Origin of the sequence: Acidovorax soli, from assembly GCF_014207955.1 — a bacterium.
GTDB classification, from domain to species: domain Bacteria; phylum Pseudomonadota; class Gammaproteobacteria; order Burkholderiales; family Burkholderiaceae_C; genus Acidovorax; species Acidovorax soli_A.
Map to the genome: position 1 here is coordinate 456273 of NZ_JACHLK010000003.1, position 113647 is coordinate 569919.

General features: G+C 66.3%; 104 protein-coding genes and 1 tRNA gene (2 of these 105 only partly in view). 34 read left to right on the forward strand and 71 right to left on the reverse strand.

Features of this window, described 5'->3' with window-relative positions; translation table 11 throughout:
* The 8 genes from HNP48_RS10765 to HNP48_RS10800 all read left to right on the forward strand — a co-directional run.
* A protein-coding gene (locus HNP48_RS10765; RefSeq protein WP_184856905.1) for a RidA family protein crosses the window boundary here: on the forward strand, positions 1-142 show its end. Its footprint begins 332 nt before the window's first position; the window shows 142 of its 474 coding nt (coding positions 333-474); its start codon lies off the left edge, out of view; it ends in the stop codon at positions 140-142.
* Positions 143-175: 33 nt separating this feature from the next.
* A complete protein-coding gene (locus tag HNP48_RS10770) occupies positions 176-1039 on the forward strand; it encodes a creatininase family protein (RefSeq protein ID WP_184856906.1) in 864 nt (287 codons plus the stop codon).
* Between the two features lie 76 nt (positions 1040-1115).
* Positions 1116-2114 carry an ABC transporter substrate-binding protein gene (locus HNP48_RS10775; RefSeq protein ID WP_184857104.1) on the forward strand — a complete coding sequence of 333 codons (999 nt, stop codon included), beginning with the start codon at positions 1116-1118 and terminating at the stop codon, positions 2112-2114.
* 75 nt (positions 2115-2189) lie between these two features.
* Positions 2190-3026 carry an ABC transporter ATP-binding protein gene (locus HNP48_RS10780; RefSeq protein ID WP_184856907.1) on the forward strand — a complete coding sequence of 279 codons (837 nt, stop codon included), beginning with the start codon at positions 2190-2192 and terminating at the stop codon, positions 3024-3026.
* Positions 3023-3916 (forward strand): ABC transporter permease, encoded by an 894-nt coding sequence (locus HNP48_RS10785; RefSeq protein WP_409362543.1) that lies wholly within the window; start codon positions 3023-3025, stop codon positions 3914-3916. The genes HNP48_RS10780 and HNP48_RS10785 overlap by 4 nt, the downstream gene beginning before the upstream one ends.
* Positions 3917-4020: 104 nt before the next feature.
* Entirely contained in the window at positions 4021-5388 is a 1368-nt protein-coding gene (locus HNP48_RS10790) for an FAD-binding oxidoreductase (protein WP_184856908.1), read from the forward strand.
* Between the two features lie 60 nt (positions 5389-5448).
* On the forward strand, positions 5449-6294 hold the full coding sequence (locus HNP48_RS10795) for an urease accessory protein UreD (RefSeq protein ID WP_184856909.1): 846 nt from the start codon (positions 5449-5451) through the stop codon (positions 6292-6294).
* Positions 6295-6327: 33 nt separating this feature from the next.
* Entirely contained in the window at positions 6328-7437 is a 1110-nt protein-coding gene (locus HNP48_RS10800) for a M14 family metallopeptidase (RefSeq protein WP_184856910.1), read from the forward strand.
* Positions 7438-7473: 36 nt separating this feature from the next.
* Here the strand turns inward: HNP48_RS10800 and HNP48_RS10805 are convergent, their stop codons facing one another.
* From HNP48_RS10805 to HNP48_RS10815, 3 genes are all read right to left on the reverse strand, one after another.
* Positions 7474-7866, reverse strand: coding sequence for a VOC family protein (locus HNP48_RS10805; RefSeq protein ID WP_184856911.1), 393 nt, complete (start codon positions 7864-7866; stop codon positions 7474-7476).
* A gap of 45 nt (positions 7867-7911) precedes the next feature.
* Entirely contained in the window at positions 7912-8217 is a 306-nt protein-coding gene (locus HNP48_RS10810) for a hypothetical protein (RefSeq protein ID WP_221480164.1), read from the reverse strand.
* A gap of 245 nt (positions 8218-8462) precedes the next feature.
* Positions 8463-9215 (reverse strand): SDR family NAD(P)-dependent oxidoreductase, encoded by a 753-nt coding sequence (locus HNP48_RS10815; protein ID WP_184856912.1) that lies wholly within the window; start codon positions 9213-9215, stop codon positions 8463-8465.
* A gap of 141 nt (positions 9216-9356) precedes the next feature.
* Between HNP48_RS10815 and HNP48_RS10820 the strand changes: the two genes are divergently transcribed.
* Positions 9357-10280 carry an AraC family transcriptional regulator gene (locus HNP48_RS10820; protein ID WP_184856913.1) on the forward strand — a complete coding sequence of 308 codons (924 nt, stop codon included), beginning with the start codon at positions 9357-9359 and terminating at the stop codon, positions 10278-10280.
* Between the two features lie 11 nt (positions 10281-10291).
* On the opposite strand, the gene HNP48_RS10825 is transcribed toward HNP48_RS10820, so the two are convergent.
* From HNP48_RS10825 to HNP48_RS10835, 3 genes are all read right to left on the reverse strand, one after another.
* The gene (locus HNP48_RS10825; protein ID WP_184856914.1) at positions 10292-10807 is read right to left on the reverse strand and encodes a GAF domain-containing protein; all 516 of its coding nucleotides are present in this window, start codon (positions 10805-10807) and stop codon (positions 10292-10294) included.
* 156 nt (positions 10808-10963) lie between these two features.
* The gene (gene alaC, locus HNP48_RS10830; protein WP_184856915.1) at positions 10964-12208 is read right to left on the reverse strand and encodes an alanine transaminase; all 1245 of its coding nucleotides are present in this window, start codon (positions 12206-12208) and stop codon (positions 10964-10966) included.
* A 134-nt stretch (positions 12209-12342) separates the two neighbouring features.
* Positions 12343-13581, reverse strand: coding sequence for an MFS transporter (locus tag HNP48_RS10835; RefSeq protein ID WP_184856916.1), 1239 nt, complete (start codon positions 13579-13581; stop codon positions 12343-12345).
* A gap of 204 nt (positions 13582-13785) precedes the next feature.
* Here HNP48_RS10835 and HNP48_RS10840 point away from each other — a divergent pair, with 204 nt between their 5' ends.
* Entirely contained in the window at positions 13786-14511 is a 726-nt protein-coding gene (locus HNP48_RS10840) for a haloacid dehalogenase type II (protein ID WP_184856917.1), read from the forward strand.
* A gap of 4 nt (positions 14512-14515) precedes the next feature.
* Here HNP48_RS10840 and HNP48_RS10845 read toward each other — a convergent pair whose 3' ends face one another.
* The 4 genes from HNP48_RS10845 to HNP48_RS10860 all read right to left on the reverse strand — a co-directional run bounded on the left by HNP48_RS10845 (position 14516) and on the right by HNP48_RS10860 (position 18588).
* Positions 14516-15604, reverse strand: coding sequence for an adenylate/guanylate cyclase domain-containing protein (locus tag HNP48_RS10845; RefSeq protein WP_184856918.1), 1089 nt, complete (start codon positions 15602-15604; stop codon positions 14516-14518).
* A 163-nt stretch (positions 15605-15767) separates the two neighbouring features.
* Positions 15768-16778, reverse strand: a complete 1011-nt coding sequence (locus tag HNP48_RS10850; protein ID WP_184856919.1) for a fumarylacetoacetate hydrolase family protein — start codon at positions 16776-16778, stop codon at positions 15768-15770.
* Positions 16775-17590, reverse strand: coding sequence for a cyclase family protein (locus HNP48_RS10855; protein WP_184856920.1), 816 nt, complete (start codon positions 17588-17590; stop codon positions 16775-16777). Before HNP48_RS10855 ends, HNP48_RS10850 begins: the two co-directional genes overlap by 4 nt.
* A gap of 14 nt (positions 17591-17604) precedes the next feature.
* Complete coding sequence (locus HNP48_RS10860) at positions 17605-18588, reverse strand: tripartite tricarboxylate transporter substrate-binding protein (protein ID WP_184856921.1); 984 nt, start codon at positions 18586-18588, stop codon at positions 17605-17607.
* 172 nt (positions 18589-18760) lie between these two features.
* Here HNP48_RS10860 and HNP48_RS10865 point away from each other — a divergent pair, with 172 nt between their 5' ends.
* Both HNP48_RS10865 and HNP48_RS10870 read left to right on the forward strand, forming a co-directional pair.
* Positions 18761-19492 carry a TetR/AcrR family transcriptional regulator gene (locus HNP48_RS10865; protein ID WP_184856922.1) on the forward strand — a complete coding sequence of 244 codons (732 nt, stop codon included), beginning with the start codon at positions 18761-18763 and terminating at the stop codon, positions 19490-19492.
* A 268-nt stretch (positions 19493-19760) separates the two neighbouring features.
* Positions 19761-20903 (forward strand): porin, encoded by a 1143-nt coding sequence (locus tag HNP48_RS10870; protein WP_184856923.1) that lies wholly within the window; start codon positions 19761-19763, stop codon positions 20901-20903.
* 3 nt (positions 20904-20906) lie between these two features.
* On the opposite strand, the gene HNP48_RS10875 is transcribed toward HNP48_RS10870, so the two are convergent.
* Complete coding sequence (locus HNP48_RS10875; RefSeq protein WP_184856924.1) at positions 20907-21719, reverse strand: metallophosphoesterase; 813 nt, start codon at positions 21717-21719, stop codon at positions 20907-20909.
* Positions 21720-21759: 40 nt separating this feature from the next.
* Complete coding sequence (locus tag HNP48_RS10880; protein ID WP_184856925.1) at positions 21760-22857, reverse strand: diacylglycerol kinase family protein; 1098 nt, start codon at positions 22855-22857, stop codon at positions 21760-21762.
* A 236-nt stretch (positions 22858-23093) separates the two neighbouring features.
* Between HNP48_RS10880 and HNP48_RS10885 the strand changes: the two genes are divergently transcribed.
* Entirely contained in the window at positions 23094-23960 is an 867-nt protein-coding gene (locus HNP48_RS10885; RefSeq protein WP_184856926.1) for a phosphatase PAP2 family protein, read from the forward strand.
* A 19-nt stretch (positions 23961-23979) separates the two neighbouring features.
* Here HNP48_RS10885 and HNP48_RS10890 read toward each other — a convergent pair whose 3' ends face one another.
* From HNP48_RS10890 to HNP48_RS10900, 3 genes are read right to left on the reverse strand one after another with little or no spacing between them, the layout of a single operon-like run.
* The gene (locus tag HNP48_RS10890) at positions 23980-25836 is read right to left on the reverse strand and encodes a CocE/NonD family hydrolase (RefSeq protein WP_184856927.1); all 1857 of its coding nucleotides are present in this window, start codon (positions 25834-25836) and stop codon (positions 23980-23982) included.
* 16 nt (positions 25837-25852) lie between these two features.
* On the reverse strand, positions 25853-26821 hold the full coding sequence (locus tag HNP48_RS10895) for a tripartite tricarboxylate transporter substrate binding protein (RefSeq protein ID WP_184856928.1): 969 nt from the start codon (positions 26819-26821) through the stop codon (positions 25853-25855).
* Between the two features lie 49 nt (positions 26822-26870).
* Positions 26871-27893: a porin gene (locus HNP48_RS10900; protein WP_184856929.1), complete on the reverse strand. Its 1023-nt coding sequence runs from the start codon at positions 27891-27893 to the stop codon at positions 26871-26873.
* Between the two features lie 188 nt (positions 27894-28081).
* Here HNP48_RS10900 and HNP48_RS10905 point away from each other — a divergent pair, with 188 nt between their 5' ends.
* Positions 28082-28987 (forward strand): LysR family transcriptional regulator, encoded by a 906-nt coding sequence (locus HNP48_RS10905; protein ID WP_184856930.1) that lies wholly within the window; start codon positions 28082-28084, stop codon positions 28985-28987.
* A gap of 16 nt (positions 28988-29003) precedes the next feature.
* Here HNP48_RS10905 and urtE read toward each other — a convergent pair whose 3' ends face one another.
* The 6 genes from urtE to HNP48_RS10935 all read right to left on the reverse strand — a co-directional run bounded on the left by urtE (position 29004) and on the right by HNP48_RS10935 (position 36331).
* On the reverse strand, positions 29004-29696 hold the full coding sequence (gene urtE / locus HNP48_RS10910; protein ID WP_184856931.1) for an urea ABC transporter ATP-binding subunit UrtE: 693 nt from the start codon (positions 29694-29696) through the stop codon (positions 29004-29006).
* 894 nt (positions 29697-30590) lie between these two features.
* The gene (gene urtD, locus HNP48_RS10915) at positions 30591-31466 is read right to left on the reverse strand and encodes an urea ABC transporter ATP-binding protein UrtD (protein WP_184856932.1); all 876 of its coding nucleotides are present in this window, start codon (positions 31464-31466) and stop codon (positions 30591-30593) included.
* Positions 31463-32617, reverse strand: a complete 1155-nt coding sequence (urtC, locus tag HNP48_RS10920; protein ID WP_184856933.1) for an urea ABC transporter permease subunit UrtC — start codon at positions 32615-32617, stop codon at positions 31463-31465. Before urtC ends, urtD begins: the two co-directional genes overlap by 4 nt.
* Positions 32618-32632: 15 nt before the next feature.
* On the reverse strand, positions 32633-34213 hold the full coding sequence (gene urtB / locus HNP48_RS10925; RefSeq protein ID WP_184856934.1) for an urea ABC transporter permease subunit UrtB: 1581 nt from the start codon (positions 34211-34213) through the stop codon (positions 32633-32635).
* A gap of 121 nt (positions 34214-34334) precedes the next feature.
* Complete coding sequence (urtA, locus tag HNP48_RS10930) at positions 34335-35606, reverse strand: urea ABC transporter substrate-binding protein (RefSeq protein WP_184856935.1); 1272 nt, start codon at positions 35604-35606, stop codon at positions 34335-34337.
* 266 nt (positions 35607-35872) lie between these two features.
* Positions 35873-36331 carry an Lrp/AsnC family transcriptional regulator gene (locus tag HNP48_RS10935; protein ID WP_184856936.1) on the reverse strand — a complete coding sequence of 153 codons (459 nt, stop codon included), beginning with the start codon at positions 36329-36331 and terminating at the stop codon, positions 35873-35875.
* Between the two features lie 158 nt (positions 36332-36489).
* Between HNP48_RS10935 and HNP48_RS10940 the strand changes: the two genes are divergently transcribed.
* From HNP48_RS10940 to HNP48_RS10950, 3 genes are all read left to right on the forward strand, one after another.
* A complete protein-coding gene (locus HNP48_RS10940; RefSeq protein ID WP_184856937.1) occupies positions 36490-37098 on the forward strand; it encodes a glutathione S-transferase in 609 nt (202 codons plus the stop codon).
* A 124-nt stretch (positions 37099-37222) separates the two neighbouring features.
* Complete coding sequence (locus HNP48_RS10945; RefSeq protein ID WP_184856938.1) at positions 37223-39496, forward strand: xanthine dehydrogenase family protein molybdopterin-binding subunit; 2274 nt, start codon at positions 37223-37225, stop codon at positions 39494-39496.
* 28 nt (positions 39497-39524) lie between these two features.
* On the forward strand, positions 39525-39980 hold the full coding sequence (locus HNP48_RS10950) for a (2Fe-2S)-binding protein (protein ID WP_184856939.1): 456 nt from the start codon (positions 39525-39527) through the stop codon (positions 39978-39980).
* 9 nt (positions 39981-39989) lie between these two features.
* On the opposite strand, the gene HNP48_RS10955 is transcribed toward HNP48_RS10950, so the two are convergent.
* Both HNP48_RS10955 and HNP48_RS10960 read right to left on the reverse strand, forming a co-directional pair.
* Positions 39990-41051 carry a sensor domain-containing diguanylate cyclase gene (locus HNP48_RS10955; RefSeq protein WP_184856940.1) on the reverse strand — a complete coding sequence of 354 codons (1062 nt, stop codon included), beginning with the start codon at positions 41049-41051 and terminating at the stop codon, positions 39990-39992.
* Positions 41052-41080: 29 nt separating this feature from the next.
* Positions 41081-42265 (reverse strand): DUF917 family protein, encoded by a 1185-nt coding sequence (locus HNP48_RS10960; RefSeq protein WP_184856941.1) that lies wholly within the window; start codon positions 42263-42265, stop codon positions 41081-41083.
* 170 nt (positions 42266-42435) lie between these two features.
* Between HNP48_RS10960 and HNP48_RS10965 the strand changes: the two genes are divergently transcribed.
* Entirely contained in the window at positions 42436-43146 is a 711-nt protein-coding gene (locus tag HNP48_RS10965) for a DUF3334 family protein (RefSeq protein ID WP_184856942.1), read from the forward strand.
* A gap of 22 nt (positions 43147-43168) precedes the next feature.
* Positions 43169-43969 carry an AraC family transcriptional regulator gene (locus HNP48_RS10970; RefSeq protein WP_184856943.1) on the forward strand — a complete coding sequence of 267 codons (801 nt, stop codon included), beginning with the start codon at positions 43169-43171 and terminating at the stop codon, positions 43967-43969.
* Here the strand turns inward: HNP48_RS10970 and HNP48_RS10975 are convergent.
* A complete protein-coding gene (locus tag HNP48_RS10975; protein ID WP_184856944.1) occupies positions 43929-44639 on the reverse strand; it encodes a glutathione S-transferase family protein in 711 nt (236 codons plus the stop codon). The genes HNP48_RS10970 and HNP48_RS10975 overlap by 41 nt on opposite strands.
* Positions 44640-44714: 75 nt before the next feature.
* Between HNP48_RS10975 and HNP48_RS10980 the strand changes: the two genes are divergently transcribed.
* Together HNP48_RS10980 and HNP48_RS10985 are read left to right on the forward strand one after the other, a co-directional pair.
* Positions 44715-45614 (forward strand): LysR family transcriptional regulator, encoded by a 900-nt coding sequence (locus HNP48_RS10980; RefSeq protein ID WP_184856945.1) that lies wholly within the window; start codon positions 44715-44717, stop codon positions 45612-45614.
* A gap of 108 nt (positions 45615-45722) precedes the next feature.
* A complete protein-coding gene (locus HNP48_RS10985; protein ID WP_184856946.1) occupies positions 45723-46361 on the forward strand; it encodes an FMN-binding negative transcriptional regulator in 639 nt (212 codons plus the stop codon).
* Positions 46362-46393: 32 nt separating this feature from the next.
* On the opposite strand, the gene HNP48_RS10990 is transcribed toward HNP48_RS10985, so the two are convergent.
* From HNP48_RS10990 to HNP48_RS11005, 4 genes are all read right to left on the reverse strand, one after another.
* Positions 46394-49315: an EAL domain-containing protein gene (locus HNP48_RS10990; protein WP_260420192.1), complete on the reverse strand. Its 2922-nt coding sequence runs from the start codon at positions 49313-49315 to the stop codon at positions 46394-46396.
* 317 nt (positions 49316-49632) lie between these two features.
* Positions 49633-50529 (reverse strand): hypothetical protein, encoded by an 897-nt coding sequence (locus tag HNP48_RS10995; RefSeq protein ID WP_184856948.1) that lies wholly within the window; start codon positions 50527-50529, stop codon positions 49633-49635.
* A 179-nt stretch (positions 50530-50708) separates the two neighbouring features.
* Positions 50709-51044, reverse strand: a complete 336-nt coding sequence (locus HNP48_RS11000; protein WP_184856949.1) for a darcynin family protein — start codon at positions 51042-51044, stop codon at positions 50709-50711.
* A 35-nt stretch (positions 51045-51079) separates the two neighbouring features.
* A complete protein-coding gene (locus tag HNP48_RS11005; protein ID WP_184856950.1) occupies positions 51080-51841 on the reverse strand; it encodes an SDR family oxidoreductase in 762 nt (253 codons plus the stop codon).
* Between the two features lie 48 nt (positions 51842-51889).
* Here HNP48_RS11005 and HNP48_RS11010 point away from each other — a divergent pair, with 48 nt between their 5' ends.
* Positions 51890-52489 carry a Crp/Fnr family transcriptional regulator gene (locus tag HNP48_RS11010; RefSeq protein ID WP_184856951.1) on the forward strand — a complete coding sequence of 200 codons (600 nt, stop codon included), beginning with the start codon at positions 51890-51892 and terminating at the stop codon, positions 52487-52489.
* A 92-nt stretch (positions 52490-52581) separates the two neighbouring features.
* Positions 52582-52908 (forward strand): plasmid stabilization protein, encoded by a 327-nt coding sequence (locus HNP48_RS11015; protein WP_184856952.1) that lies wholly within the window; start codon positions 52582-52584, stop codon positions 52906-52908.
* Positions 52909-52918: 10 nt separating this feature from the next.
* Here the strand turns inward: HNP48_RS11015 and HNP48_RS11020 are convergent, their stop codons facing one another.
* Both HNP48_RS11020 and HNP48_RS11025 read right to left on the reverse strand, forming a co-directional pair.
* Entirely contained in the window at positions 52919-53956 is a 1038-nt protein-coding gene (locus HNP48_RS11020; protein ID WP_184856953.1) for a response regulator, read from the reverse strand.
* The gene (locus HNP48_RS11025) at positions 53953-57555 is read right to left on the reverse strand and encodes an ATP-binding protein (RefSeq protein ID WP_184856954.1); all 3603 of its coding nucleotides are present in this window, start codon (positions 57553-57555) and stop codon (positions 53953-53955) included. The genes HNP48_RS11020 and HNP48_RS11025 overlap by 4 nt, the downstream gene beginning before the upstream one ends.
* Positions 57556-57753: 198 nt before the next feature.
* Here HNP48_RS11025 and HNP48_RS11030 point away from each other — a divergent pair, with 198 nt between their 5' ends.
* The 9 genes from HNP48_RS11030 (at position 57754) to HNP48_RS11070 (ending at position 63915) form a co-directional block, all read left to right on the forward strand.
* Complete coding sequence (locus HNP48_RS11030; RefSeq protein ID WP_108626693.1) at positions 57754-58056, forward strand: urease subunit gamma; 303 nt, start codon at positions 57754-57756, stop codon at positions 58054-58056.
* A gap of 24 nt (positions 58057-58080) precedes the next feature.
* A complete protein-coding gene (locus HNP48_RS11035) occupies positions 58081-58677 on the forward strand; it encodes a HupE/UreJ family protein (protein ID WP_184856955.1) in 597 nt (198 codons plus the stop codon).
* Positions 58678-58863: 186 nt separating this feature from the next.
* The gene (locus HNP48_RS11040; protein ID WP_184856956.1) at positions 58864-59169 is read left to right on the forward strand and encodes an urease subunit beta; all 306 of its coding nucleotides are present in this window, start codon (positions 58864-58866) and stop codon (positions 59167-59169) included.
* 83 nt (positions 59170-59252) lie between these two features.
* Complete coding sequence (gene ureC / locus HNP48_RS11045; RefSeq protein WP_184856957.1) at positions 59253-60971, forward strand: urease subunit alpha; 1719 nt, start codon at positions 59253-59255, stop codon at positions 60969-60971.
* A gap of 24 nt (positions 60972-60995) precedes the next feature.
* Positions 60996-61640, forward strand: coding sequence for a LysE family translocator (locus HNP48_RS11050; RefSeq protein WP_184856958.1), 645 nt, complete (start codon positions 60996-60998; stop codon positions 61638-61640).
* A gap of 31 nt (positions 61641-61671) precedes the next feature.
* Positions 61672-62337 carry an urease accessory protein UreE gene (gene ureE, locus HNP48_RS11055; RefSeq protein WP_184856959.1) on the forward strand — a complete coding sequence of 222 codons (666 nt, stop codon included), beginning with the start codon at positions 61672-61674 and terminating at the stop codon, positions 62335-62337.
* A gap of 27 nt (positions 62338-62364) precedes the next feature.
* Entirely contained in the window at positions 62365-63084 is a 720-nt protein-coding gene (locus tag HNP48_RS11060) for an urease accessory protein UreF (RefSeq protein WP_409362544.1), read from the forward strand.
* Positions 63081-63764, forward strand: coding sequence for an urease accessory protein UreG (gene ureG / locus HNP48_RS11065; RefSeq protein ID WP_184856960.1), 684 nt, complete (start codon positions 63081-63083; stop codon positions 63762-63764). The genes HNP48_RS11060 and ureG overlap by 4 nt, the downstream gene beginning before the upstream one ends.
* Positions 63765-63827: 63 nt before the next feature.
* Positions 63828-63915 (forward strand) — tRNA-Ser (locus tag HNP48_RS11070).
* Positions 63916-64042: 127 nt separating this feature from the next.
* On the opposite strand, the gene HNP48_RS11075 is transcribed toward HNP48_RS11070, so the two are convergent.
* The 6 genes from HNP48_RS11075 to HNP48_RS11100 form a co-directional block, all read right to left on the reverse strand.
* Positions 64043-64252: a hypothetical protein gene (locus tag HNP48_RS11075; RefSeq protein WP_184856961.1), complete on the reverse strand. Its 210-nt coding sequence runs from the start codon at positions 64250-64252 to the stop codon at positions 64043-64045.
* 222 nt (positions 64253-64474) lie between these two features.
* A complete protein-coding gene (locus HNP48_RS11080; RefSeq protein WP_184856962.1) occupies positions 64475-64822 on the reverse strand; it encodes a hypothetical protein in 348 nt (115 codons plus the stop codon).
* A 257-nt stretch (positions 64823-65079) separates the two neighbouring features.
* Entirely contained in the window at positions 65080-65559 is a 480-nt protein-coding gene (locus HNP48_RS11085; protein WP_184856963.1) for a hypothetical protein, read from the reverse strand.
* On the reverse strand, positions 65559-65885 hold the full coding sequence (locus HNP48_RS11090) for a hypothetical protein (RefSeq protein ID WP_184856964.1): 327 nt from the start codon (positions 65883-65885) through the stop codon (positions 65559-65561). Before HNP48_RS11090 ends, HNP48_RS11085 begins: the two co-directional genes overlap by 1 nt.
* Positions 65882-66430 (reverse strand): lysozyme, encoded by a 549-nt coding sequence (locus tag HNP48_RS11095; RefSeq protein ID WP_184856965.1) that lies wholly within the window; start codon positions 66428-66430, stop codon positions 65882-65884. Before HNP48_RS11095 ends, HNP48_RS11090 begins: the two co-directional genes overlap by 4 nt.
* On the reverse strand, positions 66427-66741 hold the full coding sequence (locus HNP48_RS11100; RefSeq protein ID WP_184856966.1) for a hypothetical protein: 315 nt from the start codon (positions 66739-66741) through the stop codon (positions 66427-66429). The genes HNP48_RS11095 and HNP48_RS11100 overlap by 4 nt, the downstream gene beginning before the upstream one ends.
* A 155-nt stretch (positions 66742-66896) precedes the next feature.
* On the opposite strand from HNP48_RS11100, the gene HNP48_RS11105 reads away from it, so the two are divergent.
* Positions 66897-68468 (forward strand): AAA family ATPase, encoded by a 1572-nt coding sequence (locus HNP48_RS11105; protein WP_184856967.1) that lies wholly within the window; start codon positions 66897-66899, stop codon positions 68466-68468.
* Entirely contained in the window at positions 68465-69331 is an 867-nt protein-coding gene (locus tag HNP48_RS11110) for an HNH endonuclease (protein ID WP_184856968.1), read from the forward strand. The genes HNP48_RS11105 and HNP48_RS11110 overlap by 4 nt, the downstream gene beginning before the upstream one ends.
* Positions 69332-69373: 42 nt before the next feature.
* Here the strand turns inward: HNP48_RS11110 and HNP48_RS11115 are convergent, their stop codons facing one another.
* From HNP48_RS11115 to HNP48_RS11285, 35 genes are all read right to left on the reverse strand, one after another.
* On the reverse strand, positions 69374-82519 hold the full coding sequence (locus HNP48_RS11115) for a PLxRFG domain-containing protein (RefSeq protein ID WP_184856969.1): 13146 nt from the start codon (positions 82517-82519) through the stop codon (positions 69374-69376).
* Positions 82520-82527: 8 nt separating this feature from the next.
* On the reverse strand, positions 82528-84522 hold the full coding sequence (locus HNP48_RS11120; RefSeq protein WP_184856970.1) for a hypothetical protein: 1995 nt from the start codon (positions 84520-84522) through the stop codon (positions 82528-82530).
* Between the two features lie 100 nt (positions 84523-84622).
* Positions 84623-85075 (reverse strand): hypothetical protein, encoded by a 453-nt coding sequence (locus HNP48_RS11125; RefSeq protein ID WP_184856971.1) that lies wholly within the window; start codon positions 85073-85075, stop codon positions 84623-84625.
* Positions 85076-85094: 19 nt separating this feature from the next.
* On the reverse strand, positions 85095-86990 hold the full coding sequence (locus HNP48_RS11130; RefSeq protein ID WP_184856972.1) for a hypothetical protein: 1896 nt from the start codon (positions 86988-86990) through the stop codon (positions 85095-85097).
* A complete protein-coding gene (locus tag HNP48_RS11135; RefSeq protein ID WP_184856973.1) occupies positions 86990-88147 on the reverse strand; it encodes a hypothetical protein in 1158 nt (385 codons plus the stop codon). The genes HNP48_RS11130 and HNP48_RS11135 overlap by 1 nt, the downstream gene beginning before the upstream one ends.
* The gene (locus HNP48_RS11140) at positions 88140-90731 is read right to left on the reverse strand and encodes a hypothetical protein (protein ID WP_184856974.1); all 2592 of its coding nucleotides are present in this window, start codon (positions 90729-90731) and stop codon (positions 88140-88142) included. The genes HNP48_RS11135 and HNP48_RS11140 overlap by 8 nt, the downstream gene beginning before the upstream one ends.
* 3 nt (positions 90732-90734) lie before the next feature.
* The gene (locus tag HNP48_RS11145; RefSeq protein ID WP_184856975.1) at positions 90735-91313 is read right to left on the reverse strand and encodes a hypothetical protein; all 579 of its coding nucleotides are present in this window, start codon (positions 91311-91313) and stop codon (positions 90735-90737) included.
* Between the two features lie 71 nt (positions 91314-91384).
* On the reverse strand, positions 91385-92572 hold the full coding sequence (locus HNP48_RS11150) for a hypothetical protein (protein WP_184856976.1): 1188 nt from the start codon (positions 92570-92572) through the stop codon (positions 91385-91387).
* Positions 92572-96615 (reverse strand): hypothetical protein, encoded by a 4044-nt coding sequence (locus HNP48_RS11155; RefSeq protein WP_184856977.1) that lies wholly within the window; start codon positions 96613-96615, stop codon positions 92572-92574. Before HNP48_RS11155 ends, HNP48_RS11150 begins: the two co-directional genes overlap by 1 nt.
* Before the next feature lie 4 nt (positions 96616-96619).
* Positions 96620-97276, reverse strand: a complete 657-nt coding sequence (locus HNP48_RS11160) for a discoidin domain-containing protein (RefSeq protein ID WP_184856978.1) — start codon at positions 97274-97276, stop codon at positions 96620-96622.
* Between the two features lie 2 nt (positions 97277-97278).
* Positions 97279-97581: a hypothetical protein gene (locus tag HNP48_RS11165; RefSeq protein WP_184856979.1), complete on the reverse strand. Its 303-nt coding sequence runs from the start codon at positions 97579-97581 to the stop codon at positions 97279-97281.
* A gap of 4 nt (positions 97582-97585) precedes the next feature.
* A complete protein-coding gene (locus tag HNP48_RS11170) occupies positions 97586-97993 on the reverse strand; it encodes a hypothetical protein (RefSeq protein ID WP_184856980.1) in 408 nt (135 codons plus the stop codon).
* Positions 97950-98210 carry a hypothetical protein gene (locus tag HNP48_RS11175; RefSeq protein WP_184856981.1) on the reverse strand — a complete coding sequence of 87 codons (261 nt, stop codon included), beginning with the start codon at positions 98208-98210 and terminating at the stop codon, positions 97950-97952. The genes HNP48_RS11170 and HNP48_RS11175 overlap by 44 nt, the downstream gene beginning before the upstream one ends.
* Positions 98207-98608 carry a hypothetical protein gene (locus HNP48_RS11180; RefSeq protein ID WP_184856982.1) on the reverse strand — a complete coding sequence of 134 codons (402 nt, stop codon included), beginning with the start codon at positions 98606-98608 and terminating at the stop codon, positions 98207-98209. Before HNP48_RS11180 ends, HNP48_RS11175 begins: the two co-directional genes overlap by 4 nt.
* Positions 98605-99270: a DUF6682 family protein gene (locus HNP48_RS11185; RefSeq protein WP_184856983.1), complete on the reverse strand. Its 666-nt coding sequence runs from the start codon at positions 99268-99270 to the stop codon at positions 98605-98607. Before HNP48_RS11185 ends, HNP48_RS11180 begins: the two co-directional genes overlap by 4 nt.
* Positions 99267-100223, reverse strand: coding sequence for a RyR domain-containing protein (locus HNP48_RS35180; protein WP_221480165.1), 957 nt, complete (start codon positions 100221-100223; stop codon positions 99267-99269). The genes HNP48_RS11185 and HNP48_RS35180 overlap by 4 nt, the downstream gene beginning before the upstream one ends.
* Before the next feature lie 67 nt (positions 100224-100290).
* Positions 100291-100767, reverse strand: coding sequence for a hypothetical protein (locus HNP48_RS11195; RefSeq protein WP_184856984.1), 477 nt, complete (start codon positions 100765-100767; stop codon positions 100291-100293).
* A gap of 61 nt (positions 100768-100828) precedes the next feature.
* On the reverse strand, positions 100829-102118 hold the full coding sequence (locus tag HNP48_RS11200; RefSeq protein ID WP_260420193.1) for a N4-gp56 family major capsid protein: 1290 nt from the start codon (positions 102116-102118) through the stop codon (positions 100829-100831).
* 51 nt (positions 102119-102169) lie between these two features.
* Positions 102170-103225 (reverse strand): hypothetical protein, encoded by a 1056-nt coding sequence (locus HNP48_RS11205; protein WP_184856985.1) that lies wholly within the window; start codon positions 103223-103225, stop codon positions 102170-102172.
* Positions 103226-103375: 150 nt separating this feature from the next.
* Positions 103376-105712 (reverse strand): hypothetical protein, encoded by a 2337-nt coding sequence (locus HNP48_RS11210; protein WP_184856986.1) that lies wholly within the window; start codon positions 105710-105712, stop codon positions 103376-103378.
* A gap of 8 nt (positions 105713-105720) precedes the next feature.
* A complete protein-coding gene (locus HNP48_RS11215) occupies positions 105721-107295 on the reverse strand; it encodes a terminase (protein WP_184856987.1) in 1575 nt (524 codons plus the stop codon).
* A gap of 2 nt (positions 107296-107297) precedes the next feature.
* Positions 107298-108290, reverse strand: a complete 993-nt coding sequence (locus HNP48_RS11220) for a terminase small subunit (protein WP_184856988.1) — start codon at positions 108288-108290, stop codon at positions 107298-107300.
* 71 nt (positions 108291-108361) lie between these two features.
* Complete coding sequence (locus HNP48_RS11225; RefSeq protein WP_184856989.1) at positions 108362-108841, reverse strand: hypothetical protein; 480 nt, start codon at positions 108839-108841, stop codon at positions 108362-108364.
* A gap of 159 nt (positions 108842-109000) precedes the next feature.
* Complete coding sequence (locus HNP48_RS11230) at positions 109001-109213, reverse strand: hypothetical protein (RefSeq protein WP_184856990.1); 213 nt, start codon at positions 109211-109213, stop codon at positions 109001-109003.
* Between the two features lie 115 nt (positions 109214-109328).
* On the reverse strand, positions 109329-109715 hold the full coding sequence (locus HNP48_RS11235) for a hypothetical protein (protein WP_184856991.1): 387 nt from the start codon (positions 109713-109715) through the stop codon (positions 109329-109331).
* 2 nt (positions 109716-109717) lie between these two features.
* Complete coding sequence (locus tag HNP48_RS11240; RefSeq protein WP_184856992.1) at positions 109718-110326, reverse strand: hypothetical protein; 609 nt, start codon at positions 110324-110326, stop codon at positions 109718-109720.
* A gap of 130 nt (positions 110327-110456) precedes the next feature.
* Positions 110457-111143, reverse strand: coding sequence for a hypothetical protein (locus HNP48_RS11245; RefSeq protein WP_184856993.1), 687 nt, complete (start codon positions 111141-111143; stop codon positions 110457-110459).
* Positions 111144-111185: 42 nt separating this feature from the next.
* A complete protein-coding gene (locus HNP48_RS11250) occupies positions 111186-111491 on the reverse strand; it encodes a hypothetical protein (RefSeq protein ID WP_184856994.1) in 306 nt (101 codons plus the stop codon).
* Positions 111484-111954, reverse strand: a complete 471-nt coding sequence (locus HNP48_RS11255) for a hypothetical protein (protein ID WP_184856995.1) — start codon at positions 111952-111954, stop codon at positions 111484-111486. The genes HNP48_RS11250 and HNP48_RS11255 overlap by 8 nt, the downstream gene beginning before the upstream one ends.
* Positions 111951-112451, reverse strand: a complete 501-nt coding sequence (locus tag HNP48_RS11260) for a hypothetical protein (RefSeq protein WP_184856996.1) — start codon at positions 112449-112451, stop codon at positions 111951-111953. Before HNP48_RS11260 ends, HNP48_RS11255 begins: the two co-directional genes overlap by 4 nt.
* Positions 112448-112663 (reverse strand): hypothetical protein, encoded by a 216-nt coding sequence (locus tag HNP48_RS11265; protein ID WP_184856997.1) that lies wholly within the window; start codon positions 112661-112663, stop codon positions 112448-112450. Before HNP48_RS11265 ends, HNP48_RS11260 begins: the two co-directional genes overlap by 4 nt.
* Positions 112660-113019 carry a hypothetical protein gene (locus HNP48_RS11270; protein ID WP_260420194.1) on the reverse strand — a complete coding sequence of 120 codons (360 nt, stop codon included), beginning with the start codon at positions 113017-113019 and terminating at the stop codon, positions 112660-112662. The genes HNP48_RS11265 and HNP48_RS11270 overlap by 4 nt, the downstream gene beginning before the upstream one ends.
* The gene (locus HNP48_RS11275; RefSeq protein ID WP_184856998.1) at positions 113016-113183 is read right to left on the reverse strand and encodes a hypothetical protein; all 168 of its coding nucleotides are present in this window, start codon (positions 113181-113183) and stop codon (positions 113016-113018) included. Before HNP48_RS11275 ends, HNP48_RS11270 begins: the two co-directional genes overlap by 4 nt.
* Positions 113180-113635: a hypothetical protein gene (locus HNP48_RS11280; RefSeq protein WP_184856999.1), complete on the reverse strand. Its 456-nt coding sequence runs from the start codon at positions 113633-113635 to the stop codon at positions 113180-113182. The genes HNP48_RS11275 and HNP48_RS11280 overlap by 4 nt, the downstream gene beginning before the upstream one ends.
* A protein-coding gene (locus tag HNP48_RS11285; protein WP_184857000.1) for a hypothetical protein crosses the window boundary here: on the reverse strand, positions 113632-113647 show its 3' end. Its footprint extends 146 nt past the window's final position; the window shows 16 of its 162 coding nt (coding positions 147-162); its start codon lies off the right edge, out of view; it ends in the stop codon at positions 113632-113634. The genes HNP48_RS11280 and HNP48_RS11285 overlap by 4 nt, the downstream gene beginning before the upstream one ends.

Consider the following 113647-nt stretch of genomic DNA (forward strand, 5'->3'; position numbering starts at 1 on the left):
CTTTCCCCAGTACAGCCGCGTGCGCAAGCTGTTCTTCCCGGGCGAGCCGCCGGCCTCCACCGTGGTGGAGGTCACCGGCATGCTGCCCACGGCCGACATCCTGATCGAGGTCGAAGCGACCGCCTACCTCCCCTTGCGCTGACCCCTCCATCCCCCTTCACGAAAGACCTGCCCCATGCTGCACGGCTACACCCCGCCCCACCGCTACCTGCCCTACCTGAGCTGGACCGAGATCGCCGATCTGCCGGACAAGGAGAACACCGTCATCGTGCTGCCCACGGGCGCCACCGAGCAGCATGGCCCGCACCTGCCCTGCGCGGTGGACACGGTGATCAGCGCAGGCGTCGTGGGCCATGCCCTGGCGCGCCTGCCGGCCGAGGTGCCGGCCTTTGCCATGGCACCCATCACCTACGGCAAGTCGGAGGAGCACCTGCACTTTCCGGGCACGGTCACTTTGAGCGGCGAGACGCTGCTGGCCACCATGAACGAGGTGGGCGAGTCGGTCTACCGCGCGGGCTTTCGCAAGCTGCTGTTCGTCAACGGCCACGGCGGCCAGCCGCAGGTGCTGGAGATGTGCGCACGCGAGCTGCGCCTGCGCCATGGCGACTTCATCGTGGTCCCGAGCTTCACCTGGCGCGTGCCGCATGTGGCGGGCAAGTATTTGTCGGAGCAGGAGAAGAAGCTGGCCATGCACGCCGGCCATGCCGAGACGGCGCTGATGCTGGCCCTGGCGCCCGAGACCGTGCACATGGAACGCGCGGTGGTGAACTACCCGCCCGCCTTCCCATCGCCCCTGCTCTCGCCCGACGGCCGCCCGGCCTGCGCCTGGACGGCGCGCGACTTCGGGCCCAGCGGCATCATCGGCGACCCGCTGCCCGCCACGGCCGAGCAGGGCCACGCCATCCTCGACTCGCTGGCCGTGAGCTGGGCCGCCGCCATCACCGAACTGCACCAGCTGCGCTGGGCCCCGCGCGCCGAACCCACCTGGAGCCGCGCCCACCACACGGGGCATGTGGAGCATTCCTCCGCCCTGGCTTGAAACCTGCGAACGCAGCCTCGTCCGTACCCCTTTTCGTCCCTGTTCCCCCTCCACCACCTACCGGAGCCCTGCCATGATGAAGAAGACCGCCTCCCGCCTTTCCAAACTTGGTGCAGCCGCGCTGCTCGCTGTTGGTGCCGCCGGCACCATGCAGGCCCACGCGCAGGAAAAGTTCACCTATATGACCAACTGGTACGCGCAGGCCGAGCACGGCGGCTTCTACCAGGCGGTAGCCACGGGCCTGTACAAGAAGTACGGCCTGGACGTGACCATCAAGATGGGCGGCCCGCAGGTCAACATCGTGCAGATGATGGCGGCCGGCCAGGCCGAGTGCGTGATGGGGTCGAGCGACCTGCAGATGATCCAGATGCGCGAGGGCGGCGTGCCCGTGACCACCGTGGCCGCAGTCTTCCAGAAGGACCCGCAGGTGCTGATCGCGCACGACGATGTGAAGAAGTTCGAGGACCTCAAGGGCAAGACCATCCTGATCGCATCGTCCGCGCAGCGCGGCTACTGGCCCTGGCTGAAGGCCAAATACGGCTTCAACGATGCGCAGACGCGGCCCTACACCTTCAACATCCAGCCCTTCGTGGCCGACAAGAACACTGCCCAGCAGGGCTACCTGACGTCGGAGCCGTTCGCCATCGCCAAGGCCGGCGTGAAGGCCAACACGCTGATGTTCAGCGACCAGGGCTACCCCGCCTACGCCACCACGGTGAGCTGCATGGACAAGACCGTGAAGGAGCGCAGCGCCGCCGTCGCCTCGTTCGTGAAGGCCACCATGGAAGGCTGGAAGAGCTACCTGGCCGACCCGGCACCGGCCAACGCCCTGATCAAGAAGGACAACCCCAACATGACCGACGAGCAGCTGGCCTACAGCGTGGCCAAGCTCAAGGAAATGGGCATGGTGACCGGCGGCGACGCGGCCAGCATGGGCATCGGCGTGATGACCGACGCGCGCGCCAAGGCGAGCTACGACTTCCTGGTGGAGGCCAAGCTGATCGACCCGGCCAAGGTGAAGCTCTCCGACACCTATAGCACGGCCTTCGTCAAAGACCTCAAGGTTATGCCCTGAGCTTCTGACAACACCACAGCCCTGAAACAGCCCCCGCCGCCCGCGGCGAGGCGCATCCATCGAAAGGCGCGCACGATGACAACCACCGCCCCCGCTGACTCCCCCACGCTGGCACCCGCACCGCGCAGCATCCCTGCCGTGCAGGTGCTGTCGGCCGAGAAGACCTACCCCAATGGCACGCAGGCCCTGCTGCCGGTGGACCTGACCATCGAGGAGGGTGAGTTCGTCACCCTGCTCGGCCCCTCGGGCTGTGGCAAGAGCACCTTGCTCAAGATGGTGGCCGGTCTGCTGGAGCCCACCGACGGCCGGCTGCAGCTGTGGCACAAGCCCGTGGCCCAGCTGGAGGAAAGCGGCAAGAAGATGGCCTTTGTCTTCCAGTCGCCCACGCTCATGCCCTGGGCCAGCGTGCAGACCAATGTGCGCCTGCCGCTGGACCTGGCCGGTGTGCCGCGCCAGGAGGCCGATGCCCGCGTGGCCGAGGCCCTGGCCCTGGTGGGTCTGTCGAAGTTTGCCAATGCACTGCCGCGCGCTCTGTCGGGCGGCATGCAGATGCGCGTGTCGATTGCGCGCGGCCTGGTCACCCAGCCCGACCTGCTGCTGATGGACGAGCCTTTCGGCGCGCTGGACGAAATCACGCGCCACAAGCTCGACGCGGACCTGCTGGACCTGTGGCGCAAGAAGAAGCTCACGGTGATCTTTGTGACGCATTCGATCCACGAGGCGGTGTTCCTGTCCAGCCGCGTGGTGATGATGGCCGCACGCCCCGGCCGCGTGGTGGAAGAGTTCCACATTGACGCGCCCTACCCGCGCACGGCGGACTTCATGGTCTCGCCCGAATTCAGCCTCTATGCCAAGCAGCTGCAGGACAGCCTGCTGCGCGCCAGCGCCGACACCGAGGAGACCGCAGCATGAGCACACCCTACCCGACTGCCCCCGCAGCTTCCGCTGCCGCGCCAGCGGAGCGCAGTGCGCCTGCCCGCGCCCCCGCCAAGCCCGCAGCGCCGCGCGTGCCGCTGATGGCCCAGCCGCGCGTGCAGCGCGTGGTCTACCCCGTGCTGGTGGGCCTGGTGCTCATCGCGCTGTGGCAGGGCCTGGTCACGGCGATGGAGCTGCCGCCCTACCTGGTGCCCTCGCCCCTGCTCATGCTCAAAACGCTGGTCACCGACTGGGCGGCCCTGGGTGGATCGCTGTGGGTCACCGTCAAGATCACCGTACTGGCCTTTGCGGTGGCCACAGTGGCAGGCGTGCTGATCTCGTTCCTGTTCGTGCAGAGCAAGCGCATTGAAACCGCCCTGTTCCCCTATGCCGTGCTGCTGCAGGTCACGCCCATCGTGGCGGTGGCGCCGCTCATCATCATCTGGGTGAAGGACCCGACGGCGTCGATGGTGATCTGCGCCGCGCTGGTGGCGCTGTTCCCCATCATCAGCAACACCACGCTGGGCCTGCGCAGCGTGGAGCCGGACCTGCAGAGCTACTTCAAGCTCAACCGCGCCACGCGCATGCAGACCCTGCTGCGCCTGCGCATACCGAGCGCCCTGCCGTACTTCTTTGGTGGGCTGCGCATATCGAGCGGGCTGGCGCTGATCGGTGCCGTGGTGGCCGAGTTCGTGGCCGGCACGGGCGGCCAGGGCGCGGGGCTGGCCTACCAGATCCTGCAGGCGGGATTTCAGCTCAACATTCCGCGCATGTTCGCTGCGCTGCTGCTGATCTCGCTCACGGGTGTCGCCCTCTTCGTGCTGATGGCCTGGCTGACACGCCTCGCGCTGGGTAGTTGGCACGCCAGCGAAAACTCACAGGACTAAGCCCCTACTTCATAGCCACCACGCCGCGCATTTGCGCGCGGTGCAGGCCCCCCTTTGCCCAACCGGGCCGACTGATCGATTGACTGATCCAGGAGAGACACACCATGAACGCACCGACCACCACCGCCCAGCAACTGCCCGATCTGCTGCCCGGCCTGGACTGGATTGCCGACCCGCTGCGCGTGGGCCGCCTGTCGCAGGACTTTGCCTGGTTCAGCCCCGTGCTCAAGCGCGACCTGGCCGGCAAGCGCGGCGACGTGGCCGTGCGCCCACGCACGGAAGACGAGATCCGCCAGGTGGTGGCCGCCTGCGCCAAGGCGCAGATCCCCCTCACCGTGCGCGGCAGCGGCACCGGCAACTACGGGCAGAGCACGCCGCTGCATGGCGGGGTGATCCTGGACCTGTCGGGCTACAACGGCTTTGGCTGGGTGCGTGGCGGCGTGGGCCGGGCGCAGGCGGGCATCCGCCTGTCGGACTTCGACGCGCAGGCCAAGCCCCTGGGGCAGGAGCTGCGCTGGCTGCCGTCCACCTACCGCAGCGCCACCTTGGGCGGCTTGTTCGGCGGCGGCTTTGGCGGGGCCGGCTCCATCAACCACGGGCCGCTGGCGGCGCCGGGCAATGTGCTGGCCGTGCGCGCCATGACCGTGGAGCCCGAGCCCCAGGTCATCGAGCTGCGCGGCCCCGAAGCCATGCTGCTGCACCACACCTATGGCACCAACGGCATCGTGCTGGAGCTGGAGGTGGCCCTGACCCCCGCCGTGGCGTGGACGGAATGCATCGTGAGCTTCACCGAATTCGACGCTGCGCTGGAGTTTGCCGACCGCTTCGGCGCCGCGCCGGGGCTGGAGAAGAAGGAGGTGTGCTTTCTCGCCGCGCCGATCCCGGCCTACTTCACCAGCCTGGCCGAGCACCTGCCTGCGGGCTGCCACGCGGTGATGCTGCTGGTGGCCCCGCATTCCGAAGACGGCATGCGCGACATGGCCGCCAGGTATGGCGGCACCGTCAGCTACCGCAAGACGGCCGACGAGGTGGAAAAGAGCCACAAGAGCCTGCTCGAATACACCTGGAACCACACCACCCTGCATGCACTGAAGGTGGACAAGACGCTCACCTACATCCAGAGCGGCTTCAACCCCGCGACGCGGCTGGAGCAGGTCAAGGCGCTGGAAAAGGCGCTGGGCGGCGAGGTGATGATGCACCTGGAGTTCTTGCGCACCAAGGAAGGCGCCTTCAATTGCAGCGGGCTGCAGCTGATCCGCTACAGCACCGAGGAGCGGCTCAACCAGATCATGCAGATCTACCGCGACCACGGCGTGCAGATCAACAACCCGCATGTCTACATCGTGGAAGACGGCAAGCAGAACAACCTGGACCCCGCGGTGGTCAGCACCAAGCAGCGCTTCGACCCGCAGGGCCTGCTCAACCCGGGCAAGCTGCGCAGTTGGGTGCCGCCGGTGGCCAAAGCCGCCTGACGCCTGATGCGGCAGGGGCATTGGCATAATCAGCTATTCATTTCGTAGCAGATCAAACCGATGTCCTGGCACGCGCGCCTGCAGCTCGACTACACCGTTGAAGGCCCTTCTCCCAACGTCCGCACCGTGGCGCGGTACGAGCACAACGGCCCGCTGCGCATTCTGCAAAGCCTGTACCCCGAGGGCGACGCCATCTGCCACAACGTGCTGGTGCACCCGCCCGGCGGCCTGGTGGGCGGCGACACCCTGGACATCACCGCCACCGTGGGCCCGGGCGCGCACGGCCTGGTGACCACGCCGGGCGCGACGCGCTTTTACCGCTCCACCGGCCCGCTGGCGCTGCAGCGCAGCCACCTCACGCTGGCCGAGGGCGCGCGCATGGAATGGCTGCCGCTGGAGGCCCTGTGCTACAGCGCCTGCAATGCCGAGAACCACCTCACCATCGACCTGGCCCCCGGCGCCGAATGCATGGGCTGGGACGTGACCGCCCTGGGCCTGCCCCATGCCGAGCAGCCCTTTGTGCAGGGCCGCTTCGTGCAGCACCTCACTGTGCCCGGCCTGTGGCTGGAGCGCGGCGTGATCGACGCGGCCGACGAGCGCCTGCTGCACAGCCCCCTGGGCCTGGCCGGCCAGCGCTGCATGGCCAGCATGTTCTTTGCCGCCGGCAGCGCGCTGGAGCGCAACCGCCGCGACGCCGCACTGGACGTGGCGCGCGCGGTGGTGGAGCAGCACCCGCAGGTGGCGGCCACCGCCGGCGCCACCAGCCCCAACGACCGCATGGTGGTGCTGCGCGTGCTGGCCCCGCAGGTGGAACCCGCGATGAAGCTGCTCAAGGCCGTGCGCGTGGCCTGGCGCGAGCAGCTGTGGGCGCTGCAGGGAGAGGCACCGCGCATCTGGGCAATGTAGCCCTCAACACACCTTTGACTGGAGCCCTTCGCCATGCCCATCCCCCAACGCAGCGCCGCCACGCGGTATTTCTCGGGCACCTATGCCGAAGCCCGCGCCAAGTTCCTCGACGCGGCCGCACACAGCGGCGCCGCGGTCGAGTCCTTTGTGCTCCCGGGGCACCGCGGCGCACTCGGCGAAGCGCTGGCCACCGATGTGGCGCTGCTCGGCGCACTCGACGCGAAAAAGATCCTGCTCGTCACTTCGGGCACGCACGGGCCCGAAGGCTTCAGCGGATCGGGCACACAGATCGCCACACTGCACGATGCCGACCTGCTGGCACGCATTGAGCAGGCCGGCGTGGCGCTGCTGCTGGTGCATGCGGTCAACCCGCACGGGTTCTCGCACCTGCACCGCACGAACGAAGACAACATCGACCTGAACCGCAACCACATCGACTTCGGCGCACCTCTGCCGGTGAACGCGGCGTATGCCGAGGTCGAGCCCCTGGTGCTGCCCGCCACCTGGCCGCCCACGCCTGCCGACGACGCGGCGCTGGCCGCCTACGTTGAAAAGCACGGCATGCCCGCCTTCCGCAATGCCGTCTTCAAAGGGCAGTACACCTCGCCCGATGGCCTGTTCTACGGCGGCACCGCGCCCTCGTGGAGCAACCAGACCATCCGCGCCATCCTGCGCAAGTACACGGCATCGGCCACGCACCTGGGCTGGGTCGATGTGCACACCGGCCTGGGCCCCTATGGCCACGGCGAAAAGATCTACCCGGGCCGCAACACGCCCGAAGACCTGGCGCTCGCGCAATCCTGGTGGGGCGCCGACGTGTTCTCACCGTTCTCCGGCGATTCGGCCTCGGCCAATGTGTCGGGCCCGGTGGTCTCCACCGCCTACGACGAATGCCCGAAGAACGCCCGCATCGCGCTCATGGGCCTGGAGTTCGGCACGGTGCCCGAACCCGAGATGCTGTACCGCCTGCGCGCAGACACCTGGCTGCGCCGCCACCCCGATGCTCCGGCAGCGCAGCGACGCGAGATCCGCGCCCAGCTGCGCGATGCGTTCTATTGCGACAACGAGGAATGGAAAGGCATGCTGCTGGGGCAGACACGGGTGGTGCTGTTGCAGACGCTGCAGGGGTTGCGCAAGGCCTGAGGCGCCTGGAGTCCCCAAGGCGAAGCCGCAGCTGCTCTACGGCTGCGCCTGGCACACCACTTCCACATTGACACCGTCCGGGTCCAGAACATAGGCGGCATAGTAGTGATCGTGGTAACGCGTTCGGATTCCCGGCGCTCCGTTGTCCACGCCTCCAGACGCCAGGGCGGCATTCCAGAAGGCGTCCACCAGTGCCCTGGTCGCCGCTGAGAAGGCTACATGCAACCCCTGGCTGGCTTGCGCGCCATCGTGTATCCACAAGGTTGGATAGCCGTTAACTCCCAGGCCGTGGCGCGCGCCCTTGCCGGTCTTGGACGCATCGACGGAGACCACAAGGCCGATGCCCAAGGGCTGGAGCGCCGCCTCGTAGAACTTGCACGAGACGGCTGAGTCGCTTACGGCGAACTCGACGTGATCCAAAATTGCCATGAAATCTCCTTGAAATGCAGTGCAAGTGATCCTGCTTCGCAGCGGTTAGCCGCAGCGATGCCGACAGACCTGGATAGTCCAGTCCACGGTCGACTGGTCGATGGCCGCGTGGACGGGGGAGTCGGCCAGTTCGGTCAAGATGCCTGCGGCGGCACGTTCCCCATCTCTCACGGACTTCCAAAGCAGCATGTCGATCACCCAGCCATCGCGGCCTTCGCAGATGCGCCGAAGGATGAAGCCGGGCTGCTTCTGGAGCCAGGCATCCACATCGGCGTTGGCGGCAATGAAGTCCTTGATCGTCAGTCCCTTCGCCAACTGGAAGGTCGTCATCTCCATGGCTTCATCCATCATGGCGGGCACCTTTCGTGGCCAATGCGTGTCCGTGCTGCCAGCTCCTGTGGACAAACTCCAGGCCGTAGCCGCCAGGGCCCAGAACATTCGCGGAGCAGAAGCGCGGGGCGCAGTGCAGGCGCGGCGCGGGGGCGCCGTTGTCCACGGCACCGACGTGCACAGCGCGCGTATCCACCTCGCCCCGCTGAAGCCAGAAATACATCCGATCTGCGCGGCATGCCATGGCGACGCGTCCCTTGCGGTGCTCAGACGACATAGCCACCAGACACCTCGATATCCTGCGCGTTAATCCAGCCGCCGTCCTCAGTCAGCAGCGAAGCGATCACGCGTGCGACCTCTTGCGGCTCTCCGACACGGCCCAGTGCCGTCTGAGACGACAGAAGGGCCTCGAACTCTTCATTCAGGCCACCGCCCAGGTCGGTGCGGATGGGGCCAGGGGAGACCGAGTTGACACGGATGCCGCGCTCGCCGAATTCCTTGGCCATGTAACGGGTCAGCACCTGAAGGCCACCCTTGAAGGACGCATAGGGAGCCACACCGGCCGTCGCGATGCGTGTCGTCGCGCTGGTCAGGTTGACGATGGCCGAACCTGACTGCAACAGGGGGAGCAGCGCCTGCGTCAGGAAGAACGGCCCTTTGAGGTGCACGTTGAACAGTCCGTCGAACTGGGCTTCGGTGACGGATTCAATGGCCTGGAACAGGCCATGGCCGGCGTTGTTCACCAAGCCATCCAGGCCCGATGTATTCCAGGTTGCTGCCAGCGCCCGCTCGACGTCAGCGCGAAAGCCCGGGAAGGTCTGTACGGCGCCGACATCCAGAGGCAAGGCGACCGCTCTGCCGCCCAGGCTCTCTATCTGGCCCACCACCGCGCGGGCAGCATCCGGATGGGTGTTGTAGGTCAGGATGACGCCGAGACCGCGGCGCGCCGCTTCCAGGGCGGTGCTGGCGCCGATGCCGCGGCTTGCGCCGGTGATGACGATGACTTTGCTGGGGTTCATTGGAGGCTCTTCAACAGGGTTGGTTGGGATGCCTCAACGATAGGGAAACCGTGCTTTGGCGTCGCAGCGTTTCCTGCCTCAAACCTGCCCAATCCTGCTTTCCTGCTGGAAGCGACCGCCCGCGCACGGTCTAATGCAGTGATGAACGAGCCATTGAATGAGCTGCGCGCGCTCGCCGCGCGCGCGGAGAACCGACGCACCGAGACAGGCATTCCGCGCGTTTTCATGGTGCAGGGAGCGATCCCCGAACACGAGCTTGCCGGGGTCTACGAGCCCATGGTCAACCTCATCCTGCGGGGAGGAAAATCCATGACCGTAGGAGAGCAGACCCTGCACTACGACCCCGCCACCTACTTTGTGATGTCGGTCGACCTGCCTGCGGCAGGTGTGGTGAAGCCCGACGCCGACGGATCGCCTTATCTGGCCATCGCACTGACGCTGGACGCGTCCCTCCTGGTCGAGCTGCTTTCGGCACTGCCCCCTGGTACCGAGCATGCACCCCAGGACCGCGCGTTCTCCGTGGCCGCCATCACGCCCCCACTGCTGGACGCCTGGGTCCGAATGCTGAGGCTGCTGGACCAACCGCAGGATGTGCCGGCGCTGGCACCCGCCTATGAGCGGGAAATACTCTACCGCGTGCTCCAGGGGCCGATGGGCTGGATGCTGCGCCACATCGCGACCCCCGACACCGCGCTGGCGCGGGTCAATCGAATCATCCAGCGCATCCGGCGTGACTTCGCGTTGCCGCTGCCGATCGAGGAGCTTGCGAACGACGCTGCCATGAGCGTGTCGGCGTTTCATCGCCACTTCAAAGCGGTCACCACGCTCAGTCCATTGCAGTACCAAAAGCAGCTGCGCCTGTTGCAGGCGCGCAAGCTGCTGGTTGCCTCGGGCACGAGCGTTACCGCCGTGGCCCACGAGGTAGGCTATGAAAGCTCCACGCAATTCAGCCGTGAGTACGGCAGGGCGTTTGGCTTGCCACCCGCCAAGGATGCCGCGCGCATCGCGGCAAGCATGAAATCACGCGCACAAGCGCATGGGGACGAAAATGCCAACGCCCCTTGAAATCCGGAGCCTCAGCCCGCCGACTCCACCGGCTTGGCCGACAGCTTCTCCGACAGCAGATTCGCCGTATAGCGCAGCCGGTCGATGTCGGCCTCGGGCTGCAGGCCCCGGCTGAAGCAGCACAGCGTGCCATAGACCTTGCCGTCGGCCAGGCGCACGGGGGTGCTCAGGTGGGTGCCGATGGTAAAGCCGGGGTCGGGGGCCTTGCCGGATTGGACGTAGGGGGCAGCGTCTTCCATCTTCTCAGGCAGGCGGCCTTCCACGACGCGCTGGCACCAGCTTTCTTCCACGGGGTCGGACATGCCGGCCTCCAGCAAAGGGAAATCGGGTGCGTTGTCCACGGCCATGAAGGTGCGGCGGCCATCGGCGATCTGCGAGACGAAGGCCACATCCATGCCCAGGCGCTTGCGCAGCAGCTGCAGGACAGCCGGCACCACGGGTGGAAGTTCGTGGTCGGCGGAGTCGCTGGTGGCGACCAGCAGCTCGGTGATGGTGACGTCGAGGTCGTCAGGGTTGTAATCCAGCATGTGCATGCTCCGAAGTCTAAGCGCCCGGTATGAAGCCCTGGCTACAGAGGGTAAGCAGATGTGTGAATTTCATATCGAATTCACTGCAGGAAAGCAAGTTTTATTTGGCAGGGGTGCGGTGAACCCATGGCACCGCACTCCTCTCTACTGAGGAGCTCAGCCCGCCGTTGCCGCGGCGGCTGGCGAGGCCGCCGGCACCTTCAGCAACCCATCGGCCTTGAACATCGCCCGAATGCCGCGCACGGCCTGGCGGATGCGGGCCTCGTTCTCGATGAGGGCGAAGCGCACGTACTCGTCGCCCTGGTCGCCGAAGCCGATGCCGGGCGACACGCAGACCTTGGCCTTGTCGAGCAGCTGGCGCGCGAATTCGAGCGAGCCCAGGGCGCGGTAGGGTTCGGGGATGCGGGCCCAGATGTACATGCTGGCCCGGGGGCAGTCCACGGCCCAACCCGACTCGGTGAGGCCCTTGTACAGCACATCGCGGCGGCGCTGGTACTGGGCGGCGATGTCCTTCACGCACTGCTGGTCGCCCTCCAGCGCGGCGATGGCCGCGACCTGCAGGGGCGTGAAGGTGCCGTAGTCGTGGTAGCTCTTGATGCGTGCGAGCGCGGCCACGAGGTCGGGGTTGCCCACCATGAAGCCCACGCGCCAGCCGGCCATGTTGTAGCTCTTGGAGAGGGTGAAGAACTCCACCGCCACATCCTTGGCACCGGGCACTTCCATGATGCTCGGGGCCCGGTAGCCGTCGTACACGATGTCGGCATACGCCAGGTCGTGCACCACCAGAATGTCGTGCTTCTTGGCCAGGGCGATGACGCGTTCGAAGAACGACAGTTCCACGCACTGCGCGGTGGGGTTGCTGGGAAAGCCGAAGATCATCATCTTGGGCTTGGGGTAGCTGCCGCGGATGGCCTTTTCGAGCTCGGCAAAAAAGTCCACGTCGGGCGCCACGGGCACGCTGCGGATGTCGGCCCCGGCGATCACGGCGCCGTAGATGTGGATGGGGTAGCTCGGGTCGGGCACGAGCACGGTGTCGCCGCGGTCCAGCGTGGCCAGCATCAGGTGGGCCAGGCCCTCCTTGGAGCCGATGGTGACGATGGCCTCGGTATCGGGGTTGATGTCCACCGCATAGCGCTCCTGGTACCAGTGGCTGATGGCACGGCGCAGGCGTGGAATGCCCTTGCTGGCAGAGTAGCCGTGGGTGTCAGGGCGCTGGGCCACCTCGGTGAGCTTGGCCACGATGTGCGGCGGGGTCGCACCATCGGGGTTGCCCATGCTCATGTCGATGATGTCTTCGCCACGGCGGCGGGCGGCGAGTTTCAGCTCGGCCGTGATGTTGAAGACGTAGGGAGGAAGGCGATCGATGCGCGCAAAGCGGCGCTTGCCTGGAGAAGCAGACATGCTGGTGAACTTTCACGTAAGCGCCCGGAACCGTCCGAGCGACGTGGCCAACAATGGGGTTGGCCCGCGTTCACTGTAACGCAGAAAGCGCGGGGCGTTCTGCAGAGGGCGGCGCTGTCGCGCCGCCGCTACGCTCAGGCCTTGTGCAAGGCCGCTGCAGCAGCGCGTGTCGTGGCGCGCTCCGACGACATCGACCACGCAAAGATGCCCACGCCGCAGATGCCCAGCACCACGCCCACCCAGCCGGTGGACGTCCAGCCCAGGCCGGCCGCGATGGACACGCCGCCCAGCCACGCGCCCAGGGCATTGGCGGCATTGAAGGCCGAGTGGTTGAGCGCGGCGGCCAGGGTCTGGGCATCGCCGGCCACGTCCATCAGGCGGATCTGCAGCGCCGGGCCGATGGCGACCAGTGTGCCCAGGAAGAAGGTGGCCAGCGCCGCGCTGACGGGGTGGTGCGCGGCGGGCACAAACAGCGCCAGGGCCAGGATGGACCACAGCAGCACCTTGCCGATGGCAGGCATGAGGGCCTTGTCGGCCATGCGCGAACCGACGATGTTGCCCGCCACCATGCCCAGGCCGAAGAGCGACAGCACAAAGGGCATGAGCGCCGGCGGCATGCCGGCCACTTCGAGCAGCGTGGGCTTGATGTAGCTGAACACCGCGAACATGCCGCCGAAGCCGATGGCGCCGATGCCCAGGGTGAACCACACCTGCTTGCGCGCCAGGGCGCCCAGCTCGCGCAGCGGGCTGGCACCGTGCGATGCCGGCATGTCGGGCACCCACAGGCGCACCATGACCACGGCGGCCACGGCAATGAGCCCCACGAAGACAAAGGCCGCGCGCCAGCCGAAGTATTCACCCAGCGCGGCCGCGATGGGCACGCCCACCAGGGTGGCGGTGGTCAGCCCCAGCATGACCCAGCCCACGGCGCGCGCGCGCCGCCCGGGTGGTGCCAGGGACGCGGCCACCAGGGCGGCCACGCCGAAGTAGGTGCCGTGCGGCAGGCCGGTGAACAGGCGCATGGCGCTGAGCGACAGGTAGCCCGGCGCCACGGCCGATGCGAAATTGCCCAGCGCATACACCACCATCAGCGCCATGAGCAGCGCGCGCCGGCCCCAGTTGGCGCACAGCACGGCCAGCACCGGTGCGCCCACCACCACGCCCAGGGCGTAGGCGCTGATGACATGGCCAGCCTGCGGGATGCTCACACCGATATCGCGCGCCACTTCGGGCAGCAGGCCCATGATGACGAATTCGCCCGTGCCGATGGAAAAGCCGCCCACCCCCAGGGCCAGCACGGCGCGCACCAGGGTGCGGTCGTCGGTGGGGGTGTGGGCAATGGGCGACGGGGAGGACGGCAGGGGCGCGGTCATGGTGGCAACAGCAAACAACAGGGCAGCGCTGCACCGAACGCAATGGCGCGGCGCAGGAAACTCAGGAGGGGTTGGAGATGAAACGGAGTTACAGGGGTAAACCCGAATTCCGTAACCATAGCACGGCCCGGCAAAACGTGCTGGCGGCGCCTGCCGGCCCGGCCTGCTACGCTGGGGGTGTTTTCACCCGACCGAGGACAGCGCATGACCGGACCGAGCATTTCCGACGAACTTGCCAGCACCGTGAAGGTGCTGGCCTTCGACATCTTTGGCACCGTGGTGGACTGGCACGGCAGCATCGTGCGCGAGATGCAGGCGCTGTACCCGGCCATCGACGGCGATGCCTTCGCCATCGCCTGGCGCAGCGGCTACCAGCCGGCCATGGCGCGCGTGATGCACGGCGAGCAAGGCTGGACGCGCATCGACGAACTGCACCGCAGCATCCTCGACGAGATCCTGCCGCGCTTTGGCCTCTCGCACCTGACCGAGGCCGAGCGCTGGCACCTGAACCGCGTGTGGCACCGGCTGGACCCGTGGGCCGACAGCGTGGCCGGGCTCACTCGGCTGAAGACGAAGTTCACCCTCACCACACTGTCCAACGGCAACATCGGCCTGCTCACCAACATGGCCAAGCGCGCGGGCCTGCCGTGGGACTGCATCCTGAGCGCCGAGGTCTTCAAGGCCTACAAGCCCCACCCCGACACCTACCTGGGCGTGGCCCGCACCTTCGACCTGGAACCCGCCCAGGTGGCCCTGGTGGCCGCCCACCACGACGACCTGGCGGCGGCGCGCGGCTGCGGGCTGCGCACCATGTATGTGGAACGGCCACTGGAATATGGAGCGGCGCACCCCAAGGACATCTCGGCGCAGGCCGGCAATGACCTGCACAGCACGCGGCTGACGGACCTCGCAACCCAGCTGGGTTGCTGAAAACCTAGCGCGCCGCCACCAGCAGCTGTACGAACATCTGCACCTTGGCGTGGCACTCGGGGCTGATGGAGGTGAACTCCAGGCCCGCCAGCCACTGCCCGCCTTCGGGCTTCAAGGTAATGACGCGCGCGTAGACGTCGGTGGCGCGGTACTCGACCAGGGTCAGGTCGAATTCGAGCTTGATCTCGCTGTGCAGCGCGAGCGGCTCGGTCATCTCGACCAGCAGGCCGTGGTAGCCGATGTCGCGGATGGCGGTGTGCACGATCTGCGGCACGATGATCTTGTCCTGGATGCGCTGGCACAGGCAAGGCAGGCGCGTGTCCACGCGGTGGCTGCGGCGAAACTCCTGGCGCGGCACCTTGAGCTTGCGCGAGGGAATCGCCACCAGCTCGCGCAGGCCCACGGGTTGCTGGCGCCCTTTGACGTAGACCTGCATGGGCGCCGATGCCGACACCAGCCCCCAGCAGCGCTGGTAGGTGGCTTCGCTGATGAGCACCTGGCCGCGCAGGCTGAAGGCCTCGATGCGCGAGGCGAGGTTGACCTCTTCGCCGATCACCGTGTATTCGGAATACACATCGGAGCCGAAGCGCCCGGCCATCACGTTGCCGGTGTTCACGCCAATGCCCAGGAAGACCTCGGGCAGGCGCTCGCGCATGTGGGCCAGGTTGAGGTCGCGCATGGCCATCTGCATCTCGACGGCGCACATCAGCGCACGGTCGACATCGTCCTCGCGCGCCACCGGCGCGCCGAACAGCACCATGATGGAGTCGCCCATGAACTTGTCGATGGCCCCCTGGTGCTTGAAAACCACCTCGCTGAGCACAGACAGGCAGCGGTTGAGCGCGGCGATCACCACGCCCGCAGGCAGCGCGGCCGAGAGCGCCGTGAAACCGCGCAGGTCGGCCAGCAGGATGGTGACCTCGCGCGGGGCCGCCACCACGCTGTCGTCCGCGGGCACACCCTCGGGCCCGTCGGTGCCGCGCAGAATGGCGGCCATCTCGGCCGTAGCGGCTTCGCTGAGCGCGGCGCCCGTTTCGCGGGCAATCAAGGCTTGCAGGCGGCGCAGGGCATCGTGGTTGAATTCTTTGTGCATGGGCAACGGGCGGGGTTCCACTGGGGGCCGGGCGCTACCGGGCGCGCGGCAGGCCACTCCAGCCAGAATAGGCGCGGCCCGCAGGCCGGTCAAGCCGCCCCCGGGAAAACAACCACAACAGGGGAAAGCGCCCTATGGACACAGGGCGCCCGCCGTGCTCGCGTCACCGCTCAGCGACGGTCCCTGGGGCCTGCTGCACCACCTGGTCGAGCATGCCGAAAGGCCCGGCGCCGCCCTGACCGTCCAGCGCCAACATGCGCACCCGCTCGCCAAAGCGCAGAAAGGGCGTGCGCGGCGCGCCCTGGGCCAGGGTTTCGATCATGCGGCGCTCGGCAATGCAGCACGAGCCCATGGCCGCGTCGGCATTGGAGACGGTACCCGAGCCGATGAGGGTGCCGGCCGACAACCGGCGCGTGCGTGCCGCGTGGGCGATGAGTTCGCCAAAGTGGAAGTGCATGGCGCCGCCGTGCGGGTGACCACACCAGGCGTCGTTGCGGTGCACCTGCAGCTGCAGGTGCACGCGGCCCTCGCGCCAGGCCGGCCCCAGTTCGTCGGGCGTGACGGCGATGGGCGCGAAGGCCGTGGAAGGCTTGGCCTGCAGAAAGCCGAAGCCGCTCTTCGCCTCGCGCGGGCCGAAGCTGCGCAGGCTCCAGTCGTTGAGCAGCACCACCAGGCGCACATGCTGCAAGGCCTGCTGCGGGCCCACACCCATGGGCGTATCGCCCAGCACCACGGCGAATTCGCCTTCATAGTCGATGCCATCGTCTTCGCTGGGCAGCGGCACGGGGTCGTGCGGCCCGAGGAAGTCGTCGGCCGCGCCCTGGTACATGAGGGGAATGGTCTCGAAATCGGCGATGGGCGGGGTTTTGAAGGCCCGCTCCATGAGCCGGCCATGGTTCAGAAAGGCCGAGCCGTCGAGCCACTGGAAGCTGCGCGGCAGCGGCGCCGCACACTGCTGAGGATCGAACGGCAGGGCCCCCACGCTGGCACGGGCGTCGGGAATGTCGAGGGCCTGCGACAGGCGCGCGAGGCCCGGCTGCACCGCGTCCCAGCGCTGCAGCGCATCGAGCATCGTGGCCGCCACGGGGCTGGCGTCCACACAGTGGCTGGCGTCGGCCGAGACGACGACCAGGCGGCCATCCGGCTGGCCGTTCTTGAGGGTGGCGAGCTTCATGCCGCTTCCTTGTGCAGGGGGAGGACCGGATCGAAGATGGCGACCGCGCGCGTCCAGCCAGCTGACGCGCCGCGCACCTTGACCGGAAAGCACGCGATATAGAAGCCGCTCGCCGGCAGGGCTTCGAGGTTGTGCAGTTTTTCGAGGTGGCAATAGCCGATGTCGCGGCCGGCCTTGTGGCCTTCCCAGATCAGCGAGGCATCGCGGCTCTCGGCATAGCGCTCGGCGGTATAGGCAAACGGCGCATCCCAGCTCCAGGCATCGGTGCCGGTCAGGCGCACGCCGCGTTCCAGCAGGTACATGGTGGCCTCGTAGCCCATGCCGCAGCCGCTGCGGGTGTAGTGCGGCGTGCCGTAGGCGCTGCCGGCACGGGTGTTGACGACCACGATCTCCAGCGGCTGCAGGCGGTGGCCGATGCGTGCGAGCTCGGCCTCCACGTCGGCCGCCTGCACCACATAGCCATCAGGCAGGTGGCGAAAATCAAGCTTCACACCGGGCTGGAAGCACCAGTTCAGGTCCACCTCGTCGATGGACAGGGCGCGCTGGCCGCCGTCCATGGTGGAGGCGAAGTGGTAGGGCGCATCGAGGTGCGTGCCGTTGTGGGTGTTGAGCTGCACGTCTTCAACGGCCCAGGATTCGCCATCGGGCAGGTCTTCCTTGCGCACGCCGGGGAAGAAGCGTGCCAGGTCGTCGAAGCTCATGTGGTGGTCGATGTAGCTGATGCGCGGGCCCAGGCCGGGCGGGTCGGAGACGACATCGTTTTCAAGGTGCATCGAGATATCGACGATGCGGCGCGGGGATGCGATGGACATGGTGGAAGGCTTTCTCAGGATTCGGCGGTGAAACCGGTCTGCTTGATCAGGCCGCGCCACTGGTCGGCGTCGGCCTGCAGCATGCGGGCCAGCTCGGGGGCGCTGGAGGCGCGGATCTCCAGCCCGTACTGCTTGCCGAAGTCGACCACCTCGGGCTGGGTGAGCGCGGCCTGCAGCGCGTCGGAGGCGCGCTTGACCACCTCGGGCGCAGCCTTGCCGGGCAGGAAGAAGCCATACCACTCGCTGACCTTGAGCGGATAGCCCAGCTCCTGCAGCGTGGGCACCTGGGGCAGGAACACCGAGCGCTTGCCCCCGGCAATGGCCAGCACGCGCAGCTTGCCGCTCTTGGTGTGCTGCAGGTAGTCGCCAATGGGGCCCCAGAACGCGGGCACCTGCCCGCCCAGCAGGTCCTGCACGCCGGGCACGGTGCCGCGGTAGGCAATGTGGCGCATGTCGAGCTGGGTGATCTGCGACAGCAGCACGCCCACCATGTGCGGCATGGAGCCTGCGCCGGGGCTGCCGTAGTTGGCGTTGTTGGGGTTGGCCTTGAACCAGGCCAGGAAGTCGGCCAGCGTGCGCACGCTGTCGGGCACGCCCGGGCCCACGGCCAGGCCATGGTCGGTGTGCGCGGCCACCGAGACGGCCGTGACGTCGGCCAGCCCGTAGCGCAGCTTGGGGTAGGTGTAGGGGTAGATGGACAGCATGGACGAGGGCGTGATGAGCAGGTTGGTGCCGTCGGCCGCGCTGTCGCGCAGCGTGAGGATGCCGATCTGCCCGCCCGCGCCGGGCTTGTTCTCGACCACCACGGCGCCCGCGTACTTGCCGCGCATGCGGTCGGCCACGCGCCGGGCCAGGGCATCGATGGGGCCGCCTGCGGGAAAGCCGATGAGGATGCGCGCCACGTCGGGCATGGCCGTGGCGGCCCGGGCCGCGAAGGCCCAGGTGGAAGGCAGCAGCGCTGCGGCGGAAAGCTGGGTGAAACAGCGGCGGGTGGTCATGGGGTTTGTCTCCTGCGGAATGGACTGCAATGGCGGCGGCAAAGGGGGCTGGTCGAAGGCTGCAGGTCTGTTGCCGCACGCCTTTGCAAAAAATTATACGAACGTACAAAATCAATTTCACCAGGGTTTGTACGAGTGTTCAATTGTTTTGCACGAACGTATAAATCGGATCATGGCACGTACCAAATCCCCTGATTCCATCTCGCCCGAGGCGTCCCCTGCAGCGCCGCGCAAGCGCGCCACCGGCAAGGCCCTGGCCGGCGCCAACGACCAACTGGCCCCGAACCGGCAGGCCAACATCCTGCAGGCGGCCGAGCGGCTGTTTGCGGCACGCGGCTTCCACGGCGTGTCGATACGCGACATTGCCGACGAGGCCGGCGTGCCGCTGGCCCTGGTGGGCTACTACTACGGCCCCAAGCTGTCGCTGTACCACGCGATCTTTCGCGCGCATGCGGGCTACATCGACGTGCGGCTGCAGTCGCTGGCCGAGGCCCAGCGCGCCGCCGCGCCCGAGCACCTGCTGGACGAGATCGTCAAGGCCTTTGTGCTGCCGGTGCTGGAGGTGGCGAGCCAGCCCGCAGGCCAGCACTTCCTGCGGCTGCTGTCGCGCGGCATGAGCGACCACCTGGAGGAGGACGAGCCCATCATTCGCGAGCTGTTCGACCCGCTCGCGCATTCGTTCATCGACGCCATTGCCAGCGCCCTGCCCCAGGCCACGCGCGGCCAGGTGGCCTGGTGCTACCAGTTCGCGCTGGGTGCGCTGCTGCACCATGTGAACGACCGGCGCATCGAGCGCCTGTCGTTCGGCCAGAACCAGCCCGGCGACGCGGCCACAGCCGGGCCGCTGCTGGTGCGCTTCATCGCCCACGGCATGCGCGGCGCCTGCAGCGGCCCGGTGCACTGATGGCCCCGCAGTCCATGCGCCAGACCGGCGCGCCCTGACGCGGCGCCTGCCGCCCCACGACCGTTCTGCAACACGCCGGTGGCATGCCACCGGCGCGTGAGCCTGCGCGCGCCGCTGCGCCCCCAGCAGCAGCGCCAGCGATAGCGCCTGCCCGGCGCTCCATCCACCCACGCCCCGCCCCCCGGAACGCCCGCTCTGCGAGCGCGCCGTGGACAGGTGCGGCCCATCCCGCCTTCAACCATTCCCAACCAACGACAGGAGACACGCCATGAAATACCCCCTTCTCACCCCTGCCCTGCTGGCCAGTGCGCTGGCCACCTTCAACGCCACCCCAGTCCAGGCACAGCCCGCCGCCGGCCCGGGCCTGCAGCTCTATGGCCTGGTGGATGCCGCCGTGGGCCGCTTCGAGGGCGCAGCCGCTGGCGTGAATGCGCAGGACCGGGCCATCCGCAAGCTCGAAGGCGGCGGCATGTCCACCAGCCACTGGGGCGTGCGCGGCAACGAGGACCTGGGTGGCGGGCTCACGGCGGCGTTCGAGCTGTCGTCCTTCCTGCGCAACGACTCGGGTGCCAGCGGGCGCAGCGATGCCCTGCCCGCCCCGGTGAACGTGGCGGCCGACCCGGTGTTCTCGCGTGCGGCCTGGGTGGGGCTGGCGCACCCGGCCTGGGGGCGCGTGCGCCTGGGCAATGTCACCTCGCTGCTGTTCCTGAACAGCATCACCTCCAATGCCTTTGGTGACTCCACCGTGTTCGGGCCGCTGAACCTGGTGACTTTCATCGGTGCGCCGCTCACGGGCGGTACGGGCTGGGCGAACTCCGTGGTGTACGACAGCCCCACCTGGGCGGGCGTGAGCGCATCGGCGGCGCATGCGCTGTCAGAGGGCCAGGGCGGAGGCAACAGCGCCGTGCGCGTGGCCTACGGCCAGGGGCCGTTCGCAGCCTCGGTGGCCTGGCAAAGCGTGGCGAAGAACCCGGCCACCTTTGCCGATGGCACCTCGCCCAACGACACGCGGGCCTGGCAGCTCGCGGCCTCGTACGACTTCACGGCAGTGAAGGTGTTTGCCCATGTCGGCCGCATCCAGAACCGGGGGACGGCCGCCGTGCCACTCGACGTGGGCTACCGCGTGTGGGATGTGAGTGCCGCTGTGCCGCTGGGCGCAGGCCGGCTGCTGGCCGGCTATGCATCGCGCCGCACGGGCGATGCCGTGGGGCCGGTGCCGGCCACCGTGGCCGGGGGCAATGTGCAGCGCAGGGTCTTCACGGTGGGGTACGACCATTTCCTGTCGAAGCGCACCGACATCTACCTCATGGCGATGCGCGACAGCACGCGCACGCAGACCTTGCCGGCGCCGCCGCGTGTGCTCGATGCGCAGGGCACCAGCTTCGCGCTGGGCATGCGGCACCGCTTCTGAGGATCAGATGGCCAGGGCGCCGTTGGGATCATCCACCCACTGGCGCTGCACGCAGTGGAAGGCCGTGGTCTCTGGGTCATAGTCCCAGCGCGAGGCCCAGCGCTGCGCCTTGTCGGGGCTCCCCGGGTCGGCCTCGTGGCTCAGGATGACCAGGCTGTTGGGGTAGCCGTGGCGCAACCGGTGCGACACGGCCGTGCCGGCCTGGCTGACCCACAGGCCCGGCAGCGGCTGCAGCAGGCCGGCGGCATGGGCGTGGCCCGAGAGCAGCATCTGCGCGCCCGCATCGCGCCAGCGCAGCAGGGCTTCCTCGGCACGCGCGGGGCGGTGGGCCTTGTCCTGCGCATTGCGGGCCGTGAGCGGATGGTGGGCGACGACGATGCGCCAGGGCTCCTCGTAGGCCTCGGCCAGCTCTTTCTCGACGCGGGCGATCTGGGCGCCCGACAGGCTGCCCCGCTCATGGCGCCAGGGGCGCGTGGTGTTCACCCCGACGATGAAGAAGCGGCCCAGTTGGCGCACGGGCTCCAGGTCGGGGCCGAACTCCTGCCCGAAGCGCTGGTAGGCGCGGCCCCAGCGCAGCCACCAGGCAAACAGCGGCAGATCGTGGTTGCCGGGCAGCACCACCGCGGCACCCGCATCGAGGCCCCGGATGAAGCTGGCAGCCTGGGCGAATTGCTCCGGGGTGGCGCGCTGCGTGACGTCGCCCGAAACCACCACCACCGACACTCCGAGCTGGCGCGCCAGCGCCTGCACCGCGCGGCAGACCACGGGTTCGTGGGCACCAAAGTGCAGGTCGGACAGATGCATCAGTACGGACATGGGCGTAGGGTACAGGCGCGGGGCGGTATCAGTCCACCTTTCAGCCCGGCGCCGCGGCGGTGGCCCCCAGCACAGGCAGGGGCACCGCGGCAGGGGCCACGGGTGCCTCGGCGGTCACGCTCTCCTGCACCGCTTGCGGGGCGGCCGCGGGGTCGCGGTCGAGGGTGGTGCGGGTGACCAGCCACAGCGGCCTGTCGTGCACGCGAAAACGCAGCGGCGGCGCCATCCACTCGCGCTCGCCGTCGAAGGCCACCTTCACCTGCGCGGGGCGCCAGCTGGCCGGGGCCACGGTCATCTCGGCGCAGGCCATGCTCACCACGGCCGGGTCGCGCGCGAGCTGGCCCGTGGCGGCGTTCCATACCGTGCGGGCCACGGCCCGGCGGTGCTGGGGCTGCAGCAGGATGACCGCCAGTTGACCGCCTTCGGCGACCGACTTCGCTTGCGCCACCCCCATGCGATCGAGCTGCAGCGGGTTGTTGCCCACGAACAGCGTAGTGACCAGGTGTTCCTCCTGCTGGGCCTGCGCGCCTTCGTGCGTGCGCAGGATCACGCGCCAGCGGCGCCCGCCGGCGGGGCGGAACATGCTCCACACGGCCGACAGGATGGCCACCATGCGCGAGCGGCCAAAGCGCTTGGAGGCCATTTCGCGCTCGGCCAGCAGGCGCGGGTACAGGCCCACGGCGGCATTCACGACGAACATGCGGTCGTTGACGAAACCCACCTGCACAGGGCGCATGTCACCCTGCTCCATGGCGCGCAGCATGTCCTGCACGGCCACCTCGGGATCGAGCGCGAGGCCATGCTCGCGGCTGAAGTAGTTGAAGGTGCCCATGGGGATCACCCCCATGGGCACGCCCGCCTGCAGCGCCGCAGAGGCCACAGCATTGATGGTGCCGTCGCCGCCCGCGGCCACCACCAGCCCGGCATCGGCCTGGGCTGCGCGCACGGCCGAGTAGGCCAGGTCGACGATATCGCCGCGCTGGTCGGGCACATGCCACACCACATCGTGCGCATGCGCCGCGAAGGCGCCTTCGAGCTTGGCGCGCACCAGGTCGAAGTCGGCACCAGGGCGCTTGGGCACCACGAGGTGGATGCGCCCATGGGGATGGACGGCAGGAGGGCGTTCGGCAATGGTCATGGGTGCATGAAAACAGGCATGGGTCGGCGGCACGGGAGAACCATGATGGCACCGCCACCGGGTGATGGTGCCCGGCCCGCAGGCCAGGGCCTGTCAGCCACGGCGCTGTGCGCTTGTCGGCGCCTTGTCCTACATTCACAGCGGTTGCAAAGGGCTGTTGCGCGATGGGGTACAACCGGCACCCTTGCATGTTCCCATGACTTTTTCCGCATGCCCCTGACGAAAGCGCCGCCCCCATGATGATGCCGGATGCCCTTGCCATAGGCACCCTGGTTGCCAGCTCCCCGCTGGGCTGGTGGCTCGCAGGGCTGGTCCTGGCCAGTTTGGTAGGGCCCGCATCGCTGTGGGGATTGCGCGCGCTGCGCCGCCATGGCGGCCCCTTGCTGCACAAGGCACTGCCCACCCTCACGCCCATCGATGCGCGCTGGGTACTGCTGGCCGGGATGGCCGCAGCGGCCTGCGCCATGGTGCTGGCAGGCAGCGTGATGGCCGAGCTGGCCGAGAGCGGCAGCGAACGCGGCGCCAACGACTGGGGCGCGGTGGACGACGCGATTGCAGCCGGCCTGCGCCTGCAGGCGCCCGCCGAGGTGCTGCGGCTCTTCGCCACCCTGACCCACCTGGGCGACACCGCCGTGCTCACCACCTTGACCGCCGTGGTGGGTGCCGCGCTGTGGTGGCATGGCCAGCGGCTGCTGGCCACGGGCTGGCTGGCGGCCCTGGCGGGCAACGGGGCGCTGACGCGCATCCTGAAAAGCATCTTCGAACGTGCCCGGCCCGAGCACCTGCACCACGGCGTGGCCCAGGCCGATGGCTACAGCTTCCCCAGCGGGCACAGCAGTGCCTCGATGGTGGCCTACACCCTGCTGGCCTACCTGGCCACGCGCCTGCTGCCCGCGCGCTGGCACATGCCCTGTGCGGTGCTGGCCGGCATGCTGGTCTTCACCACGGGCTGGAGCCGCATGGTGCTGCAGGTGCACTACGCCAGCGACGTGCTCGCGGGCTGGCTGCTGGGCGGCACCTGGATGGTGTGCACGGTGCTGGTGATCGAGAGCGTGGCCCGCTGGCGCCAGGCAGCGCCGGCCGCCACGCCCGCGCGCAGCTGAGTACAGCCGCGCTGCATGCTCAGCGCAGCACCGGCAGCACCACCCGGGAGGGCCGGCCGGCCCCCATGTGCACGCTGTTGCGCGCCACCACGCGCGGCCCGGCGCTCCCCTCGGGCGCGCCGGTGTTGGGGTTCACATCGAAGCGGGGGAAGTTGCTGCTCGATACGTCCAGCCGGATGCGGTGCCCCTTGCGGAACAGGTTGGAAGTGGGCATGGGCTCGATGCTGATCTGCACCACCTCGCCCGGCTGCATCATCTCGGGCGACTCCCACGAGCGCCGGTAGCGGCAACGCAGAATGCCGTCGGTGAGGTTCATGGCGTAGCCTTCGGGGTAGTCTTCGCTGGGCGGGTACAGGTCGATCAGCTTGGCGGTGAAGTCGGTGTCGGGCGCCGTGGAAGACACCCACAGCTCGATGGTGATGGGGCCCGAAACCTCCAGATCGTCCTGCAGCACCGGTGTCTGGAAGACCAGCACATCGGGCCGCTGCGCCAGCGGGCCGTAAGGGGCCTGGGCACCGAAGGTCTGCGCGCTGCTGCGCTGGTCGTAGGCGCCCGCCACCATCAGGGGTTCGCCCGAGGTGATGGAGCCACCCAGCGTGGGCACCGGGCATGCGGGGTCGAAATCAAAGGCCAGCACATCGCCACGCCCTGGCGCCTGGGGTGACAGGCTGCCATCGGCCCCCAGGTACCAGGGAACGAAATCGGTACCGGGCAGGGGCCAGCGGCTGGCACTGCGCCAAGAGCCCCCATGGTCCAGCCGCCCCTCAGGTGTGCGCCGCCCCGAGCCGCCGCCCATGCGGAAGTAGCGCACGCCCTCGTCCAGGCCCTGCGGCAGGGGTGCGCCCTTGAGCCAGTGGTCGAACCAGGCCAGCCGCATGGCCACGTAGTCGGGCGCCAGCGCCCCATCGAGCACAGCGGCGGGGCCGAAGTCCACGTCGCCGGCGTACGGCACGCTGCGCTCGCCATGCGTCCAGGGACCGAGCACCATGCGCACGCCCTGGTTACCGCGCTGGGCCAGCCCGAGATAGTTGTCGGTGGTGGTCTGCGCATAAGGGTCCCACCAGCCGCACATCAGCATCACGGCCACGCCGTCGAGCGCGCCGTAGTGGCCCGCTGCGTACAGCTCGGGCTGGCGCCAGTAGGCGTCGAAGGCACCGCGCTCCCATTGGCCGAAGAGGTAGTCCTCGTACTCGGGCGCCCACTGCAGGGGCGAGTCGCCGCGCGACCAGGGCAGGCGCAGGAACCACTCGCCGATGTCGGCCTGCGCCAGGGCCTGGCGTGCGGCTTCGCCGAGCTGGGTGCTGCCGCTGCAGGCATTGCGCAGCGCCCAGACGGCCTGCTTGAGCTCGAACGCACCTCCGTGCCGTATGCCGCCGCGGTAGGCATTGGCAAAGCCCCCGCATTCGAGGAACATGGCCTTGAGCCCGACAGGCCGCTGGCTGGCCAGCGCGGTCTGGGTATGGGCTGCGTACGACAGGCCGTAGGTGCCCACGGCGCCGTTGCACCAGGGCTGGGCTGTGATCCATTGCAGGGTGTCGGCTCCGTCGTGGGCCTCGCCCAGGTACTTGGTGAACAGGCCTTCGGAATCGAAGCGGCCACGGCAGTCCTGCACCACCACGGCGTAGCCGGCCTTGGCAAAACGCGCGGCCACTTCGCCACGGCGCATGGGCGACGGATTGGCGGCGGTGCGCTCGCGCCGGGTCTCGGCGTTCTTGCCGTAAGGGGTGCGCTCCAGCAGCACGGGCAGCGGTCCCGCCATGCCAGCAGGCAGGTACAGGTCGGTGGCCAGGTGCACGCCATCGCGCATGGGCACGCGGTGGGTGTGCCGGGTCACGCCGCCGTGCGTGGCGGCGGCAGTCTGGGAAATCTGGGTCATGGAAGGGTTCCGCCGCTCAGTCGAGCTTGAGGTTGCGTTCCTTGACCAGCTTGGCCCAGCGCGCCGTGTCTTCCTGGATGAAGCGCGCCAGCTCCTGCGGCGTGGTGGGCGCCGGCTCGGCCCCCTGGGCCACGAGCAGGTTGGCCACCTCGGCATCGCCCAGCGAGGCGTTGAGCGCCCGGCTGACCTTGCTCACCACATCGGGCGGCGTGCCCGTGGGGGCGAACAGGGCGTACCAGATGTCGTACTCGAAGTCCTTCACGCCGGCCTCGGCCATGGTCGGCACCTGCGGGAAGGCGCGCGAGCGCTTGGCGCTGGCCACTGCCAGGGGCACGAGCCGGCCGGCCTTGATGTGCGCGAACACGCTGGGCACGGCGTTCATGCCCAGTTGCACATGGCCGCCCACCAGCTCGTTCACGGCGGGGCCGCCACCCTTGTAGGGGATCTGGACCATCTTAGTGCCCGTGGCCGCCTGGAACATCTCCATCGACAGGTGGCCGGGGCTGCCATTGCCGCTGGTGCTGTAGTTCAGCGTGCCCGGGCTCTTGCGCGCCAGGTCGACCAGCTCGCGCACCGTGCGCGCCTGCAGGCCAGGGTGCGTGGTGAGGATGGGCACGTTGACCACCACCCGCCCCACGGGCACGAAGTCGCGCGAGGGGTTGTAGGAGAGCTTGCTCGACAGCAGCGGTGCCGTGACCATGCCTGAGCCCGCCCCCATGAGCAAGGTGTAGCCATCGGCCGCCGAAGAGGTGACCGCCTGGAAGCCGTGCGCACCGGGCCGGTTGTCGACGACGACGGGCTGCCGCCATTGCTCCGACATCTTGCGCGCCACCACACGCATGGCCGTATCGGCAGCTGCCCCTGCCGGGAACGGGACCACGATGCGCACGGGCTTTTCAGGAAACTCGGCCGCCCCTGCGGCCAGGGGCTGGCCCACCAGAACGGAAAACGCCATCAGCGCGAGGACTTGCGGAATTCGGAACATGGTGCGGCTCGGGGTCGATGGCAAGAAGGAACGATGAAAGGACCGGGGTTCAGAAATCATGGCGCACTCCCGCACCCACGGCGCGCACGGCCACGTTGCTGCGGCTCGAATCGATGCCGTCGCGGTCGATGAAGGCCTGCAGTTCGGTGCGCTTGGACAGGGCATAGGTATACGCCACCTGCTGGCGCTTGCGCAGCCCCTGGCGCGAGGCCTGCACGTCGCGCTGCATCACATTGACCACCAGGGCGTGCTGGCCGGCGGAAAAGCGGCTGCCCACCAGCCAGTAGCCCACGTCGGCGCGTGCGGTGGCGCTGGTGGTGGCATAGCGGTCGCGGCCCAGCAGCACATAGGGCTCGACGGCGCCAAAATCGTAGCGCAGGCCTGCCTGCCATTTGCTTGCGAACTCGTTGGCCAGCAGGCCACCGGGGCGTGTGTCCTTGCCGTAGCCAATGCCCGCGGACCAGGGGCCGTCCACGTAGTTCAGGCCCAGATCGAGCGACTTGGCGCCGTTTTCCTGCTCTGGCGTTTTGGCGTCGCCGCGCAGGTAGTAGCGCGCACGCAGGTTCACACCGCCCCAGGTCGGGCTCTGGTAGCCCAGCGAATTGGAGGTGCGGTTGCGCGCATTGAGGATGGAGGTGCCGATGGCCGTGGCCCCGGCGTCGTTGGCCGCGAACGAGGTGATGCGCGTGACCTGCGAGTACAGCGGCGAGCCCGTGGGATTGGCCGAATCAAGCCGGCCCAGTGCCAGTGTGCCCAGGCCGCCGCGCAGCGCCACGTAGCTGTTGCGGAATGCGGGCGTGGTGGCGGCGCCCGAGTCGGCTTCAAGCCCCATCTCCAGGCCGAACAGCGCGGCCATGCCGTCGCCCAGGTCTTCCTTGCCGCGAAAGCCCAGGCGCGAGGCGTTGTCGCGCTCTTCCATCACGGAGCCGGCATGGCCGACCTTGACGTTGTTGACGGTAAGCCGCACCTGGCCGTAGACCTGCAGGTCTTGCGTTTGCGCTGCGGCGGGTGTGCCGGCAGACAGGAATACCAGGCCGCTGGCAGCCAGCGCGGCGGGGGAAATGGGCCTCATGAATCTCGCTCCTCGAACAGGGTGTGGGTTCAGACGCCACGAATTCTGTGGAGCGAGGCGGGTCCTCACAACGCTATGACAAAGCCGTATTACCCTATGCGGATTGCGGCGCGTTTGCACCCGCACGGCAGCGGTGCAAAGATGCACGCACGCACGCACCCGGCAACCCACACGGCTGACTCGCCCCCATGAACTTCAAGCAGCTCGAGGCCTTCCACGCCATCATGCTCAGCGGCTCGACCACCGCGGCGGCCGAGCGCCTGGGCCTGTCGCAGCCCGCCGTCAGCCGGCTGCTGGCCCAGCTGGAGGAAAGCCTGTCCCTGCGCCTGTTCGTGCGCGAGAAGGGGCGGCTGACACCGACGGCCGAAGCCCAGGCCCTGCGCAGCGATGCCCAGGGGCTGATGGACTCGGCCCAGTGCTTTCGCCGGCATGCCGAGCAGTTGCGCCTGGGCGGGTTCCGGCGCCGGCTGCTCAAGGTGGCGGTGCCCAACACGCTGGCCACCACGCTGATGCCCACGCTGGCGCAGCGCTTCATGCAAACGCATCCGGACGTGGTGGTGGAGGTGCTCTCGGGCTCGTACAGCGATGCCGAGCAGGCCCTGCTCGGCCGCGAGGCGGACATTGGCCTGGTGCGCCTGCCCATGGAAATGCAGGGGCTGAGCACCCGCGCCACATTGGAATCCGAGGCCGTGTGCATCATGCCCAAGGGCCATGCGCTGGAGCAGTTGGCCGAGGTGAGCCCCGACGACCTGATTGACTGCAGCCTGGTCCTGCTGGGCCGCCAGCGCCAGATACGCCACGAGATCGACATGGCCTTCCGCCAGAAGCGCGTGCAGCCGCGCGTGGCGCTGGAAGTGCATTCGGTGAGCGAGGCCTGTGCCCATGTGGCGCAGGGGCTGGGCGTGTCCATCGTCAATGCGCTGCTGGCACGGCATTGCCCGATGGGCGGCGTCACCTCGCGGCCGTTCAAGCCGCACATCGCCTACCAGTTGGCCATCGCCACGCTGAGCCATGCACCGGCCTCGCCCCTGCACGACACCTTCACGCAGTTGCTGGTGGAGGCGATGGTGCAGCAGCCCGCCAAGGCGGGCTGAATGAGCCCGCGCCCGATCAGATCGCAACCAGGTTGCGGATGCCCTTGCTTTCCATCTCGCTGCCCGGCCCGCGGGCGATGACCTCGCCACGCTCCATGACGAGGTACTGGTCGGCCAGTTCCTGCGCGAAGTCGTAGTACTGCTCGCACAGCAGGATGGCCATCTCGCCCTTGTCGGCGAGCATGCGGATAACGCGGCCGATGTCCTTGATGATGCTGGGCTGGATGCCTTCGGTGGGTTCGTCCAGGATCAGCAGGCGCGGCCCGGGCGCGAGGGCCCGCGCAATGGCCAACTGCTGCTGCTGCCCGCCCGAGAGGTCGCCCCCGCGGCGGCGCAGCATCTGCTTGAGCACGGGGAACAGCTCGTACAGGTGGGGCGGCACGGGGGTGGCGCCGCTCTTGTAGGCCAGGCCCATGCGCAGGTTCTCTTCCACCGTGAGGCGGCCGAAGATCTCGCGGCCCTGGGGCACGAAGCCGATGCCGGCGCGGGCGCGGTCATAAGGGGCGGTCTTGTCGATGGGCTTGCCATCGAACTGGATGGAGCCGCTCTTGATGGGGACCAGGCCCATGAGGCTTTTGAGCAGGGTGGTCTTGCCCACGCCGTTGCGGCCGAGGAGGACGGTGACCTTGCCGGGTTCGGCGGTGAGGCTCACGTCGCGCAGGATGTGGGAGCCGCCGTAGTACTGGTTGATGTTTTGGACGGTGAGCATTTTTTTCTGCCTCTGTCGGTCAAGGGTTCGGGGCTATGGTTGCTGCTGTTGCTTTGCCGAGGGCGGAGGCCGGGATGTGCGCCCGGCGGCGCACCCACTTTCTTTTGCGTCGCCAAAAGAAAGTGGGCAAATAAAAGGCGACCCCCAGTCTGCGTCCCTCCGCTTCGCTGCGGGCAACCTGCGATGCTCGGAACTGGGGTGGTGCCGCAGAACTCGCTGCGTTCTTCGAACTCCGCTCAAACAGCTGCGGCAAGCTAGACGACGAAGCGTGTGTGTCCTTCGGCACACACGCCCACCCCAGTTCCTGCGCTTCTCGGCGCAGCCAGAAGGGGTGGGGAGCGGGGTCAAAAACGGCTGCTGCTGCGCAGCTGCGCCGGGTGTCGGTTACGCGCTGCGCGCTGCCGACGCAACTGGCGCGAGCGCTCTGGCGAGCCGAGCGCAGCGAAGGACCACGTGGCCGAGCGAAGCAATGGCCCGTATGGAGCCCGCTCCCACCCCCTTCTGACCGTGCCGAGAAGCGCAGGGCCTGGGGTGAGCGCGTGCCGAAGGACACGCGCATCGTTGTCTGACTCACCGCGGTTGTTTGAGCGGAGTTCACCCGCAGGGCGAACGCAGCGAGTTCCGCGGTGCACCCCAGGACCGAGCATCGCAGGCTGCCCCCTCGCCACCGGCGAGGGGGACACGGGCAGCGGGGTCGCCTTTCTTTTGGGTACTTTTCTTTGGCGAAGCAAAGAACAAGTACCTCGGCCGCCGGGCCGAGACCCGGCTCCCGCACTTGGGATGGGCATGCTGCAATCACTGACCAAAGGTCGCCAAAACAAGCTTGCGCAGCCGGGCGCTCATCCCGGCTCCCACCCTTCATCAAAGCATGCGACACAAAAAGAGGCCCAGACATCACCGCCCCAAATAAACCTCAATCACCCGCTCATCCGCCTGCACCTGATCCAAAGTCCCCTGCGCCAACACAGCCCCATCGCACAACACCGTGACGATCTCCGAGATCGTCCGAATGAACCCCATGTCATGCTCCACCACCATGAGGGAGTGCTTGCCCTTCAAGGTCAAAAACAGCTCGGCCGTCCGCGCCGTCTCGTCGTCGGTCATGCCAGCGACAGGCTCATCGAGCAACAACAGCTTCGGGTCCTGCATCAGCAGCATCCCGATCTCCAGCCACTGCTTTTGCCCGTGGCTCAGGTTGCCCGCCATGCGCGACACGCTGCCCGCCAGGTGGATGGTGTGCAGCACCTCGGCCAGGCGGTCGGACTGGCCCGAATCCAGGCGGAAGAACATGCTGGATTTGACGCCCTTGTGGGTCTTGAGGGCGAGCTCCAGGTTCTCGAACACGGTCAACTGCTCGAACACCGTGGGCTTCTGGAACTTGCGGCCGATGCCCAGGCTCGCGATCTCGGGCTCGTTGTGGCGCAAGAGATCGATGGTGCTGCCAAAGAACACGGTGCCGCTGTCGGGGCGGGTCTTGCCGGTGATGATGTCCATCATCGTGGTCTTGCCCGCACCATTGGGGCCGATGATGCAGCGCAGCTCGCCGGGGGCGATATCGAGGCTCAGGTTGTTGATGGCCTTGAAGCCGTCGAAACTCACGTTGACGTCTTCGAGGTACAGGATGCGGCCATGGGCCACGTCCACCTCGCCGGGCATGGCCAGGCGCGAGAAGCCGGCGGCGCGGCCGCCCGATTCGGTCCGGCCCGTCGGGGTCGGAACCACCTGGCCCTGCAGGCGGCGCGCGCCCTCTTCCATCAGGTCCGGGGTCATGCAGCACCTTCCTTCTTGTCGTTGTTGTTGTTCTTGTTGCCGAAACCGAACTTCTTCACCAAACCCACTACCCCATTGGGCAGGAACAGCGTGACGGCAATGAACAGCGCCCCCAGGAAGTACAGCCAGAACTCAGGCGCGGTCACGGTGAGCCAGCTCTTGGCGCCGTTGACGATGAAGGCACCGACGATGGGGCCGATCAGCGTGGCGCGCCCACCCACGGCCGCCCAGACCGCGATCTCGATGGAGTTGGCGGCGCTCATCTCGCCGGGGTTGATGATGCCGACCTGGGGCACGTACAGCGCGCCGGCCACGCCGCACATCATGGCGCTGATGGTCCAGATGGTGAGCTTGTAGGGCAGCGGCGAGTAGCCCGAGAACATGACGCGGGTCTCCGCATCGCGCACGGCCTGCAGCACGCGGCCGAACTTGCTGCGCACCAGCCAGCGCGCCAGCAGGAAGAAGCCGAGCAGCGCCACCCCCGTCATCACGAACAGCAGCATGCGCATGTTCTGCGTGGCAATCGGCTGGCCCAGGATGCGCTTGAAGTCGGTGAAGCCGTTGTTGCCGCCAAATCCCGTCTCGTTGCGGAAGAACAGCAGCATGGCCGCATACGTCATGGCCTGGGTGATGATGGAAAAATACACGCCCTTGATGCGCGAGCGGAAGGCGAAGTAGCCGAACACGAAGGCCACGATGCCGGGCACAGCCAGCACCAGGATGAGCGTGGCGACAAAGCTGTCGGACAGCATCCAGTGCCAGGGCAGCTCCTTCCAGTCGAGAAACACCATGAAGTCGGGCAGGTCGCTTTGGTAGTTGCCATCGCGGCCGATCTGGCGCATGAGGTACATGCCCATCACGTAGCCGCCCAGCGCAAAGAACAGGCCGTGGCCCAGGCTCAAGATCCCCGTATAGCCCCAGATCAGGTCCATGGCCAGCGCGCAGATGGCGTAGCACATGATCTTGCCGAGCAGCGCGACGGCATAGTCGGACAGGTGCAGCGGGCTGCCGGCCGGCACCCAGAGGTTGAGCAACGGCGCCACGGCACACACCACGATGAGCGCCACGATGAAAGCCGACCAGCCGCCGCGCGTGAGCAGCGGCGCGGGTGCGGGCAATTGCAGAGAAGAAGGAGAAGACTTGGTGGTCATGGTATGGCTCGCCCTTCAGTCCGCAGTGCGGCCTTTCACGGCGAAGATGCCCTGCGGCCGCTTCTGGATGAAGATGATGATGAACACCAGCACGGCGATCTTGGCCAGCACGGCGCCCGTCCAGCCTTCGAGGAACTTGTTGAGCACGCCCAGGCCCAGCGCGGCATACACGGTGCCGGCCAGCTGGCCCACGCCGCCGAGCACCACCACCATGAACGAATCGACGATGTAGCCCTGGCCCAGGTCGGGGCCCACGTTGCCCACCTGGCTGAGCGCGCAGCCTGCGAGGCCTGCAATGCCCGAACCCAGCGCGAAGGCATACGTGTCCACGCGGGCAGTGTTCACGCCCATGCACGAGGCGATGGGGCGGTTCTGCGTGACGCCGCGCACGAACAGGCCCAGGCGCGTGCGGCTGATGAGAAAGGCCACGCCCCCGAGCACCGCGAGCGCGAAGGCGACAATGATGAGCCGGTTCCAGGGCAGTTGCAGGTTTTCCATGAGCTGCACGCCGCCGCTCATCCACGAGGGGTTTTCCACCCCCACGTTCTGCGCGCCGAACACGCTGCGCACCAGTTGCTGCAGCATGAGGCTGATGCCCCAGGTGGCCAGCAGCGTCTCCAGCGGGCGGCCATAGAGGAAGCGGATCACCCCGCGCTCAAGCACCGCGCCCATGAGGGCGGAGGCCAGGAATGCGGCAGGCACGGCCGCCACCAGGTACCAATCGAATGCGCCGGGAAAGTAGCGCTGGAACACGCCCTGCATGACGTAGGTGGCATAGGCGCCGATCATCATCAGCTCGCCATGCGCCATGTTGATCACGCCCATGAGGCCGTAGGTGATGGCCAGGCCCAGCGCCACCAGCAGGAGGATGGAGCCCAGGCTGATGCCCGAGAACATGGCTGCCAGGCGCTCGCCCCACTGCAGGCGCTCTTCCACGGCCTTGAGGGCCGTCTGCAGGGCGGACTTGACCTTGGCATCCTCTTCATTGCGCAGTTGCTCCAGCAGCACGGTGCGCGTGGCAGGGTTGGCGCTGGTGGCCAGCAGTTGGGCGGCCTCCAGGCGCTTGGCGGCATCGCTGCTGCTGATCAGGATGCGTGCGCGGATGGTCTCCAGGCGGGTCTTGAGGCCTGCGTCCTGCTCGGCGGCCAGGGCCTTTTCGATCAGGGGCAGGCGGGCCTCGTCGGTCTCTTCGCGCAGGGCGTCGATGGCCTTGCGGCGCTGGCCGATGTCCGTGGACATGAGCTGCAGCGAGGCGAGTGCGGTGTCGAACTCGCCGCGCATGCGGTTGTTGTTGACGATGTCTTCTGCGTCGTCGGGCACGGGCACCTCGGCGCCGGTCACGGGGTCCAGCCCCTTGTCGTCCTTGATGACGATGGCCTTGTCGCCGGCGATCTTGACCGCGTCCTCGCCCATGGCGCGGATGAAGGCGATGGTGGCCTCGTCGGGCGTGGCGATGGCGGCCTGCAGCGCGGCGATGCGCTCATCGGTGTCGCCGGCCGCCATGGCGCGCGCAGCCTCGGCCGTGAGCGCATGCGCCTGCACGGCTGCGCACAGCAGCAGGCAGGCAAACAGGCGGGGAATGAGGGATGAAAACATAGCGGCCAGTGGCGTCAGGGGAATGCGGCGGTGCGCTGGCGTCGCCCCTGGCTTCCATGCGAACCACGCAAGCCAGGGGGAAAGAAGGGAGGCGCATTGCACCTCCCGGAACCTGCAACGATCAGAGCTTGCTCTTGCCGTCCGGCTCGTCCTTCTTCTTGTCGTTGCCTTCGATGAAGGGCGACCATGGCTTGGCCTTCACAGGGCCAGGCGTCTTCCACACCACGTTGAACTGGCCATCGGCCTTGATTTCGCCGATGAACACGCTCTTGTGCAGGTGGTGGTTCTTCTCGTCCATCTTGGAGACGATGCCCGACGGTGCCTTGAAGGTCTGGCCGGCCATGGCGGCGATCACCTTGTCCACATCGGTGCTCTTGGCCTTCTCGACGGCCTGCTTCCACATGTTGATGCCGATGTAGGTGGCTTCCATCGGGTCGTTGGTGAGTGGCTTGTCCTTGTGGCCGGCGATGCCCTTGGCCTTGGCGTAGTCGCTCCACTTCTTGATGAACTCGGTGTTGGCCGGACTCTTGATGGACTGGAAGTAGTTCCAGGCAGCCAGGTGGCCCACCAGGGGCTTGGTGTCCACACCGCGCAGCTCTTCCTCGCCCACGGAGAAGGCGACGACCGGCACGTCCTTGGCCTTCAGGCCGGCATTGCCCAGTTCCTTGTAGAAGGGCACGTTGGAGTCGCCGTTGATGGTGGAGACCACGGCCGTCTTGCCGCCCTGGCTGAACTTCTTGATGTCGGCCACGATGGTCTGGTAGTCCGAGTGGCCGAAGGGGGTGTACTTCTCGTCGATGTCGCTGTCCTTCACGCCCTTGGACTTGAGGTAGGCGCGCAGGATCTTGTTGGTGGTGCGGGGGTAGACGTAGTCGGTGCCCAGCAGCACCCAGCGCTTGGCGCTGCCGCCGTCCTTGCTCATCAGGTAGTCCACCGCGGGGATGGCCTGCTGGTTGGGCGCGGCACCGGTGTAGAACACGTTCTTGGACAGCTCTTCGCCTTCATACTGCACGGGGTAGAACAGCAGGCCGTTCATTTCCTCGACCACGGGCAGCACGGACTTGCGGCTCACCGAGGTCCAGCAGCCGAAGATCACCGAAACCTTGTCCTGGCCCAGCAGCTGCTTGGTCTTTTCGGCGAACAGGGGCCAGTTGGAGGCCGGGTCCACCACCACGGGTTCGAGCTTCTTGCCCAGGACACCGCCCTTGGCGTTGATCTCGTCGATGGCCATCAGCACGGTGTCTTTCAACACGGTTTCCGAGATGGCCATGGTGCCCGAGAGGCTGTGCAGGATGCCGACCTTGATGGTGTCCTGCGCATGGGCTGGCAGTGCAGACAGGCCAGCGAGCGTAGCGACGGCCGCGAGGGCCTTGAGGGAATAACGACGTTGCATGTGTGCTTCTCCAGTGGAAGGGTGGTGGTTCATCAACAAACCGCTTCGCCCGATGGCACCTGGATGGGTGCCTTGGTCGGTCGATGGAATGGATTCTGGAGACAGCCCCCGGGATCGGAAATACGCCGGGTGGCGTACACGGCTGGTTACGTGGAGGGCCGCGATACCTATTCCGCCCATGCCAGATGGGCAGATTCAGCTATCAAAAGGAGAGTACCCTGCGCGCCTGCGGCGTACGCCACGCGCGGTGCGCTGCGGCCAGCCGCTCAGCGCGCCGGCCGCTGGAGCGCGTGCACGGTGGTGGTCTTGCGCACCGGGCTGGACAGCACCAGCGAGGTGGTCACGCCGCCGTGCCGGGCCAGCGCATCGACCACGCGCTGCAGGTCCCCGGGCTCGGCAATGGCGCAGCGCACGATGAAGCAGTCTTCGCCGGTGACGCGGTCGGCCTCCAGCACCTCGGGCATGCTCTCGAACAGCTTCACATAGGGCGCGATGCCGGCATGCGTGGTCTGGATGCGGATGAGGGCCTGCAGCCGCACACCGATGGCGCGCAGGTTGACGCGCGCGCCATAGCCCTCGATGACGCCCGCGTCTTCGAGCTTGCGCACGCGCTCGCTCATGGCCGGCTGCGACAGGCCGATGCGCTTGCCCAGCGCGGCCAGGCTCTGGCGGGCATCGGTCTGCAGGGCTTCGAGGATGAGCCAATCCTTCTTGTCGAGTTCCATCGTGCGGTGTGTTGAGCAGGGGTTGCGCCGGTGCCGATCATCCATCGGTTTGGCCTCCATTATTCCGATGACCGCAGCTTCACGCAGCACCGGCATGCCTCTATGGTGCATGACCTGCGGCCCGTGGTGGCCGGTGCTTTTTTTGAGGAAACAGACCCATGCAGCTGGTTGGAATGCTCGACTCCCCCTTTGTCCGCCGCGTCGCCATCGCGCTCACGGTGCTCGATGTGCCGTTCACGCACCTGCCGCTGTCGGTGTTCAGCACCTTCGAGGCCTTCGGCCGCATCAACCCCGTGGTCAAGGCGCCCACCCTGGTTTGCGACGACGGCGGTGTGCTCATGGACTCGACACTGATACTGCAATGGGCGGTCACGCAGTCGGCGCGCCGGCTTCAGCCCCCGGGCGGCCCGGCCCTGCAGCGCGAGCTGCGCCTGACCGGACTGGCGCTAGCCGCCTGCGAAAAGGCGGTGCAGATCGTCTACGAGCACCAGCTGCGCCCTGCCGGCAAGCTGCACGCCCCCTGGCTGGACCGGGTGACGGGCCAGCTGCTGGCTGCCTGTGCGCTGCTGGAGGATGAGCTGGTGCGCGCCCCCCTGCCCGACCCCGCGCAGGAGATCGGCGATGCCGGGATCACCACCGCCGTGGCCTGGGACTTCATGCAGATGATGGTGGCGCAGGTGGTGGAGGCGGCACGCTACCCGGCACTGGCCGCCTATTCCGTGCAGGCAGAGCGGCTGCCCGCGTTTGTGGCGCTGCCGGCACGCTGAAAGCGCTGCAGTAGCCACCCCAGGGCAACGATCTGCCCGTTGTGTCGCCTAGGCGTTGTCCACAACCCCCGCCCCCGGTTTACGATGGCTGGACAACTGTTCCCACGAGAGGCAGGCAACAACCATGGTGAAACGACGCACAGTGCTCTGGGGGGGCGTGGCCACGGCCGGCGCGCTGGTGATTGGCTGGGGGGCGCTGCCCCCGCGCCAGCGCCTGCGCACGGGCCAGCCGCTGCCCACGGCGGGCGGGCAGGCCGCGCTCAATGGCTGGCTCAAGATCGGTGCCGACAACAGCGTCACGGTGATGATGGCCAAGGCCGAGATGGGCCAGGGCACGCACACCGGCCTGGCCGCCATCCTGGCCGAGGAGCTCGATGCCGACTGGCCCCAACTGCGGCTGGAGATGGCGCCCATCGACGACATCTACAACAACCTGGCCACGGTGGTCGATGGCCTGCACTTCCACCCCGACAACGATGGCTCCATCAAGGCTGTGGCCGGCTGGCTCACCGCCAAGACCATGCGCGAGGTGGGCGTGATGATGACGGGCGGCTCCTCCAGCATCAAGGACCTGTGGCTGCCCATGCGCGAGGCCGGCGCCAGCGCGCGCGCCATGCTGGTGCGCGCGGCGGCTGCGCAGTGGAACGTTCAGGCCGCCGAATGCACGGTGCAGGCCGGCGTGGTGGAGCATGCCGCGGGCCAGCGCGCGAGCTTTGGCGAACTCGCGGCGCTGGCGGCGCAGCAGCCGCTGCCGGGAAAGGTGGTGCTCAAGGAGGCCGCGCAGTTCCGCCTGATCGGCAAGCCGCTCACGCGCATCGAGGCGCGCAGCAAGCTCGATGGCACGGCCGTGTTCGGCATCGACGCCAACCCGCCCGGCCTGCTGCATGCCGCGGTGGTGATGTGCCCCACGCGCGGCGGCAAGCTGCTGCGCATGGACGCAGCGGCGGCCGAGAAGCTGCCCGGCGTGAAGAAGGTGCTGGCCGTGGACGCCCTGAACGGCGGCACCGGCGCGGTGGCCGTGATCGCCGACACGCCCTGGCATGCGCGCAAGGCGGCAGCCACCGTGACCGTGGAGTGGGACCATGGCCCCGCCGCGGCCCTGTCGAGTGCGGCGGTCTACGAACAACTGGCCCAGGCGCTGGACCAGGCCAAGGGCTTTGGCTACCACCAGAGCGGCGATGCCCCGGCGGCCATGCAGGGCGCGGCGCGCACCATCACGGCCGACTACCGCGCGCCCTACCTGGCCCATGCGGCGCTGGAGCCGATCAACTGCACGGTACAGTTCAAAGACGGGGCGGCTACGGTGTGGACATCGACCCAGGTGCCCGACCTGGCACGTGCGGCCGCGGCCAAGGTGCTGGGCATCGCCGAAGACAAGGTGGAGGTGCGGCAGCTGCTGCTGGGCGGCGGCTTCGGGAGGCGGCTGGAGGTGGACTATGTGGCCCAGGCGGCTGCCATCGCCCGTGCAGCCGACGGCGCGCCCGTGCAGACGCTGTGGACGCGTGAGCAGGACACGCAGCACGACTTCTACCGCCCCGCCTGCATGGCACGCTTCAAGGCAGGCTTCGATGCGAGCGGCAAGCTGGTGGCCTGGGACAACCTCTCGGTGGGCCAGGCCATCGTGCCCCAGGTGCTGGGCCGCATCTTCGGCCTGCCCGGGGCCGGGCCGGACAAGACCACCTCGGAGGGCGCCTTCGACCAGCCCTACGAATGGCCCCATGCGCGCATCGCCCACGAGATCGTCGCGCTGCCGCTGCCCGTGGGCTTTTGGCGCTCGGTCGGGCATTCGCACCAGGCTTTCTTCAAGGAAAGCTTCATGGATGAGGCGGCCGCGGCCGCCGGGCAGGACCCGGTGGCCTTTCGCGCCGGGCTGCTGCAAAAGCACCCGCGCCACCTGCAGGTGCTCCAGAAGGCGGCCGAGCTCGCGGGCTGGGGCCAGCCGCTGGCGGCCGATGCCTCGGGGGCGAAGCGTGCCCGGGGCATTGCGCTGCACCAGTCTTTTGGGTCGATCGTGGCCCAGGTGGCCGAGGTCTCGGTCGCGGCGGACAGCAAGGCCATCCGCGTGCACCGCGTGGTCTGCGTGATCGACTGCGGTGCGGCCATCAACCCCAACCTCATCACCCAGCAGATGGAGAGTGCCGTGGTCTTCGGCCTCACGGCCGCGCTGCATGGCGAGATCACCGTGGACAAGGGCCAGGTGCAGCAGGCCAACTTCCACGACTACCCGCTGCTGCGCATGGCCGACTGCCCACGCACCGAGGTCCACATCGTGCCAAGCGCCGAGCCGCCCGAAGGCGTGGGCGAGCCGGGCGTTCCACCCATCGCCCCCGCCGTGGCCAACGCGGTCTTTGCGCTGACCGGCCAGCGCCTGCGCAGCCTGCCATTGCGCCTGGCCTGAACCACCCGCCCCCACTGGAGCCCCATCCATGCCCACCACCCTGCGCATCAACGGCAAGGCCGTTTCCGTGAACGCCGAGGCGGACACCCCTTTGCTGTGGGTGCTGCGCGGCGAATTGCACATGAACGGCACGAAATTCGGCTGCGGCATGGCGCTGTGCGGCGCCTGCACCGTGCACCTGAACGGCGAGCCCACACGCGCCTGCATCACGCCGCTGTCGGCCGTGGGCGATGGCGACGTGACCACCATCGAAGGCCTGGCGGGCCCGCAGGCCGAGGCCCTGCGCAATGCCTGGACCACGCTGGACGTGGCCCAGTGCGGCTACTGCCAGAGCGGCCAGCTCATGTCGGCCTGCGCCCTGCTCACCAAGACCGCACGGCCCACCGATGCCGACATCGACGCCGCCATGTCGGGCAATGCCTGCCGCTGCGGCACCTACCCGCGCATCCGTGCGGCCATCCACCAGGCCGCAGGCAAGGGCTGATACCCGCGCTCAGTTGGTCAGTGCGCTGCTGCCCTGGGTCTGCCCAGGATCAAGCAGCATGTGGGCCTCGGCACGGGCCGCAGACTCTGCCGCCACGGCCGACTGGACATTGTTGCGCCCGGCCTGCTTGGCGCGGTAGAGGGCCTTGTCGGCGGTGTTGACCAGTTCCTCAAAACTGGCGCCGCGCGCGTCGTACAGGGTGGCCACGCCGATGCTCACGGTGACGGTGACGCAGGCGCCGTCGCCATCGACCAGCACATTGTGGTCCGACACCCCCGTGCGCAGCGACTCGGCCAGGCGCATGGCGCTGGGGGCGTCGATGCCCGGCAGCACGATGACGAACTCCTCGCCGCCGAAGCGGGCCACGATGTCCACCGCCGTGCGCGAGCGTGCCAGGCAGGCCTGGGCCACGGCGCAGATCACCCGGTCACCCGCCAGGTGGCCCCAGGCATCGTTCACGGCCTTGAAGTGGTCGATGTCCACCACCATCAGCGACAGCGGCTGGCCCAGTTGCCCGGTGCTCAGGCACTCGCGCGCGCCCATCTCCATCAGCGTGCGCCGGTTGGACAGGCCCGTGAGCGCATCGCAGGCGGCCAGTTGCTCCAGCGCCGTGTTGAGCTCCTGCAGCAGGGCATTCTGCTCGCGCAGCTGGCGGTTTATCTGGGCGATCTCGTCTTCCTTGCGCTTGCGGTCGTCGATGTTGAAGGTCACCCCGATCAGGCGCTTGCCCGGCGTGTCGGTATGGCCGTCCATGATGCGGCCGTAGTTGGCATACCAGACCCACTCGCCGCTTTTGGCGCGCAGCCGGAACTCGCAGCGGTACTGCGGGGTGACGCCAGACATGTGGTCGGACACGGCCGACTGCACCGTCGCCAGGTCATCGGGGTGGAACAGGCCGTAGACATCCTGCAGGCCCGAGACGATCTCCTCCTCGGTGAAGCCCAGCTCCAGGAAGGTCTTGGTGGCCTTGCGGGTGACGGTGCCGGTGACCAGGTCGTTCTCCCACAGGTCCAGCCCGGCGGCTTCCAGCGCCAGCTCCAGCCGCTCGCGGTTCAGATCTGCTTCACCCATGGCGGGCCGTCCCCTGTCCGTTCACCGGCTCAGGCCGCAGGCATGGCGCCGGCGTAGCCGATGTTGCGCAGCAGCCCCGCGAACGAGGCCACCACGCCCGGCGTGTTGTACAGCTGGGGCGCCGTCTGCACATAGATGATGCTGACCTGCTTGCCCGTGCTGTGGCCCTTGGTGGCGTCGAAGTAGATCGCCAGGTCGTCGCTGGCGTTGGAAAAGCCCCGGCCCGTGCTCTCCGAGTAGTAGCAGATCGAGTCGGGCGCGATGATGTCGGGCGAGGTGCTCGCCGTGCCGTACATGATGAGGTTTTCGTTCAGGTTGTACAGGTAGTGCGTCTCGGTGCTCTGGGCCGGATCGGGTGCATTGTCGAGCCGGATGATGCCCGAGTCCAGCGAGGAGGCGCTGGAGGTGGACTGCGTGACGGCCGTGATGTAGAAGTTGGTCAGCACCGCCTTGGCCGCGCGCCCCGTCAGTTCCGTGATATTGGCCGCCACGGAGGCCGTGGGCAGGGGCGCAGGCGCCTGCCGCAGGGCGGCGCCGAGCTTGCGCGCCTGCTCCATGGTGCCGGGAATGTAGTTGCCCGTGAGCGCATAGCCGTTGCTGGCGTTGGACGGCCACATGGCGATGCCCGAGTAGCCGCCAAAACCACCGACCACGCCGCCGGCCAGGGTTTCCACCTTGTCCGCGGTGGGCGCGCCGAGCACGGCCGACTCGACCTGGGGCGAGGGCGGCACGTCATTGGCCAGGGCACAGGGGGTGGGAGCGAGCTTGGCGCTGCCGGTGAAGGTGGTTTGGGGCAGTTCGGGCACGGCACGGCCGGCGCCATCGCCGTCGACCACGTAGATGGTGCCTTTGGACATGCCGGCGCCGATCAGGGGCACCAGCGAATTGATGGGGCCGACTTCCACCGGGATCAGGGCCCCGAGCGGGCTGCCGGTGGCCTGCTCGAACACCTGGGATGTGTTGGTGATGGAGTTCTGGATGGCCGACAGCGTCAGGCCATCGGCCGCATCGGGCGAGCCCATGATGGCCAGCACGCAGGCCGGGGTTTTCCCGTCGTAGTCCTTGACGGTCACGGGGGTGAAGGTCCCCTGGACCGCCAACTGCTGCAGGATGGTGCAGGCATCGTTGTAACTGCCGCCGCCGCCACTGGCCAGAACCGCCGCGCCCGCGGCAATCGACTGGAGATCGTCCAGCCCATAGGTATACACGCCCATCGGTTTCCTCCCTCTTGGATGGCTGGCACGATACGCCGAGCCGGTTGCTTGTCAACCCACAGCATAGCGCCTTGACCCTGGGAGCCACAGCGCCATGTAACCACTCTGGCCGAGCGCGGCCGCTTGGCCTATGCTGTATGCAAGCACTGTGCCCCTTTTTCGAGACCACCATGAGCCTCCCTGAAGACAATTCCCCCTCTGCCGTCATCTACGGCACCGAAGACCTGCTGGTCAGCCTGTGCAATTCCGTCACGCGCGTGCTCAACGTCGCCACGCACAGCCAGATCCACTATTCCGGCATGGTGCAGCGCATCAGCAAGACCTGCCTGAAACCCGATATCGGCTGTTTCGTGCTGTTCGATGGCGGCTTTTCCGGCCTGGTGATCATCAATTTCTCGGCCCAGGCCGCCATGGAGCTGTATTCCAGCTACCTGCTGAACATGGGCATGTCCAAGGACGACCTGGTCAGCTCCTACACCTCGGACGAGGTGGCCAACGTCATGGGCGAGCTCATGAACCAGGTGGTGGGCGATTTCACCGGCAAGGTGCGGCGCGAGCTGCAGACCCACATCACCCAGAACCAGCCCAAGATGCTGGTGCTCAACAAGCAGGTGATGCTCAGCGTGGACGCCAACCTGGACAAGCCCGAGGCCCGGCGCGTGACCTTCTACACGGCCAGCAACAACATCTTCTACCTGGAGCTGGCCATCGACCGCACCGAGTTCATCAAGATGGTGGATTTCGAGGCCCAGGACACACCCGACCCCGACGCGCTGATGGCCCAGTCGCAGCATGCGCCGGCCGCGGCGCCCGCCCCCGCAGCGGACAACGGCGGCGGCGGATCCGATACGGACGAGCTGCTCAAGTCGCTGGGAATGTAGGCCACCGGCCACCCGCCCCCGCATGCGCTCCTCTCCGCGGGAAGCCCTGCCCTACGAGGAACTGCCGCTGGGTGCGCTGGACCCCGCGCGGATCGAGGCGCTGTGGCGCTACCGCCCCGCGGCCGGGCGCCGGCAGACCATCCTGCCCGATGGCCGCATGGACCTGGTGGCACATGCGCTGCTGGATGCCGCAGGCCGCATCACGGCCGTCACCCTGGCCATTGCCGGCCCCGCAGACCGGCCTGGCACCGTGGCCCACCGAGCCGCCCTCTGGAGCGTGGGTGTGCGCTTCCAGCTCGGCTGGGGCGGCGCCTGCCTAGGGCTGAACCCGGCCACGCTGGTGAACCGGGTGCTGACCGGGCCTGCGGCCGAGCAGGCGCTCGGGCCCCTGGCACTCCCGGTGCTCGCAGCCACCGAGACCGAGGGCCTGCAGGCCGCACTGGCCACGGCGGCAGCAGCCCTGGCGCGGCGGGCCGGCCCGGCCCCGGCCACCAGCCCGTCGCAGGCGCGCGCCCTGCTGGCCTTGCGCTGGCTGCGCCAGCACCCCGGCGCCCCACTGCACGCGCTGTGCACGGCGCTGGCCGTGCCGGAGCGCACTCTGCGCCGGGATGTGCTGGCCGCCGTGGGCCTGCCGCTGCGCAGCCTGGCCGGCATCCTGCGCTTCCAGCGCGCCATGGCCTGGGTGCAGAGGGGGCATCTTTCCTCGCTGGCCGACCTGGCGCACGAGGCCGGCTATGCCGACCAGGCGCACATGACGCGGCAGTTCCGGCAGTTCGGCGGCTTCACGCCGGCACTGCCGCAGCAGGTGCCGGTGGTCGCCTAGCCATGCGCGCCGCCAATGCCCCCTGGCGCGCGCGCAGAAAGGCGCGCAGCCGCTCCCCAAAATCGGCGCCCGCCGCACCGGCCACCGAAGGCCGGGCCGCCAGCGCGGCGCGCCAGGCGGCCACGCGCGGCAGGCCGGTGAGCACGCCAAAGTCGCCGATGCGGTCGAACGCATCGAAATAGCGGAACACCGGGCCGAACACGGCATCGACCAGGGTGAAATCCGCTCCCGAAAAGTAAGGACCTGCTTCACCGCGTGTGCCCAACTGCACCTCGATCTGCGCGAACAGGCGCTGCAGGTCTTTGGCCCGGGCGGCCAGCGCGGCTTCGTCGGCCGCGTTGTAAAACGCGGCGATGGCCGAGAGCACGGCCGAGCCGAACTCCATCCAGCCCCGGTGCCGGGCACGGGCCAGTGCGTCCCCTGGGTGCAGGCGGGGCGCTGCGGTCTCCTCCAGGTACTCGCAGATCACGGCCGATTCGAAAACGGGCTGGCCGTCCACCAGCAGCACCGGCGTCTTGCCCAGAGGAGAGACCTGGAGGAACCAGGCGGGCTTGTTGGCCAGGTCGATATCGATGCGTTCAAAGGCCATGCCTTTTTCCGCCAGGGCGACGGCGGCCCGTTGGACATAGGGGCACAGAGGGTGGCTGACGAGAGTGAGTGCTTGCGGCATGGTGCTTCCTTGAAGGGTGGGAGTACCGAATCTATGATTGCACCAGCGAAATCAAAATACGCAGCAAAACAAACCATGATTGCACCAACGCAACAAACAGGCACCGCCTTCCAGCTGGGCCCGGCCGACCTGGAATGCCTGCTGGCCATGGTGCGTGCAGGCACGCTGGCAGGCGCTGGCGAGCGCCTGGGTGTGGCACCGTCCACCGTGTTCCGCACGCTGCAGCGCATGGAGCGGGGGCTGGGGCAGACGCTGTTCGTGCGCTCGCGCGCGGGCTACCAAGCCGCCGAGCTGGCGCAGCAGCTGGCCGGGCATGCCGAGCAGGCCGAGGCTGCACTGGAGGCCGCGCGTTCGGCCGCCCAGCGCCAGCCCGAACAGGTGGCCGGCAGCGTACACATCACCACCACCGACACCATCCTGCACGGCCTGGTGGCGCCGGCCTTACTGCCACTGGCGGCGCAGCACCCGCTGCTGCAGTTCGAGCTGCATGCGGGCAACGAACTGGCCAGCCTCACACGGCGCGACACCGACATCGCCGTGCGCGCCACACGCCGCCCGCCGGTGCACCTGGTCGGCCGCCAGGTGGGTGCCCTGCGCATGGCACTGTTTGCCGCGCGGGGCAGTGCCTACGCGCACTTGGCCGAGGCCCAGGCCGGCCAGGCCCCCTGGGTGGCGCCCGACAATGCGCTCCCCGAGCACCCCTCGGTGCTGTGGCGCAAACGGCACCACCCCAAGGCCGTGGCGCGCTACCGGGTGCACAGCATCCTCACGGTGATGGAACTCATCGCGCTGGGCATGGGCGTGGGCGTGCTGCCCCTGTTCCTGGCCCGACAGCACCCCGGCCTGGTGGCGCTGACCGGCGCGCTGGACGAATGCGAAACCGGCCTGTGGCTGCTGGCCCACCCCGAATCGCGCCACCTGCGGCGCGTGGCCACGGTCTATGGCCACCTGGCCAGCACGCTGGTGCTGGACTGAAGCCCTCTTTCGCCGCCGCCACCGGGCACCGGCTGGCCGCAATCTTCAATACACCGCAGGCCCGGCTGCCGATACTGCACAGGACACCGCCACGCACCGCTCTTTTCCATGCACATCCAAGCCCTGTTTGCCCACAACGACACCGCCGCCCTGCACCGCCTGGTGGCCGCCCACCCGCTGGCCAGCCTGGTCGCCACCGGGATCGACGGCGGCCTGCAGGCCCACCTGCTGCCCTTGCTGCTGCTGCCGGGTGCCACCGCCGCCCGCCCGGCGCGCCTGCAGGGCCACGTGGCGCGCAGCCACCCGCTGCGCCAGGAGGTGGCGGACGGCAGCACGGTGCTGGCGCTGTTCCAGGGCCCCAATGCCTATATCTCGCCGCGCTGGTACGTGAACGGCCAGCGCAGCGCGCGCGTGGCCCCCAGCTGGAACTACGTGGCCGCCCAGGCGCGCGGCCGGCTGCACTGGGTGGACGGCGATGCCGCCTGGATGCTCGCCCACCTGGCCGCCCTCACCGCCACGCAGGAGCAGCACCGCCCAGAGCCCTGGTCGCTGGACATGGCCGCGCCCGACTATGTGGAGAATGCGGCCCGCCATCTCGCGGGCTTCGAGATCGAACTCAGCGCGCTCGAAGGCAAGCGCTTTCTCTCGCAGCAGCGCACCGAGGCCGACCGGCACAGCCTGGTGGCGCACCTGCAACGCGAGCCCTCGGGCATGGCGCGCGATGTGGCGCGGCTGATCGTGCCCTGAGCCGGGCACACCAGGGGCGCACCCGGGCGCTGTCAGTGCGCGTCGGAGCGGCGTTCGCCGAACAGCCCGGCCTGCCCCGATGGCGGGCCGGAGGCCCCGAGCAACTGCACGAACTGCGCCAGTTGCGGGTCGGCGATGAAGCTCGCCGCGGACGACGCGCTCAGCAAGGCCTCGGGCAGTTGGGGCCGCGCCACGACGAAGCCCTGCACATAGTCCACGCCGATCTCGGCCAGGGTCTGCACCGTGGCGTGGTCTTCGGCCCACTCGGCAATGGTCTTCATGCCCAGGTTGCGCGCCAGGCTCACGATGGCCTCGACGATGGCCACGTTGGCCGGGTGGCGGTTCATGTTGACGATGAAGTTGCCGTCGATCTTGAGCAGGTCGGACGGCAGGTCCTTGAGGTAGGAGAACGAGGTGTAGCCGGCACCGAAGTCGTCGAGCGCCACCTTGGCCCCGTAGGAGCGCACCTGGCTGATGAAGCGGCGCGTGTTCTCCAGGTCGTGCAGGGCCACGCTCTCAGTGATCTCCAGGCACAGCCAGCTGGCCAGGTGCGGGTGCTCGTCGAACAGGGCGAACACATCGTCGATGAAGGCCTCGTCGTTGAGCGAGGCACCGCTCAGGTTCAGGCAAACGAACTGCGTGCGCCCCAGCTGGCCATGGTGCTTGCCCAGCCATTCGAACACGGTGCCCAGCACCCAGCGGTCGATGACGCCCATGCGCCCGCTGTGCTCGCCCGCGGCAATCAACCGGGGCGTGGGCACCAGGGCACCGCTGGCATCGCGCATGCGCAGCAGCACCTCGAAATTGAGCGACTCGGTCGGCGCCGTGAGCGACATGATGGGCTGCATCTCCAGGTACAGGCCTTCGATGCGCTCATCGGAGGACAGGCGCTCCACGAGCTTCATCTCCATCTCGTGGGCGATCAGGCCGGGCGCATCGCGCTCGTACACCGCCAGGCCCTGCTGCAGGCCGCGCTTGGCATCGCGGCAGGCATGGTCGGCGGTGGACACCACGTCGCGGATGGTGCTGCCCGGTGCCACCTCGATGAGGCCGATGGAGCCGCGCACGTGGAAGGAGCGCGCCCCCACCCGGTAGGGGCTGGTGCAGATGCTGGAGACGATGCCCTGGCTGATGAGCCGGGCCAGCGTGATGTGGGTGTCGGGGAAGACGATGAGGAACTCGTCGCCCCCCACGCGCCCGATCTGCATGTTGCCCGAGAGCATCTGCGAAACCCGCGCGCACACCTGCTGCAGCACGTCGTCGCCGGCCGCGTGGCCGAACAGGTCGTTGATGAGCTTGAAGCGGTCCAGGTCCAGGTAGGCCAGGGCCAGCGGCTTGCCCTGGTTGCGCTGCGCCAGGGCCGCCTCCAGCACCTGCTCGATGCCGCGGCGGTTGAGCACGCGCGTGAGCGCATCGTGGTGGGCCAGCACGCGCAGGTTTTCGGTGGCGCGCGATTTCTCGGTCACGTCCTGCAGCGAGCCTTCGATGCGCCCGCGCGCCTGGGTGGCACGCACCATGAAGCGCCGGGTCAGCTCCCCCTCCTCGCGCCCGCTCACGGCAAACTCGGTTTCCGTCTCACCCTGGCCATGCACCATCTGGTCGAGCTGCAGCCAGGCCGCATCGCCGAACTGCGCGCGCCAGGTGCGCCCGCCGTTGTCCAGCAGGCCGTCGCCCAGCATGTCCACGAGCGCCGGGTTGGCGCTCAGGAAACGGCCTTGCAGGTCGAGCGTGAACAGGCCGATGGGCATGGCCTCGTAGGCATGCTGCAGCTGGGCCTGCACCTCCAGGCGCTTGACGTGTTCCTGGCGCATCTGCTCGGCGATGGCCAGCGCGGCCAGCAGGCTCGACGACAGCGCCGCCGTGACGTGGTTCACCGTGCCCACCAGCACCTTCATGCCATAGGCCGCCGCCACGATTTCCGAGAAGCTCGACAGGAAGGTGACCCCCAGCGAGGCCCCGTACCACAGGGCCACGCGCGAGCGGGTCTTGAACACGATGCGCACCAGGCTCACCGTCATCAGCAGCAGGCCCAGCCCGGTGGACACCCACATCATGGGCAGGTACAGGCCATAGGGCAGGAACACGGCGGCCAGCAACAGCGGCACGCAGGCCCACTGGGCCCCCCGGATCCAGGGGCCCAGGCGCGAGCGGTCCAGGTCTTCCTGGAACAGGTTCTTGTACAGCGTGATGGTGAGAAAACCGTAGATCGCCACCGTGAGCGCGCGGGTCGGAAACAGCCAGGGCGTAGGCACCAGGTGGCCCAGCCATTGCACATCCCAGCCGGCGGAGATGGCGCCCACGCGCAGCGTGACCACGAGCCAGGCCGCGAACAGCACGTACAGCGACTGGCGGTTGATCAGCGCCGTCATGAGCACGAACATGCCCAGCACCACCAGGCCGCCTTCGAGCAGGCCCAGGTTGCGGTGGAATTCGAGCACCGAGGCCTGCAGGTCGGCCTGGCCCCACCAGTCGGCCTGCAGGCGCGCCGGCCCGACAAAGGACGCGCGGCACAGCAGGCGCTGGCCGGCACTGGCCTCGGGCAGGCCGAAACCGGCCTTCATGGGAATCAGGCTGCCGCTGGCCTGCTCACGCGTGGCCTGGCCCAGCGATGCCAGGCTCTTGCCATCCCAGCAGGCCATCTCCACCGCGTGGCGCGAAGGGAACAGCACCGAGGGCGGCTGCGCCATCGACACCGGCAGATCCACCAGCAGCCAGACCGGCTCCTCGGACAGGTTGGTATCGTGGAAGGACTTGAGCGGCCGGTTCACCAGCGCCGCCAGCGCCTGCTCGGGGCCGAGCTGTGCCGCCGCCTGGGGCAGCACGCGCATCATCAGGGTGTGGCCGCCGGCCGACAGGTAGTTGCTCTGCCAGAACAGCAGCGCCCACACGGCCAGGCCCGCCATGGCAATGGGAATGATGTAGATGGACATCGCGCGCAGCAGCCAGTCCATCATGACTACGCCGCGCCGTACCCAATGCCGTGCGTGCTCCTGCAATCGCGCTGACCCCATGGTTTCGTGTGGATGCGCGGCCCCCACGGCCACGCACTGGATGGCGCATGGGCCACGGCCAGACCCGGCCGCAATCACGCGCAAACTTCCATCTTGTCACGGAACACACGGCCTGCCCTGCAAGTCTTTGCGCGTTCCCCCTGTTTTATGGGAGTTTACAAAGCAACGGGCAGCAAAAAGGCCACCGCAGGTGTGGCCTTTTTACCAACAGGTGATTTTGCGGTGGGCCAGCCCCCACCCTGCCAGGGTGGGATGGGAGTTCAGGCAAAGGCCCGGTTGCTGATGCGTGCCGGCAGTTCCCGCCGCCCGCTGGCGGGCGTGCGGCGCGGCAGCGCACCGGCGACCTTGCTGCCGGCAGGCAGGCTGCGCGCCGGCACCGGCCCCATGTCGATGTCGGGGTGGCGGGTATGGCAGAAGAAATTGAGCGCCGGGTGCTGCGCCTGCTGCCAGCGCGCCGGGCCGCTGTCGATGTCGAAGGCCATCACCCGGTGCGGCAGGTTGCCCGCATGGGCCAGTGGAATGAAACCCTTGGCAGGGAACAGGTCTTCGAACAGCAGCTGCTCGTAGTGCCGGTCGATGGGCGCGCGGCCTGCGGCGATGGCCTGCTCGATGCCCTGGCGCTCGCAGTACTGGAAAGCCGCCTTGATGAGCACCGTCTTGACCAGGCGCCCCATGGTGCCGCCCACGATGCCCAGGCGCGTCACCTCGGCCAGGTGCATGCCCTCCATCCACAGGGGCAGGTCGACCGACTGCTCCACGCTCAGGGGGCGAAAACGGTTGCTCTGGATGCGCGCCGTGCCCAGGGGCGAGCCATCGAGCTTGGACTCGGCCAGCAGCACCACGACACCATCTTCATAGTCGGTGGCCTCGGGTTCCTGCAGCTTTTGCGCCAGAGCGGGCACATGGCGCGCATAGGCCGCGTGGCGGATGTGCACAGCCTTGCGCAGGTCGGCCTCGTTCTTCACCAGGCGCACCCAGAAGGGCAGGCGCTCTTCCTTTGTCGCCAGGCGGTTGAGTGCATCCATGCGGGTCGGCTGGGGCCCGGCTGCCGTGCGGCCGGCCAACGCGGGCGAGGATGCCACACCGAACGCGCGCGAGGGCAGCGGCGGGTGCACACGCACGGTGGGGGCGGGGGCATGGGCGATGGACTCAAGCATGATCGGGCCTCGGGGACAAGAAAAATTTCGCAGATTGCGCAAGTCCACTGTAGGGGCCGCCCCGTGTTTCTTGAGTCAGGGCCGGGATGGAAATCCTGTCTCTTTTTTTCGGACACGCCCGGTCCGAACTTGCCCGACAGGCGTGTCTGCCTGGGAGGCATTTGTGTGTCTCCGAAAGACTAGCCAGCGGCCGCTGCGTGCCGCTCGAAGGCCTCGTACCCACCCTCGATGGCGGGCACGATCTGCACCACGTCAAAGTAGGGGTGCGCGATCAGGGGCGAATCGCGCAGGCGCTCGATAAAGAAGTAATAGGCGCGCGGGTCGGCCGTCTCCACCAGCATCACATCGCTGCAGGCAGCGCTGAAGGCCTCGGCGTCGAAGTAGCGCATGGACAGGCCCGCACCCGGGCCCAGCAGTGGGTGCAGGTGCTCGGCCGTGAGTGCGTTGCGGCGCTCGCGCGGCAATTGCAGCCAGGCGGTGGTGGCACGGAGATGGATGAAGAAGGCGTAGTTCATGGTGCGTGGCTTTCAGGAAAGGGCGTTGTGTCGTCTCAGGCGTTTTGCAGCATGCGCGCGAGCAGCCCCGGCGCCCAGCGCTGCAGCGCGGGCACCCAGCGCGCCTTGCCGATGTGAATTTCGGCACGGCCGGCGAGGAGACCGGCGACCAGCGCCTGGGCGGCCTGCTCGGCTGGCAGCTTGCCGCGCCCCCGCCCCTGCGTCATGGGCGTGTCCACCAGGGGCATCACCGCATCGACGACCCGCACGCTGCTGCCGCGCAGCTGCACCCGCAGCGCCTGGGTGAACAGGCGCAGGCCAGCCTTGGTGGCGCTGTAGACGGCCGCCGTGCGCTTGGGCGCATGGGCCAGGGCCGAGGTGACGTTGACCACGCAGGCCTGGCGCCGGCCTTGCAAATGGGGCAGCAGCGCCCGCGTGAAAGCGATGGGCGCGACGAGGTTCACGTCCACCTCCTGCTGGATGTCGGCGCTGCCATAGCCTGTATCGTCCATGCGCAGGTCGTGCTGGATGCCGGCGTTGTGGATGAGCACGCCCAGGTCGGGGAAACGCGCCACGATCTGCTGCGCCAGTGCATCGATCTCGCCAATGCGGGCCAGGTCGGCCGGCCAGGCATGGATGAGCTGGTGCTGCGCTGCGAGCGACTGCAAGCGGACGGCATCGCGCCCAAGGGCCACCACGGGCACGCCCAGGGACGCCAGGTGCAGGGCCAGCGCCCGGCCGATGCCGGAGCTGGCGCCCGTGACGATGGTGCGCGGCAGGGGTGCCGGCCTTGGTTGTTCTACAGTGTGCGGGTTCATGGCTGCCAATGTAGGCAGCCGCAGTCCTCTTGCAATCAACCCAGGTTAATGCACGGCCCTCCATCCACCTTCAAGGCGTTGCTCGAATCGGCCGCTGGCAGCACCGACCTGCCCGAATGGCCGCGTGTGGCGCAGGCGCTGGAGGTGCGGCGCATCGATGCCGGCGGAACCGCTTTCCTGCAGGGCGTGGAGCACCCGCATGTGTACGCGGTGGCCAGCGGCCTGCTCAAGCTGTGCTACCTGGGGGAGGACGGCACGGAATGGATCAAGTCCTTCGCGCACGAGGGGCGCTTCTTTGCCAGCATCGCAGCACTGGCACCAGGCGGGCGCACTACCTTCATGGTGACCGCGCTGGAACCCTGCGTTCTGGAGCGCATCGACTACCGGCTGCTGGCCGCCCTGGCGCGCGAGCACCTGGCCTGGGCCACGGCACTGGGTGCGCTGACCATGGTGTTCGCGGCCCGCAAGGAGGAACGCGAGCGCGAGCTGCTCACGCTGGACGCCGAGGGCCGCTACCGGGCCTTCTGCGCGGCCCATCCGGACCTGGCCGCACGCATCCCGCAGAAGGACCTGGCACGCCATCTGGGCGTAACGCCCGTCGGGCTCAACCGCATCGTGATGCGGCTGCGCCGACAGCAGGTCGCATAGATCAGTCCTACAGACAGGCGCAGGCCCGTCCTATCCACGCGGCGCCGCTGAGCGCCTAAGTTGGGGCCTGGGTCACCACCGGGAGAACCACCATGCCCTCAACTGCCTGGAGCGCCAAGCGCGAACGCCAGTACGGCCATATCAAGGACAGCCTGCTGCAGCGCGGCAAGAGCGAGCGCACGGCCGAGGAAATCGCCGCACGCACCGTCAACAAGGAACGTGCCCAGCACGGCGAGAGCGAAACCGCCCACCCCAAGACCCTGAAGGACACGCCCGCCCCGGTGCGCGGCGGCCGGCGCTCGCACCAGGGCGCGCAGGGCCGCACGCGTGAACAGCTCTATGAGGATGCCAAGCGCAAAGGCATCCGGGGCCGCTCGAAAATGAACAAGGCCCAATTGGAGAAGGCCGTAGGCCGCTAGGGGCGGCGCCTCACCCCTCGAACTGCGGGTGCAGTTGCCGGATGCGGTTCATCGCCATGCCGGCCGCGGCCGTGCGCGTCTCCACCCCAAGCTTGGCGAACACGCGCTCCAGGTGCTTCTTGACCGTGGCCGGGCTGGCGCCCAGGATGTCGCCGATGTCGCGGTTGATCTTGCCCTTGACCACCCAGTAGAGCACCTCGGCCTCGCGCGCGGTGAGCTTGAAGGACAGGCTCATGGATTCGATGATCTTGGCGTCCGAGACCTCGCGCATCACGATCAGCCAGTCTCCGCCGCCCTCGCTGTCGCCGGCCTGCTGGTGCAGCCGAAAGGTCAGGCGGCGTGCGCCCTGGTCGATGGCCAGGCGCGGCGGCTCGGCCTGGGCCTGGGCCAGCAGCTCGGCCGCGTTGTCCAGCAGCACATGGCGGCGCAGCCAGGCCTGCACGGGCTCGGGCGCCCAGGGGCTGGCTTCGCCGAAATAGGCCTGCAGCAGCTCGCGCGCCAGCGGGGTCTGCCAGACGATGCGCCCGTCCAGCGCGCGCACGGTGATGCTGGCGTAGCCGAAAGCGTCGAGCGCGTTGCGCGCCTCGCGCGCCTGGCTGGCGTCGGCCCGGGCCTTGCGCGCCGCGCCCAGGTGCACGCCCATGCGTGCCATCACCTCGCGCGGCTTGATGGGCTTGGTCACATAGTCCACGCCACCGGCCTCCAGCGCGGCCACCAGGTGCTCGGTCTCGGTCAGCCCGGTCATGAAGATGATGGGAATGTGCGCGGTCTGGGGTGATGCCTTCAGGCGCCGCGCCACTTCGAAGCCGTCCATGCCGGGCATCATGGCGTCGAGCAGCACGATGTCGGGCAGGGCCTGCGCGGCACGCTGCAGCGCGGCCTCGCCGTGCATGGCCACGAGCACGGTGTAGCCCGATTCGTCGAGCGCGTCGTGCAGCACGGCCAGGTTGTCGGGCACGTCGTCGACGATGAGCACCACATCGCTATCGCTGCGGTCCAGCGCAGCGCCGCCTGGTGCAGGCGGGTGGGAGGCGGCGGTGGTGGTCATGGCGGGGCTTGCTCCAGGATCTGGCCCATGGCATCGAACTGGAACTGCCGGGCCAGGCCCCGCATGGTATCGACGAAAGCGCCATGCACCGGCTGTTCGCGCTCGATCTCGTCCAGGGCGTTGAGGATGCCGCGGTAGTAACCCAGCGACACGGCCTGCGACAGGGCCGCGAGCGCGCCGGGGTGGGGGTAGCTGAACCCCTCGGCACCCGGCGCGGACGCGGGCGCTGGGGGCGCAGCTTCGGGTACGGCCTCGCCCAGCCACTGCAGCGCCAGGCGCCGCTCCAGCCAGTCGAGCAGCTCGCTGTGGCGCACGGGTTTGACGATGAAGTCCTCGGGGCGGATGTCCACGTCATTGTCCAGCGCCTTGTCGAAGGCATTGGCAGACACGATGGCGCAATGGAGTTCTGGCAGATTCATTTGCCGAACCCGCCGCAGCGTCTCCCACCCGTCGATGCCCGGCATGGCCAGATCCATGAAGAGGGCATGGGGGCGGTAGCCCGTGGCCAGCAGGTCCAGCGCGTCGTGGCCGCTGGCGGCCTGGCGCAGCTCGAAGCCCAGGGGTTCGAGCAACTGCACGAGCAGTTCGCGGTCGGCCTCCTCGTTGTCCACCACCAGGATACGGCGGCGCTCGCCGGCATAGCCCTTGCGCACACGCGGCGCCTGCAGGGCGGGTGCCGAAGCCTTGCCCAGCGCCTCGGCATGCACCTCGGGCAGGAAGAGCTTGACGTGGAACACCGAGCCCAGGCCGGGCTCGCTGGTCACGCTGAGCTCGCCGCCCATGAGGGCAGTGAGCATCTTGGCGATGGTCAGGCCCAGGCCCGCGCCGGGCGTGGCGGCCACGGCGGCGGCGCTGCCGCCGCGCGCAAAGGGCTCGAAGATGCGCTCGATCTCGTCGGCCGTGAGGCCGGGCCCCGTGTCCTGCACGTCGATGCGCGCGATCTCGCGGGCGTAGCGCACGCGCAGGGTCACGCGCCCCTGCGCGGTGAACTTGACGGCATTGCCGAGCAGGTTGATGAGAATCTGGCGCAGGCGCTTTTCGTCGGCGCGCACCACCTCGGGGATGGTGCCCTGCACGTCGAACTGGAAGGCCAGGCCCTTGGCCGCAGCCTGCAGCTCGAACAGGCTGGCCATCTCGTGCAGGCCATCGGCAAAGCGCATGGGCGTGACGTCCAGCGTGAGCTTGCCCGACTCGATGCGCGCGATGTCCAGCGTGCCCTCGATCAGCGACAGCAGGTGCTCGCCACCGCGGCGGATCACGTGCACGGCCTGCTTGCGGTGCGGCGGCACGCCGGTGTCCTCGCCCATGAGCTGGGCGTAGCCCAGGATGGAGTTGAGCGGCGTGCGGATCTCGTGGCTGATGGCGCTGATGTAGCGGCTCTTGGCCTGGTTGGCCTGGTCGGCCGCGCGCTTGGCCTCCTCGGCCACCTGGCGCGCCTGCTCGGCCACGCTGCGGGCGTTCTGCAGGGCCTCATCGGTCTGGCGGTGCAGCTCGATCTCGCGCACCAGCAGGCCGGTCTGGCGGTTCGATTCTTCCTGCGCGACCTGGCGGCTCTTGTGCGCCAGCACCAGCCACCAGGCCACGATGCCGGAGATGACCAGGAGCGCCAGGTAGGCCTTGAGCAGGCCCGAGCGCAGCGCCACCTCGGGCGCTGCCTGCACCTCGGTGTCGGTCAGGGCCTGGCCGATGGTGTTGAGCTCCTGGTGGTACAGCAGGCCCATGACGGAGGCCAGCAGCGGCGCTATCACCAGCATGAGCAGCAGGAAGTGGCCCAGGCCCGTGTCCAGGTAGCGCCAGATGGCGCGCGGCAGCACCCAGCGCAGGGCCGAGGACCATTGCACCGCCATGCTCGCGTGGGGCTTGCACAGGTCGCCGCAGCGGGCGTCCAGCGTGCAGCACAGCGAGCAGATACCGCCGCCGTAGGCGGGGCACTGCGCCATGTCGGGCGCCTCGTACTCGCGCTCGCAGATGACGCAGCGCTGCACCGAAAAGCGGGTGTAGGTGCCCAGGTCGGCCGCAACCTGGCCGCTCACCGGCCCGTGCATGGGCACGGCCGGCGGCTCGGGCTGGCGCGCGATGTAGTAGCGCCCGCGCGTGGCCCAGGCGATGAGCGGCGCGGTGGCAAAGGCCACCGCCATGGCGATCACGGCCGAGAAGGCCTGGGGCAACGGGCCGAAGAAGCCCAGGTGCGCGCTGATGGAGACCACCGAAGCCAGCGCCATGGAGCCCACGCCCACGGGGTTGATGTCGTACAGGTGGGCGCGCTTGAACTCGATGCCCTTGGGCGACAGGCCCAGCGGCTTGTTGATGACCAGGTCGGCCACCACCGACATGATCCAGGCGATGGCGATGTTGGAGTACAGGCCCAACACTTCGCCCATGGCGCGGAAGACGTTCATCTCCATCAGCATGAAGGCGATGAGGGTGTTGAACACCACCCACACCACGCGCCCCGGGTGGCTGTGGGTGAGGCGCGAGAAAAAGTTGGACCAGGCCAGCGAGCCCGCATAGGCATTGGTCACGTTGATCTTCATCTGCGAGACCACCACGAACAGCGCCGTGGCCGCCACCGCCCAGCCGTAGTGCGGGAACACGTATTCATAGGCCACCAGGTACATCTGGTTCGGGTCCACCGCACGGTCGGCCGGCACCATGTGGGTCAGGGCCAGGTAGGCCAGCAGCGCGCCGCCCAGCATCTTGAGCACGCCCAGCACCACCCAGCCCGGCCCGCCCACGAGCACGCCCAGCCACCAGCGCCCGCGCGTGGCCGGCGTGCGCGCAGGCATGAAACGCAGGTAGTCGGCCTGCTCGCCCATCTGCGTGATCAGCGCGATGCCCACGGTGAGCGCTGCACCAAACAAGGGCAATTGGAATGCTGCGCCCCGGCCGAACTCACCACCATAGTGCGCAATGCCCGCAAACGCACCAGGATCGTGCATCACCACGTAGGCAAAGGGCACGACCAGCATGACCAGCCACAGCGGCTGGCTCCAGACCTGCAGCCGGCTGATGGCCGAGACGCCGTGCGTGACCAGCGGAATCACCACAATGGCGCAGATCAGGTAGCCCCAGGTGGGCGGTATGTCGAGCGCCAGCTCCAGCGCATAGGCCATCACGGCCGCCTCCAGCGCGAAGAAGATGAAGGTGAAGGAGGCGTAGATCAGCGAGGTGAGCGTGGAGCCGATGTAGCCGAAGCCCGCACCGCGCGTGAGCAGGTCCATGTCCACCCCGTAGCGCGCGGCGTACACGCTGATGGGCAGGCCCGCGAGGAAGATGATGAGCCCCGTGGCCACGATGGCCCAGAAGGCGTTGATGAAGCCGTACTGCACCAGCAGCGTGGCGCCCACGGCTTCCAGGATCAAAAACGAGGCCGCGCCGAAGGCCGTGTTGGCCACGCGCCATTCGGACCACTTGCGAAAGCGCTGGGGCGTGTAGCGCAGCGCGTAGTCTTCCATGGTCTCGGTGGCCACCCAGCTGTTGTAGTCGCGCCGGACCTTGACGACCTGCTGCGGGGCATCCGAAGCCGCGTCCATGTCCACGCCACCCCGGGCGGGAGCACCCGCGTCGGGCGGGGCGATGGCGGCGGTGGAGGGGGGCATGGGCATCAGGGGGCGGGGCGACAGTCCCCGTGGTGGTGCAGTTTCCATGCCACGGCCGGGGCATGGATGCGCCAATCGACGTATGGCCGGCACGCCGCTTGCTCACTATGATGGTGCAGACCAGGGCGACCCGCGCCTGCGCGCGCGGCCACCCGGACCACCCGGGCCGCCCTCCCCGATCACCCCACCGCCAAGACCATGGAACTCACCCCCCGCGAAAAAGACAAGCTGCTGATCTTCACGGCGGCCCTGCTGGCCGAGCGCCGCAAGGCCCGGGGCCTGAAACTCAACTACCCCGAGGCCATGGCCCTGATCAGCGCCGCCGTGATGGAAGGTGCGCGCGACGGCAAGACCGTGGCCCAGCTCATGAGCGAGGGGCGCACCGTGCTCACGCGCGCCGATGTGATGGAGGGCATCCCCGAGATGATCCCCGACATCCAGGTCGAAGCCACCTTCCCGGACGGCACCAAGCTCGTGACCGTGCACCAACCCATCGTCTGAATTTTCTTCCTGGAGACCCCATCCATGCGCGCATCCCGCACCCTTGCCTTCCTCGCCCTGGCCACGCTGGCCGCGGCCGCCAGTGCCCACACCGATGGCGTGGCGCACACGCACCATGATTTCTTCAGCGGTTTGACCCACCCCCTGTTCGGGCTGGACCACCTGGCCGCCATGGTGGCCGTGGGCCTGTGGAGCGCCCTGTCGGCACGCCGCGCCGGGCCCGAGCTGCTCTGGGGCCCCGTGGGCTTCGCCAGCCTGCTGATGGTGGGCGCGGTGATGGGCCTGCAGGGCATCGCCGTGCCAGCCGTGGAGCCCATGATCGCCGCCTCGCTGCTGGCCACGGGCCTGCTGGTGGCCTCGCGCCTGCATGTGCCCGGCATCGTCGCAGCGCTGGGCGTGGGCGTGTTCGCGCTGTTCCACGGCCTGGCCCACGGCTACGAACTGGCCGGCAGCGACAGCGCCTGGCAGACCCTGGCCGGCATGCTGTGCGCCACGGTGCTGCTGCACTGCGCGGGCCTGGCCGCAGGCTGGGCGCTGCGCAACCGCACGGTATGGGTGACCCGCGCAGCCGGTGCCGGCGTGGCCGCCCTCGGCGGCGCCATGCTCATGCAGCTCGCCTGAAATGGACTACCCCCTGAGTCGCTTCGCGCCTTCCCCCTGGAAGGGGGACGCCGCCAGCGCGGCGGGGGCGGCCCTTGCGCGGCGGCCCTGGCCTACGCAGTGCCAGTTCTGCGGGCGACACACTTTGCGAGCGACATGGAAAGTGCAACGCCCCTCAATAGCCACCTTTCTTGAGAGAACTCCACCATGATCCCAGGCGAACTGTTGATCGACGCGGGCGAGCATGCCCTGAACCCCGGGCGCCGCACGCTGACGCTGGTGGTGCGCAATACGGCCGACCGGCCCATCCAGGTGGGCTCGCACTACCACTTTGCCGAGACCAATGGCGCGCTGGGCTTCGACCGCGAGGCCGCGCGCGGCATGCGGCTGAACATCGCCTCGGGCACGGCCGTGCGCTTCGAGCCCGGGCAGGAGCGCACCGTGGAGCTGGTGGACTATGCGGGCGACCGCACGGTGTACGGCTTTCGCGGCCTGGTGCAGGGCGCGCTGTGATGCGGCGCCCTGCCCTTTTTTCTTCTTCCCCCATCGCTATCCCTTCGAGCCCCGTGCCGGGCACCAGCAAAAGGTTTTGAACCATGGCAACCATTGGACGACGCGCCTATGCGGAGATGTTCGGCCCCACCGTGGGCGACCGCGTGCGCCTGGCCGACACCGGCCTGATCGCCGAGGTGGAGGCGGACTACACCCTGCGCGCCGGCGGCTACGGTGAAGAAGTCAAGTTCGGCGGCGGCAAGACCATCCGCGACGGCATGGCGCAGAGCCAGCGCACGCGCGATGCGGGCGCCGTGGACACGGTGCTGACCAATGCCCTTGTGATCGACCACTCGGGCATCTACAAGGCCGACATCGGCCTCAAGGGTGGGCGCATCGTGGCCATCGGCAAGGCCGGCAACCCCGATACGCAAAGCGGCGTGGACATCATCATCGGTGCGGGCACCGAGGTCATCAGCTGCGAGGGCAACATCGTCACCGCGGGCGGCATCGACAGCCATATCCACTTCATCTGCCCGCAGCAGATCGAAGAGGCCCTGGCCTCGGGCGTGACCACCATGCTGGGCGGCGGCACGGGCCCGGCCACGGGCACGCTGGCCACCACCAGCACCTCGGGCAGCTGGAACATGGAGCGCATGCTGCAGGCGGCCGACGCCTTCCCCATGAACCTGGGCTTTCTGGGCAAGGGCAATGCCAGCCTGCCGGGGCCGCTGCGCGAGCAGATCGAGGCCGGCGCCATTGGCCTGAAGCTGCACGAGGACTGGGGCACCACGCCCGCGGCCATCAGCAACTGCCTGGACGTGGCCGAAGAGACGGACACCCAGGTCGCCATCCACAGCGATACGCTCAACGAATCGGGCTTTGTCGAGAACACCATTGCCGCCGTGGGCGGGCGCGGTATCTGCGCCTTCCACACCGAGGGTGCGGGCGGCGGCCATGCGCCGGACATTTTGCGCGTGGTGGGCGAAGCGAATTTTCTGCCGTCTTCCACCAACCCCACCATGCCCTACACGGTGAACACGCTGGACGAGCATGTGGACATGCTCATGGTGTGCCACCACCTGGATGCCGGCATTGCCGAGGACCTGGCCTTTGCCGAAAGCCGCATCCGCAAGGAGACCATTGCGGCCGAAGACATCCTGCACGACCTGGGCGCCATCAGCATGATGAGCAGCGACAGCCAGGCCATGGGCCGGGTGGGCGAGGTGATCCTGCGCACCTGGCAGACGGCGCACAAGATGAAGGCCCAGCGCGGCACGCTGGACGGCGACAGCGCACGCAACGACAACACGCGCATCAAGCGCTATGTGGCCAAGTACACCATCAACCCGGCCATCGCGCACGGCATCAGCCAAGAGGTGGGCTCCATCGAAGTCGGCAAGTGGGCCGACCTGGTAATCTGGAAGCCGGCCTTCTTCGGCGTGAAGCCGGCCCTCATCCTCAAGGGCGGCTTCATCGCCATGGCGGCCATGGGCGATCCGAACGCCTCCATCCCCACGCCGCAGCCCGTGCACTACCGGCCCATGTTCGGTGCCTTCGGCGGCGCCATTGCACGCGGCTCGCTGACCTTTGTCTCGCAGGCAGGGCTCAACGCTGGCATTGGCGAGCGCTTTGGCTTGGCCAAGACGCTCAGCGCGGTGCGCAACATCCGCGGCGTGCGCAAGGAGCACATGGTGCACAACAGCTACACCCCGCGCATGGAGGTGGACGCACAGACCTACACCGTGCGCGCCGACGGCCAGTTGCTCACCTGCGAGCCCGCCACCGAGCTGCCCATGGCGCAGCGATACTTCCTGTTCTGACAGACGCCTGAACCAGGAGCCCCCATGCTGCCCGAAACCCACTTGCTCCTCGCCTTTGCCGGCGCCAGCCTGGTGCTGGCGCTCACGCCTGGCCCAGCGGTCGTCTACATCGTGGCACGCACGGTGGCGCAGGGGCGCGCCTGCGGCCTGGCATCGGTGCTGGGCGTGGCGCTGGGCAACCTGGGCAATGCCATTGGTGCAGCCTTGGGCCTGGCGGCGCTGTTCGCGGTGTCGTCGGCCGCCTTCACCGTGGTGAAGTGGGCAGGTGCTGCCTACCTGGTCTATCTGGGCCTGCGCATGTGGTTCGCACGCCCGGCCGAGGCCAGCAACGGCGGCGCGGCCGCTGCGCGCCAGCCTCTGGCCCGCGTGTTCCGCGACGGCTTTGTGGTGGCCCTGCTCAACCCCAAGACCAGCCTGTTTTTCGCCGCCTTTCTGCCGCAGTTCATGGACGCACAGGGCAGCGCGCTGGCGCAGACCCTGGCGCTGGGCTGCACCTTTGTGGCCATAGCAGCATGCACCGACCTGTTCTATGTGCTGGCCGCCAGCCTGGTTGCACCCCGCCTGGGCCAGGCCACGCGCCATGCGGTGTGGGGCAACCGGCTGGCCGGCACCTCCTTCATCGGCCTGGGCGTGCTCACGGCCATGGGCTCGCGCCCGACCACGCGCTGAGCCCGCTTTCTTATCTACCGTTTTCGTACCCATGATTTCCGTTGGAAAAATCCTTGCGCAAGGCCATGGCCTGGCGCCCGTGTTGCTCAAGCGCGCCGCCACCGTTGAACTCGACTGGGACGTGCGCCAGAAAAGCCGCTTCTCGGCCACCGACTCCAGCGGCCGCACGCTGGGCGTGTTCCTGCCGCGCGGCACCGTGGTGCGCGGCGGCGACGTGCTGGTGGCCGAAGACGGCTCGCTGGTGCGCGTGCTCGCGGCGCCGCAGGCGGTGCTGCACATCACCCACTGCCCGCAGCACGGCACGCCGTTCGACCTGGTGCGCGCCGCCTACCACCTGGGCAACCGGCACGTGCCCATCGAGCTGCAGCCCGATCACCTGAAGATCGAGCCCGACCATGTGCTGGCCGACATGCTGCGCGCCATGCACCTGATCGTGCAGGCCCGCGATATGGCCTTCGAGCCCGAAGGCGGCGCCTATGCAGCCGGGCATGGCGGCGGCCACGGCCACCACCATGGCCACGAGCACCACCACGATGACCACGGGCACGGCCATTCCCATGGCGGCCACAGCCACAGCCACAGCCACAGCCACAGCCACGACCACGACCATGACCACGATCACGATCACGATCACGATCACGGGCATTCGCACGATGACCATGGGCACGGCGACCACGGCCACACGCATGCGCACTGACGGCGCTGCACCCGGGCACTGCCAGCCATGATGATGCGCGAGCCCCCGGCCCCGGCGGTCCTGCCCGCGGCCAGCCTGCTGCAGCTGATCTGGCTGGCATCGCCCGCGCTGCCCGTGGGCGGGTTCTCGTATTCCGAAGGGCTGGAGAGCGCCATCGAAAGCGCTGGCGTCGGCTCCGAGGCCGCCGTGGCTGCCTGGCTGCTGGACCAGTTGCACATCACCCAGGCGCGCGGCGACCTGGCCGTGGTGGCCCAGGCCGTGGGTGCCTGGCGCCAGGGCGACATGGCGCATGTGAAAAGCCTCAACGACTGGGTGCTGCACACGCGCGAGACCAGCGAGTTGCGCCTGCAGACCGAGCAGATGGGCCGCTCGCTCGCCGACTGGCTGCGCAACCAGTACCAGGGCGATGCGGCGCGCATGCCCGCCGTGCAGGCCCTGGCCGCGCTGCCGCCCACCTACCCCGTGGCCTTTGCACTGGCCGCGTCAGGCACCGAGGCATCGGTCTACGACGTGCTGCTGGCCTTTGCCTTTGGCTGGGCCGAGAACATGGTGCAGGCCGCGCTCAAGTCCATGGCGCTGGGCCAGAGCGCGGGCCAGCGCATCCTGGCCAAGCTCGCCCAGGCCATCCCCGAAGCCGCCACGTATGCACTGGCCTTGCCCGATGGCGAGCGCCAGGCCTTTTCGCCCATGCTGGCCATTCTCTCGGCCCGGCACGAAACCCAATACTCACGCCTTTTCAGATCATGACGACGACCACCACGACCAGCCCTCTGCACCACGTCCCGAACCGCACCAAGCACCTGCCGCCGCTGCGCGTGGGCATCGGCGGCCCCGTGGGCTCGGGCAAGACCACCCTGCTCGAAATGCTGTGCAAGGCCATGCGCGACGACTACGACCTGATCGCCATCACCAACGACATCTACACCAAGGAAGACCAGCGCCTCTTGACGGTGAGCGGCGCCCTGCCGGCCGAGCGCATCCTGGGCGTGGAGACCGGCGGCTGCCCACACACGGCCATCCGCGAAGACGCATCGATCAACCTCGAAGCCATCGACCGCATGCTGGGCCAGTTCCCGAATGCCGACGTGGTGTTTGTCGAAAGCGGCGGCGACAACCTGGCCGCCACCTTCAGCCCCGAGCTGTCGGACCTGACCATCTACGTGATCGACGTGGCCGCGGGCGAAAAAATCCCGCGCAAGGGCGGCCCCGGCATCACCAAGAGCGATTTGTTCATCATCAACAAGACCGACCTGGCCCCGCACGTGGGCGCCAATTTGGACATCATGGAATCGGACACCGTGCGCATGCGCACCACGCCCCAGGGCCTGCGCCCCTTCGTGATGACCAACCTCAAGACCCTGGCGGGCCTGAGCGAAGTGGTGCGCTTCATCGAGACCAAGGGGATGCTGACCAAGGCGGGGGCCTGAACTGAGCACGCCGACCGGCCCGGCCGGTTATTTCCGTGGTCTAGAATACGCGCCTTCCCTCCCGGAGACTTGGGTGAGCGGTTTAAACCAGCAGTCTTGAAAACTGCCGACGGGCAACCGTCCGTGAGTTCGAATCTCACAGTCTCCGCCAAATGTCCTTACAAATCAAGGACTTACAAGAGGGGATCGGACCATGCCCACATTCATGCCCACATAAAAAAGGGCTTTTGAACTGCTGCCGCATCTTTGCGGGACCATATCCCCGCCCCCAGGCTCCATCAAAACGGCACGTCTGCCGGTGAGATCTCGACCGGGCCAATCCCATCATAGATCAGCGCTCCCGAGGCGATGATGCGCACGGTCGAGCGCTGCCCGGCATGCTCAACACGATATTCGCCCGCTGTGAACAACAGCAGGGTTTCATCCGGTGGGCCGCCATACCAAGTGGGGGTGCGAAGAACAGCGTTGGGTTCGAGTATCGAGGACATAGCAGACTTCAAAATGGGGCGGAAGATTGGAAGAGATGCACCGGGCCAGGCCCCAGGTACACGGTGCACCCCGTTGAAAGTTCACGCACTCGCCAGATGAATTCCCCTGCCTCGATGGCGTAGCAGTCCACCGGCAAAGGCAACGCCTCTTCCAATGGCCACCAGACCCGGCCGCGCGGTTTGGCGCGTGGCAGTGGCGGCATGCGCAGAAGTGTGGGCCGGCTATCCCGCATAGCGGTAGGGCTCGTAGGGGTCTTCGATCAGGTTGTCGAGTTCCCGGCTGTAGGGGTCGCCCGGATCAAGGCACACCTTGTCCAGCAGCGGCAGCGCATGTGACGGGTCAATCGCGCAGAGCCATGACTGCTTCCACAGGCTGGGCTTGGCCTTGGTATTGGTCCGCCCGCCCTCTTCCGTGCCGACGATATGGCACACCCCATCGATCTGCGACAGCCGCGCCCGATACAGGGGCAAGATCAGGCCCTTGCCCCCTTGCTTGTCCAAAAGATGCGCCTCCCAGCGCTTGCCGTAGTCGTCCGTTGGCGTGCGCCTGTAGTGCAGCCAGCCGTACACGTGCTTGCGCAGATTTGGGTCTGTGCCTGCAACGCGGTGGCCGCCGGATCTCATCCTGAAAACGTATAAAAACACTGGATGAATTTACAGTGTTTTCAGATACCCGTGGGTTACTTTTCCACGACCGAAGGCGGGGCGACCACTGGGATTGCGTCAGCAGCTACGCTTTTGCGAGCATGAAATTCCGACTGCGGTTGAAGGTTTTGCCAAAGAATAAGCCCGCACAGGGCGGGCTACAAAGGTGATGGACAAGGAGTTCAATCGCTGATGCCGGCATCCGGCGGATCCGGGATCACAGGCCAGGCTTCGCGATGGGTGCGGACATCACTTGCGTGGCCTGTAGCCTTTGATGCCAGGTCTGCATATGCCGCGCGGCAGTCGTCGTGTACGGCTCCGAGGGCAGCGGCGTACTCAAGGACGGCGGCGGGGGGAGCGGTGGCAAGGCGGCGGCCGGCTTCGGCGGATTGCTCGCGCAGGCCGTCAGAAACACGGTACAGGTGGTCAAGCTCAGTGCGCAAAAGCGCTTCGCGTGCGATGGACGCATTCAATGCTCCCTGGTAGGTGGTGGTGATGGCGCGCTCAGCCTTAGTGGATGCGGCCATGACCTGCGCCAGGCTCGTTGCGTGATCAGCCTTGAGCGTCGAAAGCTGACCGCCCATGCGCCACTCCTGCACCTGCCAGGCGCCCGTGGCAGCGATGGCCGCGCCGACGATCAGCGCAATGGCGTGCGTGTACATCACTGCCATTTCCCGCAAATCGGGCGGCCGTCAAACCAGCGGTTGCAATGCACAACCTGGACCCAGCGGTCGCCATCCTTGCGCCAAATCGTGAGCTGCAGATCCGCCATATCGGCTTCGGACAGCTCGCCGCGCAGTAGCTGGGTGGCCTGGCCAGGTGTCGTCTTGCAGCGGTCAAAGCACAGATGCGGTTGCACCCAGCCGTCCCATCCACGGAAGGCCAGGCTGACGCCCGGCAGTGTGAAGGCCGTGGCCTGGTACTCCACAGGCTCAGCGGTCGCAGGAGCGGTCATGAAGACCATGCCCAGAATGGTTTCAACAATCACTGCAAGTCCTCCCGGCATAGCTTGCGTTCGGCCTGCCTGCGGTTCTGGAGGCCCTGATAGAAGACGCCCCCCGCGTAGGACCAGTTGGGGGTACCGTCGTACCGGAGCGCCAGCAGGTTGCAGCCCTGCTCAATTCGACCGGCGTTGATCTGCTGAAAGGGCTGGGAGCCGCACGCTGCGGCCTTGCCCACGTTGACCGCAAACATGGTCAAGCCAATGAGGCGCGTCGCCGTGAGGTAGTCCCAGTTCACGCAGCCAAGGACGGCGTAGCCGTACTCCAGCAACGTGACCTTGTTCACCTCCCTGCACTGGTCATCGGTCAGCTTGGTGCCAATGACCTCCGGAGGGTCCGTGCGGCCGGCGCAGTAGGTGGGAATCCCGCCTGCCAGGTGGTCGGCATACACCTGCTTGACGTTGCCCTCCAGGCGCTCCAGCGTGCCGTAGGCGAGCGGGCTGGTCAGCGCTGCCAAAAGGACCGCCGGAATGGCACCTTTGCGCGCCACTGCAGCGGGAATGCGGGGCAAGCTCGGGAGCTTGAGGGTCATTCGTCGGCCCCCAGCGAACCGAGGTCCGTTTCCACGGGGCGCCCCCGGCGCCGGTCTTCCTGGCGCTCTTGGTCGCGCCGGGCATCGCGGCGCCACTTCCACACCAGATAGGCCGCCTGCAAGGCCACGAATGCGATGGAGGCCAGCACCAGCAGATCGCTCAGTGGCAAGCCCACTGCGCCCGCGCTGCTGGCGGCAGCGGCACCTGGCGCAGATTGATAGGCTGCGGTGGCCAGGTCGTTCTTTTGCTCGGCGCTCAAGTGCTGGTGGATGCCCAGCAGAGCTAATAGGGATGCAAAACGTGTGTTCATTGCCCCGCATGTTTCCTCGAAGGGAGGCACTTAGCGAACACTACAAGTGCGCGTTGGACTGACCAGCCGCTACACGACCAATTTCAACTGGCCTCGCTAGAACTTTGCCGATAGACTGCGCCGATACTTCTTGTAGCAATCACCACAAAAAATTTATGCCAGCCCAATTGCGCATCGTCTTTGCCTCAAGCGCGGCAGTAAAGACTCCTAAACCAAGATCGCTCTTAGTCTTGACCATAGATAACTGGGATGATTTCTCTTTCAAAACAATGTTCTCGCTCACTGTTTATGATGAAGTAGGAGAATTAGTAGAGTGCGGCTCATTGAAAATAGGTTTCAAGGGGCAGGGCAAAGGCCGCACCTCCGAGCACTTGGAGTTGCCAGCTGAAACTCTACCTGACGGCTATTTTTCCTTAGGTCAAGACGTTGAATACTACAAAAATATTCGAGACAAACTCAGCCATTCATTTGGAAATTTAGTACTAGTTGCTCTTCGTGATGTAGTTTACAACCCAAACCTATTTGACGAAGTCTCCAAAGAAGATGTTTTTGACACCTCCCTAACCCGCGACATCAAATTTTCAAGCATTACCGGGCAATTTAAGCGCGTATTAGACGGAGGAATTCCCCTAACTGAGTTTAATTTCTCCTATCGCGACCCGGGTAGCCCAACAACAGCAAAAGTAAAGCTGTCATTTGAAGTTGTTCCGGAATCCACCCCTCCCACGAATGTGCACATTTTGATTGGTAGGAATGGAGTGGGAAAAACAACACTGCTTAACAACATGACTCGGGCTATTGTTTTAAAGGGAACTGCCGACGCAGGGCCGGGTAGATTTTACGCGAATGAATTTTTTGGGGAGGAAGATATTCCCGACGACTTTTTTAGTTCGGTAGTCTCAGTTTCATTCAGCGCTTTCGATCCGTTTAAGCCTCTAGAAGACAAACCAAATCGCAACGATGGTGTTGCATACTTCTATGTAGGAATGAAGAAAACCTCTTCTGTTGTGGAGTCCGTAACGCTCAAGTCACACAACAATTTGTGCAGAGACTTCATCGAAAGCCTAGTTGCTTGCTTTAGCGTAGATGCGAAAAAAACCAGATGGGTTGCAGCCATTAAGCGACTTGAATCGGATGACAATTTTGCAGATATGGATCTAGCCTCGCTTGCAAAAATTGATAATACGGAAGATGTCAGACTGAAAGCAAGAAAGCTATTTGTGCTGATGAGCTCTGGTCATGCAATCGTTTTACTAACTATGACCAGACTAGTTGAAACAGTGGATGAAAAAACTTTGGTATTAATGGATGAGCCCGAAAGCCATTTACACCCTCCTTTGCTATCTGCTTTTACCCGGGCCATATCTGACCTACTGACGAACCGCAATGGTGTAGCAATAGTCGCCACCCATTCCCCTGTTGTGGCTCAAGAAGTACCGCAGGCTTGCGTATGGACTATAGAAAGATCTAGAACTACAGCTCGGATCGAAAGGCCACAAATCGAAACGTTCGGGGAAAATGTGGGCGTCCTCACACAAGAGATTTTTGGATTGGAGGTAACCCGCTCGGGCTTTCATGACATGCTCCGACAAGCAGTCGAACGAGGCAAAAGTTTTAATGAGATTTTAGACGAATATCACGGGCAGTTGGGCTTTGAAGCGCAGGCGCTTGTACGCGGCATGATATCAAGCCACGCCAATACCGCGCAGCAGGAGGAAGACTTTTGAGAAACCTACCTCTGCCGACACTGAAAGCCGAGCGTCTTTTCGACGACTGCATCTCGGGCATAGCGAATGCTTCCACGAGGGCCGATTTTGCGGGCGCCAGAAAACAATTCAAGGATGCCGAGTCAAATTACTTAAACGCCGCATCCAATCACGTTCTTTATCAACTTCAACCAACGACTCAGAAAAATGAAGAGGTCATATATAACGGTCTCACAAAATCCCAAATAAAGAGTCTTTATTCAGAGCATATGGTGCCAGACTCCAAAGTCGCGCGCCAACACTATGATTCGCTCGTCATGAGCGCGCCGTATCGCAAATGCCCTTTTTGCGGCTTTGGCAGGGCTACTACCCTTGACCATTATTTGGGAAAATCAGAATACCCGTGGCTTTCTATTGTCCCCATAAATCTTATTCCAGCTTGCAAAGATTGCAACCATGGCAAGGGGACCGCCCGCGCTCGCACTGCGGCCAACCAGACCATTCATCCATACTTCGAAAGCCCGGAGCTATCTAGTTCCCAATGGCTCTTCGCTTCAGTTATAGAGACTACTCCCCTGTCGATAGACTATAAAGTCGTACCACCAGCCCACTGGGATGTCCCGTTCAGCAAACGTGTCGTAAAGCATTTCGAGGATTTCGATCTGAAAGTTAGATTTGCTATCGAATCTGCTCCCGTGCTAGCGTCTCTGAGAGGGACGTTGACGAAACTCCAGGCTAAGTCAGGACGAACTGCTGTCAAGGACCACCTATCTGTAGTTGCCGAAGGGGAAGAACAACTTTACCTAAACTCTTGGAAGACTGCACTGTACCAAGCGCTCGCGCAGAATGATTGGTACATTGACGGCGGCTTTTCTATGGAATAAAGATAAAATTGAGCAGCACGCCACCATGCTAATCAAGCCTTATTAGTGAATTATCAATGAACTTCTCATCACCCTTGGCGCTGAATCCACAATGCGCTGATCCTTCGACTTGCGCATTTCCCGCACGCGCGACATCACCGATGGGACGGTGATGAGCATCGGCTGCTCGGGGTTGCGGCGATTCCAGTCCGCGATGTCTTGGCGGGCCTCGCTGACCATGGCCTGGTCGTTCTCGAAAACGCCAGCCGCCCACTTCGCGCGGATCTGCTGCGCCTGCAGGTTGTAGAAGTTCTTCGCCTGCTGGTTGCGCCCGTTGGCCTCTTGCACCGTCGCCACGCTCGCCGGCTGGAAGCCGATGGACTTCAGCGCGGCCTCCAGGGTGTTCGTGTCGAGCACCTTGTAGCCCTTGGCATCGCGGTACATGCCGGTGGCCGCCATGTCCACGCCCTTGGCCGCGTTTCGGATCGCAGTCGGCGACACCTCCAGCAGCCCCGCCCCCACATCACCCGTCAACACCTTGCGGGTGCCAGACAGCACGCGGGTGGCGAAGTCGCCCATGGGGCCGGCAATCTCCATCACGTCGCGGGTGTGGCTGGCCTTCTCCAACAGCACGCCCGTGCCGGGGATCAGGTTGCCCATACCCAGGCGCCCCGACACGTCCAGCGGCGCGCCAGGCAAACCACTCACGCCCTTGTCGATGAAGTCCGCAACACCCTTGGGCAGCATCTCCTCCAGCAGTTGCTGGCGCGCCTGCTTGGAACTGAAGTTGTACCCCATCATCTGCGCCAGGGCGTCGACCACGTCCTCTGCATCCTCCATGAAGGGCAGGCCACCAGCACCGCCCATGAGCATAAGCATGCCCAGGGCCAGCAGTGCTGCCTTCTTGCCCTCGGGGCCGCCCTGCGTGTACATCCTGTGCAGCAGCTCCAGATAGGCCACCGAGTAGGTCTTGAACGTCATCAGCGTGCCGCCAATGGCGCCGCGCGCGAAGCGCATCTTGTTGGCCTTCGAGTACAGGAATTGCGTTTCGGTCACGGCGCGCTTGGCGAACTCGTGCGCATTGGGCATGCCCTGGGCCACAGCCACCCGGTAGGCGGCGATGAAGGTCATACGGCGGTTCACCTGCTCGGCCGCGCCGAACACCTTGCCCCAGGCCACCGACAGGCGCGCCAAAGCGTTTTGGCCTGCGGCCCGCGCGTCGCCCAGGCGGGTGCCGTCGCCTGAGCGCAGCGAGCCTCGCCCGCTGGCCTGCGCCATGAGCTGGTGTACCTCCTGCGGGCTCACGGTGCCATCGTCTTCGGCGGCCTTGAGCGAAGCGGCAAGATCCTTGTCGTAGACAAAGCCCTTGGTGGCGATGTTCTTCGCCGCGCGTGCCAGTTCGGCCGCCGCCTGGCGGGCGCCGCCGAACTGGGACAGCCAGGGGAAGGTAACCGCCGCAGGCTGGCTCATGTTCACGAAGGCGGATGCAATAGAGCCGCCCAGGTACTGAGCAAACAGCAGGCCGCGAACCGCCTGCGCTTCTTCCTGGGGGTTCTTCACATACTGGGCCAAACGCATGGCCGCGTCCTTCAGCTCGCCCATGCCCTGGGGGATCTCGCTCACGGCCTGGCCCAGGTCGCCCATGTGCAGCCCTGCAGCTGTCTGCCGCGAGTTGCTGTAGACGAAGCTGGCCAACACGCGGCCCACGTCCTCGCTGTAGCCGGCGATTCCCTTGCGGTGGATCAGCCGCTTCATGGCGCTGCGATTGGTCTTGGTCAGCCGCAGGTACTCCTGAAACGCCTTGTCCTGCGCCTGGTCACCTTCGCTGTCCAGGCCCAGCATGTTCCCGAAGATTTCCAGCGATTCGGGGGTGATGCCGGCGAACAACTTAAACGCCTCGTCCGAAATCGTCCCCTGCGTTACGCTGGCATCGCCGAACTCCGTGCGCATCTTGGCGGCCATGTCGTTGGCCTCGGCCGCAGTCTCGAACAGGCTGAAATACTGCCGCTCGCCGTTGACCAAGACATCCACGGTGTACTTGCCAAAGCGCGACAGAGGGGCGTAGCCCTTGCCCTGCAGCTCGGCCACCTTGGCGGCCCGGTCCTCGATGCCGGTCAGCAGCGCGGCGATCTGCTCTGCACGGTCCGGCTTCTCTTTGGCCAGGTCAGTCAGGTGGCGGCGCAGCAGTCGCTCGGCGTCGGCGATGTTGGGCGCGTCCATCACCATGGCGCGCAGCGGTTTCACGTCCTCGCCACCATAGCGAAGCATGTCGGCGCGACCCATCGTATCCAGGCTTCGATCCGTGGCAGCGCGGAATTCCTTGTACAGAGCGATCTGGCCATCCGTGAGGTTGAACAGGTCACGCAGCTCGGCATCCGACCAGATAACGCCTGCCGCGAGGATGCGCGACTGGTAACGCGTATTGATGGCGCTCTCGTAGCTGGTAGCGGGCATGCCCTGCCAGGCGCGCAGCATGCCGGGGTCGATTTCGCCGCGATCCAACAGGCGCTGCGCCTTCTCGTCCACCGTCATGGCCAGGGCCTGGGCTTCGAGGTCGGCCACGCGCACAGGCTCGCCATCGTCACCGCGCGCCCAGGCCAGCGTGCCCTCAAACACCGGTTTTGCCACGGCCTTGTTGTCGGCTGCAGACACGGGCGACTTTGTGATATCGCGCCATTCCTCCAGCTTGGGCAGCAGGCGCGGCGCCAGCTCGGCCGCGTCGGTCGCGTAGTGGCTCACGTCATCCACAAAGCCCTGCGCGGCCTCGAATACCGGCTTGAACTCGGGCGAGCGCTCGGCCAGGTTGTACATGGTGCCGATGGTTTTGTGCCACCAGTTCAGTTTGCCTGGGGCGCTGAAAGTCTTGTTCAGCTCGGCCGTGGCGTGCGCGGTCAGCTCGGCCACCTTGGATCGGGCGAACATGGGTTCACCCCTGGTGTTGAAGCGCTCAATTCTTTCCGCTAAACTGAGCACATCCCCTGCAGGGAGGATCGAAGTCAGGCTTACGCCATCGGCGGTAGCAGATGCGGCGACCCACTGAGCTGCAGGGGATTCCTCATTGAACTCCACCGCTTCCACCGTGTACAGCGGATTGGGGTCGGTCGAAATGGCGGTTTCCTTCACCGTCAGCTTCACCAGCAGCACCTTCCCATCCCTTTCCATCGGCGCAAAGAACCGGTGGATGGCCACATAGTTCTTGTTGCCATGATCGTCCGGCTTGCTCCAGCCCAGGATGGCCGACTGAAACAGGTGATCCACGTTCGCCACCGCCATGGAGTGCGCTGCCGGGCTGACCGACTTCGCGACAGCCTTGTTGCTGAGCATCTTGTCCAACTGGTTGCGGGACACGCGCGAGACAAAGCCAGTCTGCTGGTTCACCAGCGGCTTGCCCTGGAACTCCGATACCGCCGCCTTGGCCTGGGCAAAGGTGCTGGCTTCCCGCATGGGCTGGCTGGCGATGCTGAACATCAGCGCCTCATCGCGTCGGCCGCCGCCAGGCCCGCCCTGCTCCACAAAGCGGCGCGCCGGCAGGATGTAGCTGCGAATGATTTCGTCATCCGTCAGCCGCAGGGATGAGAAGCCCGGAACCGTCTCGCGCAGCCAGGTGCGGATTGCGGCAACGGCGCGGCGAACGAACCCGATTTCCGGGGTGTTCTGCGCCATTTCCGCCAACACTTCCTCGGCCGCCGCGCGCCGGTCGAGCGCATTCACGCCACGCAGGCCGTACTCGCGGATCTTGGCGTCCACGTCCTTCTTCCGCATGGTCGCGATCTGGTTCAGGATCGGCGCCAACTTGCCGCCGAACGCACCGCGCAGCCCATGGTGGCCCAAGGCCTCATGGAACAGCACGCGCGCCGCATCGTTGGGGGTGTTCAGGCGCGAGGCTATCAGGTACACCTTGCCCTGGTAGTAGAAGCCCTCGGGGGCGCCACGGGCCCCACCGCTGCGCTGCTTGAGGTCGGCGCGGCGGGCGCTGTCGGGCACCACCGGGTCATTCATGTCGAATGCCACGATCACCTGCGGCCCGTTGTGCCATGCACCTTGGATGGCGTGAGCCGTCTTTTCCACGGCCCGCACCGCCTGCTGGCGAGCTGCGGGCGTGAAACCATCGGCGGGCAGCTTGGCCCGCGCAAACTGCACGGCATCGTCGCCGGCAGGCGCTGCCTTCGGGGCCTCCTGGGCGGGCGCCTTGGCCTCCTTGGTCACCACCTCGGGCGCCTCGAATTCGCGCGGCTCGTACACCGGCATGCCCTGGGCGTCCGTCACTTCGGCGAATGGGATGGCCATTTCGCCCTTGGCGTCCTGGGCCAGCACAAACCAGCCATCCGCATTCCAGCGGTGGCCCGTCACCAAGAACTCCTTGCCGTTGCGGAAGGCCGCAGATTCCACCGGAGCGCCGGCACGCAGCCAGGCTGGCGGCGGCACGGGGTTGGCGGCGATGTCTGCCACCAGCGCATCGAACTGCTTTTTGGCGCGCTCAAGGTCGGCGGCGCGGGCGAACGGCGCGGCAGAAACCTCCTGCAGGCGGCCGATGCTGCCACTCTTGCCGGCAATCTCCTGCTGCACCTTCTCGATGCGCGCAGGCAGGCCCCGCAACTGCGCCTCCAAGCCGCGCAAGCTACCGCTCACGAATTCCTGATTGCCCATGGTGATGGTCAGGTGCGGGGCGCTCTGCAGCGGCGGCCACCAGGCCATCACAGGCTGGCCGGCGTAGGTGCCAACGAACACGTTGGACGCCTCCATGCGGATGTTGTCCTGCAGGTGCTGCTGCATTGCCTCTTCCGCCTCGGCCCGGCTGTCGTAGACCGCCTTGCCTACTGTGGCACGGTAGTTGTTCGCCTGCGCCTGCAGCAGGTCGCGCACCTTGCCTGGCAGGTTGTCCGCCGTCATGTCGGCCAGGCGCTTTTTCGCCCAGGCAATGCTGTCGTTTTGGCGGCGGATGCCCTGGATCGCATCGGCCACGCCATTGGTGTGCAGGCGCTCAGCGCGCTTGAGCGCCTCCACGTTCTTGCTCAGCTTCTCGCGGATCAGGATGCGGGGATCGCCCGCGGCCTCGGAGAAGGACTGCAGGATGTCGTTGTCCTCGTCGGCCGCTGCGTCGCCCTCGATCACGCGGGTGGTGCTGTTGGACTTGAGGAAGGCCGTGATAAACCGCTGCTTGATGGCCAGGATCTGCCAGCGCCGCCCGTCGAGGCGGTCGGTCATGTAGCGGTACTCCATCACGGTGTTCCACTGGTTGCCCTGGCGCAGGCCGCGCCCATTGCGCTGCTCCAGCTCGCCGGGCATATAGGGCGCGTCCATGTGGTGCATCGCACGCAGGTTGCGCTGCATGTTCACCCCCACACCCAGCGTGTCGGTCGATCCGATCACCACGCGGATGCGCAGCGCGTTCATCGCGTCCGCGATTTCCTTGCGCTTTTCCTTGCTGGTGCTGCCGTCCACCATCGCGATCTGCTCGCGGGGGATGCCCTGGTCCACCAGGCGCTCTACGATGTCGCGCATGGTGGAGAACGTCCGAACCGTCCGATAGATCTTCTTGCCGGACGCGTCTCGACCAGCGCTGCGCTTTTGCGAGGTCGAGTAGCCCTGCTCCGCAAAGATTACCTGGGTGGCCTGGTCGCTGCTGCGGTACACATCCATCACATTGGCGACCACCTTCGATGCCTTGCTACCCGCATCGTCCGGCGCGCTGCCCTCCTGGCCCGCAAACTCATCGTCGCGCATCAGGCGGACATCGAAGCTCGCCTTGTTCGCCATCCCCTCGGTGATGATCGGCGACTCAGGCGCGCCCGAAGCCATGGCCTCCTTGCGTTCCTTGCCCGTCATGCTGCGCCATCGGCGCGCATACCCCTGCAGACGGGCAAAAATCGTTTTCTGCTCGGCCGTCAGGTCCGATGTGACGTTCACCACCTTCTTGTACGGGCGATCAGTGGCGCCCTCGGTGCGACCGTTCAACAGCTCGGCGCGCTCGGCTTCGGTCAGGTCGGCAGAGGCCATGGTCTTGCCGTTGACCTGGCGCGGCTGCATTTCCGGCATGTCGTCGGCGAAAACCACGTCCATGTACTGGCCGATCATGCGGCGCAGCTCGGGCACGTTGATGAAGCCCGCCAGGCGGGTGACGGCTTCATATTCACCTGCGGCCGACAGCTCCACGTCCTGCACTTCCTTGGCGAACGAGCCAAACCAGCCATCCCAGGTATCCACGCCAGCGGCCTTCATCTCGTCTTCCATCACATAGCGCATCTGGTGGAAGATTTCCGTCAGCGTGTTCGTGATTGGCGTGCCGGTGAAGGTGTGGACATTCCCGCCGTTGTTGTTGGCGCGGATGTAGCGGGTGATGAACTGCAGCGCAATCGAGCGGTTCGAGGTCTGCGTGTTCAGGCCCTTCATGTTCATGCGGGTGCTGATGGGTGGCTTCTTGAACTCGTGCACCTCATCCACCAGCACCATGTCAATGCCCAGTTCCTCGAAGGGAATGGCGCCCTCCTTGCTGGAGCGCATGGCCTGCTCTTTGATCGTCTCGATGATGCGATTGCGGGCCTTCACCAGCTCCTTGGCCGTGACGGACCGGAGCTTTTTCAGTTCCTCATCGTCTTCGAGCATCTTGGAGGTAATGGTCACGCCATCATCCTCGGCCGCCGCGTAGGCTTCTTCCTCCAAGGACCTGATGTCTTCCTGCGCCATGGCCATCAGCGTTTTTTCACGGAAGCTCAAGCGGTCGATCAGCGAATGGGGCAGCACGATGGTGTCCCAGTCGTCATTGGCAATCTGGCGCATCTTCACCGCGATGGTGTCCGGGCTCAGGTTGTCGACGTAGAGCACCTTCGCGCCGGGATACATCTGCTGAATCTCTGCTGCCACGGTCGCGCTGTTCGCGTTGTGGGCCAGCAGCACGGGCTTTTTGGCGATGCCATAGCGGCGCGACTCCACCGCGATGCCGCCCATGGTGAACGTTTTGCCCGTTCCCACCTCATGGCCGTTGAGGCTGCGGCGATTCACAAGCGCGCGCCAGATGGCGTTGACCTGGTGCTCGCGCAGATTGAACGGACCGCGCCCCAGGCTCAGGGCCATGCCCTCGAAAGCCAGGAAAGAGCCGTCGTACTTGGGCGTGGCGTAGGCGTTGCGGACTTCGTTGTACTCGCGCTCCTGCGCCACACGGCGCTCGGGGTCGGACCACAGCCACTCGCCGAACTTGCCGCGCATGTCGGCAATCTTGCCGTTGGCCTCGTCGGTCGCCTCGGTGTCGAGAAACTCGTTCCCTTCACTGTCCTTGCGGCGGATCTTCACCGTCTGGTTGCTCATGGCCGCGTTCACCAACTTGGAGAACGGGTAGTGGCTGGTACCGAATCCAGTGCTGGCCTCGGCGCGGCGATTGGCCCCCTCGGGGAGCTTGACCTTCCAGCGGCCATTGATGAATGTCACGCCGATGGCGTCGCCATCCAGCATGTTCAGCATGTGCGCCACGTAGGCAGCGTAGGTCTTCGGAGGAACCCACGTCGCGCCAAGCTGGCTCTCGATGTTGAAGTACGGGATGTCCTTGGGCACCACCTTGCCCAGCTCGTCCACATTGCGCTGCATGGCGGTATTGCCTTCGTCCAATGCAGCCTGGGCCTGGCGCAACTTCTCGCGCACGTTGCCCGACAGGTAGATGTCGGAGGGGACGATGGCGCCTGCCGGCGACTCGAATACCGCGCCCGATTCCAGCAGCGCCGCCCGCACTTCATCAACAGGCTTCTTCGCAAGCGCCGCGATTTCTTCGATGGTGGGCTCTACCGCACGATTGCGCGCCAGCACATAGGCATCCTGTGCGCTGGGGTTCTCCATCTTGGCCGCGCCGCGCATCGTGCTGCCGGTCAGGATGGCCGAAGGGCGGCCATTCACGTCTAGCGCAGCGAGCGCGGGACGGAAAGGATCGTCAAGGCGCAGAAGGTAGTTCAGACCGAAGCTATCGTTCAGCGGTCCATGCTCGGCTGTGAAAGCCTCGTAGGCCTCGCGTAGCGCCGTGCGTTTCGCGGTAGCGTCGGCGCCGCTCCGATCTGCCTCAATCAGGGCGGCATATTTGCCGCGCATGTCGATCAACGCGCGCAGCTGCTTTTCACGCAGTTCCGTGATCGCGGCGCTTTTCACCTTGTACGGGCGCACTTGCTCGGCCGGGGCCAAATGCTCGCCTCGGACCACCATCAACTGGCCGTCCTGCTCGGTCAAGGCCCCCTCGCGGTCGGCCGTGTGGTTGGTGATGTAGCTTATGTGCTTGGCGCGCTCAGCTTTGGCATAGACGCGCTCGGGCACCAGCTCCACCGCAGCTTTCAGCCTCTCGGCCATGTTCTCGGGCCGGTGCACGATCATGCCCGGCTGCATGCGGGTGGTTCCGCTGCCGAAATCGGTGGTGCCGATCACGTTGCCAGGGTTGGCCACATAGTATTCGTTGATGAACACCTCAGGGCCTGCCGGCGTCTTGTAGGCCACCGAGTTGATCCAGGGATCTGCAGGCACCTGGGACAGCGGCTGCTCGCGCTTGCGCAGGATCACGATGTCCGTGACCACCTTCGTGCCGGCGTACTCTTGGAAGGCCCCCGAAGGCAGGCGGATGGCGCTGACCAGCTCGGCCTTCTTTGCGAGTGCGGCACGGATGCGCGTTGCCTTCTTGTCCATCGTCCCGTTGGACGTGATGCCGATCACCAGGCCGCCTGGGCGGACCTGATCCACGGCCTTCAAGAAAAAGTAGTCGTGCAGGAACGGGCTCAGGCTGTTGTAGCGGCGATCTGCAATCGTGGTGTTCTCGAAGGGCCAATTGCCGATCACCACGTCATGGAAGTCGTCTGGCGTCTTGGACTCCTGATACCCCATCACCTTCACGTTGGCATCGGGATAGAGCAGCTTCGCCATGGACCCAGTGAGGCTGTCCAGCTCAATGCCAGACAGGCGGCTGCGGGCCTTGATGTCGGCCGGCATCATCCCGAAGAAATTGCCGATGCCCATGCTGGGCTCCAGCACGCGGCCACCCGTGAAGCCCATGCGCTTTGCCATGTCCCACATGGCCATCACGGTCGGTGGATCCGTGTAGTGCGCATTGGTGATCGAGCGCTGCGCGGACTTCCACTCGTCCTCGCCCAGGTGTTCACGCAGCCACTTGTCGCGTGCCTGCCACCCTTCCTTGGGCATGGGCCTCTCCCAGGTGCCCTGGAACAGCTCTTGCCCGAACGAACCCCAGCCGGTGTAGCCGGCGAGCGTGCGCTGTTCTTCCACCGTGGCCTGCCGCGAGTCTTCGCGGATGGCGTTCAGCAGGTCAATCGCAGCTTGGTTCTTGTCGAAGCGGGCCACCTGGCCGCCGCCGACGATTTCAAGGGGGTTATCGATATGGAAGTTGCCGGGGCCTGGATTGGCGGGGCTGACTTCCTCGGGCGCCTTTACCCGGCTTCGGTTTCCGGCTCCAGCATCAGGTGCTCGCGCTCGGCCTGCTCTCGCGCGTCCGTTGGCGGCACCCCCGCCTTCTCCAGCCGAACCACTTCCTCCCACATTTTCACTTGGCACACGAACGCCATCGCTTCCAGAACGCCCTGCGTCCGCAGGCGCAGATACATCCGAGGGCTGTCTCGCTTCCACGTCGCCAAGATCCGCTCGTGGAGAGGAATCGTCACCACTTCCCCGGCGTCCAGATACCTCTGGTGCTCGGCCTTGATCCGCTGGATGTCCGCTTGGCTCAATATCTGCATTGCTGGGTTCCTTTGTAGGGGCGTCGGCGCTAGGCGCGTTGCCGGCATTATCCGCTTCCTGCTCGTCGTCGACAGCAACAGCTTCGTGCTGCTCGATTTCGGCCTTCGTCTCGATGTCGATCACGGAGCGCTTGCTGTCCGCGCCCTTCTTGCCACCAGCCATGCCGATGTAAGCGCCTTGCAGGTGGTCCAGCGTGATGGCCTCGGCCGCCTCATCGCCCAGGTGCTGGCGCATCTGGTCGAGGGCGAACTTCGCCGAGTCCTTGAACTTGTGGTAACCCAGGCGGAACGCGGCGTCGAGCAGGCGGGTCAGCACCGGCATCAGCTTCGCCTCCTGCTCGGGCATCATGTTGAGGCGCGTGCCTTTGCCCAAGATGTCGCCCAAGTCTGCCAGGGCGGCCATCACATCGGCCTGGGCTTTCAAGCGCTCCTTACTGGGAGCGGCCTTCTTGGACTTTGTAGGCGTTCCTTTGGCGGACTGCTGTGCTGCGTTTGCCTCTGCGCGGAACTCAGCCAGATCCTTAAGTGCCATTTCCAGCCTGGCGCTGGTGGAGCTGTTGACAGTGGGGCCGTTTTCGTAGTGTCGAACGCTGTACACCGCTCCTGCAGGCGTCCACTCCAAAGAAAGTTCGAACTCGTGAGCGCCGTTGGTCAACCACCAATCGCGGTCGGATTTCTTCCTGCCTTGCTCCATCCCCGCCTCACGGGCGGCTTTAGCAAATGCGGCTTCCTCGCTGGCCTGCGCCTCGGTCAAGAATTCCTTGTCCACTGCAGACTGTTTTTCCGCCCGCTTGGAATCTGGCCGCGACTCAACTGCAGGAGCGCCGCGCTCGTCGCCTTGCGTCGGCGTGCTGTCAGGCTGCAGCGCCGCGCTTGGCGAATTCCTCACCGCGTCCAGTGCCTGGTCCACGGGCGCATCCAGCACGATGGCCTTGACAGTCTTTCCTTCCTCGGCGGCGGCCATGGCCTGGTGATGGCCGTCGATGATGTGGCCATCGCTCGAAACGATGATCGAGCGCCCTCCAGCGGCTCCTTTGGCCTGCTCCACCTTGGACGGCGAGTATTCCGACTGGGTGGGCTTGAGGTCTGCAGCGTTGACGGTGGTAGTTTCGTGGGCGATCCCCTGCGCGTTCAGGTGCTTGACCAGGCCGCCGTGCGAAGCCGTGGGCACTTGGGGCATATCCGCACGGGGCACCCCCAGGGTGCCGGTCTCGGGGGCGAATTGCTTTTCGTCGCCCACGGCCTGCGAGGCAGCGGGCGGTGGCGCGATCAGGTCGGCCAGCTTGCCCTTTAGGTCGAGGTTCAGGTCTTGCCACTTGGCGCGCGGCAGGTTCTTGCGCAGGATCGGCTTCACGCCGGAGCGTTCGGCCAGCGCCTCGCGCTCTACTGTGGTCATGCGCTGCCAGCGCTCGCCGGCCTCATCAATGCGCCTGGCTGCGTCGGCCCCTTGCCCTGTTGGCGCCCGAGTTGGCTGCACGGACGCGGCCTGCGGCTGACCCTGCGCTGCACTGCTGCCCGCCTGGGCGCTGACGGCTGCGGCCCGGCGTTGGATTTCCTTCTGCAGCTTCGCTGTGCGCTTGTGCTCCGGGCCGTAGTGGGCCGCCGCACGCTGCAGCTCGGTATCGGTCATGTCGGGGATCTGCTTGGCTGCGATCACCTTCATGGATGTGGCATCATTTCCTGATGCAGCGCCCAGTCCACCCGCTGCTTGCTCCGCACCTGCTTGCACCGGAGCTGGTGTCATGGCGGCCTGAGCCGCCACCGGGCTTTCCACGGTAGCCTGCCTGACCACCCCCTGCCGCTTGGCCTGGTCGCGCTGCGCGCGCAGTTCCAGGCCCTGCTGGTATTCAGGCGTGCCCTTCATTGCCAAGGTGAAGCCGCCGCCCTGGGCGGGCACAGGCAGGCCGGTGACGGTAGCGCCATTGCGGCGCTGGCTCATAACATAGGCTTGGGCATCCTCGTAGCTCGGGTACACCGTTGGCGATGTGCTCGGCGCGTCGAGGATCACGCCGTCTTCATCGGTCATGGGGGTGGCCAGGGAAGCCGCCGCCTGCAACGCTCCCTGATCCGCAGCCTTCTTGCCGCTCTTCGCCTCGATTTCCGCCTGTGCTTGTTCCTGGGCGAGCTGGGCCACCTGTCCAGCAGCCCCGCTGTCCACGGCCAGCACAGCGGCGGCCGACATGCTGCCAGCCTCGGGGTCCAGGCCCATCGCCTGGGATGGGGTTTGAACGGGGGGTGCGTCGAACGTCAGCCCCTCCGCATCCGCCTTGGGCAATAACGCCAGCGGCGGCGCGCTGTTCGGCTCGCGCGGGTCAAAGCTCCGTTGCACGCTGGTCAGCGCGCTGGCTTCATCCTGCGGCAGCAGGCCGCCGCCCTCGGCGGGGAGGTCGCCACCCATCGGCGCGAGCGTGAGCCCGCCAGGAGCATCGCTGTTCGCAGCAGCCCCCATCCCCTTCGCGGGGGCGGCCGGCGCGCTCGGCTCTATCACCCCGTGGATGCCAGCGGCCCCGGCTCCCATCGCGCCACCCGTCAGCACGCCCATCACGGCAGCTTCATCGAGCTTCTCGTGCCACGGCTTGCCCAGGGCAAGGTTCTTCAGCACGGTCTCTGCCAGGGACTGCGGCAGTTCTTCAAGGAAGCCTTCAGTGATGGCGCCTTCGAGCACCTTGCGCGGAATGCTTTTGATGGTGGGCTTGGCAACCGCGTTGACGGCAGCAGTAGCGGCGTCGTCGGCAAACTGTTTGGCCACGCCCTGCGCTCCCTGCGCAAGCATGGTGTCTGCGTCGCCAATGCCCAGGTAGCGCGCAAGGCGCGCACTGCCGGCGCCAACTGCGGTTCCGATCACGCCGGTCAGGGCTGCAGCGCCCGCCTGCGCGGGCGTGAGCAACCCGTCTGGCGTCTCCTGGCGGATGGCCTCGGCCTGCGATCCGGCCATGCTCACACCCTCGCCAGCGGCACCGGCCAGTCCCGCCTGGCGAGCGGCCTGCGCGGCAGTCGTCGGGTTGGCGATGGCGCCCATGCCCCTTCCCGCAGCCAGGCCAGCACGCCCCATCGCGCCCCCTGCACCCATCGCTGGCAGGGATTCAATGACGGGATTGGCGATCAGCGACGGGTTCGAAAGTGCCATCATCGTCTTGTCGATGATCCCGTCCGCCTGCTGGAATTGCGCTTGCTGCTCCTTGTACTTCTCGGTGTGCATTTCGCCAAGGAATTCCTTGGCCAGCTTGGGCCGGAACCCTAAGTCACCTTCATCGTTTTCGAGGACCTTGCCGACCCGCCCGCCCGTCACTATGTCGCCCAGACCCACCGCTGCCTCGGGCACGGCCACTACGCCCTTGGCGAGCGATAGTGCAGCGTCCTTTACGAATCCGCCCATGCCCTTGTCCTGCGCGGGGGCCGATTTCATCAGCTCATCCACAGATGAGGCCGCAGGAGCGTTCACGCCCGCTGGCGCTGCCTTACCGTAGCCGTCGAGGAACTTGTCAACTTCGCTCATGCCATTCCTTATTGGTATCCGAGGGCGCGGATCTGCTTTGCGCGCTCTTCGCGCGACAGCCCGGTGTTGTTCATGATTTGCTGTACGGCGGGGTTTTCCGCGATGGGCGGGAGTCGGTTGGCGCTGCCATCCGCGCGCGTCTCGCCCGTGGTGCGGTTGTAGATAACGCCGGGCTGTGTAATGAGCTGCTGCGTCTTTGGATCCACCACCTGGCCGCCAGGCGAATGCGCCCACACGTCCTGCTGCACCTTGTCGCCCTGCAGCTCGCGGATCTGCTGGGCAATCGCCTTGCGCTCTTCCGGCTTGGCGTTCTCGTAGCGCGTGCGCAGCGCGTCCATGCGCTCGGCCTCGCGGAGCTTGGGAGCCTGGCCGCGTTCTTCGAGGTCCACGCGGCGTGCGTCGAGCTGGTTCCGTGCGCCGGCACGGGCGCTTTCGCCCTGCTCGCGGATGGCGGTGCGACCCGTGTCACCTCGCTCGCGCATCGCGGCGATGTCGCGCTGCGTGCTGGCGGTTTGGTCCGCCTGGCGGTTGCTGCTGGCGTCCTTGCGTTCCGCCTCCAGCAGGCCCGCCATTCCCTGGCGCTGCGAGGCAGTGAGCTGGCCGTTTTGCGCGCCGCGCATCGGCGTCGTCAGCGCATCCACCATTGCCTTGCGCTCCCGGCCTGCGGCGGGGTCCGTTCCGATCACGCCTGACCAGCCTCCGGTAAAGCTTCCCGGCTCTACAGGGCCAGAGCCAGGCCCGCCGACCGCGCCCATACCGCGCGCAGCAACGCGGTTCATTGACTCCTGTTGGGAGCGGCCTGCCAGCGCTTCCGCTGCAGCCATGTTCTGTGCGCTGGGTCTACCGGTGCTTGCGCCCATTGGCGCCCCATTCACGGTGAATCCAGCGGTGATGTTCTGCCCGGAGTAGCTGTTGCCAATCCTTGTGATGTCGTTGCCCGTAGACGCGGCATTCGGCGTATCGGCCGCAGGCAACGAGCCACCTGCAGAGCCTGGACGGGCGGCGGTGCTTTGCGAAGCCCCAGGCAGCACGGGGCCGGAGGGGGATCGCTCGGAGACCGAGGTCTGCGGCTGGACCACAGGGGGCGCGGTTGGAACTGCGGCTGGCTTCACCGTCCCGCTAGGCGTGTCAGTGCCAAGAACACCACCGATGAGCCGCTGACCAGCACTGATCACTGGAGATACGGTCTTGTCGGCGGCCTCAACACCATACATGCCCAGCCCCTGCACTGCGGTGCGCACCCCGGTTCCCACAGCACCAGCGACATTGCCCGCCTTCCACTGATCGCCTATCTCCTGTGCACGGTCCGCCATGTAAAGGGCCGAGGGGCCGGGGACTGAAGGCGGCGAACTTGGGAGGCCCACATTGGCGTAGATGTTGGCGCCTGCGTCCGGGTGATTGCCGGGGAAGATTCCGGGCTCGCGCCGCTTCTTCACGTCCCCGCCGCCTTCAAAAAACAGTTCAGGCTTCATCCCCTTGGCCGCCTCAGTCGAAGATGGCGTGTGGGTTGCGTCCTTCATCTGATTCAGGGCTTGCACACCAATGGCGTGCACCTGCTCAGGCGGCAGCTTGAACTCTCCGTTGCTCAGGTTGACCGGCACCTTGTTGGAGCCCAGATTGGCAAGCGCATCCTCGCCGATGGCCTTGGTCGAGTCGGTGGGCATGATGTAGGTGCCCTCGCGCACCTCGTCCGGGACATCATCTGATGTGCCGGTGCCGGGGCCGCGAACTGGGCCGCCGTCCTTCAGGCCTGCAGCTTGCTCGCGGCGCCGCAGTGCGCCGCCGCTGCTGTAGTCGGTTACGGCTTTGACGGGCTCCTGCGCCGGGGCCGGTGCTGCTGCGGCGGCTGCCTTCTCTGCCTCACGTTGGCGCTTGTATTCGGCGATGCGAGCGTTGCGCTCCTCGTCCAGGCCAAACATCCCTTTGAGCTGCTTGACCAACCCGCCTTCCGCGAAATTTTGGGCGCCCGGCGTCTTATGACGCGGCGCCTCGAATGCCTTCATGCCTCGCATGGTGCTACCCCTGGTGAATCACTCCCGCGATTCTTTGGGGGTAGCGCCTATGCGCCAAACACTAGAGCGGCGCTGACCCTTGCCCGGCTACTCAGCGCGCCCGAGAGGCCGCCTGGGCTTTTTCATACGCATCGAGAAAGGCGTCAACTTCACTCTTGCCGGCAGCGGGCGCCTGCGCGTCACCTTGCTTGATGGGCGGCTCGCTCACGACAGCAGGAGCCACCCTACCCACCCCCTGCCACGATCCAGCCACCATAAGAACAATTGCGACCCATGAGGCGACCAGCCAGTTTCTCAGGAAAAGACGCGCCCCAAACAGCTTGGCCGCGCCCGCCACGCACGCACCAGCCGCCCACGCCAAAAATAGCGCAGCCGCCCACTGTTTCATGCCATCAGGTGTTGGGGCCACGCCCCGATAGGCCATGGCCAGAAGCGCCATGCCTGCGCCATGCCAGATGGCCGGATTGCTACTCCGTGCGCCGGCATGGTCCATCCCACTCGTTTTGTTCAATATCACCCCCCGAAGTTGTTGAAAAGTCATCATACAAAACGGCCTCTGCGCGTCAGTAGCTGTAGTTGTGGTTCGTGCTCGTGGTGTTACTGGTGCTGGTGGTCATGCTCTCCGACTGGCTACCGGACCCGCTCACGCTCGCCGACACATGCATTGCCGACATCGCGCCCGCCGCAAGCTGCGCGCTGTACTGGCCCATGGCCTTCGCAGCCTCCAGGGCAACCTGCGCCTGCTGCACCGCCTTGTTGATGTTGGCCTGGTACTGGCTGATTTGCATCTCGGCGAACGCGATGTTCGTGCGAGCGTTCATGTCCGCGAAGCGCGATTGCACCTCGGCGGCGGCCACGTTGGCGCTGGCCTTGGCCTTCCAGCCTTCGATGTTCGCCTGATACACCGCCGTCCCGTACTGCATCTCTTTCAGGGATGCATCCAGCTCGGCCTTGAAGCCGTCCACGTCCGCCAGGTACTTGGTGATGTGGACCCGGGCCGCTTCGAGCTTGAGCTGCGCTCCCTTCACGCGGATGTCCGCCTTGTTCGCCAACCCCTGGATGGTGGAGGCATAGGCGCGGGCCTGCGAGTCGAGCATGCCCGCCTTCGCCACCTCGCCCTTGACCTGCGCCTCGTAGGCGTCGAACTTCACCTTTTCGGCGCCCACTTCCTCGGCGAACGCCTGCACGTCTGCGCGATAGGCGTCGAACTGGTTCTTGATGACATCGGCCCGGGTCTGGGCGCCGCGCATAAGGGCCGTGAACAGTTCTACCGATGCCTGCACGCCCGCCAGCTTCGCCTTGAACACCTCCACCCGCTGCTGGTTGATCTGGCCCAGTGCCACCTGGCCATCCACAGCCGTTTTGTAGGCCGTAAGGCGCGCAAGCGCCCCATCGAGCCGGGTGCGGTACACCTGCGCCAGCGTCTGGAATGCGCTGTTCTGCGCGTTGAAAAGCCCGATCTGCGCATTGAAGACGTTGATCTGGCTCTCTGCCTGGAAGCGCGCCACCTCGAACATGCGCTTGGCAGCGTTCTCGAAGATGTTGGCGGTGAGCTGCTCCAGCGCCATGCCCTGCTGCACGGCGAATCGGATGTTCTCGATTTCCCACTTCGCGGCCTCGATCAAGATGTCGCGATTCGTCTCGGCCGCCTTCAGCCGGCCCTGCTCCCGCACCACGGATACCGACTTGGCGAGCATGCCGGGTGGCATGGAGAAGTTGCGGCCAGCCCAGGTATCCACCGCCTCCTGCACGGCGCGCGCCGTCTCGCTGCTGTCACGCTCCCGCGCGCGGGCAAACAGCGCATCCTCAATGGCTGGGGGCAGGCCGGTACCGCCCGCCATCATCGTCTTGATGCGTGCCAACAGGTCGTCGTAGATTTCCGATGCGTACTTGGGCTCGGCCCAGTTGATGAACACATTGGGCACCGTGATGTGACTGGCACTCGGCGGCACACCGTCGAAGTCGGGCAGCGTGGGGAATACGAAATCAGGAATGCTCAGCTTCTCCAGGCCCTCCATTTCCGGCACGGTCAGCGTCGGCGTCGCAGGCAGCTCCACCGAAGTGTCGATGTTCGGGCGCACAGGGGGAGGGATCACGCGCATGCTTGGCGCGTCGGGCAGCGTCAGCGAAATGGCGGCGGGAGCGGGCGGAAGTTCGTCCATGTCGCCCACATCCAGCGCGGCCAGCAGACTGGAAATGTCGGGCTCGGCGGGGGCAATGGGGCGTCGAAGTGCACCAGGGGAGTAGGTTGGCGCGGTTCCCAGGTTCATGGGCGGCAGCGGGACCGCTGGCGCGTTCATGATCTGGGGTGTGGCCACGTCGCCCACCTTGATGTTTCCCATCGCCGACAGCGCGGCCGACAGGGCAGCGCCGTACTTCGCGGCCGCCAGGTCCAGGGAATTGATTTTGTTGCTGACGAACTCGATAGCTGCGCCCATGGCGTGGGTCTGTTCTGCCATCACATGCTCCTTTTGCTGGGCGCCACAGTGAGGCGCAGATCGTTGATGTGGGCGCGCTTGCCGTGCAGGCCGAGCGCGAAGGTGAAGTGCCGGCCCTTCAGGCCGCGCCCCAGTTGGAACCGGGTATTGGTCCGCTCCAGCGCCTGGCGTGCGTCCGGCTGGTAGGTGTAGGTTTCGGGGGCCGCGCCGTTTTGCGTTTCGGTCACGTCGAGCGTCGCCAGGCCGTCCAGCTCGTATTCCATGGGCGCCTCCACCAGGCGGACCAGCGTTCCCCTGGTCACATCCAGCTTGCCGGTGCGCAGCACAGCTGCCATGTCCTCCTGCTCGCCATCCAGCGCGAAAACCCCGCCCTCCCCTGCCGCGTACACCACCCCGTCGATCACGGCCAGCGAGGTGAACGTGAAGGGCGCATACCGGCTCATCGGCCAGGTGCCGGTGTTGCACGTCCACGCCTGGCCGAACGCGCCCGACTGCATGGGCAGGCCATCGGCCATCGCCGCGTCGCCCACGAGGTCTGCGGCGCGCAGCACTCCGAACGGGGCGCCCGTAGCCGTGGCACCGTCCGACAGGAAAGCGGCAGCGGCCTGGCGTGCGTCGAAAACGGCATCCGCGAGGGCAGCAGAGTCCACCGATACCAGGCGCCCCTTCGCACGCCCACCAGCCCAGTCGGCCGCCAGCGCGGCGTCCACCACCAGGCTGCGTGCCACGCTGAGCACCCGGTCGCTCGCACGCGCCTGGTCACCGCGCGAGTCGGCCGCTCGGCGCTGGTGCAGCACGGAATCGGAGACGGGGACCGCCTCCCTCACGATGTCGCGCAGGCCCTGCCCAACAAAGTCCGTAACCTGCGCCGCATCCGCAATCACATGCAGCACCCGGTCCAGCAAGGCATCCCCGGCGCGCGCGGTATCGATAACGCGCGTGCGAATGAGTGCATGGTCGGATGCCAGGTCGGAGCTGGCCGCCCCGTCCTCCATTACATGCAGGGTCCGATCGATCACCGCATCGCTGGCGACGGCGGTGCCGGCATGCAGCACGAACAGGGCCGACACGATCACGCTCGATGCGCGTGCCGTGCCCTCCACGATGGCGCGCAGCCCCAGCCAAGTGGAGCTTCCGGCGACGGCGGTATCGTTGGAATCGTCGCGGTAACTAGCCATGGATCACTCCAATGAAATGGTGGGCCGCCTTGTGGTCGGCCAGCCCAGAAAAGCCAAACCGTTTGCGCTGCTTGGGCGCCTCGGGGTCGGGTTCGGATGTGTTGGCATATGTCGCATCGCCCGCCACGTTGCGGATGGCATCGACGTAGAACGCCACTCCGTCGAGGGGCGACACGGTGAAATACCCCTCAGAGGGGTCTTTGTGGACTTCCTGGGGAAATTCGAGGACAGAGATTTGCAGCAGGGCCTCCTTTTTGGCCTCTTCGGTCTTGTCTCTGCTGTATTCCTTGACCTTCGGCGGGCCGCCCCCACCGCTGTGCTGCCACTCGCTGCGGACCGGGTGAACCAGCCAGGTGTAGTCCTGCGGAAGCCCGCCAATCCAGTCGCCCTGGTCTGCGAAGTCGCTACACGGATAGGGGCCGTAGCTGTAGCCCGTCACCCACACCGGATTGCCGTGAATCGGATACGGGGACACCTTCTCGATTGAAGTGATGTTTCCGCCGTGCAGTCCCCCCACCCAGGCCCATACAAAATCGTAGGTGAAGTAGCGGTAGGTGTTTGGATCGCTGATCGCGTACACCCCCAAACTCTCCGTCACCCTTGCGCCCGAAGTCGATTGCTTGTGCGCGTAGAGCAGCGCGTTGCGCGTCAAATAGGGAATGCACACCGCAACCGACTTGCTGAACCCTTCGGTCGTAGATTCCTTGACCTTGTGCTGGAAGTACCGGTTGCGCCAGATGCTTCCGCACATTGCGAAGACGTGATCGAACGAGAAATTGGGCTTGGTGTCGTAACTCAGGTCCGTGCCAACGGTCTGCGTCACGGTGGTGACCGGGGCGGCGGCCTCCAGCTCGTCGAAATCACTGGTGTAGAAGTGACCCCACAGCGTGGTACTGCCGGTCGTGACCGTCTGCTCCCACGAGCCGACGATCATGCATTCCTCGTAGTTGTTCTCCACGTCGCGCGAGTAGCCGCGTGGGTCGTAGAAGTAGTTGGCCGCCTTGACCTGATCGCCCACGTAGTAGACGAACATAGTCGTGTTGCAGCGCACGACTCCCGGCGCCGGATGGTTTTCCAGGCGGCCGAAGTCATGCGACACGCACCCATCCATGAACGGCTCGGGAAACTTGATCTGCGGCTGCGACCGGGGACGCGCAGGGTGATAGAGCCAGCCCCGTCCCACTTCAGCGATGTTCCCGCCGTGCGCGGCGATGGGTTTTGCTTCGAGGTTGTCCCAGTGGTCCACCTCGCCAGGCCCGCTGTTGTTCACGCGCGCGAGCACCTCGGACACCGGCACGCGGCGCAGCTTGTACTTGATCGCCAGCTCGCGGGGCGTGTTGCCAGGCAACTGCTCATACAGCATCGACATGTAGCGGTTGAGCCGCTGCATCTCTTGCGGGTCACTCACATTGAAGCTGTCAGGCAGCTTCCCATCGTTCTCGGCCACGGCCAGACCCAGCCGCAGCTTGAACGTCAGCCCGAAGCCGATCCCGCCCTCGTCGTAGTCGTAGCAGGTGTTGTAGCCCTCTGTGCCCCAAGAATTGAAAGACCACCCAATGGCGGATGTGTAGGCCAGGTGGTTGTAGAAGTCCCCCGCATCGCACACCTTGATGATGACCCCGGCACGGCGCCAGCTCTCAAAATCGCTGGATTTGAGGGGGAAGTTCTCGCCCGATGGCATACCGCCGAAGCGGTCCAAGATCCAAAGGACTTCCTCGTCGCCCACCTCGGTCATGTACTCGCGAAAAGCCCTGGTCGAAGTCGCCGGGATGATGGGCAGCGGCATCGCATACACACCCCGCGTGCTAACGCGCAGCAGCCAGGGCTTGCCCCGGCCATCGAAGCCCACGCCGTTGGTTTCGTTGTGCTTGTAGTCGTACTGGAACTCGCCAGACTTCGGCGGCAGGCCCAGGTAGCCAGGCAGGCGGGTGTTTCCCAGCTCCAATTCGATCTTGCGCGTCACGCTGGCAGGCAGCACCAGGCGCGCGCGCTCTATCTTGTTGTCGGGCAGCTCTTTCAGTGCCTGGCGGCCGTAGCCGCCCACCACCTGCATCACCTGCGCCATTGCACCGGAATACCACGTAGGCCGCTGGTTGGCGTACTGCGTCCAAGTCGCGGAAGTCGGCTTTTTCGGGCGCAGCTCGGACACCCGCCCGTTGTGCTCGATGACGAACCGCTGCAGGCTCACATCGGATGGCGGCTGCGCGGCTTCTGTATCGTAGGAAACCAGGCGCCGCCGCGTGGTGCTGGTCAGCTTGATGCGCACACCCTCGCCGCCACGGATGATCCCGTTGGAGATGGAGCCCGAGAACAGCATGGGGATGTAGGACTTGGCCATCCCGTCCGTCTCGATGTCGGGGCGGTCAGGTTCCTTGCGCTGCTGGATGATGACGCGCAGCACCCCGCCCATGTCCACGGCAATGGCCATGGCCCCGCTGGGCAGGGTGCGTGTCAACTTGAGGCTGTCCAGGCCTGAGCTGGCTTTGAAGTTGGTCAGGCGGCGGGCCAACAGCTCGGCCGCCGCCGCATCTTCTTCCGTTGCCGCCTCAGTCCCGAACGAGCCATGGGGCCGGGGCTGGTGCACCGATTACACCGTCAGGTTGATACGGTAGCCCAGCTCGTAAATGTCGCCGTTCTGGAACACGCGGGGCGCGGCGTAGAGGGATGCCGACACTAAAGCGCCCGTGGTGCCCCCGCGCGCGCTGCTGGTCAACATGGCTGCGCCCGTCACGTTGAGCTGGGAGGCCGTCGCGATGGTCAGGGACGCCACGGCGGCCATGTTGTCGATGCTGCCCGTGGTGGTGTTCGCCGGGGTCCACACCGGGCGCGTAGCCGCCGTGTAGCCCTCGGTCTGGCTGACGATTTCGCTTGCGACGGCGGCGAAGGACGCGGCCGACCAGTTCGGGGCCGGCGCGGTCGCACCGGAGAACAGCGCCAGGTAGTGGCCTGCCGGCTTGGCGGTTGTGCCCAGGGCCACGTTCAGGATGTGCGCCAGGCCCTCAATGGGAATCAGGTTGTCACCTTCCTTGTCCCAAGCGCCGCCGTTGACGCGGCCAAAGTATTCGCCATTGGCCAGGACACCCTGGCGGGGAAAGAAGATGCCTTTGGGAATGACATCGAAGCGCTCGGCGCGGATTTCGGCTGCAAGTTCTTGACGCAGGTTCATAGGGTGCTCCTTGGAGATGTTCCAAGGCGCACTCCTGCGCGCCAAAACTGCCCCCGCGGGGGCACGAATGTTCAGATTACGGCAGTCAGCAGGCGCTCGCCAAACACTACAGTGGCGCCGGCCGCCGCTCGCACGCCCTTCATGACCTTCGCCATAGGCTCTACCACCATGCCGCCAGAAGTGCCGACCACGTAGCCATTCTCAGCAAGCCACACCGCGCAATCGCCGCCGCCCGCCGCAAGCTCGCCCATCAATTCGGCCTTGACCTTGATGGCGCTGCCAGGCACGGGCGGCCTGGTCGCCTTCACCTGCAGCTCCAGCGTATCGGGCGACGTGCCTTGCAGAAACGCAACGTGATCCACCTGCCCCACCCAGATGCCGGCGTCCACGGGCTGCACAAAAGTGATGCGCTGGGGCATCTGCACGAAGCCGTGGCGCTGGTCGTGGACGTGGTAGGCCAGCGCTTCAGAAAAGCGCAGCACATTGGTGCGAGCGGTCAGCAGTCGGCCGCGCCAGTAGGCCAGGTACAGCCCGGTGGGCATGGCGTCCATGCGCCAGAACTGGGGCGGGCCGCCCAGTTTGGGCAGCAGAGGCACGGCCACCGCAGACAGCCCGATAGGGTAATCCTCGCCGCGCGCCAGCTCGCCGCCGTTCTGCCTGGTGAAGTAGAGCCGGGCGTGTGTCACGGTAGGGTCCATGCACATCGGCAGGATCACGTCCAGGCCACCGCCCCCCTGCAGTGCGCTGTGGCTGATTGCGGAGGGAGGCGATTCCATGCCGTCTCGCAGCCATGAGACGGCCACGCCATAGGAGCCAGGCTCCAGCGAACCCACGCCAGCCGTCACCATCGGGGGCGGCGGCGCGTCGATGGTGAGACGCACTGCCTGCACGCCTCCAAACGAAAAAATTCCCGCAGGCCCCGCCGCGACCGCCGCATTGTTCAAGACCATGTGCGACACCGCGCCCTCGCCGATGGTCGCCAGCGCATGCGTGCTCCAGTCGGCAGGGTTCACCTTGACCCACTGGTCCCCCAGGGTGGCGAAAACATCCCCGTGCAAAGGGCTCTGCCACAGATGTCCCAGCCTGGCGCTGGTGACGTTCCGCAGGCCGCCGCGCAGGCTGGGCTTGCCGTTGCGCGAAATGTCCACATTCACAGCCTCGCGCAGAAAGATCCGCGGTGCGTCGCCACGCACCTGCAGCGCCTCGTCGTCCCCCACGTTGTTGATGCCCGCCATGGGCAGAAGACTCACGTTGTTCATCAGAATGCTCCCTTGCGATATTGATCGGCGTTACCGTCTGGTCGGATGTAGTGGGTGCCGGGTCGAACGCCGGGCGCCCCAACCTGGGATGAGGCATGCCCTTGCGTAAATACCGAGCGGCGCCCGCCCCATGCGGTATCCACGTTCCGCACGCGCATCCGTTTGGCGAAGTTCTGCAGGTCGTACTCCGACACGAACGAGTCATGCCCCTGAGCCTGCAGCTCACGCACCCGCAGGGACACCCAGGGCGTCCCGTACAGAGCTGCGTCATAGCCATTGGGGATGGTCGGGCGCTTGGGCCCGACATGCAGCGCCTGCGGCATATACAGCGTGCCGTTGCCATCGGGCGTATAGGAGCTGCCCATGATCTGAGTGAACCACCCGGCAGGGCGAACCGTCCGGTGGCGGTGGTCCACCATGGCCAGGCCGAACTCCTGAAACGACACGGCGCCTGCGCGGATGTAGGACGGCCCCACATAGGGTGGGCGCCCCACCGTTGGCGTGCCAGCGGCGTAGCCGGTGATGGCATCCTCGATCAGAACGGTTTGGGGACCGGGAATGGTGGGCCAGCCCAGCCGCTGCATCAATGAGCCAATGGCGCGGATTTCCTGTCGTCGATTGTGAAGACTGGGTTGGCCCACGCCCCAGGTCGTTCCAACCGTTCCGCCTGCCCCCGACGATGCGATGCCGTGCGGCGCGACCACGCCCCTCCAAGTAAACACACTGGGGCGGCCGAATTCCTCGAAAGCGCGCACTGGGTGCAGGCTGGTCGGGTTCATGTTGTGGTTGCGCATGGCCTGCGCCGTCGCCTCCATCACGGCGTAAATGGTGTGGGGCGACAACGCAGGTTTGCCCCAGCTGCCCATGTAGTTGGTGCCGGTGCCGTCTACCACGAGCTGCCCCAGGGACGGCGCAGCCACCGCCCGGCGCTTCAATGACACGAAGGGCTCGCCCACGTAGAAATCGAAGATGCCGGGCTCCACGCGGATGCCGTTGGCCGTGATGGTCGGCCTGCCCATTGCAAGCATGTCGTTTGGCGGCCCTCCACCCTGGCCGTGAAAAATGTAGCCCTTCAACAGGTCTGGCTGTCCCATCGCTGGCCAGGGATAGGGAATGCCGTATCCGCTGTCGCTTTCCACCGAAGAGCCGTCAGGTGCGATGACAAACCAGCGCAGGTCGATGTACTGCGTGACCACCGGAATGGCGCCGATGCGGCGCACCGTCACCTTGTCGCTCACGAGCATGTAATTCGCGCCAGGCACCGTCAACCGCTGCTTGCGGTCCGCGATCTTGGTCTGGCCGAATAGCTCCATGCTCGTGCCCTCGGGCTTGACGGGCCGCCACTGCAGGCGCACCAGGGCGTCGCCCCACTCGTCGGCCGCGCGCCCCCGTGTACGCACTTCTGGCGTCTTGTTGCGCAGGACCGCCTCGCCGAACACGTCACGCACCGTCCATCTTGGCGTGATCTTGCGAAAAAAGACCCGCAGCTCCACGGCGCCCATCCCGCTCTGGTCGATGCTCTTGGGCTCGATATGGCGGGCGTAGAGTTGCACCACCGGCAGCTCGATGCGGGGCGGCTGGATGCCGTAGCGCGATTCAAACGTCAGCTCCCGGATGCGCGGCGCGACAAAGGGATACCCGAACCATGCAGAGTCGAAGCCCTGCACTCGATAGAAGCGGCGCAAATTTACTACCTGGGCCTGGCCTGGCACCGTTGCCGCGAAACCGGCAGGCTGCACCGGGCGTGCCTTGTTGTGCACGATGGCCCAGCGCGTCATGGGGGGCGCCTCGATACCCTCCAGCGGCAAGGGGCGCAGCCGGTGGCTCACCATGCCCGTTTTCTGGTACTCAGGCAGCACCGGGAACGCCATGCCGCCAGGGGCCAGGGTGCGCGCCTTATTAGCGATGGTGGGTTGCGGCACGCGACCGGCATTGAAGCCCGTCACGCGCGGTGTGCGGTTGCGATTCTCGATGGCGGTCCACTGCGGCCAGGGCAATGGCCACAGGCCGCTGCTCTGGTCCTCGTACATCGTCACTACCTGGCGTAGGTTCCAGGCTCGGGCGGTGCCCCAGTGCTGCACTGGCTCGGGATAGGTGGTCACACCCAGCGGGAGTAAGAAGCGCTTGCGGTGCTGCACGGCCGCCAGGCCATACGAAGCACCGAAGGTCTTTGGGAAAATCTCCCGGCTCACCGGAATGATGCGGGTCAGCCAACGTGTGGCCTCAAAGCCCTCCGCCCCCAGGTAGCGCGTTCCAGCAATCTGGTGCTGGTGCATGTCCGGCTCGCGAATGCTCGCTGGCGCGATCGCGCGGCGGCCACGCTCCACCCAGGCCGTGCCAAAGGCCATGAACCCTTGCGAGAGCAGGTCGATGGTGCGGTGCTCATGCTCAACACGCGCTCTGCCCCATGCAGCGCCGTCGATTCCCCGGTCTTCCGCCACGATGGCGCGGTAGGCAAAGCCCACCGTGGGCATGCCGGCCCGAAGGGTTTCAGAGCCAGTCTGCGAAAGCGCGCGCCTGCCGTGGGACACCATCGGGCCTGGCACGGCAGGCGCAGCGATGCCCAGCGGCGTGAAGCTGGGGGTCTGCCACAGCACAGGCTTTCCCAGCGGCGAAAGCGGCACGGGGATGCCGCTGGGCGCCACCTCGCGCACGCGCCAGGCCACCACCAGATGGTCCACGCGACCGAACTGCAGCGAGCTAATGGCGCCAGGGGCGATGGATGGCGTCTTGTTGCGCGCCGTGGTGCCGGCGCCCACCCCTGGGGCTGGCATGCCGGGAACCGACAGGAAGCGCCGCGTGTTGCGCACCTCGGCCCACGGCGACATTTCCTGCGACAGCAGGCCCGGCACCGTAACGCGGAAGTTCTTGGCGCGCACCTGCACGTCGCCAAACACCGATGTCACCACGGAGGCAACATGGAACACCTTGCGCGCTCGGTCTGCTACGCGAGGGAACGCAGCCCCACTGCTGTCAAAGCCAACGGGGCGGATCTGCTTCGTCTTGAACTCTACTGTCGCATAGCCAAACGCTGTCGAGAGCCAGCCCTTTGGCTGCGGTGGGAACTGGACACGCGGAAAGCCGGGGGCGGTGCCGTAGATGCCGAACAGACGAAGGATGCGCGGAGAAACATTGACCGCCCCCATCCCAGGCGCCGCAATTCCTGGAGGCTTGGCGGACTGGTCCGCCCTGGTGTTGATGACGGTGACAGCGCCAAGGACAAACGATTGCAGGCCCTGCGGCGCCACGAACTTGACGCCGCCTTGCACATAGGCAGTTCCGTGCAGCGATGCCTGCGCCCCCAGCACAAGCACGTACTGCCGCCAATTGAATACCGTTGGCCTCCCCGCTGCCGCTTCGGGAGAGGGAATTCCGACAGGCTTGATGGCTGTGTCTTTGACGAATGGCGCCGGTACGACAGACCCGTTCCACCCCAGTGGGTGAATCCATCGCATTCCCTCGATCACCATCGGCTGCGATGCGCCTGGCTGGGGAATGCCATGCGGAGCGATGGTCTTGAAGAAGTTTGCGACCGATGCGCGTCCCAGGCGCTGGAAGCTGCCGCGCTGTGTCAGCGTCGCAGAGGCGTACTGCGGTGGGGGCGCCGTGTAGCCGCCAGACACCGGGCCTGGCGCCCCCGAGTGGACCACGGCCACGAACCTTCGGGTGAGCTTCAACGAAGGCAGTCCAACGGAGCTTGCATCAATTCCAGATGGCTCCACCAGTCGGTACTGGTGCCTTAGCTGGGCAGTGCCCCCGCTGAACCCCGACAAGCCAAGTGGCGCAACCGTCTGAAGGCCAGCATCCGCGAGAGGCCGCCTGAGGACGGTGATGATCGCGGCTGCTGCGGTGCCGGATGGACGGAGATATCCGCCCTTGAGCGTCGCATCAGCGTCAGTGTTCAGCGGCGGACGGTAAGCAAACCGGCCTATAGAGCGCAGCGTGGCGGAAATCCCAACCGCACTAACGCCAGAAGGCGGGGTGTACCCGCCTTCGAGTTCAGCGTCGCCTTCAAAGTTGAGAGGCGCTGCGTAGTAACCCACTGCCCTACTCCAAGGCAGGAGTTACGGGCCCGTCAGACCAGGGCTGAAACCCCGATGGCCCCGTGTGGGTAACAAGCAAATCCCCAGTTGACCGTGGCGCGAAGCTCCAATTGCCATCGGCTGCAGGAATGATGGATGCGACCAGATCGCCAGTGACCCAGTTGTGGAGAAGTACGCGGCTGGATGCAGCACCGGTATCCAACTTGCTCACGCCCCCTACGCGAATGTTGAGCTGCTCGTACGCGGTTTTGGCGACGGTCGTCGTAACCCAGTCGGTGATCTTGAAAATATCCGACCAAGCAGTTCCATCGTTCGAGCCCTGCAGCACGAAATCCCTTGGGATCTCGCCCGTGTACTGTGTGGAGGCCAGGTAAAGGCATCGCACAGACTTGGCTGCGGGAAGGTCCACTCTGAGCCATTTCGGCTCCGCAGCACTACCCGACTCCCAGAACGTCGAAGGATTGCCGTCGATAGCCTTCGGCCCCTCCGTGCCGGTGGAGTAGAAGCTATGCGCCGTAGCGACTGCGCCAGTACATAGATTCGGGCCACTATGGTCCGCCGCCTCGTAGAGGCCAAATTCGTTGATGGTGGTGTACCCGAAGCCGCCTGAGGAGGTCTTGGTGATCCACAGCCGGTACTTGGAGAATGGGGCGATTGCCATGGCTACGACTTCGCCTCGCCAAAAGCTGTTTCATTGGGCCAATAGCCCTTGGCGGTGTGCCAGGCTACATAAGCATCCATCAGGGCCTTGTCGCCCGACTGGGCGGCCTCGTGCACGGCGCATTCGGTGGCCCACTCGTGCGAGTCGCGCGCGGAGCGGCCGAAGCGCTCCACGGCATACATCTGGAACGGCGGCAGAGAAGCCACAGCGCCCCAGTTGACGTGCTGGGCAGGTTCGGGCGTGAGCACGATGGGCTTGGGCTCGATGCCCACCACGCCGGCATACTGGGTCGGTGGCTTGCTCATGCGCTCAGACCTTGAAAATCTTGTTCACGCCGTTGTCCCAGGTCACGATGATGTCGCCGCCGTTCGGAGTGATCGGCAGGCCCGTGGCCGTGTCGATGAACGCCACCAGCGGGCTGGTGGACTCGGTGCCGGTGTCGATGTAGATCACGATGGCTTCGATGGACGGGCCAGACACGCTGGTGAACGTCACATCCGCGCCATCGGCCGCGCCACCCGTGGTGGTCTTGGCAGTCAGCGTTACCGGCCCGGCAATGCGCGAGCTGATCGGAATGTCCGCCAGGTACTGGTGGACTGCCGTTTGCGGCGTGTAGGCGCCGGTATCGACCAACAGGATCTTGACCGTGTCGGTCATCCAGTTGATCTGTGCCTCAAGAAACCGTTGGCGTGCTGCGTCGTACAGGGTGTTTGCCATGTGTGTGCTCCTTGCCCAGCTCGGGCGAAGGAGCGCACTCATGCGCGCTCGGGTTGGAAACGGGGCTGCGCCCCGGATGGGTGACAGTGGTGTCGGTCGGCGCCTGCACCAGCAGCCTGGCGCGCTGGCCCGACTTGTGCTGCAGAGTCACGATGGTGTCGCCCACCGTGATGGACTGGCCCGCCGCCAGCTCGATATGGAATTTGGTCGTGCTCATTCGACAGAGCCCATGTTGCAGATGCGCGCGGGACCGTTGTCCCAAACAATCGTGACCAGGCCGCCATTCAAGGTGAGGGGAAGCCCTGGCAAGCGGTCAAGGAACAGCACCAGCGGGGAGGCGTCCGGGGAACCAATGGCCGCAAACACCACCAGGGAGCCCACCACGCCGCGAAGCTCGCCCGTGAACTCCGCGTCTTTGGCGTCTAGCACATCGCCTTCCAGCGTTTGCGCCAGTGGCGCGCCGGCAATGATGTGCTCGCGCACGTCCGCGAGCGTCTTGTGCTCGGGGTTGAACTTGAATTTCGGTGGCATGAGCGCACAGATCAGGTCGATGTGCGGGAAAAACTCCCGCCCGCCCACTGCCGCCCAGCTGAAAGAAGGGTAAAGCTGACTCAAATGTGCACCTTGTTGGTTTGAGGGGTGTCCTCGCGGGTGATGCGGCGCATGTCCACGTCCGGCAGCAGGCCGAAATAGGCGGTGAAAGCGTCCTCGGCCAGGCCCGACCGCTGCGGGTCGAACGCTTCCGAGTCGGGAATGCTGAAAGCCTTGTGCAGCGCCCAGTCGATGAGCTGCACATGGCTGGCCTCGTGAATTTCGGGCTTGTCCGAAGGCAGCGCCATCGCTTCGCGGGGCAGGCGGTATGCCTCAATGGTCAACACGCCGGCCTTCGCTGGGGTGCTGACCAGGCGAATGCTTGTCTCGCCCTGGATGGCGTAGCCCGTGGCGCGCTGCTCGTCGCGCCAGCCCGGAAACTGCTCTTCGAGCCAGCCCCGCGAAACCACTTTGATTTCCGTGCCACGAGACTCGCCCACCGCCTTGAAGGACAGCAGCGCCAGCTCGTACATCTTGGCGTGCAGCGGATAGGTGTGGCGGTCGGCCTCAATGGCGATCCGGCACATCGCGGGGTCCGCGTCTTCCAGCAACAGGCGCGCGCGCACGCAGGCCTGCGCCTGGGCGTCGTTCAACCAGTCGATGATGTCCTCATCCTTCCAGAAGAACGGCGCCGTCTTGTCGCCCGCAAGCGTCCGAAAACGCCGGATCAGATCCGCAAGGGTCATGGCTTGCCGAACTGCTTGACCAGATCCGCCACGCGCGTGCGCATGTTGTCCAGGCTCAGATTCTTGGGCACCTTGTGCTGGTAGTGGATCTGCGCGAAGTCCTGCAGCGCGTCCTTGTCCATGCCGTTCACCTGGTCGATCACGTCCTGCGTGCGGTTCACCTCGGTGTCCTGCGCGGCCTTGTCCTTGGCGGCCTGCTCCAGCAAGGCGGCAGTGTCGTCGGGCGCATTGGTCGAAGCGCCATCCTGGGCCCCGGTCGCGGCTGTCTCGGCCTGGGGCGCCGCCGCCTGGGCATCCGTAGCCGGCTGGCCAGCTGAAGCGACGGGAGCGGCCGGGGCTGCGGAAGCGGCAGGCGGCACATCGCTACCGCGCTTGAACACGTCTGCATGCCGCAGGAAGCTGGCGGCCAGGTCGCCGGGCACGCGGCGGCTCTGGTTGGGGAAGAAGCTGAGATTGGAGCCGTACAGCCGGTCGGTAAACGGCTGCTCCCTGCCGGTGTAGACCACCGGCACCCCATTCACCACCTGTTGAGCGATGGCCGACAGTGCAACGGGCGCGTCCACGACCACGGGCGTCACCGGGGCGGGCTGAGGGGTAGCCTCGGCCACGGGCAGCGCCAGGGCAGCGTGCACCACGCCGCGAAACAGGTAGTCCTTCGCCTTTTGCTCGGGCGGCAGCTCCGCGTAGGGGAGGAAGCACGGGTGCAGCTTCTTCTCGGCGTCCTTCACCGCGCCCCAGGCCCAGCCCTCGGCAGTCTTCTGCGCCAGCCACGATTCGTGTGCCTGCTCGGGGGTGGCATCAGGGTTCTCGATGTGCATGTCCACGCCCGCCAGGATGCTGGCGCGCTGCGCCTCGCTGGCCTCGCCCCAGGCGGGAATGAAGATGTCGCCCAGCGAAGCGGCATAGGCGCGGTTGACCTCGTGCGCAAGCTGCGCGATGTGGAGACGGTTCATGTTCTTGTCCTTGGGGGTGGAAAGAAGGGGCCGAAGCCCCTTCCCTGCTGGTGCTGCGGGGTGGCGCTTACGCGGCGCCCATGCGCTCGCCGTGAACGATGGCCACGATGTCCGAAGCCTTCGCGTTCGCCGCAACGGCGGTGGTGAGGATCAGGCGCGCCGGCTTTGGCAGCGTCACCAGCCTGCTGGTGGCAGTGCGGATGCGGCCGGCAGTGGCCAGGTTCAGCCCGGTGCCGAACAACGCCGCGTCCTCGGGCACCTTGGTGTCATTCACGCCGTCCTCGTACTTGAAGCCCAGCGAGCCCGTGATGGTCGCCGTCATGCCGACTTTCACCAGCAGTTGTGCATCCTCCAGCAGGAAGCCCGAGGGCAGCGGCCCCAGGTCGATGACATCGCCAGCGGCCACCGCCGCAGCGCTGTTGGAGCCGATGACCGCACCCGCAGCGTTGGTGGCAACGGGGTAGCGGAGCGTGGTGACATTGCCGTACTGCGCGGCGCCGCCGAACTGGTTCAGGCGGTTGTCGTTGATCTTGATGGTGGGCATGTGTGCCTCCTGAAATGGTTTGTTGGAGTGAAGGCAGGCCGGTGTGAGCCGGCCCTGTGCCTTACATGCGCGCGCCGATGATGGGAACCACCGTGTCCAGCACGCCGACACCGTGGTCGGTGAACTGCTTGGAGTTGCCCATGTCCACCTCGAAGCGGATCTTGGCCATGCCCAGGATCGCGCCGATCAAGATTTCCATCTTGTCGCCGTGATCGCCCTTCTCTTCAGACCAGAAGAAGGGCATGCCCGAGTGCTCCGAAGCCGCGAAGGCTTGCGCCACGGCCTGGCCGCCCAGCAAGATTGCGCGGTCCACGGCGAACTTGTCCGTGAACGACTGCGGCACGATGCAGGTGGACTCGTCTTCCGAGTCGTAGGCAGCGCAGTAGCGGATGGTGTCCCCGGCGTAGAAGCGAATCGGCTTGGGATGCTTGACGATCAGGATGCCGTTCCACAAGCCGCACTCTCCCAGGAACAGCGGGTGGCGGTTGGCCTGGCTCGCGCGCGCATGGGCCGCCGAGATGTACTGGCGGAAGTTCGGATCGGTGGCGAACGTGCTGTACTGCGCGGGCGAGACCAGCATCACGCGGATGGGCGAGTCCGTGGCGGCCACGTCGCCTTCAAATTGCACAGGCGGGGGCGCGGCGGGGATCTGCTCCACGTAGGCGCGCATCGAGTCGATGGTGCCCATCTTCATCAGGTCGGTGGACGCGATGTCGATTTCGCCGCCGTTCACCTTGAACAGCTCCACGCCGCCGCCCTTGGCGATGAAGTGGCGGTTCTTGGAGGGCGCCACCACCGGGTTGACCATGATTTCCTCGAAATCGGGGTCGTTCTCGGTTGGAACGATCCACTCGAAGTTGTCATGGAAGCCGCGCGCGCCAGCCATGTGCGTCAGCAGCGACTGGTCGAGGTAGCGATCCATCTTGTCCTGCGCCATCGGGCGGCCGAGGCGGCGCATGTCCACAGGGCTGCGCACCTGGGTCATGGTGTCGCCCATGTCGATGGGGAAACGGGCCTGGTTCACGCGCAGGCGGCCCTCGGACAGCTTGGCGCCCACGCCCTTGCCCTGCGCGATCTTGCTGCCCATGATGGGCTTACCACCAGTGGGATTGATCAGGTGGAAGGTGATTTCATCGCCCTTGCCCTTGCCCAGGTTCTGCGCCTTCACCACGGGCATCTTGTTGCCCGACTGGTTCTTGATGACCGAGGCGGCGCCTTCCAACTGCGGGAACTTGCCCGTCAGGTGGTTCATCTGCGAGTTGCGGCCGTTCGACAGGGCGAAGACGCCTACTGCCTGTTCGACCATGGCCTTGGGATCGCCATGGGCCATGTGGGTTTTCGTTGCGGTCAATTCGTGCTCCTATGCGTTGGAACAGGCACGCGCCGTAGCGCGGTGCGCTGCTTACATCTGTCGGCTCAGGAATGCCTCGATCTGCGCTGGGGACATCTTTTCCATGGCGCTTGCCAGGTTCGCGCCGTCCAGGGCGGCAAGGGTGTCGTGCACAGAAGTGCCACCAGACCGCCCGCCCGGGATGCCGGACAGGCTGTTGGGGATGGCCGGTGCTGCAGATGCAATCGCGGCCTTGACGGCGGCCTTGGGGTCGGGTGCTGCCGGCGCGGGGGCTGGCGTGATGCCTTCCTCCTTCTTGTACCGGGTGAACACCGCGATCAGGTCCGCTGTCTCGCCGCTTTCCAGCACGCCACGGATGGCCGCTTGCTCGTAGGCCGGCTTGTCGCCGATCCACTTCTGTAGCTCCGTGCTCTGCCAGATAGAAACTGCATCGGGGTGGGCCTTCAAAACAGCGGACCGGTGTTCTTCAGCGGCCTGCTCTTCTTGGGACTTCACGGATTGCTCGTGACGTTCCTTAAAGGGTTTCAGAGCCTCTGCCACCGCAGCAGCAACACGCTGGTCAACCAGCGTGTCGATGCCCTTGGCCATGGCCTCCTCGGACATATCGCCGAAGATGCTGATGTCCACGCCCGCCTTCTTTGCGGCGTCCACGGCAGCAACCATGTTGTCCTGCTGCGTGGGCGCTTGCCCGCTGTCCGCGCGAGCCTGGGCCGCCGCGCGCAGCGTGGCAAGCTCCTGTTCTGCGGCCTGATGCTGTGCCTGGAGCGCTTCGGCCTGGGCCTTCCAATGCTGCTCGCCTTGGCGCGCGTCCACCAGCTTCTGGTAGTCGATGGTGTGCACACCATCCTTTGCCAGCAGCACGGGGGTCTTGTCGCCTTCGGGGGCAGCATCGGCGGCCGGCTTTGCGCCCTCGCCCTTGTCGTCTTCCTTTTCGCCGCCTTCGTTGTCGCCCGCCGAGGTGGTGCTACCGGGCAGTGCACCGCTATCCGAGGGCTTGCCCCCGGTGTCGCCCATTGCGCGGAGCATCAGCTCCGCAGCCTGTTCGGGGGACAGCGCGCCGGTTACTTCGGTGCTGTCGAGAAATTCCTGAGTTGCTTGGTTCGTCATCTACCTGTTCCCACCACATATCGCCGTGGCCGCTGGGGTCCAGTTGCCCATTCGCGACCGAGGCCGCGAACCTCGCCCAACGCTCGCGCGTCAGGCTTGGCCGGCAGTGTGGGAAAGGAGGGGCGAAAAGCGAAACACTAGAGCCGCGCGCTATGCCGCCTGCAGGTTGTCGGCGGTGCTGGATGTCTCGATACCTTGCATCGCGCTGGGACCGTCCTGCGGAACCGGAGGGAACTGGGGACTTGTGTTCTGGCGAACTTCTGTCGCCGCGCCCTCCCCTGCCTCGGCCTCCAGCTCTGGCCCCTCTCCCTGGATGTAGGGGGACTTGATGTTCATGGCCGCCGTGGTGTCCGCCACAGGAATGTTGGGGTCCACGCCGCCCGGCGTAGGCCTCCAGCCAGCGCCCTGCATCACCTTGTCCGCGATGGGCGCGATCATGGGCATCTGCGCCACCTGGGTGCCGGTCTGCATCGCGCTGAAAGCGGTCTGCACACCGATGTTGACGGCCTCGCGCATGAGCTTCTCGATTTCCGCGTCGCCCTTCTTCTCCTTGAGCGCGATTTCCCGCATCTTCACTTCCAGCCCGGAGCGGTCGAGCGCGTCCTGCACGGCCTGGGCAATGCGGGCTTCGATCTGCTCGGGTGTCTCCTGCTGGGCCGCCGCGCGCAGGGCCTCGGTGATCTTGTCCTTGAATGGGATGTCCGTGAGGGCCACCAGATACTGGGCCATGATCGACTGGTACTGCGGCGGCATGCTCTTGGTCGCCTCGGACAGCGCATTGAGCTGCTGACCTTGGTAGGTGCTGCTGCTGGGCGCATCGGACACGCCGACCATGAGGCGCGTGCGCTGCAGGTCGTTGGACAGGTAGGGATAGCCCGTCACCTCGTCAATCTCGGGTTTGTTGATGTGGATGGTCCGCTCTGCCGAAACCGCATCCCCAGGGATCACCACGGCCTGCGCGCTGTCCCCGATGTCCTCCACGATCATGGACAGCAGCAGCTCGCCCACCTGCGTGCGTGCCGCCTTGTGGTTGTCCATCATCCGGCCCAGGCCCTGGTTCGCCTGATCTACCTGCCTATCCTCCTGCTGGCCGCTTCGTGCCGTGCCGGGCCGGCCCGTAAAAGCGTTTGGAGTGGCCCCAATGCGGTCGATGGCGCCGCGCGCGTCATCCAGCATGCGAAACTGCTGGTCGGTGAGCTGGAAATCGCGGATCACCTCGTGCCGCGCACCTGGCTGCGCCATGGCCGCAGGGTTCAGCACGATGTCTGCGTTGCGGCGGCCGATCTGCTTGCGGTACTGCTCGTCCGTCATGGCCACAGCGCCCTTGGTGCGCTCAGTGCGCACCGCTCCCATGCCCCAGCGCAGCAGAGCCGAACCACTGTTCAGGCTGTCCTGCTGGTACATCACGCCCCGGATGTAGCCGTAGGGCACCGTGGTGCCGTCCTCGCGGAACCCGAAGAACGGCACATAGGGGAAGTGCCGGTGCGCATAGGGGGTCGGGCTGTCGTGCAGGCAATGCGGACCAAGCCAGTAGCTGCGCCGCACCCGCGCCACGGTCGCCAGCGTGTACTTGGTCGTGCCAGTGGCAATGGCGTAGTTGTGCGCCTGGTTGTTCTCGTCGTACTCCACCACGCGGCCATCAGGCGACGTGAGCACGCCCACCTCGACCCAGCGGCGGTACCACACCTCGGCCACGCACACTTCTGTGGTCAGCGGGTTGTAGAACCGGTCTTCCGCAACGGTCCATCCACGGGCCTGGTTCCATGAATTGCGCAGCCCGGTCGATGCCCCGCCTTCCAGGGTTTCGATGGACTCGGCCGTGCTCCACCAGCTCGCGCCGTACTTTCCGTACTGCTTGATGAGTTCGCGGTGCTCCTTGAAGATGGACAGCAGGCGGCTAGGGTGCATCCAGCGCAGGCGCCGCAGGTAGCGCGCGTCTTCGAGGAGGTCTTTCTTGGATGCCCAGTCCCAGTGGATCTCATTGCGGTGGACGTGCACGCACTGGTAGGGATACTCGAAGGGATCGGAGGACCGCGATACCTCCACCCAGCCCAGGCCAACGCCCGCCTGGGGCCTGAATGCGTCGCTGCAGGCGCGGTCTGCCTTGGAGTGGCGCTCCGCCTCGTTCAGCTTGAAGTTGAGGGCATCTGCCACGTCCTGGCCGCCCGCATTGCCATTGGGCTTCACGCGCCAGTCCGTGCGAATGGCCGTCTCGTAGCCCTGCAGGGCCAGCATCATGGGGCCGGTCTTGTCCTCCACCGCTGGCGGGATGCCCAGGTCGGCATTGGCACGCAGCAGGTCGGAGTTGAGCTGGTTGCCGTCCGCGTAGTCCATCTCCCTGTCGGCAGCGCCGCGCCAAGGTGGCTGGGCCTCAATCTCGCGGATGATGTCTGTGTATTCCGCCAGGGTCAGCGGTACGTCGCCCTCGGGCGTCAGGGGCGCGCCGTCTTCGTCGTACTCAGCGGTGTCGTGTGCATGGTTGAGCATGGTGTTTCCTATCTCCAATCGGGTGCAGGCGCCTCGCGGTAGCCCTGGTCTTCTGAAAGCATTTCGACCATCCCCAGCTCTTCGGCCTGGGCCCACTGGCGCAGGGCATCGGCGGCCTCGGAGCAGCCGTTGGCCTTGTCGGGCTGGTCAATGAATCGGTTCTCGGCACGGCTGAACTTCTTGCGGTAGCCCTGCAGGCGCTGCAGGCCCAACTCGCAGCCCTTGGCGTCAAAGTACGCCCTCTTCATGTGCTTGCGGGTGCTCTGGATGCCGGCCATCAGGTCGGTGATGCGCGGCACGATCATGAAAGCCTGCCCAGGCATCAGCTCCTGCAACTGGTCCTTGATGGACTTGTTGAAGTCGCCCAGGCGCTTGTGGTCCGCGTCATGCGGCAGGAAGTGCGCGCCGAACAGGTAGCCCGTGCTCTGCAGGTGGCGCGCGTAGTGCCGCAAGTCTTCGTCGTGCCCTTCGTAGTAGCCGATGACGCGCGGCTCATTGCGCAGGAACTGGATGAACCATATGGCGCAGCCGTCGCGGTTCCCGATGTCCCAGAAGGTGAACACCGGGAGGTCCAGCGTGGGTACCGTGGTGATGCCGCCGCGCTTGCGCAGGGCCACCATGTCCTTGGCGTAGTAGTTGCCCTTGGTGCTGATCTGGAAGGCCTCGGCGGGCGTACTGGGGTACTCCTGCCACATCTTTTCCTCGGCCCCCGTGAAGTCGGCGTCGAGGGTGGCGATGTACCAAGTGCGCTGGCCCTGGTCGATGGTGCAGCCCATGGTCTGCTCCACCTCTTCGAAATACTCGTGCTGCTCCACGCTGATGGGCACCGCGCCGGGCTCCATCGTGTACTCGGGGTTCTGCCACCACGCATAGAAGTGGAAACGGTAGTCCCGCTGCGTCTCCTTGCGGCCGGCGAAATGCAGCGTCTCCGCGCGCTGTGAAAGGTCGAAGAACTCGCCTTCGGGGCCTTCGGCCGTGCTCTCGATCACCAAGATGCCGTTCAGGGGCACCGCGGGGATGGAGCCGGTGATGACTTCCTTGGCCTTCAGCGGGTACTGCGCGCAGATCTTCCCGAACTCCGACACATGCAGCCGGTGGATGGTCCCGGACCGCATGGACGTGGCCACGCGGATGGAGCTGTTGTTGTGCGCGAACAGCAGTTCGGTGGCGCTATCACGCGCCAGTGGGAACCGCACGCGGATGGGCTCGGGCAGGTTCTCGTAGGCAAACTTCACCTTGTCCCGGAAGATGGCCTCGGCGGCCTCGCGGTCCTGCGCGATGATCCCGCACCGCTGGTTGGCATTGAACAGGGCATGGTCCAGCCACAGCAGCGCAATCAGGGTCGTGAAGCCCAGTTGGCGCGCCTTGAGGATCAGGTTCCGGTGCCACAGCCGCGCAATAAACCGCTTCTGCGCCCGGTTGGGCTTGAAGGGCACCACGAAATCATCGGCGCCCTCGCCACCCTTGATCATGATCTTGTAGAGGCACCCGCTGAACAGCCGCCATTCAGGATTCGACAGGCAGCGCTCCAGCTCTGCCGCATTGGTGGGCAGGGTGTTCAGCGGGGTGGTGCGCATCGCCATCGTCAACGCCAGTCCGGCTCGGGGCCTGGGTCAGCCTTGGGCGTGAAAGCGCTTGGCGCGGCCATGCCCGTGGGCTTCTCGGGGTCCACCGCCTGGGGCATGAAGCCGTTGCTGTTCCCGCCCGCAATGGCGTGCAGCAGGTTCTTGAGCGGATCGCCCTTCTGGTTGTTGTCCCGCTCGTAGGCGCCGAGGTGCTTCATCAGCTTCTCGGCCGCGTCCAGGCGAGAGTGCATCTGCACCTCGATACCGTGCTTGCCGTGCTTGGCGCCGGCATACAGGGCGGCTGTCGCCGGGGACAAGCGCCGCGTGTCCCCGAGGACAACACGGGGACATCCATCGCCATGGCATTCCGGGCACATGGGGTGCGCATCGCGCAGGGGGGAGTAGCCAACGCCGCCCTGTTCCTCCCAGTCCTCCTGGGGCTTGCCGCTCTCCCGGAACTGCTCGCGGTCGTGGTTGTACTCGGACAGGGTGCGCTGGTACCGGTGCCCTTCGCCCCAGCAATGGCGGCAGCAACCTACCTGCACCTGCACCAGCTCGCGCGCATCCGCAGAGAAGATGTTCCACAGGCCCAGCACCACCTTGTCGGCGGAAATCTGCGTCCGCTCCTGCTGCGCCTTCATGGCGGCTGCAATCGCCGTCTGGATGCTAAGTTTTGCTAAGAGCTGGGCCGCCTGCTCGTTGGCCGTCCTGGCGCTGTATCCGGCCCGAATGGCGGCCTGGGTGCCATTCAGATCAATGAGGTATTCATCGACAAACCTCTGCTGGCGGGGGGTGAGCTGGTCTGTCGTGACGTCTTCGGGGACATCCTCGCCAGTCCCTTGCGTGTCCCTGGGGACAAGCTGGTTTGCCTCTTGGGCCGTGGGTGTTGGCTCCTTGTGGGCAGGCGTGCCAGATCCTGCAGGCTTCCCTTTGGAGGCTGCAGGCTTCTTGGTGCTGGGGGTGGGGGCCTTCTTAGGCGCGGCCCTCTTGCGCGAGGGGGGTGTGGTTGCCATGGGCCGGGAGTCTTGTGGCTCCCGGCATGGCTGTCGAACACTACAGGGGCGCGGCCCCTATGCGGGGTGCCCTACCCCATGATGGGCTTGCCGCCCCTATTGGCCGCAATGAGCGCGTTCATTTCCGTGGTGGCCTGATCGAGCTGGTTTGCGGCCATGCCAGCGGCGTCCACCGTGGTGGGCTCGGCCGCCAGTGCTTTCATCTGCTCTGGTGTGGCGCGCAGTTGATAGCCACCTCGGCCCGCAACGGACCGTCCGCGCAGCCAGTTGAGCACATCGCTGCGCTCTCGCATGCTCTGCACCTCGTACAGCAGGCCCTCCAGGGGTTCGGCTACCTCGGGCGCTGGCAGCGCCAGCCCCGAGATAGATCTGGTCGCGGTGGCCAGGGCCTGCAGAAGGGCGCTCGCCTCCACCTCTAGGGCGGCGATTGCCTGCACGGCTTCATCCCTTCTGCTCAACGCGGCTTGCACGGCGGCGGCCATATCGGCCGTGATCGTGGCGCCTACGACAAAGCCGGCCTGGGCCAGCTCGGTTTCAGTGGATTGCTGCATACGCGCTCCAGGGTTGCGGGTTGATGGGTGCGGGGTGGTCGGCCGCCCAGGTGATACCGTAGGGGTCGCAATGCCGCGTCCTGCCGTCCCGGCCGGTGCCCCATCCCTCGGTGCTGTAGGCCATGTGCCAGCGCCAGTCAGCTTCGGTGGGCTGGAGGGCTAGTCGGCCTTTGGCTTCTTGAGCCGCTTGTGTGCCGCCTCCACTGTGGCGCGAAGCCATTTGTTTCCGCCAAGCTCGTGGAACATGGCCCACTGCTCCTGCGTCATGCCCACGCTCTTGGAGATTGCTTTCTGCTCGGGCGGAATGGGGTTGCGCCCCTGGCCTCGGTCGCTCGGTGGGCGCTTGATCTGATCTGGCTCGGCATTGCTCATGGTCTGGCTGCTCTTTCGGTGCGCTCGTCGTCATTCTCTGCTGCTTGTCCCTGCATTGTCCCTTGGGACAGTCATTCGATGTCCCTTGGGACAGTTGGCCATTGTCATGGAGACATCAGGCGGTCGAACGGTTCCCTGCGTCGGCAAGCGAAGCAATGATGATGCGGCCCTCAGTAGCTGCCAGCAAGCCAGTGGATGGATGCGCGTCCATGAACGCATTGGCATCCCTCGTGCCCTGCTCGCCCTCGGCATACTCGGCCACGATGGCGAAATCCCGCCCGAAGTGCCGATACCAGCGCGGTTCGTAGTGAATGCCAGGCAGGCCGTAGAGCCGGGCCATGTGCAGCGGATCACGTCCTTCGCGACCTGGCTCGCTGATCCAATCCGCGCAGGCCCGGCAGATGCCGTAGCCGTCATCGCGGTTCCAATGCTGCTGCCAGCGGCCGGCGCCTGCGCCGCATACACAGCAAGTCATGTTGCGGGTGGTGGGGGTGCTTTCCATGGTCAACCTCGCGTCAGGGCGTCGAGGGCCACACGGTGCGCGCGCGGGTCGTTTGGGTTTGCCTGCAGCTCGCCCAGGGCTGTCTTCAGCTTGTCGCGCTCGGCCCAAGTCTCCATGAGCAGTTGAAACACGGGCGTCAAGTCGTCAGCAGCCTTCACCAGCGCATCGGTAGGGATGCCATCGCATGCGTTCCAGCACGCCGCGAGCCGGCGCACGTTCTCGCGCTGGGTAGGAACGTGCTGCTCTCCGTTGTGGAGAATTCCGAACAGCCAACGGCCCTCGCAATCAAGGGTGTAGGAGTTGGAGGCAAAGCCATCCTCCCTGGTGGTCAACCGCCCCTGCGTGTGGTCGGCCAGAGCGACGGGCGCAGCCCGCTGCGGTTCCACGTCCGGCGCGGCATGCAGGAGAACGGCGGCTTCCCCCAGCCCCGTGCCGGACACGCTGGCGTCCCCGATGCTGTGGCGATAGCACGCGGTGGCAGCGCTCCAGGCGCGCGAAGCAATCCGTGCAAGGCGGTCGCTGGCCAGGGAAAGGTGTGCGCCGTTGAAGCCACTGCCCTCGGCCATGGCCGCGATGCTGGTAGCGAGCTGCTTGTTGGTGGTGGATGTCATGGGGATCTTTCAGGCGAGGGCGAGAGGTTCAATGGAGGCCGGGGCGCGCGTAGCGATCCAGCAGAAGTTTTCGGCGGCCAGCAGCGCGAGCACTGCGGCCTTGTCCCAGTTGGTCATGGCCGCAGGCTCCTTACAGCACGTTGCTGATGTCGTCGGCGAAGCGGTTGGCGCCTGCCAACACTTCTTCCAGGCTGACGTGGTAGTCGCACATCACATCCCAACCGTCATTGCCATACACAAGGTAGATGCTCCCGAAGAGCTGGCGGCGGTCGGAGCCCTCGGCAGGCACGCGGCGCACGACGAGTCGCTCCTCATCACAGGCGCACACTTCATCCATGATGGCGTTCACGTCGCGGGAGTGTGCGAGCGGGATGTCTTCCCCGTCATCTACGCTGATGGTGTAGGCAGGGCCTTCCTCGCACACCACGGACAGGATGTCCGTGACGGCGCGACGGATCACAGCGCGCTCAACCAAGATGCGCAGGCGGATGGAGAAGTCCTTGATACGGCTGCTGGCGAAATAGCGCGAGTCGTCGGCGACTTCGTACACCTCGCGGGTTGCCTGGCTGCGCAGGGATTCCACCACATTCCGTGCATCGGCCAGCGCTGCGGCCTCTACCTCCCCCCGCACCAGGGCCACTGCAGCGGCGATTTCCGCGCGCGCTGGACGGTCCTCGGTTGCAGGCCATGAATTTTCCAGCTCGATGGCGATTTCGCCGTCGCTGTCTTCGGCCAGCAGGGTGCGCAGGGCGTCGAGCGAAGCGGCGCGCATGAACTGGGAGACACGTTCGTAGGTGGTGGTCAGGGCTTGGTTCATTCAATCTCTCCTTGGGTTGGTGTGATTGAATTATCAGTGGTTTTATTCAAAACAGTCAACTGATTTTTCCAACTGTTTTTTCAAATCGCCAAAGCTCTTGTAGTACGGGTTGCGCCGAAACTCCGGGTGCTCCTTGCAGATGGCCTCGTAGACCCCCGCATGGATGTAGTAAGGGGGCCCGATGTACTGCTCTGAAAATCCCAGGGCGATTGCCTTCAACACTCCCTGCAGCGTGCACTGGGGTCGAGGCGCGCGCTGTTTCTCTTGGGCAAGCACGAGGCCATGAGGAAGGTGGCCCGCAATAGAGAATGGCCCGCCCCCATACTGGGGGCGGGGCAGATCACGCATGCTTGGCCCCTTTGCCATTGGCCCGCCGCTCTCGGTCACGCTGGATCTTCTCTACGCGGCCAAGGCGAGCATCCATGGTGCTTGCGAGGTGGTTGCCTGCAATGCCGATCAACTTCACCAGCGCGCCGGCAGACAGATCCGCCAAAGTGCGGTCCTCTTGTGGAGAGAGGTTCAGGATCTGGTCGCCAACCTCGTACTTCACGATCCCGCCGGGCAGGATCGTGCGGCTCATGGGCCGGGTTTCGTGGAACTTTTCAGCGGGCGCGTACTTCCCGCGCTCCAGGCGCACCAACGTCCCTTCGATGTTGATAAGCACGCGGATGCGTTCATCAACGATGTGCATGGGCAGGCCCGTCGCGATCTGCAGCGCTTCGCGCGTCACTTCCTGTTCCTGGGCAGCCAACTCGCGGGCCGCGTCGAGCACCATTTGGCTGCTGGTAATTTCACTGTTGTGCTTCGTCATACGGGCGAGTCCTTCAAGATTGCGATTGCTGCTGGAATGGGGAGTTTTCTGGGCCACATGCCCATGAGATAGACGCGGCGCTGGGTGTCTGCAGCCCACACCGGCTCAAGCGCGCGCCGGACGTCCTTCGAATACAGCGCGCCCTGGTCGAGCTGCAGATGGCACCCGCGCACGCCTGGGCGGTCGCAGCAGGCTGGGAACAGGGTCATGTCGCAAGCCTTGCGCGAGGTTCCCTTGCCTTTGCTGCCGTGCGCGGCTTGGCTGTAGCCTGGCACGCCGCAGATGATGCAAGGCAGACTTGCCACGGCACGCTGGTAAGCCACGCTGCGCACCGCGTTGTCTTTGGCAATGGCGGCGGCGCCATCTACGATGGGCTGCGGTTGCCGAAAAGCGGAAGGATCTGGCAGCGAAGGCATCTGGTAGACGCGCTCCTCACGAGGCTCTTTCGCCCAGGCAGGCACTTTGCGTTTGAAGGGTTTGCGCTTGAGCCTGCTCATGCCTGGGCGCTCCGCTGGCGCGCGAGTGCTGCAGCTGCCTGCTCCATGAGGCGGCGGGCCTCAAGCGCGCCCTCACTGATGTGGTCTGGCTTGGCTGCGCGAATCCGCACGTTCGGAGTGGTGTCGCCATGCAAAAGCCGCTCAAGCTCGGCAGGCTGCAGGAATCGGCCGTTCGGCACCGTGGAATTGTGTTTGCGCCGGTACTTGCTCATCGCATGGTCCTGTCTTGGCTACGGTTGTTCGCGTTCTGGCTGCGCCACACTTCCACGCGGAGCTGGGAGCCGGTCAGACGCCAGCGCAAGGCTTCCTCGAAGCGAACCGCCTCGCGAATGCCCTCCAGCAACTCCAGATACTCGGGGTGCGAGTAGGCGTAGGCCTCCTTGGCGGCCCATGCCTTTTCTGTGCACTGGTTCATCAGCAGGGCCTTCTTGGACTTGCGGAATTCCTCCAGATACACACGCTGAGCTTTGGCCTGGGCAAAGCTCTTGGAGTTCAGGATCATGAAATCGACCGCCTTGTTGGGGTCGGTCACGCTGCCCTGGTCTTGGGTGTCGGTGTCGTGGCTCATGCGAACAGCCCCCGCACCAGAGCGGCCAACGCCACCAGCCAGGACAAGCCAGCCAAGACAAGGCACAGCATGCGCAGATGCGCGTCTTCGCAGAGGTCGAGGAAGTAGTGCGCGGCGGCGAATGCCGCGCCAACGATCAGCGCCAGCAGAAAGGGATCACTCATACGGCCCTCCGATATTTCCAAGCAACCATGGCGCCATCGCGCTCATGCTGGTTCGACTTGCCGGCCCAGCCGGTCACGCCCTGAAACTGTTTTGCATCGAGCTTGGCGCCCTTGCCCTCGGGGCTGATGCCGTGGCAAGTGATGCCGCGCTCTGCACAAACATTCGTGATGACGCGGCACCAGCCGTCGATCTGGCCCACGTTGCGCGCCACCTTCAACTGCTCGGGGTGGCTCAATACCCGTTTGCCAGGCTTGTGAGCGCTGAAGATGTGGGACTGCAGGCGCGAGTCCTCGAAAATCACGCGATTGATGCCGCCTGCAAACCGCTGGAACACGATGAAGTCCGCGATGTCCCAGGGGTCCAGCGTCAACAGCGCATCGAGCGCACCATTGCGATACAGCGCCACGCCGGTCTGCTGGCCAGGGTCGATGCCGAGCACTGCCCCCTTCATGGCTTCGCCCCT

Bases quoted from the DNA above. Each gene is read 5' to 3' on its own strand.
- HNP48_RS10770 (WP_184856906.1), top strand. From the start codon at position 176: ATGCTGCACGGCTACACCCCGCCCCACCGCTACCTGCCCTACCTGAGC.
- HNP48_RS10775 (WP_184857104.1), top strand. From the start codon at position 1,116: ATGAAGAAGACCGCCTCCCGCCTTTCCAAACTTGGTGCAGCCGCGCTG.
- HNP48_RS10780 (WP_184856907.1), top strand. From the start codon at position 2,190: ATGACAACCACCGCCCCCGCTGACTCCCCCACGCTGGCACCCGCACCG.
- HNP48_RS10785 (WP_409362543.1), top strand. From the start codon at position 3,023: ATGAGCACACCCTACCCGACTGCCCCCGCAGCTTCCGCTGCCGCGCCA.
- HNP48_RS10790 (WP_184856908.1), top strand. From the start codon at position 4,021: ATGAACGCACCGACCACCACCGCCCAGCAACTGCCCGATCTGCTGCCC.
- HNP48_RS10795 (WP_184856909.1), top strand. From the start codon at position 5,449: ATGTCCTGGCACGCGCGCCTGCAGCTCGACTACACCGTTGAAGGCCCT.
- HNP48_RS10800 (WP_184856910.1), top strand. From the start codon at position 6,328: ATGCCCATCCCCCAACGCAGCGCCGCCACGCGGTATTTCTCGGGCACC.
- HNP48_RS10805 (WP_184856911.1), bottom strand. From the start codon at position 7,866: ATGGCAATTTTGGATCACGTCGAGTTCGCCGTAAGCGACTCAGCCGTC.
- HNP48_RS10810 (WP_221480164.1), bottom strand. From the start codon at position 8,217: ATGATGGATGAAGCCATGGAGATGACGACCTTCCAGTTGGCGAAGGGA.
- HNP48_RS10815 (WP_184856912.1), bottom strand. From the start codon at position 9,215: ATGAACCCCAGCAAAGTCATCGTCATCACCGGCGCAAGCCGCGGCATC.
- HNP48_RS10820 (WP_184856913.1), top strand. From the start codon at position 9,357: ATGAACGAGCCATTGAATGAGCTGCGCGCGCTCGCCGCGCGCGCGGAG.
- HNP48_RS10825 (WP_184856914.1), bottom strand. From the start codon at position 10,807: ATGCTGGATTACAACCCTGACGACCTCGACGTCACCATCACCGAGCTG.
- alaC (WP_184856915.1), bottom strand. From the start codon at position 12,208: ATGTCTGCTTCTCCAGGCAAGCGCCGCTTTGCGCGCATCGATCGCCTT.
- HNP48_RS10835 (WP_184856916.1), bottom strand. From the start codon at position 13,581: ATGACCGCGCCCCTGCCGTCCTCCCCGTCGCCCATTGCCCACACCCCC.
- HNP48_RS10840 (WP_184856917.1), top strand. From the start codon at position 13,786: ATGACCGGACCGAGCATTTCCGACGAACTTGCCAGCACCGTGAAGGTG.
- HNP48_RS10845 (WP_184856918.1), bottom strand. From the start codon at position 15,604: ATGCACAAAGAATTCAACCACGATGCCCTGCGCCGCCTGCAAGCCTTG.
- HNP48_RS10850 (WP_184856919.1), bottom strand. From the start codon at position 16,778: ATGAAGCTCGCCACCCTCAAGAACGGCCAGCCGGATGGCCGCCTGGTC.
- HNP48_RS10855 (WP_184856920.1), bottom strand. From the start codon at position 17,590: ATGTCCATCGCATCCCCGCGCCGCATCGTCGATATCTCGATGCACCTT.
- HNP48_RS10860 (WP_184856921.1), bottom strand. From the start codon at position 18,588: ATGACCACCCGCCGCTGTTTCACCCAGCTTTCCGCCGCAGCGCTGCTG.
- HNP48_RS10865 (WP_184856922.1), top strand. From the start codon at position 18,761: ATGGCACGTACCAAATCCCCTGATTCCATCTCGCCCGAGGCGTCCCCT.
- HNP48_RS10870 (WP_184856923.1), top strand. From the start codon at position 19,761: ATGAAATACCCCCTTCTCACCCCTGCCCTGCTGGCCAGTGCGCTGGCC.
- HNP48_RS10875 (WP_184856924.1), bottom strand. From the start codon at position 21,719: ATGTCCGTACTGATGCATCTGTCCGACCTGCACTTTGGTGCCCACGAA.
- HNP48_RS10880 (WP_184856925.1), bottom strand. From the start codon at position 22,857: ATGACCATTGCCGAACGCCCTCCTGCCGTCCATCCCCATGGGCGCATC.
- HNP48_RS10885 (WP_184856926.1), top strand. From the start codon at position 23,094: ATGATGATGCCGGATGCCCTTGCCATAGGCACCCTGGTTGCCAGCTCC.
- HNP48_RS10890 (WP_184856927.1), bottom strand. From the start codon at position 25,836: ATGACCCAGATTTCCCAGACTGCCGCCGCCACGCACGGCGGCGTGACC.
- HNP48_RS10895 (WP_184856928.1), bottom strand. From the start codon at position 26,821: ATGTTCCGAATTCCGCAAGTCCTCGCGCTGATGGCGTTTTCCGTTCTG.
- HNP48_RS10900 (WP_184856929.1), bottom strand. From the start codon at position 27,893: ATGAGGCCCATTTCCCCCGCCGCGCTGGCTGCCAGCGGCCTGGTATTC.
- HNP48_RS10905 (WP_184856930.1), top strand. From the start codon at position 28,082: ATGAACTTCAAGCAGCTCGAGGCCTTCCACGCCATCATGCTCAGCGGC.
- urtE (WP_184856931.1), bottom strand. From the start codon at position 29,696: ATGCTCACCGTCCAAAACATCAACCAGTACTACGGCGGCTCCCACATC.
- urtD (WP_184856932.1), bottom strand. From the start codon at position 31,466: ATGACCCCGGACCTGATGGAAGAGGGCGCGCGCCGCCTGCAGGGCCAG.
- urtC (WP_184856933.1), bottom strand. From the start codon at position 32,617: ATGACCACCAAGTCTTCTCCTTCTTCTCTGCAATTGCCCGCACCCGCG.
- urtB (WP_184856934.1), bottom strand. From the start codon at position 34,213: ATGTTTTCATCCCTCATTCCCCGCCTGTTTGCCTGCCTGCTGCTGTGC.
- urtA (WP_184856935.1), bottom strand. From the start codon at position 35,606: ATGCAACGTCGTTATTCCCTCAAGGCCCTCGCGGCCGTCGCTACGCTC.
- HNP48_RS10935 (WP_184856936.1), bottom strand. From the start codon at position 36,331: ATGGAACTCGACAAGAAGGATTGGCTCATCCTCGAAGCCCTGCAGACC.
- HNP48_RS10940 (WP_184856937.1), top strand. From the start codon at position 36,490: ATGCAGCTGGTTGGAATGCTCGACTCCCCCTTTGTCCGCCGCGTCGCC.
- HNP48_RS10945 (WP_184856938.1), top strand. From the start codon at position 37,223: ATGGTGAAACGACGCACAGTGCTCTGGGGGGGCGTGGCCACGGCCGGC.
- HNP48_RS10950 (WP_184856939.1), top strand. From the start codon at position 39,525: ATGCCCACCACCCTGCGCATCAACGGCAAGGCCGTTTCCGTGAACGCC.
- HNP48_RS10955 (WP_184856940.1), bottom strand. From the start codon at position 41,051: ATGGGTGAAGCAGATCTGAACCGCGAGCGGCTGGAGCTGGCGCTGGAA.
- HNP48_RS10960 (WP_184856941.1), bottom strand. From the start codon at position 42,265: ATGGGCGTGTATACCTATGGGCTGGACGATCTCCAGTCGATTGCCGCG.
- HNP48_RS10965 (WP_184856942.1), top strand. From the start codon at position 42,436: ATGAGCCTCCCTGAAGACAATTCCCCCTCTGCCGTCATCTACGGCACC.
- HNP48_RS10970 (WP_184856943.1), top strand. From the start codon at position 43,169: ATGCGCTCCTCTCCGCGGGAAGCCCTGCCCTACGAGGAACTGCCGCTG.
- HNP48_RS10975 (WP_184856944.1), bottom strand. From the start codon at position 44,639: ATGCCGCAAGCACTCACTCTCGTCAGCCACCCTCTGTGCCCCTATGTC.
- HNP48_RS10980 (WP_184856945.1), top strand. From the start codon at position 44,715: ATGATTGCACCAACGCAACAAACAGGCACCGCCTTCCAGCTGGGCCCG.
- HNP48_RS10985 (WP_184856946.1), top strand. From the start codon at position 45,723: ATGCACATCCAAGCCCTGTTTGCCCACAACGACACCGCCGCCCTGCAC.
- HNP48_RS10990 (WP_260420192.1), bottom strand. From the start codon at position 49,315: ATGATGGACTGGCTGCTGCGCGCGATGTCCATCTACATCATTCCCATT.
- HNP48_RS10995 (WP_184856948.1), bottom strand. From the start codon at position 50,529: ATGCTTGAGTCCATCGCCCATGCCCCCGCCCCCACCGTGCGTGTGCAC.
- HNP48_RS11000 (WP_184856949.1), bottom strand. From the start codon at position 51,044: ATGAACTACGCCTTCTTCATCCATCTCCGTGCCACCACCGCCTGGCTG.
- HNP48_RS11005 (WP_184856950.1), bottom strand. From the start codon at position 51,841: ATGAACCCGCACACTGTAGAACAACCAAGGCCGGCACCCCTGCCGCGC.
- HNP48_RS11010 (WP_184856951.1), top strand. From the start codon at position 51,890: ATGCACGGCCCTCCATCCACCTTCAAGGCGTTGCTCGAATCGGCCGCT.
- HNP48_RS11015 (WP_184856952.1), top strand. From the start codon at position 52,582: ATGCCCTCAACTGCCTGGAGCGCCAAGCGCGAACGCCAGTACGGCCAT.
- HNP48_RS11020 (WP_184856953.1), bottom strand. From the start codon at position 53,956: ATGACCACCACCGCCGCCTCCCACCCGCCTGCACCAGGCGGCGCTGCG.
- HNP48_RS11025 (WP_184856954.1), bottom strand. From the start codon at position 57,555: ATGCCCCCCTCCACCGCCGCCATCGCCCCGCCCGACGCGGGTGCTCCC.
- HNP48_RS11030 (WP_108626693.1), top strand. From the start codon at position 57,754: ATGGAACTCACCCCCCGCGAAAAAGACAAGCTGCTGATCTTCACGGCG.
- HNP48_RS11035 (WP_184856955.1), top strand. From the start codon at position 58,081: ATGCGCGCATCCCGCACCCTTGCCTTCCTCGCCCTGGCCACGCTGGCC.
- HNP48_RS11040 (WP_184856956.1), top strand. From the start codon at position 58,864: ATGATCCCAGGCGAACTGTTGATCGACGCGGGCGAGCATGCCCTGAAC.
- ureC (WP_184856957.1), top strand. From the start codon at position 59,253: ATGGCAACCATTGGACGACGCGCCTATGCGGAGATGTTCGGCCCCACC.
- HNP48_RS11050 (WP_184856958.1), top strand. From the start codon at position 60,996: ATGCTGCCCGAAACCCACTTGCTCCTCGCCTTTGCCGGCGCCAGCCTG.
- ureE (WP_184856959.1), top strand. From the start codon at position 61,672: ATGATTTCCGTTGGAAAAATCCTTGCGCAAGGCCATGGCCTGGCGCCC.
- HNP48_RS11060 (WP_409362544.1), top strand. From the start codon at position 62,365: ATGATGATGCGCGAGCCCCCGGCCCCGGCGGTCCTGCCCGCGGCCAGC.
- ureG (WP_184856960.1), top strand. From the start codon at position 63,081: ATGACGACGACCACCACGACCAGCCCTCTGCACCACGTCCCGAACCGC.
- HNP48_RS11075 (WP_184856961.1), bottom strand. From the start codon at position 64,252: ATGTCCTCGATACTCGAACCCAACGCTGTTCTTCGCACCCCCACTTGG.
- HNP48_RS11085 (WP_184856963.1), bottom strand. From the start codon at position 65,559: ATGTACACGCACGCCATTGCGCTGATCGTCGGCGCGGCCATCGCTGCC.
- HNP48_RS11095 (WP_184856965.1), bottom strand. From the start codon at position 66,430: ATGACCCTCAAGCTCCCGAGCTTGCCCCGCATTCCCGCTGCAGTGGCG.
- HNP48_RS11100 (WP_184856966.1), bottom strand. From the start codon at position 66,741: ATGAACACACGTTTTGCATCCCTATTAGCTCTGCTGGGCATCCACCAG.
- HNP48_RS11105 (WP_184856967.1), top strand. From the start codon at position 66,897: ATGCCAGCCCAATTGCGCATCGTCTTTGCCTCAAGCGCGGCAGTAAAG.
- HNP48_RS11115 (WP_184856969.1), bottom strand. From the start codon at position 82,519: ATGAGCGAAGTTGACAAGTTCCTCGACGGCTACGGTAAGGCAGCGCCA.
- HNP48_RS11120 (WP_184856970.1), bottom strand. From the start codon at position 84,522: ATGAAGGCATTCGAGGCGCCGCGTCATAAGACGCCGGGCGCCCAAAAT.
- HNP48_RS11125 (WP_184856971.1), bottom strand. From the start codon at position 85,075: ATGATGACTTTTCAACAACTTCGGGGGGTGATATTGAACAAAACGAGT.
- HNP48_RS11130 (WP_184856972.1), bottom strand. From the start codon at position 86,990: ATGGCAGAACAGACCCACGCCATGGGCGCAGCTATCGAGTTCGTCAGC.
- HNP48_RS11135 (WP_184856973.1), bottom strand. From the start codon at position 88,147: ATGGCTAGTTACCGCGACGATTCCAACGATACCGCCGTCGCCGGAAGC.
- HNP48_RS11145 (WP_184856975.1), bottom strand. From the start codon at position 91,313: ATGAACCTGCGTCAAGAACTTGCAGCCGAAATCCGCGCCGAGCGCTTC.
- HNP48_RS11150 (WP_184856976.1), bottom strand. From the start codon at position 92,572: ATGAACAACGTGAGTCTTCTGCCCATGGCGGGCATCAACAACGTGGGG.
- HNP48_RS11160 (WP_184856978.1), bottom strand. From the start codon at position 97,276: ATGGCAATCGCCCCATTCTCCAAGTACCGGCTGTGGATCACCAAGACC.
- HNP48_RS11165 (WP_184856979.1), bottom strand. From the start codon at position 97,581: ATGAGCAAGCCACCGACCCAGTATGCCGGCGTGGTGGGCATCGAGCCC.
- HNP48_RS11170 (WP_184856980.1), bottom strand. From the start codon at position 97,993: ATGGCAAACACCCTGTACGACGCAGCACGCCAACGGTTTCTTGAGGCA.
- HNP48_RS11175 (WP_184856981.1), bottom strand. From the start codon at position 98,210: ATGAGCACGACCAAATTCCATATCGAGCTGGCGGCGGGCCAGTCCATC.
- HNP48_RS11185 (WP_184856983.1), bottom strand. From the start codon at position 99,270: ATGACCCTTGCGGATCTGATCCGGCGTTTTCGGACGCTTGCGGGCGAC.
- HNP48_RS35180 (WP_221480165.1), bottom strand. From the start codon at position 100,223: ATGAACCGTCTCCACATCGCGCAGCTTGCGCACGAGGTCAACCGCGCC.
- HNP48_RS11195 (WP_184856984.1), bottom strand. From the start codon at position 100,767: ATGCCCACCATCAAGATCAACGACAACCGCCTGAACCAGTTCGGCGGC.
- HNP48_RS11205 (WP_184856985.1), bottom strand. From the start codon at position 103,225: ATGACGAACCAAGCAACTCAGGAATTTCTCGACAGCACCGAAGTAACC.
- HNP48_RS11210 (WP_184856986.1), bottom strand. From the start codon at position 105,712: ATGCTCAACCATGCACACGACACCGCTGAGTACGACGAAGACGGCGCG.
- HNP48_RS11215 (WP_184856987.1), bottom strand. From the start codon at position 107,295: ATGGCGATGCGCACCACCCCGCTGAACACCCTGCCCACCAATGCGGCA.
- HNP48_RS11220 (WP_184856988.1), bottom strand. From the start codon at position 108,290: ATGGCAACCACACCCCCCTCGCGCAAGAGGGCCGCGCCTAAGAAGGCC.
- HNP48_RS11225 (WP_184856989.1), bottom strand. From the start codon at position 108,841: ATGCAGCAATCCACTGAAACCGAGCTGGCCCAGGCCGGCTTTGTCGTA.
- HNP48_RS11230 (WP_184856990.1), bottom strand. From the start codon at position 109,213: ATGAGCAATGCCGAGCCAGATCAGATCAAGCGCCCACCGAGCGACCGA.
- HNP48_RS11235 (WP_184856991.1), bottom strand. From the start codon at position 109,715: ATGGAAAGCACCCCCACCACCCGCAACATGACTTGCTGTGTATGCGGC.
- HNP48_RS11240 (WP_184856992.1), bottom strand. From the start codon at position 110,326: ATGACATCCACCACCAACAAGCAGCTCGCTACCAGCATCGCGGCCATG.
- HNP48_RS11245 (WP_184856993.1), bottom strand. From the start codon at position 111,143: ATGAACCAAGCCCTGACCACCACCTACGAACGTGTCTCCCAGTTCATG.
- HNP48_RS11250 (WP_184856994.1), bottom strand. From the start codon at position 111,491: ATGCGTGATCTGCCCCGCCCCCAGTATGGGGGCGGGCCATTCTCTATT.
- HNP48_RS11255 (WP_184856995.1), bottom strand. From the start codon at position 111,954: ATGACGAAGCACAACAGTGAAATTACCAGCAGCCAAATGGTGCTCGAC.
- HNP48_RS11260 (WP_184856996.1), bottom strand. From the start codon at position 112,451: ATGAGCAGGCTCAAGCGCAAACCCTTCAAACGCAAAGTGCCTGCCTGG.
- HNP48_RS11265 (WP_184856997.1), bottom strand. From the start codon at position 112,663: ATGAGCAAGTACCGGCGCAAACACAATTCCACGGTGCCGAACGGCCGA.
- HNP48_RS11270 (WP_260420194.1), bottom strand. From the start codon at position 113,019: ATGAGCCACGACACCGACACCCAAGACCAGGGCAGCGTGACCGACCCC.
- HNP48_RS11275 (WP_184856998.1), bottom strand. From the start codon at position 113,183: ATGAGTGATCCCTTTCTGCTGGCGCTGATCGTTGGCGCGGCATTCGCC.
- HNP48_RS11280 (WP_184856999.1), bottom strand. From the start codon at position 113,635: ATGAAGGGGGCAGTGCTCGGCATCGACCCTGGCCAGCAGACCGGCGTG.